Source organism: Chryseobacterium sp. CS2K3 (genome assembly GCF_059515185.1).
Window position 1 is genome coordinate 1 of the sequence record NZ_JCAKRW010000013.1, and the last position, 103,994, is coordinate 103,994.

Consider the following 103,994-nt stretch of genomic DNA (forward strand, 5'->3'; position numbering starts at 1 on the left):
AAATAAAAAGCGGCTCAACACTGAACCGCTTTTATTTTATATCGTCATCGAGAAAATCCTTGTTTCAGGTTTATTTCTCATCATTCTCAAGTCAAAAACCATTGCTACATTTCTGGTGAATGCCCTTCCCGCTTCAGTAATCTTTATTTCTTTACCGGAAATTTCAACCAACCCGTCATTTTCCATTTCTTTCAGCATTTCCAGCGCATTATCCAGTTCCGGGAAAGAATTATCAATATTGAAGGTAGTTTCCAGCTGACACATTAAATTTAAAATATGCCTTCTTACAATAAGATCTTCTTCATTCAATACGTGACCTTTCACTACAGGAATTTTCCCTTCTTCTACCATCGTCTGATATTCTTCTACCGTTTTTACATTTTGTGCAAAAGCATACCATGAATCTGAAATGGCAGACATCCCAAGTCCTACCATCAATTGAGTATTACTTGAAGTATAGCCCATAAAATTCCTGTGAAGTTTTTTATGAATCAATGAATGGTATAAATCATCATGTTCTAAAGAAAAATGATCCATTCCCACTTCAATATAACCTAAGTCCTGAAGTAATTTCTTACCATCTTCATATAAACGTCGCTTTTCCTCTCCACTTGGCAAGTCACTTTCATCAAAACCTCTCTGTCCTACTCCTTTCACCCACGGAACGTGCGCATAAGAATAAAACGCCAGCCTGTCCGGTTTCAATTCCATTGTTTTTCTGATGGTATTTTCCATCGCTTCCCAAGTCTGGTGTGGAAGTCCAAATACTAAATCATGACTGATTCCTCTGTATCCAATTTCCTTAGCCCATTCTGTCACGTTTTTAACGTTTTCAAAAGGCTGAATTCTATTGATCGCCTTCTGTACTTTAGGATCATAATCCTGAACTCCAAAACTCACTCTTCTGAAACCAAGATCATATAAGGTCTGAAGATGTTCCTTCGTTGTATTATTCGGGTGTCCTTCAAAAGAGAACTCAGGGTGTTCCGCAATCTCTACCGTTGTGAAGATTCCTTCTAATAATGTCTTTAAGTTCTCCGGTGAGAAAAAAGTCGGAGTACCACCTCCCAAATGTAATTCTTTTAACTTTGGTTTTTCATTGAAAAGCTCAAGATAAAGTCTCCATTCTTTCAATACACTTTCCAAATAAGGTACTTCAACACTATGTTGCTTTGTAATACGCTTATGGCATGCACAAAATGTACATAATGCCTCGCAGAAAGGCAAATGAATATAAATAGAAATTCCCTCTTCTGCATTACTTTCATTAAAAGACCTGATCACACTACTACTCCATTTTTCAGGTGAAAATGTGCTGTCATCCCAATAAGGAACGGTAGGATAAGAAGTGTAACGTGGTCCGGGAATATTATATTTATCTATTAAAGAGTTCATTTTGAAAATTAAAATTTATAAGGTGAGGAAATTTAACATTTTAAAATTCCATCCTACAAAATTAACCATTAGTTATGAATTTTTACCTATGAATTATATTAGGTGCTATTTTATAATGAGTCTAAATACGTATGGTCAGAGACTTAATAAATAGTGATAAATTCTATTCTTTATATTTAAAATTTTAATCTCATTATCGAGATCCTGCTATTGCCTGCTAAAACAACATTGTTACCATCAACCCATTCACAAACGAAAAATCCTTTTTCATCGGAAATTTTCTTCCAGGTCTTTCCAAAATCAGATGAATAGCTGATATGTTGATCTCCTACCGCAATCATCTCTTTCCCTTTTGAGCCGGGCTTGATTTTCACACAGGTTGTATATCCTGCATTTTGCCCGGAAGCCTGAATCTGCCAGGTTTCCCCACCATCATTCGTTGTTGCAATATTATTGATATTCGCGTCCTGTTTGGTATAATCGCCCCCCACAGCAACACCGAATTGATCATCATAGAAATCAATAGAATACATTCCCTGTGAAGATTCTCCCTGAATGATAAGCGTTTTAAAAATTTCGAGTTTCTCTGTTTTAAGATTCATTCTTATAATCCTTGAAGCCTTACCACCTGTCGCGATCCATAGATATTTTTTGGAAGAAGTTATATTGGTATTACTTGCTGCGAAAGCTGCTTCTCCATCATTCAACTCTAGATTATTTTTAAACATCTTCCATTGACCATTTTTATAAACTGCCAGTTTTAATAAACGATCTTGAGCCGCATCGCTGAATGTATACGCCAACTTATCATTTACAAAGTGTAAGGCATCATAAAATGCAGTCTTTGTAGTATCTGTAAAAACAATTTGGGATTTCAGATCTTTTTTATCAATTTTAAAAAAATAAGCCGGACTTTCAATATTAATGGCATAAAATGAATTTTTATCCTGAGCCAATGTCCTGAACTGCAACTTTTTTTCAGAAAGTAAAACCTGCTTTTGATTTTTATAATTCTGTAAATCCACAAATCCAAACTTAGAATCTGTTCCACTGTACCAGACCTTATGATCATATAATTCTAATGCTCTGATGCTTATTTTATCATTCAGAATCGTTTCTATATTTTCTACCTGTTGAGAAAATGCTGTCATTCCTAAGGATAGGAATATAACGGTTAAAATCTTTTTCATACTATATATTCAATAAAAAAACCGCCGAAGCGGTTTATATGATTTAATCGTTCTGATATTTTTCAGGATTGTTAAGCTTACTGTTTGATTTACCATATAGGAAGTATACCAAACCTCCTAAGAACAACCATACAGCTGAAAGTTCCAATGCATGAGCACTTAAGTTAAAAATCAAATAAACATTGATAAATACTCCCAATGCTACAACTATTTTGTATGCCGGAACTTTGAAAGGTCTGATTAAATTTGGTTCTTTTTTTCTCATTACCCAAACGGCAATACAAACCAGTGTAAATGCAAACAGAGTCCCGAAACTCGTCATATCTGCCAAAGTAGAAATTGGGGTAAATGCAGCAATAAATGCCACTACAACTCCCAATAAAATAATTCCTTTGTAAGGTGTTTTTGTTTTTGGATGAAGATCACCAAAGAACTTAGGGATCAAACCGTCTTTTGCCATTCCAATAAAAATTCTGGACTGTCCCATCATCATTACCATTACTACGGAAATTAATCCTACCGTAGCAGCAATCGTCACCACATTACTTGCCCAGTGTTTTCCGGCAATTTCAAATGCATACGCAACAGGCGCTTTAATAGCATCAGGATATTTTCCTTCAGGATTAAAGTCTGTATAATGCATCATCCCTGTTAATACAAGAGATACACAAATATATAAAGCTGTACAAACCAATAATGAAGCAATGATTGCGAAAGGCACATCTTTCTTAGGATTAATAGCTTCCCCAGCCTGCGTAGAAACAGCATCAAAACCAATATAAGCAAAGAAGATTGCCGCGGCTCCGGAAATAATTCCCTTAATACCGTAGGCAGACACCAGATCTCCTTCAGAATTTTTAATCTGAACCTGATCTGGAATAAAAGGCTTCCAGTTTTTAACACCGTCTACAGCGTTATAAAGATCAGTATTAGAGAAAATAATATAGACACCAGCGATAATTACAAAGATAACCGCTGAAGTTTTCATTAAAACGATCAGGTTATTGGCTCCGGCAGCTTCTTTTGTTCCCTTTACCAATAATGCAGTAATCAAAAGAACAAGAATAAAAGCTGGTAAATTCATTGAAAAACCGTCTCCTGCATAACTGGCTGGATCTGAAGTAAGGTAAGATGGTAAATGAACTCCAAAAATTTTCAGAAATTTCGTGAAATATCCGGACCAGCTTACGGAAACCGCCATACTTGCCATGGCATATTCCAGAATGAGACACCATCCCATTGCCCATGCAAAAATTTCTCCTACTGTTCCGTACGCATAAGCATACGCTGAACCTTCAACCGGTATAATCGATGCGAACTCAGCATAGCACAATGCAGCAAAAACGCAGGCAATTCCTGCAATAATAAAGGAAATTGCAAGTGCAGGACCTGCATGATAATAGGCTCCTGTCCCAGTAAGAACAAAGATTCCACCTCCAATGATAGCACCTACTCCTATTGCTGTTAAACTCCATTTTCCAAGGACTTTCTTCAGCTCACTTTTCTTCATATCTGCCTCATAGGCACTTAGTGGTTTTTTAACCCAAATTTTCGACATGTTTTTTTATTTATTTAAGGATTCACGAAAATATAAAAAATTTAGGAACTCTCACGTTTATCGTTAAACTTTCATCATTTATTTTACATTAATAGCTTAAAAACATGAACAAGACATTGTTTAATTCATTTTAAAAAGTCCATATTTTTGTTTATTTTTGATCGCATGAATTTATATGATCTTTTTGTAAAGCCCTATGAAAGCTACGATTCCCTACAAATTATGTTGGAAACGTCAGGTGCTATTTTCGGAACATTGAGCGTATATTTTTCCATTAAGAAAAATATATGGGTATACCCTACCGGAATTATTTCAACCCTGATCTACGTATACATTCTTTTCAACTTCGGACTGCTGGGAGATTGCCTCATTAATGTATACTATACAATAATGAGTGTCTATGGCTGGATTTTATGGGCTAAAAACTCTGAAGATCATATACATGTAGAGGTTACTTGGGCAACAACGAAAGAATGGTTATACGCCATTATTCTTTTTGTTCTCAGTTTAGCATTGGTTACCCTTATTTACTACTATAAACCTTATATAGATAATAAATTTTCTATGGAAGGTACAAATCTTGGATTATATCATCTTGATTGGGCAAATTGGATGGATGTTTTTACAACTTCAATTTTTTTAGTGGGAATGTGGTTTATGGCGAAACAGCGCATAGAGAACTGGATCTTCTGGATTATCGGAGATTTTATTTGCATGCCAATGATGATTTTTAAGGGTCTTGGAATCACTTCGGTTCAATATTTGGTATTTACTATAATGGCTATCTTAGGATACCTTAGTTGGAAAAAAAGTTTTAAAGAAAAAAAAGTACAATAAAGTCATGAAAAATTTATTAAAAATAGCAGTTAGTATCTTTGCTATTAGCACACTAACATCTTGTATGGCATATACAGACGGATATGGTAGTAATGGAGGCTATGGATATGGAGACCCATATTACAACAACGGATACTACTATGCTCCTTCCGGATATTATGGAAATGGCGGATATTGGGGTAATGACGGCTATTATTATAGAAACAATATTAATTACTACTATGATAATGGTATGCCCTACTATTATGACAATTATAATAACTCCAGAAGAAAAGTATACGTAGAAAGAAGAAGTACAACTACGACACAAAGACCGAATAACGGTTTCAGAAACGGAGGTTCATATAATAATGGTAACGGTTATATTAACAGAAACTCCAATAACGGAAATAACGGGTTCAGAAACTCTAATGGAAACCAAAATAACCAGGGTAACCAAAACAATAACGGATTCAGAAATTCAAACGGTAACGGGTATCAGAATAACCAAGGTAACCAGAACAACAGCGGATTCAGAAACCAAAGTTCAGGAAACAGCTCCAATAACAATAGTTTTGAAAACAGAACATTGAATACGGGAGGCGGCGGCTTCAGAAATTCAGGAAGTACAAATAGCAGTACCCCTGCAAGATCAGAATCTTCGAGTGGCGGCTTCAGAAACAGTTCAAGCAGCCAAAGCAGCTCTGACACTTCAAACAGGCAAGGCGGCAGAGGCTTTAGATAAAACGATTATAAATAAGGAAACGAACAGCTAACACTGTTCGTTTTTCATTTTAAATATATTAATTTTGCTTCTTCATTTTAGACAAAAATTATATGGAATTTTATAAATATCAGGGGACAGGAAATGATTTTGTAATGGTAGACAACCGTGATCTTCAGTTTCCAAAAGACAAAAATATCATTGAAAAACTATGTGACAGACGTTTCGGAATAGGCGCTGACGGGCTTATTCTTCTTGAAAACGATCCTGATTATGATTTCAAAATGGTATATTATAATTCTGACGGCGGCGAAAGTACAATGTGTGGAAACGGAGGAAGATGTCTTGTTGCTTTTGCTTTTTTCCTTGACGTTTTTGAGGATAAATGTAAGTTTATTGCCATTGATGGTGAACATGAGGCAGAAATTCATAATGGTATCATTAAATTAAAAATGATAGATGTAGATACTATTTCCCAAGACGGAAATGATACGGTTATGAATACAGGTTCTCCTCATTATGTAAAATATGTGGAAAATATTGCCGATTACGATGTTTATACCAAAGGACACGACATCAGAAATTCTGAAAATTATAAAGAAAAAGGGATTAATGTAAACTTTGTAGAAAAAATTTCTGACAATGAAATATTTGTAAGAACCTATGAACGAGGTGTTGAGGATGAAACTTACAGTTGTGGAACCGGAGTTACAGCTTCTGCTTTAACTTTTCTTCAAAAACACAATCTAACTTCCGTAAAAGTTAAAACCTTAGGAGGTAATCTTAAGGTATATGCTGAAAAAAGCGGTGATGCTTTCTGTAATATCTGGCTGGAAGGTCCTGCAAAGCAAGTTTTTAAAGGAAAGGTAGATATTCTTTAAGATCAAAAAACTTTTAATCAACATTATTTAAGAATGAAAAAAGCTATTCTCATTATCATTCTGCTGGTTTTTGTAGTGGCAGGATTTTTTGGTTTGAGATTTTATAATAAATATTTTGGAAACAATGTAGAAAAGGACGGTTATATTTTGATCCCTCATAAGGCAAACTTTAACCAGATCCTGGACTCTATTGCTCCATATATTAAAGACCGTAAATCTTTTGAAGCTGTTGCTAAGGATAAAGGTCTTAACACGAACTTTAAAGCAGGGCGCTACCATATTCAAAGCGGTAAGGGAAACACGGACCTTGTCAATATGATTAAAGCAGGTAACCAAACGGCAAATTCTTTCAGAATCGGAGATTTTGGAGATATGTACCAAATGATTGGTAAGGTTACCAAGAAAACGGAATTGGATTCTTTACATTTTGTGAGTGATCTGGATGTCGTAGCACAAGAGAAAGGTTATAAAAATATTGAAGATCTAAAGAAATATTTTTTCATTGATACTTATAATTTCTTCTGGACGGTAAGTCCGAGAGAGTTTTTTGCGAAGTTTGAAGATCAATATAATGATTTCTGGACCAGTGAAAGAAAAAACAAAGAACAGCAGTCTGGGCTTACAAGAGAACAGATCTACGCTCTTGCATCAATTGTTTATAAGGAATCAGGAGGCAAAAAGGATGAAATGAAAACCATTGCCGGGTTATATCTTAACCGTTATAGAAAAGGCATGAAACTTCAGTCTGATCCTACGGTAATTTATGCCATCAATAAAGAGACAAATTTTAAAGAACCGATTAAAAGAGTATTATATAAACATTTATCTACTCCATCGCCATATAATACATATGCCAATGCAGGTATTCCTCCGGGACCGATCTGTGTAGTAGATAAAAACTCTGTAGATGCTGTTTTGAACGCGGAAAACAATAATTATATATTTATGTGTGCTGACCCTGCAAGATTTGGATATCATAAGTTTACGGCAAGTGCTGAAGAGCATGCTGTAAATGCAAAAGCGTATCAGGACTGGCTTAATTCAAAAAATATAAAATAAGCGTAGCAGACACCTAAAATTTTATACAGTTAGAAAAAACAATAAATTGATCATAATATTTTGAAAATCAAATAAATATGAAAATTCAAAATATTACGGGTTATACTTTCACGATTTTATACAAAAAAATAACCTATGAAGAATAAGACAGAAATTGTCAATATTTTCACACGAAAAGCACTAGGGCTTACTTTTGTACTCTCGGCGGCGGCATTGGCTTTTGCTCAGGAAAAAGCAGGAGTTTCAGGGATTATTGTCAATAAGAAGAATCAGCCTGTTCCTTATGCCTCTGTAACTTTCAGTAATAAAGCTAACAAGTCATTAAGCGATGCTGTGCTGACCGATGAAAAGGGGTTGTATCAATTACAGCTTGCTCCTGGTGAATATGATGTTACGGTAGAAGCTATTGATTACAAGAAAAGTGTGATCAGTAAAATTATTACAGGTCCCGGCAATATTGGAGCACTATCTATAGAAGCTGAGGGAACCTCTACATTAGATGGAAAAACAACGGAACTGCAGGGTGTTGTCATTACTGCTACAGCAACCAAACCTTATAAAGTAGAACTGGATAAGAAAACTTATGATCCGTCACAGGATATTGTAAGTAAAGGAGGAAGTTTACAGGATGTTTTGACTAACGTGCCTTCCGTTTCTGTGGATACTGACGGAACAGTTTCTATGAGAGGAAGTACTAACGTAAAATTCCTTATCAACGGTAAGCCTTCTTCCCTTTTAGGAATAGATGATGGAGCGAATGCTTTGCAAAGTATTCCGGCTGATCAGATCGAAAGAATTGAAGTGATTACCAATCCTTCTTCAAAATTTGAGGCAAGTGGAACTTCCGGTATTTTAAATATTATCCTTAAAAAGAATAAAAAAATTGGATTTAATGGTAGTGTTGTCGGAACTCTAGGATATTTTCCAAGAACTTCACTGAACGCAAATCTGAGCTGGAGAAAGAATAACTGGACCTGGTTTGTAAATGGTGGCGGTGGCTATACTGAAAATAAGACAAAAAATAATTCTGAAACCACATACCATACTCTAAATTTCCCAAAAATTGATTCAACTAAGGGAACCCCTAATATGCCTGTTCATCAGTATCAGAATTCTATTAATAAAACCTATAACAAAAACTATAACCTAAGTGCAGGTTTTGTATATGACCTTTCTGAAAAAACTTCAATCAATTTAACTGGATTGGTAAGAACATTTGAAGGAGACGGAAATGAACTGGTAAATACTTATGATAGTTTTTATAAATATACAGGCAATTCTTTAAATCCATGGAATCTTTTGAATCCATATACTTTAAGAGATGCTAAAACTACTTTTAATAATCTTGCTTTTCAGGGTGATGTAGGATTGGATCATAAGTTCGACGATAATGGGCAAAATCTATCCTTATCATTAAGTTTACAAAGAAACAGAAGTAATAATAATGCTGATATTCTGGAAAGTGTAGATGGCATTGCTTCTGTACAGGATATTACTAAAAGACATTCTGTAAATAAAACCATAATCGGAAAAGCTGACTATGAATTACCAATAGGTGAAAAATCTAAGCTTGAAGCTGGATACAGATTAGATGTTAATGATAATACTTATGATAATTTAGTAAACAGTACGTCTAATAATCCTCTGATTTCGAATTATAACAATAATACTGATTACAGAGAAATGTTCAATGCATTCTATGTTCAGTTCAGAAGTAAAATCGGAAACTTTGGATATCAATTAGGATTGAGAGATGAGGTTTCCAATGTTAAAATCAATTACATCAATCAGAATCCGAATAGTACTCCCATTAATAATAAAACGAAGAACTACAACAATCTATTTCCTAGTGTATTCTTAAGTTATGATGTATCAAAAAACAATCAGATTTTGGTTAACTACTCTCGTAGAATAGACAGACCAAGATCATTCTTCATGGTGCCTTTTCCGAACTACACCAACAATCAGAATATTTTCGAAGGAAATATTGATCTGAATCCATCATACGTAGATTCTTATGAAGTAGGTTATAATATTACACGAAAGAAGTTTACCATTAACCCTACTTTATATTACAGACACGCAACGGATGATACTAAAATGCTTGTCTACAGACCTGACGAAAGCCAGAGAGTATTCTATACTAAACCTGACAACTTAGGGGATGATGATCGCTATGGTTTAGATCTGAATTTCACTTACGACCCTTTTGCATGGTTCAAAATCATGGGTAGCGCAGACCTTTTCGGATATAAAACTACCGGTATTGCAAGCTACACAACAAAAGATGTGGACGGAATCGAGCAAACGCGTTATCAGGACTTTACAGGAAGTGGTTTTTCTACGAGACTACGTCTTAATACGACTTTCAAACTTGATAAGACATTAAGTATACAACTTCAAGGATTCTACAGAGGAGGGCAGAAAACAGCAAGCCAGGATAGAAAAGATATGTATGCGATCAACTTTGGTGCTTCCAAAACAATCTGGAAAGGAGACGGAACTATTTCCTTCAATATCCAGGACATCTTTAATACTAGAGGTATGGAGGTATACAACTACAGTGCGGATTATACAAGAAGCAGCTATATGCAATGGCAGCCAAGACAGTTTTCTATATCTCTAACTTATAGATTTAAACAGGGAGAGAAAATAGAGCAGCCTAAGAGAAAAAAGGATATTAATTCCAATGAGAATAAAGACGACCAGCAAGGTCCGATGTAATACAAACAAAAACCCGAAATTTAAATTTCGGGTTTTTTATTTTTTTATTTTGCAGCTTCAGTTTTTTCTACTTTTGCTTTTTCAGCTTCATAGATTCGTTTTCTCAGGTCGCTGGTAGAAAACCTGTGATCTCTTTTATTATAAAAAATTTCAATACCTTTTTCTTCGCAATACTGCTTACCTGTAAAGTCTCTGTCCAGATAATCATCTCCAATAATTCTTACATCAATTACAAAAGATTTTAAGATATCTAACAAGTCTTCTTCAGTGTAATAAGGAATGATTTCGTCTACAGCATTTACCGCTTTTAACTGAATATATCGTTCAACAATAGTCTGGCTTGGTTTGTTTTTGCCCGGACGATCATGAGACGGATCAATCTGTAATCCTACGATTAAATAATCGCACACTGTTTTAGCCTCTTCAAGCATTTTAATATGCCCTGCATGTAATAAATCAAATGAGGAAAATGTAATACCTATTCTTTGTGTCTTCATATTATTTAAAATTAAAACTTCGCTGAAATAAATGTTCTTTTAAATGGATAAAAGACCGGTGATTCAGGAAATATATTTTGTAATTCTTGTTTATAATCTTTTTTAAATTGTTCTTTCAAATTTTCGGGAAGCCGCTCAATATAAGGAAGCATTGCTGTTCCAGATGCCCAGGTAAAGACAGCATTCGCATCTTCAAGAACATGAGGAAATACTTTCTCATAAACGGTAATTCCCTGTCCTTTATTGTCAAATAATATTCTTGAGTACTCTTCTATCGTTAAAACTGTATACGCTCGTGTCCACGAATTGTAAGCTGTTTTATAAGGTTCAGTTTCGGCAATTTTTCTTAGAAGCTGATGCACTACATATTCATGATTGGACGGAATTTGTACCGCAAGCTGCCCACCCTCTTTAATTTTACTGATTATTCTTGGAAACAGCTCCTTATGATTGTTGCACCATTGAATTGCCGCATTGGAAATAATCAAATCATAAGTATCTCCAAGATGAAGTTGTTCCTCAATACTTCTTTTTTCAAAGTTCAGCCTGCTTGTTTTAAACTGAGCCGCTTTTTCAAGCATTTCTTCTGAAGAATCTATTCCTAAAACCTTGGAATCTTCCAGATAGTCTAAAAGTTTAGAGGTAAGTTCTCCCGTTCCGCATCCAAGATCTATAACGGATATACCCGTTCTTGATTCAACAAGTTTTAATAAATCAAAGAAGGGAGCTGAACGTTCTTCTTTAAACTGATCATATACATCCGGATTCCAAGCCATAATATTAGTATTTTATGAGTTTCTGGATTCTAAATATTTCTGCCATTCCCAAACAGTTCTCAGGGATTCCTCAAGGGATGTTTCAGATTTCCAGTGAAGCTCTTTTTCCGCCTTATCAGGATTAGCATAAGCAATGGTAATATCACCTTCCCTTCTGTCACAAATCTGGTAAGGAACTGCGGTCTCGGTTGCTTTTTCAAATGCCTTTACAACTTCTAAAACAGATGATCCCTTTCCTGTTCCTAAGTTATAAATATCAACCACAGCATCTTCGGAAGAATTATCCATCAATTTTTTCAAAGCAGCAACATGTGCTTTTGCCAGATCAACAACATAAATATAGTCACGAATAGCTGTTCCATCTTCTGTTGGATAATCATCACCCCAAACGCTTAGTTTCTCACGAATTCCTGCAGCAGTCTGCATTACATAAGGAACCAGATTATTAGGGATCCCGATTGGTAATTCTCCAAGCTTAGCAGATGGATGAGCTCCGATTGGGTTAAAATATCTTAATAAAGAGATTTTTCTGTTATATGCTTTTGCAAAATCAATAAGAATTTCTTCTCCCATTTGTTTTGTTTTACCATATACGCTTTCAGGCATTTTCAATGGTGTATTTTCATCGATAGGCATTACATCTGCCTGCCCGTAAACTGTACAGGATGAACTGAAAATAAAATTAGAGATTCCTCTTTCTTTAAACTCCTGAAGGATGTTAATAAGAGAAAAAAGATTATTTTCGTAATAATCTACAGGTTTTATCTGGCTTTCTCCTACTGCTTTAAAAGCGGCAAAATTAATACAGCCATCAATCTGATGTGCATCAAAAACCTGGTTAAGTAATTCTTTACGCTTTAAATCAAAAGGGTAAAAAACCGGCTTTTTACCAGTAATTTCCTCAATATTTTTTAATATAAACCTCTCTGAATTGGATAAATCATCTACAATAACAACTTCAAAGTCATTATTAAGAAGTTCTACTACGGTATGGGAACCAATATATCCAAGCCCTCCTGTAACAAGTATTGCCATTTTATTTTTTAATCTTCGTGTTTTCCAATATTTTCTATTTCGTTTTTTTCTATTTTTCTATGATTTAAATAAAAAATGTAAAAAGAAACAAAACCGATAACTAGTGTATTAAAAATAATTACAAAGTTATAATATGAATTATTAATGTAACTTTTAATTAAAGTATAATCTGCAAAACAAACTAAAATAAAAATCATTACAGCAATAAGATTGAGTATAGCCTTTGTATATTTTAATTTGCAAAAAATGATTAGTCCAGCAATTAAATTCACAATTATATAAAGAGAGTATTTAAAAATATTTTCAGAAATACTCTCTTTGTAGTATTTAGAATAGGATAAGGAATCATAGGACATCACTGTATTGATTAAATAAAGTGAATAAATCCCTGCGATAAAAAAATGAAACCCTAAAAAGAATTTATACTTTTTACCTTTAAGAAAAAATTCCTTCATTTTTTATCCCATAAACTCAAGTACTGCATCGGTAATATACTTCAGCTGCTCTTCATCTAATTCTGTATGCATTGGTAAAGAGATTACCTGATCCAGAAGTTTATCTGTATTCACAAAATCTGCATCATTACTTTCCTGGAAGTAAGCTTTCTGTTTTCTTAATGCTACCGGATAGTAGATCATTGCAGGAATTTCCTTTTCTGTAAGGAATTTCTGAAGTTCATTACGTTTTCCGTTCAGAATTCTTAAAGTATACTGGTGGAATACGTGAGTAGAGTTTTCAGATCTTTTTGGTGTCAGAATATTTTCATTCCCAGCAAAAGCCTCATCATAGTAATCTGCTGCTTTTCTTCTTGCTTCATTATAAGAATCAAGATGAGGTAATTTTTTTCTTAAAACGGCTGCCTGAATGCTATCCAAACGAGAGTTCACTCCTACTTCATCATGATAATATCTTTCATACATTCCGTGGTTTACAATTCCTCTTAAACGGTGAGCTAATTCATCATTGTTTGTGAAAATAGCACCACCATCTCCATAGCATCCCAGGTTTTTTGACGGGAAGAAAGACGTTGTACCAACAGTTGCCATTGTTCCGGCGTATTTTGTAGTTCCGTCAGAGAAGGTATATTCTGCACCTATTGCCTGTGCATTATCTTCAATCACATATAAATTGTGCTCTTCAGCAATTTTCAGAATTTCTTCCATATTTGCACATTGTCCGAATAAATGTACAGGAATGATTGCTTTTGTTCTTGGTGTAATTGCCTTTCTTAAATCTTCTGTTGAAATAGTAAATGTATCGTAATCTACATCTACCAAAACAGATTTTAATTTAAGCAAATGAATCACTTCTACTGTTGCTGCAAAAGTAAAATCTGCTGTAATGACCTCATCTCCTTCTTTCAGGTCCAACGCCATAAGAGCAATCTGTAATGCATCAGTTCCATTTGCACATGGAATCACATGTTTTACGTCTAAATAAGACTCCAATTCATTCTGGAAAGACTTTACTTCAGGACCGTTGATGAAAGCCGCGGAATCCATTACATTTAAAACTGCATTGTCTACATCATTCTTTATTTTGTAATACTGACTTTGCAAGTCAACCATCTGAATTTTTTTCATAAATAAATATTTTAAATATTTCTGTAAAAATAAGGATTTTAAAATCCTATCAAAAATTTTATTGATTTAGTTTTTATCTTTATACAAAATAATTTCATGAAAAAACTTTTACTTTTTTGTTTCCTAGCAGGTTACTCCTATTCCCCTGCACAGAGTAAGCTTGTTTTTGTTCATTTTAAAGACAAGCCCAATAAAGCGGCTTTTTTTGCTAATCCACTCTCGGAGCTTTCCCAAAAGTCACTTAACAGACGTACATCATTAGGAATACCTCTTAATGACCAGGATGCTCCCATAGAGCAGTCTTACATCCAGAATTTACAGAATCTTGGCTTTACCGTTACCGATTATTCCAAATGGCTTAATGGAGCTGCTGTGAATGCCACTCCTGCTCAGATAACAGTTCTACAGTCACAACCTTTTGTGTTATCCGTAGAAAATTTTGCACGAAACAGTTCAGCAGGAAACAAAGTATTCCCCATAAATAAATGGAAAGAAAGTACAGGTTCCAATAATAAAGTCCTTACCAATTTTGACTATGGCTCAGGAACACCACAGATTGATCAGGTCAATATAAAACCCCTCCATCTCGCCGGATATACAGGCACAGGAGTTTCCATTGCGGTTATTGACAATGGATTTCCAACTGTGGATACAGGAAATGCTTTTTTAAGACTCCGAACAAATAATAAAATAAAAGCAGGATATGATTTTGTAACCAAAACCAGTAACATCTACAATCCTTCTCTGCATGCTCACGGTACTATCGTTTTGGGAGCAATCGGAGGTTATCTTGAAAATACTTTTGTAGGATCTGCACCGGACGCTGATTTCTATCTTTATCGCAGTGAAAACTTTGATTCGGAAATTCCTGAGGAAGAAATATACTGGATTGAAGCAGCTGAAGAAGCAGACAGAAAAGGAGTGGATATCATCACAACATCCCTTGGATACAATATTTTTGATAATCCTCAATACAATTACACTTATGCAGACATGAACGGAAGCACTTCATTCATCGCAAGAGGAGCCGGAATTGCTGCTGAAAAAGGAATTTTTGTTCTTGCCGCTGCCGGAAACTCGGGAGATAAGCCTTGGCATTATATTATGACACCGGCTGACAATGATAAAGTATTTTCTATCGGAGGCGTAGATTCTGCCGGAAATTCTTCGGTATTTTCTTCTTTTGGACCCAATTCCCTTGGTGCTATAAAGCCTGACGGAAGTGCACTGGGAACAGCTACAGTAACAGTTTTGGGTGATACCACTTTTGTTAGCAGCGGAACTTCTCTTGCGACTCCCATTGCTGCCGGAGGTGTTGCCTGTCTGATTCAGGCATTTCCTACGATGAATCGTGAACAAATGAGGACCAGACTGAGACAGACAGCATCACTTTATCCGAATCACACAGATCAGATGGGATTTGGTATTCTCAATTTTGGAAGCCTTTATAACCTTGTGCTGAATACTTCTGAAACAGTAAAAAAAGAAAATTTCGTTCTGTTCCCGAATCCTGTTAAAAACATTCTAAACATTGCCTCTGATCATGAAATAGAAACATTAGAAATCTATGATAATCTGGGGAGATTGGTAAGAAAAGTCAATCATCAAAAATCCGTAATGGTTGATGATTTTACTAAAGGGGTCTATTATCTTAAAATGACTTCAAAAAGCAAAACCTACTATGAAAAATTTATTAAAGAATAGTGATTTTAAATAGGAAACGGACTCCAAAGAGTCCGTTTCCTATTATATTTTTAATAATTAAGCAGAATTCCTACTTGCATTAATGTTTCCAAACAATGATCTTGTCACCAGTTTTTCATAAGCTTCTTTATTTCCTTCTCCTTTTTGAATTTTCATTAAAGCATACTGCTGAATACTCAATAAGGGAAGTACAATTTTCTCACGAATCTTCACCGATTTCCTTGATAACGGATCTTCTTCCTGAAGCATTTTGAAGCCGGTAAGTTCCAGCATAATATTTTTTGAAAGCTCATATTCATCAAAAAGAACATTCCAGAATGCTCCGAACTTTGGATTATTTTTGATATAATATGTTAACGGAAAATAAGATTTATTCATACTCATCATAGAGTTCAGAACCAATGTTTTAAAGAAATCCGAACCTTTATACAGTTCTCTCACTTCTTCAAATCTTCCCTGCTCTTTCATTTTCTGCATGGCATATCCGAAACCAAAGAATCCGGGTACATTTTGCTTGAGCTGTGACCATGATCCTACAAACGGAATAGCTCTCAAGTCTTCAAATTTCAGCTCGCTTCCATTGCCTCTCTTGGATGGGCGGCTTCCGATGTTGGTTTTCCCGTAATATTCAAGTGTACTCATTTCCTGAAGATAAGGAACGAACATCTCATGTGCTTTCAGATCTGAATATTTTTGATAACTGATATTCGCCAGTTCAATGATCAATGCTCTTTCTTTTTCTGTAAGATCTTTTTTGGCATTCTTGAACACGTCATTTTCTACACCCGCTGTCAAAAGCTGCTCAAAGTTATATTTTGCCTGCTCTTTATTCCCAAAGATACTGGTAATGGTTTGCCCCTGAATAGTCAGCTCAATTTTATTATTAGCGATTGTTTTTCCCTGAGAAGCATAAAAATCGTGAGTTTTTCCACCTCCTCTTGCAGGCGGTCCTCCTCTGCCATCAAAGAATACTACTTTTATATTGTTCTGCTCGGACAGTTGTGTTAATACTTCTTTCGCTTTATAAATTTCCCAGTTTGCTTTCAGGTAGCCTCCATCTTTGGTTCCATCGGAGAATCCCAGCATGATGGTCTGGTGATTTCCTCTTCTTTCAAGGTGTTTTTTGTATACAGGATTCTGATACAGCTCATTCATCACATGTTCTGCATTATCAAGACCTTCCATTGTTTCAAAAAGCGGAACGATATCCATATTAATTTCTTCATCCTGATATCCGCAGATTTTAAAGAACGCATAAACATTCATAACATCTTTCACAGCATCGGAATTAGAAATAATATAGCGGTTCATTCCTCTTAATCCATTCAGGTTTTGAATATCTGAAATCTGGGAAACCGTCAGTAAAGTGTCTTTTACAATATCTTCAAAGTCGCTCGCCTGTACAGTTTCTGAAATTTGAATAAGTTTATTGAATTTCTGTTCGTAATCAGCTTCTTCTTTTCCGTATACTTTGGCAAAAACCTCATCAATAACTTTTTGGTGAATCCTACTGTCCTGACGTACATCTAATGTCGCAAAGTGAGTTCCAAAGATTTTTACACGATCTCTGAAGTTCACTAATAGCTCAAGAAATAAAGAATTGTGCTCATTGATCAGTATTTTTTCCGCTTCATCAGTTTTTTTCAAAATGTCTTCTGCTTTAATACTTTTACCATCAAAAATAGCAGCATAAAGATCTTCACTTAATTGAGTCAACGCCTCCGAAACCCCTCTGAAACTCAATCTTCTTCTGATAAATTTCAGATGACTGTAATATGATTTCAGGATCGCGGAACGAAGTTCTGCTGCAACTTTTTTAGTGACATCAGCCGTTACAAAAGGATTTCCGTCTCTGTCTCCTCCGGGCCAGAAACCAAGCTGAATAATGTCTTCATGCAAATGGAAATGCTCGTTTCCAAAGGTCTTTTTAATTTTTGTAAACAGCTCACCGATGGTATCATAATAAACATATCTCAAATAAGAAATAATACTAAGCGCTTCATCAATAGGGGTTGGTTTTTCTTTATTTACAAAAGGTGTTTTCCCCAGCTGTTGTAAAAGGGTGTCAATCTGTGTCACAGAATCACTGGTAATAGCTCCTCTCAAATCCTGAATGATTCTTTGTACCGAACTTGGGTAAAACTGAGTGGGGTGTGCTGTAAACACTACTTTCACACTGAAATCTTTTAGTTTTTCACGTACTTTTTCAATTTTATGGTCTTGATATGAACGTTCAAAAAGATTAGTGACTGTCCCGCTATCACTTTCAGAATGAAGATTAGGAAAAGCCGCATCTTCAATACTGTCAAACAACACAACTTGTCTTTCTATATATTGGATGATCTTAAAAAGCAGCTCAAGCTTCTGCTCTTCGTTTTGAAGATCTGTATGATTTTTAAAAAATTCTTCAATAATTTCTTCAGGCGTTTTTCCTCCTTCATAGCCGGTTCTGCTTTCTTCGTATAAGAAAGGGAGTAACATCCCGATATTAGTCATTTTATCATAAGGCAGGCTCATAAATAATGAATTATAGATCTGGAATTTATTTTCCACGATCTGCCTGAATTTTTCTGTGCGTTGGTCGTGTCTCATAGTAACAAATGTAAGTGATTTTGGAATTAGTTTGATTGACAAATGACAAAAAAACAGAAGATAATATCAGATTTTTTCAACTTTATTAATCTTCCATAAAACATTTCGTAACTTTGCTCTTCCAATGAATTTAATACATAAATATAATCATATCACGATATGAAACTGTATTAAAAATTATTCAATATCTGTTTCTATGGGCTACATCAGAGAATATTACGAACAAATCGTCAAACTGCAGGAATCGGAATGGGAATTTATCGCAGGATATTTCCGCCGAAAAATGTATTCGAAAAATGAGATCATTACTCAACAAGGCGATACGGAAAACTATCTTTCTTTTATAGAATCCGGACTGGTAAGGTTTTATATTCCTGATGATGAGCATGGATATACTTTTAACTTTAGTTTTGAAAAAGAATTTACCTGCGCTTATGATTCTTTCCTGACCCAAACCCCATCCGAATACGAAATGCAGGCACTTACGGAAACTGTTGTGTGGCAGGTTTCGTATGATGATTTGCAGAAAATTTACAATCAGACGAATGTCGGAAATCATCTGGGACGTTTCGCCTCAGAAAAATTGTTTTTAGCGAAAAGCAAAAGGGAACTTTCACTGCTTAAACTTACAGCCAAAGAAAGATACCTTAGACTATTCTCCGAGCAGCCCGAGCTTTTACAACGTGTTCCTCTAAAATATATCGCATCATATATTGGAATTACTCCGCAGGCATTAAGCAGAATTCGCAGGCAAATTAATTAACATAGGTTCATTGTATATGTTTCAGTTTCTGCTGAACTTTGCAAAAAATACTTCAATGAACTTACCAATTGTAGCCTATGGAAATCATATTTTGAAACAGAAATGCATCGAAATTAGTCAAAACAGCCCCGAAATCCAAAAGCTCATAGAAGATATGTGGGAAACGATGGAAAATTCTAACGGCTGTGGACTTTCTTCTTCTCAAATCGGGAAAGCTTTACAGCTTTTTGTAGTTGACAGTGAAATCATCTACGAAAATTTTACTATTGAAGATCAGATTCTCAACTTTGAAAAAAATGACAAAGGCATCAGAGAAACTTTTATCAATGCTAAAATCATTACTACTTCCGATGAAACATGGGAAGACTATGAAGGCTGCTTAAGTATTCCAGGATTATCTCAAAAAGTAGAACGACCATGGCAAATCACAATAGAATATCTTAATCAGGATTTTATCCAACAAAGGAAAACGTTCACAGGCTTAACAGCAAGAATTATCCAGCATGAATACGATCACACCCAGGGAATTTTATATATTGATCATTTAAAATCTTTGACAAGAAAATTAATAGAATCAAGATTAAAAAAAATTGTTAATGGGAATATATCCACGGGATATCCAATGAAGTTTTATAAAGATTTTACTTCATAAAATACATTATAATTTTTCGTAAATTTGACGGAAAACACTTTCTTTATGAAAATAATCACTGCAGCTTCCCTGATCATTTCCAGTCTGATTTCTGCACAGATCACGGTTCCTGATGATTATAAAAAAATTCCTGATATTCTGGATACTACGGAATATCTGTATCCATTTGTTATTCCTAATAAAGAGTATGAATATTGGAGAGTACTTACCAATGATCCTGATCCCGATAAAGCAATCATCTATGAAAGTCAGGCTCCCCTATTTATGACCATTAATGAACCGTTTCCTGAAAAAGGATTTTTTCAAAAATGTGTTGGAAATACTTGTTTTTCTTATATACTTGCCTGTAAAGGTGGAAGAAGTGTTTACTTTTCTAATGAGCAACAGCTAAGAGATTTTATCGGAACAGTTGATAACCTTCCGGAAGCAATTCTATTAGCCAAAACTTACGGGTACTCCATTGATACTAAAAACCGTTTTACAGGTTCTTATAAAATTGAAGACAATTCTATTTCCATGTATGCTTTACAATCTAAAGGCTGCCCTATCGTTAAAGAGGCTTTTCTAATTAAGATCAACAGAAAGACCGGAAAACTTGAAGCTAAAAGTAAGGGAGTCTATTCGAAAAATGAGGATTGTAACGCTTTATAAACCTATTGAAAAAACATTAATCTTTCCATTTAAAGGACAGGAAAACAAGAGATCTTCAGGAATATATATTTATTTTTTGCCATGAACTACTAATGAATTTATTCGTGCATCCGTGGCAATTATTTAACAGTATACAATGTTATCGGAGATAAAATCTTAGCGCCTTAAAACACTGTCTAAAGGAAAAAATAGCGCCTTTGCGATTGCCAACATCACTTCTTTAATCATTATCATATTGTTGGAAAACGCAAAGGCGCGAGGATTTATCTACATGGCGTATATTTTAAGGCGCAAGAAGATCGAAGATCTTCAGCAAGAATAATGCTGATTGTTTGCCACGAATACCTAATGAGTTTATTCGTGCATCCGTGGCAATTATTTAACAGTATACAATGTTATCGTAGATAGAATCTTAGCGCCTTAAAAGCAGTAGCAAAAGGAAAAAATAGCGCCCTTGCAATTCCCAACATCATTCTTTAATCATTATCATATTGTTGGAAAACGCAAAGGCGCGAGGGTTTATCTACATTACGTATATTTTAAGGCGCAAGAAGATCGAAGATCTTCAGCAAGAATAATGCTGATTAAAGACATTCAAATCATTATCAGCTAACAACAGATTACGATAAAGGCTTGATAGCTTTCATTAAATTTAATCATAGCAATTTTAAAATTTCATTAACTTAATATTCCCTTTCCATTCCGTAAATTTGATTCAAATAAATTTAGAACAATGCTTAATTTCGAGTTTAAAAATCCGACTAAAATACTTTTTGGGAAAGGTGAAATCGCTAAAATCTCCAATGAAATTCCTAAAGATGCTAAAATATTAATGATTTATGGTGGTGGAAGTATCAAAAACAATGGTGTTTACGACCAGGTAAAAGAAGCTTTAAAAGATCATGAGCTGTATGAGTTCGGCGGCGTTCCTGCCAATCCCGAGTATGAAGTATTGATCAAAGCGGTAAGTTTTATTAAAGAAAACGGTATCACTTATCTGCTTGCTGTAGGTGGAGGTTCTGTCATTGACGGAACAAAATTCATTTCTGCAGCTGCAAATTATAATGGTGAGCCTTGGGAGATCTTAAGAAAACAGGTAAGAACTTTTGAAGGAGAAGGAATGCCTTTCGGAAGTATTTTAACGCTTCCTGCAACGGGTTCCGAGATGAATTCAGGATATGTAATCTCAAGAAGAGAAACTAATGAAAAACTATCTTCAGGCGGTCCGGGACTTTTCCCTCAGTTTTCTGTGTTAGACCCCGAAGTAATCAGAACTATTCCTAAAAACCAGATCGTGAACGGGCTTACTGATGCTTATACCCATGTTTTGGAACAGTATATGACAGCTCCTTCTTCAGCTGATCTTCAGGAGAGAATTGCTGAAAGCATCTTAATCAGTCTTCAGGAGACTGCACCAAAAGTATTAGCTGACGATTTTAACTATGATGCTGCCGGAAACTTTATGTGGTGCTGTACAATGGCTTTGAACGGGCTGATCCAGAAAGGAGTAATTACAGACTGGGCTGTACATGCAATGGGTCATGAATTAACGGCTTATTTTGGTATTGATCATGCAAGAACATTAGCTATTATTGCTCCTTCTCACTACCGTTACAACTTTGAAGATAAAAAAGGAAAACTTGCTCAATACGCTGAAAGAGTTTGGGGAATCAAAGATGGTACCTTAGAGGAAAAAGCAGAGCTTGGAATCAAAAAACTGGAAGAATTCTTCCACAGTCTTCACATCAAAACCAAACTTTCCGAATATACTGAAGACTATAAAGGAACTGCAGAAAGAGTAGAAAAAGCTTTTACTGATAGAAACTGGATGGGACTTGGTGAATACAGAAAACTAACTCCTCAGGATGCATCCAAGATCGTAGAAATGAGCTACTAAGGTTCAATATTTAAAGTTGAGTGTCTATAAAACCACTAATTTAGGTTTGAATCATTCTTATAAAAAATGTAAAGCGGGCTGAGGTCCGCTTTTTTTGATTATGAGGGGAAGTAAGAGTTTATATGGAATAACTCTGTCAAAATCATTTTCAACTCTAATCATTTCTCAATTCTTTACTATCAAATCATTTTATTCACAAACATTTGTTTAAAATTTCACGATTTCATTACATATATTTCAAATTTATTTATATTTTAGCATATTCTTAAAATTTGTGAAAATGAAAAAACAGCTACTTTTATTTGCCTTTTCTGCCTTGGCACTTACTTCTTGTAAAGATGATGACCTTCAAGCCTATGAAATGGATATGATGAAGGGAGATTGGAAGGAAGTAAAAAGGGAAGTAATTTCAGGAAAAGACAATAAAACAGTGCTTAAAACTGAAATTATCACAGGATGTGCAGCCAAAAACACACTTTTCTTCAAAACAGACTTTACAATGAGCTATACAGCTTATATAGGGACAGGTGCAGATTGCCAGGTTTCTCAAAAGACTACCGGATCATATACTTATGATCAGGAAACCAAAATCTTAGGAGTGAAAGTGGCAGATGAAGATCCTCAAAACTATAGAATTGATATTTTAACAAGTAAAGATCTTAGAGTAGCCGAGTTATTTGGCAGCTATGATCAGGACGGGGATAAAATTCCTGATATTACTTACGTTACTTATAAAAGATAAACCTAAACTCCCGTTGATCGGGAGTTTTTTATTACTTTTATCTCAAATTTAAATCTGAAAATAATGAAGAAGATTCTATCAGCATTTCTATTGCTGTGTTTTACTATTGCCTTTTCACAGGAAAAGAAACCGATGTTCTGGCAGGACATTCAAAATTTCAAAAAGGAAGATCAACAAAATCCGCCGCCCAAAGATGCTATTCTATTCTTAGGCAGCTCATCATTTACCAAATGGACGGATGTTGCGGATTATTTCCCTACTAAAACCATCATCAACAGAGGTTTTGGAGGATCGAGACTTACAGACCTTAACGATTTTGCGGATGATCTATTATCGCCTTATCAGCCCAAACAGATCATTATCTACTGCGGTGAGAATGACTTTGCAGATAATCACAAACTGAAAGCAAAAGTAGTGGTTAACAGATTCAAAAGCTTCTACAAAAAGATACGTGAAAGATTTCCTAATATAGAAGTAGATTATATCTCGATCAAATATTCTCCGAGCAGAGAGGTGATCTGGTCCCAAATGAAAGAAGCCAACAAAAAGATTGCTGCTTTCATGGATAAAGAACCTAATGCCGAATTCATTGATGTTACGAAAGCAATGCAGGATGCTAACGGAAATGTAAGAAAGGATATTTTTGTGGAAGATATGCTTCACTTTAAGCCTGAAGGTTACCAAATATGGACGAAGGTGATGACTCCTTATATGAAATAAGTTATACATCCATCAATTGATTAAAAAAAACGATTCCAGATACTGGAATCGTTTTTTATATTATTTCTTTCTCTTCGATTTAGAGATTGCTTTTTGCTGTGCCCTGTTGGCTCCGAATTTCTTAGGTGCTTTTCTTTTCGATGGTCCACCCCAGTTTTCTTTGGTATTTTTAGCTTTTTTCTCATGGAAAGCTCCTCCCCCCTCGTTCAGTTTTACCTGTGCCGGGTTTTTCATTACTACCTCATCTTTTTCGGAAGCTATTTTATTAGGATTGATTTTTACGCCTTCAGGGAAGTCAATAAACTTCAATTCCTTATCCATCAGTAGCTCAATATCAAGAATTAAAGGTTCTTCTTTTTTGGTTACAAAAGTTATTGCCTTACCTTCTTTATCTGCTCTACCTGTTCTACCGATTCTGTGGATGTATTGTTCCGGAATATCCGGTGTTTCAAAGTTGATGACATGGGTAATATTGGAAATATCCAGACCTCTTGCCATTACATCTGTTGTGATCAAACCTCTGATTTCTTCATTTTCAAAGCTTTTCATCGCTTTAAGCCTGTAGTTCTGAGACTTATTTGAGTGAATCACATCAAACTGCTCAGGGAAAAGCTCATCAATTTTAGTAAATAAAAGGTCTGCGTGCTTTTTATTATTATTAAAAATCAACACTTTAGACATATCCTCGTTATGTTTCAACAAGTTTTCAAGTAAATTGATCTTTGTATTGAAATTTTCAACTTTATAGGCTGTCTGCTCAATTTTCTCAAGCGGTGTTCCTGATTTTGCTAATGAAATCTCTACCGGGCTTGCAAAATACTCATCCAACATATCGTCCACAGCTTCTGTCATCGTTGCAGAGAAAAGAATATTTTGTCTCTTCTCCCTCATCATTTCAAAAATGTGGGTCAATTGTGGTCTGAAACCAAGGTTAAGCATTTCATCAAACTCGTCAATGATCAGCTTTTGTACTTCCTTAAGAGAAATAGCATTGTCTATGGAAAGGTCCATCACTCTACCCGGAGTTCCTACTAAAATATCACATCCATCATTGAATAAAAGTTTCTGAGTATTGATGTTTTTTCCACCATATATTCCGATTACTCTTGCTGTAATATTTTCTGTCAGTTTTTCAAGGATTTCCGTTACCTGTACCACCAATTCTCTTGTAGGAACAAGTACCAGAACTGTTGGATTTCCTGATTTACTGTATTTCCATGTTTTAAGAACGGGTAAAAGATAAGCCAGCGTTTTTCCTGTTCCGGTCTGTGCAATTCCCATTACGTCTCTTCCGGAAAGAATAGGCTTTAAACTTTTCTCCTGAATAGGTGTAGGTTCAAATAATTCTAAATCCGCTAAAACATCAAGAATCTTAACCGGCAGGTCAAAATCTGCAAAAGTGAGTTTTTCCATTTTGCAAAGATAAGTATTAATATGTAGAAACTGAAATCAGGTTTTTGCAAGGGTAAGAAGAGGTCTTCAATAAAGAAAAATGGAAACCGAAATTGTAGTTTAAAACTCTATAACAGCCACTTTACATATTGAATCCTGAGCAATTAATTAACTCTTACACTTTTATTCGTTATTCTAATGTCATCATCTTTCCATTCACTGGTTGTAATAATGACATTCCCTCTCTTTTTAGGGTCTTTTTTGATCGGAAATTTATCTTCTTCCCACTGGCTGCAATGTGTTGAAATAGGGGTTACCATAGGTCTCCAGCCTGTTTTGCTTAACGTATAAACATAAAACGGATGCCAGCAGCTGGTACACCAATTGGGATAAAAACCGATATCATCTTTACCATCATTATTAAGATCTCCAAGATTATATAAAGACCCTCCTTTCGCAGGAGAAATAACGAACGGTTTTATGTTTTTGTCACTGAAATAGATGGTTGTTTCGCATGTTCCGTCGCACTCGTCTGAACAATCGGTTACCTTAGCATAAATATATTCTTTAGTTCCGTTACCATCAAAGTCTCCCTGTAGATTTTCTTTGGCTGCCTCCTGCGCTATACAGAATGAACAACAAAGAGTTACTGTGGTTATTATTAGTTTTTTCATTGGTTTATTTTTTTATACAAAATGCGAAGTTTGGGATACGGGATAAAAAACAGAATATCACACGCTGCAACACTACTATTTTCTCGCTACTCTCAGCAAAAGTATTATTATTAAAATGATTGAGAACAAAAATCCCAGTATAGCTACCACAGATAATTCTCCTATTCTCGGTCCGGATTCTGAAACAAAAACAATTGCTGTTGCAATAATATTAGCTCCCAGAATCATTGCCAAAATCAGATTAATAACACTGGATTTTATCAGCTGATTGGTCTTTTCTATATTTTTAATTTCACTGGAAACGGTGAATTTATTTTCATCTAATTTTTGAAGAACAGAGCGAAGTTCTTTGGGAATTTCGTCTACATTATCCGTAAAATTCATCATTCGGTCCATTCCCGTTTTTAAAAGGTTTTTCGGACTGATCTTTTTAGTGAATATTTTCTTCGTGTAGGGATGAAGACTTTTTACAATATCCAGATCCGGATTAATATTTCTCCCAACACCCTCTATCAGGCTGATTCCTTTAAATAAAAGATAAAAATAATCTGGCATGTAAAGTCTGTTATCTTTAAGAATATCTTTCATTTTATTAAGAATAACCTGAACATTAATATCCTGTAATGAAGAGCTGTGCACAAAATTCAGAATATCTTCTACATCATTTTCAAATCTTCTTTCGTCCGGAATCTCGTAGCTTATCGCCATTTTTTTTAGATATCGGACAATTTTATGTGGATTTTTCGCTACAAAGCTTACAATAAGATTTTCAAGGATTTCTTTATCATTTGGTTGAATTTTTCCTACAGCACCAAAATCAATGAAAACAATTCTCCCATCTTTTTTCACCAAAATATTTCCTGCATGGGGATCGGCATGGAAAAAGCCATAATCTAAAATCTGGGAAACAAAAAGTCTTAATCCAGTTTCTGAAACTTTTACAGGATCAATATTATTTGCCAGAAGAACAGACTTATCGGTTACTTTGATCCCATCGATGAATTCCATACAAAGAATATTGTTGTTGGAAAATTCTTCATATACTTTAGGAACGTAAGTTTCTTTATTATTTTTAAAATTAAGACGAAATTGCTGAATATTATTTCTCTCATTGATCAGGGAAACTTCTTCCAGCAATGATTTTTCGAAAGTAGAAATCGCCTGCTTCAGATTAAGCTTCTCTCCTATTTCTGAATAAGCAGATATTAATTTTTCAATGTCTTTAATTAATAATAAATCATCTTCAATAACTGATTGTACATCTGGTTTTCTGAGTTTTAAAATAACCGGGCTTCCATCCAGTAAAACGGCTTTGTACACCTGGGCAATAGATGCCGTCGCTAAAGGTTCTTTCTGAATTTCTAAAAAATGATCTTTCACAGAAATATTGAATTCACTTTCCAGCGCTTCCTCTATATCCATATCTACGGTTTCCACTTTATCCTGCAATTTCTGCAACTCCTGAATCAGTTCCGGTGGTAAAAGATCTTCCCTGTTACTGAATGTCTGCCCCAGTTTCACAAAAGTAGGTCCCAGCTCTTCTAAAGCGAGTCTTATTCTTTCATAAACTGTTCCTTTCGAAATAATTTCGTCTGAAGTGGAAGAAGTTTCTTCCTGCTTATTTCCGCCATTCATTCTTGCCAACATGTCTTTAAAGCCATATTTACTTAATACGGAAATAAGTCTTGCGGATCTTTTCAGTTTTCTTTGTTGCTTATCAAACATAGTGTATCAATAGTAGGTGCAATTTACTCCAAAAACTGTTCCTAATGCTATTTTGACTTGAGTTTAGAGTAAGAAATTCAGGGTTAAATGGCTGGAAGATGGAAGTGTGAGGCTGGAAGTTACTTTTAGCCATCCCCTTACTATTTGTTTTTTATCAAACCCTTAAAAGATAAAATATCTTCCTGATGGTTTTATGAATTGCGGTTTTCTATGCCCACTTCAGACTCATTTTCAGTAACGAGTCCTAGTATGAATTTAGCTGATTTTATAAAAAAACAGGCGGAAAATCACCACAAAGAGATTAAATTTTTCATCACATAATCAGTATTTTAAATGATTATTTCTATACATAATGAAAAAACAATGTCACGTATAATAATATTTTATATATTTACAAAGTACAAACATTAAAACAAACCAAAAAAGTATTACAACATGAAAAATTTACGTAACAGCAAACTTTCAAGAGAGCAATTAAAAAACGTTTCAGGAAGCGGAATTATCATTGGAGATGGTAAATGCTCACGTCAATGCTGCCCTACTGACGGACTTCCAAAATGCCCGGGAATGATTTGCCCTGCGGTAGTTTGCCCACAGTATTTATAAGAATACTCATTAAATTTTAGGTAAAATAAAAACAGAATGCTTTCGCATTCTGTTTTGTTATTTAAGGTAGGTTTCATAAAGGTCTTTACGACGGTCTTTCATTACCTGAACAGAGCCGTTATGGTGGAGATCTTTCAATAAATTCAAATCTACATCTACAATTAAAGTCATTTCTGTATTAGGAGTCGCTTCTCCTTTCACCGCATTGGAAGGGAAGGCGAAATCTGAAGGTGTAAATACGGCAGCCTGCCCAAACTGAATATCCATATTATTAACTTTTGGAAGGTTTCCTACGCAACCTGCAATTGCAACATAACATTCATTTTCTATGGCTCTTGCTGCAGCACAGTGACGAACCCGCATATAAGCATTCTGGGTATCGGTTAAATAAGGAACAAACAGGATCTTCATTCCCTGATCTGCCAGAATTCTTGGTAATTCCGGGAATTCAACGTCATAACAGATCACAAGACCTATTTTACCGCAGTCTGTATCGAAAACTTTTATTTCATTACCCCCTTTCATTCCGTAATAGCGTTTTTCATTGGGTGTAATGTGGATCTTTCTGTATTCATCCATACGTCCATCGCGGTGAAGAAGATAGCTTACATTGTATAAATCATTCGTCTCATTATCAAAAACCGGCATACTTCCGGAAATAATATTGACATTATAACTGATAGCAAGTTCAGAAATTTTCTTTTTAATATCTTCCGTAAGCTTGGCAAGCTCTATCATACTGTCTCTCTCTGAAAGGCTGTTGAAAGGAGCCAGCAAAGGCGTATTGAAAAGTTCCGGGAAAAGTACAAAATCTGACTTGTAATCTCCCATCACATTGACAAAGAATTCCACCTGTTCATAAAAGGCTTCTATATCTCTGAAATGTCTCATTTGCCACTGTACCAATCCCAGCCGGATAATACTGTCCTGCATGGTATTGGGTCTTTTGCTGTAATAAATATTATTCCATTGTAGGAGAACGGCATTTTCTCTAGATGCTTCGTCTTCGGGAAGATACTTCCTCAACACTCTGATGGGAAGAAAGTTATTGGAAAGCTGAAATGACAAAACAGGGTCATAGATTTCTTTATCTCTTACTCTTCGAATATATTCTCTTGGGGAAAGCTCATGACTATGCTTGTGGTAATTCGGGATTCTTCCGCCAAGGACAATAGATTTTAAGTTTAACTGTTCACAAAGTTCTTTCCTTGCATCATAAAGTCTTCTTCCAAGTCGTAATTCACGAAATTCCGGGTCTACAAAGACTTCTATTCCGTATAAAACATTTCCGGTGGCTGAATGGGTATTGAAGGTATAATTTCCTGTAATATCGCTATACGTATGATCATCTCCAAATTCTTCATAATTAACAATAATGGAAAGTGCCACGGCAGCCAATTTTCCGTCTACCGTAATGCAGATCTGTCCGTTAGGAAATATTCTTGTTAATTTTTCAATACTTTTTTTCGACCATATTGATTCTGACATTTGAGGATAAGCTCTCTTCATAGTTTGCGCCAACTCATCATAATCCTGAACAGTCAGGGGTCTTGTTTCTATTTGCATTTGATGTAATTTTACTTAAATTTAGTGAAAATTTTAAACAAATACCCTTATCAACCTATTATAACTTTATATTCTAAATGAAACCATATGCATTAGTCTTAGCTATAAGTGTTACCATCATTTTTATTTTAAGAATTTTTTATCCCACCTCAACCATTAATATTTCACACAATTTAAACTTATTTTCTGCATCCAAAATAAGTACTCAAGAAACCAAAAATTTTGTTTTCATCTATTTAATAGGAGTAATGTTGTTAAATTATATCATTTTCCATAAACATATACTGTTTAAACTGATATACTGTTTATTAATCACTATAAATATTTTACTGCTTATTTTTTCATTGAAACAGTTTTAATAAAAAAATCCTACCCAAATTGGGCAGGATTTATATTTAAAATTCAAGTTGAAATTATTCCCACTCAATGGTTGCAGGTGGTTTGCTTGAAATATCGTAAGCTACTCTGTTGATTCCTCTTACTTCGTTGATGATTCTGCTTGATACAGTGTCCAAGAACTCGTAAGGAAGTCTGCTCCATGTTGCTGTCATAAAGTCGATGGTATTCGCAGAACGAACTACAGCTGTGTATTCGTAAGTTCTTTCATCTCCCATTACTCCTACAGATTTTACAGGAAGCAATACTACGAAAGCCTGAGATACTTTTTCGTAAAGGTCATTTTTATATAATTCTTCGATGAAAATATCATCAGCTTCCTGAAGGATTCTTACTTTTTCAGCATCTACAGCTCCCAATACTCTGATTCCTAATCCAGGACCTGGGAAAGGGTGTCTGTATACTAAATGATGAGGAATACCTAATTCTTCTCCTACTCTTCTTACTTCGTCCTTGAAAAGCTCTCTTAGCGGCTCTAATAATTCGAATTCCATATCTTCAGGAAGTCCGCCAACGTTATGGTGAGACTTAATTACTGCAGATGGTCCGTTTACAGACTGGCTTTCGATAACGTCAGGGTAAATGGTTCCCTGGGCTAAGAATTTAGCGCCTTCAATTTTATGAGATTCTTCATCAAATACGTGAATAAATTCGTTTCCGATGATTTTTCTCTTTGCTTCAGGATCGTCTACTCCTGCTAATTTTGAAAGGAATCTTTCTTTAGCATCTACCATTTTAATGTTCATATGGAAGTGCTCTCCATACTGATCCATTACTTTTTTACCTTCATCCTTTCTCAATAATCCTGTATCTACGAAGATACAAGTCAACTGATCACCGATAGCTTTGTGGATCAAAACTGCGGCTACAGAAGAGTCAACCCCTCCGGAAAGGCCAAGGATTACTTTGTTGTCTCCTACTTTCTCGCGGATTTCTTCAACTGTTTTTTCAATATAGTTTGTCAGTTTCCAGTTTTTCTCTGCATTACAGATTCCGAATACAAAGTTTTCGAGCATTTTCCCGCCTTCTTCTGTATGAGAAACTTCCGGGTGGAACTGAACGCAGAAGATTTTCTTCTCTTCATTGGAAATAGAAGCAATTACTCCAGATTTTGCGTTTAATTCAAAACCTACAGGCAATTCTCCTACTTCATCAAAGTGGCTCATCCAAACTACAGAATTTTGGGTCACTCCTTTTAATAAAGAGCTTTCTTTAACGATCTCAAGATTAGCTTTTCCGTACTCTCCTTTTTCTCCTTTGTTTACTTTCCCTCCTAAAAGGTGAGCTGTCATCTGCATTCCATAGCAAATACCTAATACAGGAACTCCCTGCTCGTATAGTTCTTTTTCAACCAGGTGAGCATTTTCTGCATTTACAGAGCTTGGACCTCCTGAAAGAATGATTCCTTTTGGTTGTTTTGCTATAATATCTTGTAATGGTGTATTGAAAGGCAAGATTTCAGAGTACACGCCCATCTCACGGATTCTTCTTCCGATAAGCTGGTTGTACTGGGATCCGAAATCTAAAATAATAATACCGTTGTTCATTTTTGATAATTGATTTGTTTGAAAGATGTCAGAATTCAGACACTAGATTTCAGATTTGGATCTGAAGTCTGGCATTTAACATCTGAACTCTTTTTCTAATATTAACTGTTTTACAAAAAAAGACTTGGAATGGCTCCAAATCTTTTTTCGTGATTTATTAAAACTTTCCGATGTCTTCTCTATAGAAGCCGTAATCGAAATGTACATGACCTGCGTCTTCGTAAACTTTCTTGCGTGCATCTTCGAAAGTAGCTCCTGTAGCTACGATGTTCAATACTCTACCGCCATTGGAAACTACTTTATCTCCTTTTCTGATCGCGCCTGCATATAAAAGCTTACTGTGTTTTACTTTATCTTCTCCTGTAATTTCGAAACCTGTTTCGATGTTTCTTGGATACCCACCTGAACACATTACAAGACAAACAGCTTTTTCGTCTTTGAATTTAAGTTCGATGTCTTTTCCATCCATACAGTCCTGTATCACATCAAGAAGATTGTTTTCCATAAGAGCCATTAATACCTGAGTTTCAGGATCTCCGAATCTCATGTTATATTCAAGAAGGTAAGCTCCGTTCTTAGTTACCATTAATCCGAAGAAAATGATTCCTTTGAAGCTGAATCCTTCTGCTTTAAGACCTTTAATAGTAGGTTCTAAAATATTTTGTTCAAAATCAGCGTAGTGTTCCTGCGTGAATTCCGGGCTTGGAGCTACTGAACCCATACCTCCTGTGTTTGGTCCTGTATCACCGTTACCTGCTTTCTTATAATCTTTTGCAGCGATACAAGGGAATAATTTCTCACCGTTTGAGAAAGCGATGATAGATGCTTCAAATCCTTGTAAATATTCCTCGATTACTAAACGGATTCCTGCGTCTCCGTAGATTCTTCTGATCATGAAATCGTGGATCGTAGCTTCAGCTTCTTCAAGGTTGTCACAGATAACAACTCCTTTTCCGCCTGCTAAACCACTTGCCTTGATCACTAGAGGATATTGCTGAGTCTGGATGTATTCTTTAGCATCGTTATATGAATCAAACACTACAGCTTTAGCTGTTTTGATATCATAGGTCTGCATAAATTTCTTAGAGAAAGCTTTACTTCCTTCAAGGCTCGCTACTTTCTGAGTAGGTCCGAAAACCTTCAGATCATGCTTCTTGAACTCATCTTTGATCCCAGCTACTAATGGAGCTTCAGGTCCAACGATTGTTAAATCAACTTTTTCTTTAATAGCGAAATCTCTAAGTTCTTTGATTTCTGATAAATGAACATTTTTCCCTATTACATCGGTAGTAGCATTCCCGTTGGCAAAAAACATTTTAGACACTCTCGAGTCATTCTGAAGCTTTGCTGCTAGAGCAGATTCTCTACCGCCTTCACCTATGATTAATATTCTCATACTTTATTTATTATCTAGTCTTATTCTACAAATATATAATTTTGGATGTTAAAAATACAATCCCAAATTATTTTTTAATTCTATTTTAATTAGTGGAAAAAGTGTCTAACCCCAGTAAACATCATTGGGATTTTGTGCTCATTAGCAGCTTCTATACTGTCCTGATCTTTTACACTTCCACCTGGCTGGATGATTGCCTTGATACCTTCCTGAGCGCAGAAATCTACAACATCACGGAAAGGGAAAAACGCATCGGATGCCAATACTAAATCACCTGTAAATTTTTCTTTTGCTCTTTCAATCGCCTGTTGTGTAGCCCAGATTCTGTTTACCTGTCCACCTCCGATTCCGAAAGCCTGGATACCGTTGGAAACAACAATAGCGTTTGATTTTACATATTTTACGACTCTCTGAGAGAAAAGTAATGCTTTTTTCTGCTCTTCTGTAGGCTGAACTTCAGTTACTACTTTAATGTCGTCAGAGAAATGTAAGTCGTTATCCTGAACCAAGATTCCCCCATCTACTTTCACCCAAGTCTGCTTGTCTGAAACAGGGTTTACGATCTTAATGATTCTAAGGTTTTTCTTTTTTCTTAAAACTTCAAGAGCTTCTTCGTCAAAATCGGGAGCCATTACTATTTCAAGGAAAGTTTTGTTCAATTCCTCTGCGGTAGCGGCATCGATCTTATAGTTCATAGCAACAATTCCGCCAAAGATAGAAACAGGATCACATTCGAAAGTTTTCTGATAGGTTTCTAATCCTGAAGTACCGATTGCAACTCCACAAGGGGTAGAGTGTTTTACAGCACAGCAAGCCATTTCATCTTTGAATTCGTTCACTACTTTCCAGCAAAGATCCATATCACGAAGGTTGTTGAAAGAAAGCTCTTTACCTCCAAGCTGTTCGAAGTCTTTCATTGCTCCGTTTTCGAAAGTAGAAACGTAGTAAGCTGCTGTCTGGTGAGGGTTTTCGCCGTATCTCAGATCAGAAACTTTTTTGTAAGATGCATTTAAATAAGTAGGATATTCCTCGTCTAAAAGCATTCTTGAAATAGCAGCATCATAAGCTGATGTAAGATTGAATACTTTTCCTGCAAGCTTCTTACGGGTTTCGATGTAAGTATCACCGTTTTGCTCCATTTCCAGTTTTACTGCTGTGTAGTCTGCTACGTCAGTAATTACGGTAACGGAATCAAAGTTTTTTGCTGCAGAACGAAGCATTGATGGTCCACCGATATCGATAAATTCTACTTTCTCATGTAAAGAAATGTCTTTGTTTACATTTTCAAAGAAAGGATAAAGGTTTACGATCACCATGTCAATCAGACCAATTCCGTGTTCCTGAACGGTTTTCATGTGCTCTTCGTTGCTACGAACGGCTAACAATCCACCGTGAACTTTCGGGTGTAAAGTTTTTACTCTTCCGTCCAACATTTCAGGGAAATTGGTTACCTCATCAATCTGAATAGGATTTAAACCAGCGTCTTTCAAATGTTTGAACGTTCCTCCTGTGGAGATTAACTCATAATTCTGAGCTTCCAAAAACTGTGCGAATTCAACTAATCCACTTTTGTCAGAAACACTGATTAAAACTCTCTTTTTACTCATTACTTTCAATTTTTACTTTTCACAGTTATTTCAAACTGTATCCGGTTCTTTCACCTCCGGATTACTTTTTATTTTACTTAGATTTTTTTTCTCAATGTAACAATGTATCAATTTCGCAATGTAACAATACCCTCAACATTGGTAAACTGTTACACTGATACATTGTTATATTTATTAATTTCCCAGGACCTTATTGATCGCTAAAGGAAATATTTCATATTCAATCTGATGAACTTTCTGAGCTAATGTTTCAGGAGTATCATCCGCTGTTACTTCAAAAGCTTTCTGAAGAATGGCTTCTCCTTCATCAATTCCCGGCGTTACAAAATGTACTGTTGCCCCACTCTCTGTCTCTTTGGCTTCAATAACGGCATTATGAACGTTCATTCCCCACATTCCTTTTCCTCCAAATTTCGGAAGCAATGCCGGATGAATATTAATTATTTTACCATTCCAGTTTTCGCAGAATTCAGGTTTTAAAATGGATAAGAACCCTGCCAATACGATAAGGTCTGTATCTTGTGGGATTACATTTGCCAATTCACTGCTGAAATTCTTTCCTCTGGGAATCAGTATGTTTTCTATATTGTGATTCTTTGCTCTTTCCAATCCAAAACATTCTCTGTCAGCAACCACCAGACTTACTTTTGCATTCTGAATTTCTCCAGCTTCAATGGTATCAATGATTCTCTGCAGGTTGGTTCCTGAACCGGATACAAGTACTACAATGTTCTTCATATTTATTTTGGCAGCCTTTTCAAGGTTTAAAATCTTGAAAAGGCTTTTTTTTACATCTTACAGTTTCCTGTCTGATTTTATTTTTTTATTAACCGATGTGTACCATCCAATCTTTCAATTTCTTCAACATAAAATTTAGGAGCGGAATCACATCCTGATTTTGAGCCTTTTTCCAAGCGACCTTTCAATCTATAGGTCTGGTTATATTGATCTGTCCGATTATCATAAAAATAATTTTTCAACTCAAGGGTCTGAAAAACATCTTCTGTTTCAGGATTTACATCTTTTCCTAATAAAAAGTGATACCGTGAATCGCTGACTTTTTCAACTTTGACATCATCATTATCGTCACCGCAGGCATATTGCATAAATGTGGCTTCGATGGTAATGAAATCTCCTAAAGATATTTTATGTTGCCACCTGTCAAATCCCCAATATCCAACTCCGAGGAGTACTATTGCTATGATACAATAGCGGATCGGTTTACTCATCTCAATATATCTATTTGGCAGCCTTGTCAAGGCTTTTCCTGTCTGATTTATTTATTATTACCCGATGTGTACCATCCAGTCTTTCTATTTCTTCAACATAAAACCTGGGAGTATAATTATCACATCCTGATTTTGAATTTATCTCTAATCTACCTTTCAATCTATACGTCATATAGAACTGATCGGTACGATTATCAAAAAAATAATCTTTAAAATCAAAAGGATCAACACTATTTTCATCTTCAGGATTGATATCTTTTCCTAATAAAAGATTGTATCGTGGATCACTTACTTTTTTAACTTTAGCATCATCATTATCATCACCACAGGCATACTGCATAAATGAAGCTTCGATTGTAATAGGATCTCCTAAAGATGTTTTATGTTTCCAGCTATAAAATCCCCAATATCCTGCTCCGAAGAGTACTATTGCAAAGATCAGATAACGGATGGGCTTTTTCATTTATTAATGTAACAATGTATCAGTCTAGCAATGTAACAATGACCTATTGTTAAATTATTACAGTGATAAATTGATTTTCTCTGCTCCTTCAGTGATTTCTCCGATTTCGTAAGCATCATCTAAAAGGTGTAATACTTTTTCAGCATGTTCAGCATCTACTACGATTACCATACCTACTCCCATATTGAATGTTCCGTACATTTCTTCACGGGTAACTCCACCTCGTTTTTCTAATTCAAGCATTACGCTTGGAATTCTAACTTTAGCACCGTCAATAGAAGCACAAAGTCCTTCAGGGATAATTCTCGGAACGTTTTCGTAAAGACCACCCCCTGTAATGTGAGCAATTCCGCTTACTTTTACTTCTTCCAATACTCTGTGAATATCTTTGAAATATAATCTTGTAGGAACTAAAAGGGTTTCGTATAAAGGTTTTCCTTCGAATTCTTCTTCGAAATTCGGGAATACTTTTCTTACTAAAGAGAATCCGTTTGAGTGAAATCCTGAGCTTGGTAACGCAATAATTTTGTTACCTGCCTTAATGTTAGACCCGTCAATAATCTGATCTTTTTCTACAATTCCTACACAGAATCCTGCAACGTCATAATCACCTGGCTGGTACATTCCCGGCATTTCAGCAGTTTCTCCACCTATTAATGCACAGTTATTATCCTTACATGCTGCTACCATTCCAAGAACGATTTCAGCTGCGATTTCAGAATCAAGCTTTCCGCAAGCTAAATAATCAAGGAAGAATAAAGGCTTGGCACCGTGACAAAGAATATCGTTGGCACACATTGCGAAACAATCTACACCAATAGAGTCGTATTTTTTGGTATCCAAAGCTACTTTCAGCTTTGTTCCTACTCCATCTGTTCCTGAAACAAGCACCGGATTTTTGTATCCTCCGATCTCATAGAAAGCACCAAAACTTCCCAAATGGTTTAATACATTTGAATTGTGGGTTTCACCGACTGCTTTTTTGATCTTGTCAACCGTTTTGTATCCTTCTTCTTTGTCTACTCCTGCTGATTTGTAAGTGTTGCTCATGTCTGCTTAGATTTTTTAGATCTTAGATTTCAGATTTCAGATGGTCTTGTATCTGATGTCTTACGTCTTTTTATCTTTTAATATTTCAATTTACTTTTTATACCTGATTTTAGAAAACAAAAAAGCCGACAATCTTTTCAGATTATCGGCCGTTATTTTATCTCAGAATTTCAGAGTCCACAATTTTCCCTTTATGAGAAAAACATTGTTTATAGGAGGTCTGAATTTTCATCTCTTTTCTTTTTGCAAAAATAGTAATTTTAAATGAATATTCAAATTCTATTTTTCAAGTATTGTTTCGATAGCCGCAATCTTCTTAATTTTTTCCTTTAATTCACTGTCTTTCTCTTCATTAGAAATTTTTTGAGCAGCTTTATCAAAGTTGTCATTAAAGAAAGGAAGAGAGAAAGTTTCTACCACATTTCCACCGTGGAAAGGGAAACGCTTGGATGCAGCTTCTAAAACTCCTGCTCCACCTCTGCCTCCGGGAGATGTAGACATCAATAGCATTGGTACTTCGTTCCACACTGTTCTGTCTTTGATTCTTGATACCCAGTCGAACACATTTTTGAATGCTGTAGAGTATGTTCCGTTGTGCTCTCCTAAAGCAACCAACAATACATCTGCTCCATCTATTTTTGCCGCAAAATCATGTGCTTCCTGAGGAACGCCTCCTGCCAGTTCTCTTTCGTGCTTATAAATTGGCATTTCGAAAGGGTTCAAATCGATTACTTCTGCTTCTGCATTTTCAAATAATGTTGATGCATAAGCAACCAACTGTTTGTTCATTGAAACGTCTGAGTTACTTCCTGCTATTGCTAAAATTTTCATATGTAGTATTTATTTTTAAGTTAAATGGAGGTACTATCTTTTCACTGATAGTCATTCCACAATATTTTATTTTTTCGGGTACAAATTTAGTTTTTATTTAAGATAAGATGGTAATTCCATCGGTACTTCCATTAATAATATTTCTGCGTCTTCCACCGCTTCAATATTAAAGCTTTGAGTATCCCAGATTCCTAATCCGTCTCTTTCATTAAGGACACGGTCTCCAACTTTAGCACTTCCTTTTAACACAAATGCGTAAACTCCATTTCCTTTTTTGTTCAACATATAGTTTTTACCGTTTCCTTTTTTGAAGTTAGCGATATTAAACCATGCATCCTGGTGAATCCAAACTCCATCATCATTTTTATTAGGTGATAAGATCTGTTGGAATCCGTTGATTTTTTCACCTTCCTTGATGCTTTTCTGATCGTATCTAGGTTCAACATTTACTTCTCTAGGGAAAACCCAGATCTGTAAAAATTTTACTTCTTCATCTTTATTTTTATTGTATTCACTATGCATTACTCCGGTTCCTGCACTCATCACCTGAATTTCACCTTTTCTGATCACCTCAGTAGTCCCCATTGAGTCTTTATGCTCTAAATCTCCTTCCAAAGGAATAGAAATTATTTCCATATCTCTGTGAGGGTGTGTTCCGAATCCCATTCCCTGAGAAACGGTATCGTCATTCAAAACTCTCAACACTCCAAAATTCATTCTATCTTTATTCTGATAGTTTGCAAAACTGAATGTATGATATGAGTTTAACCAACCGTGATTGGCATGTCCTCTTGAATCTGCTTTATGATATACTGTTTTCATTTCTGTGATTATTTATGGTACAAATGTACGGGATGCGGAGATGAAAAATGGTTGATGTAGGTTAAGAAAAGAATAACGATTGAAAAATGTCTTTTTTATAAGCCACAAATGCAGAATTTTTCCTTTATTATCTGGGCATTCGCAGCGACTAGAAAATGTATAGGTTTTGGCTAAAGTCAATTCTCGTTGTGATAAAATAGAAAGCGGACTAAAGCCCGCTTTTATTGAATTTCAATTTTATCGTTTATGATTGATAAATGTCTTTAGTTTTTTTATTTCAGGCTAAAAATGTACCTGTTTGATTTCTTCTTCTATTTCCTTAGGGGTTTCGTCTTCTGATTTAACAAAAATCATGGTCACCAAAGCTCCTATAAGCATGCAGACACCTCCTACAACTACATAGTCCATTGCCTGTTTTCCAAAGATACCACTTACGATAGGACCTCCAAACGAACCATTAATGATCTGCGGAATTACAATAAAGAAATTGAAGATTCCCATATAAACACCCATTTTCTTTTGTGGAATCACTTCAATCAACATGGCGTAAGGCATTGCCAGAATACTTGCCCAGGCAAATCCTAATCCGATCATTGAGATCCAGAGGTTATCTACATTTTTAATGAAGTACATAGAAATTAATCCCAATCCTCCACATAAAAGCGCTAAAGCGTGGGTTTGTTTTTTTCCGATCCATTTGGCAATCGGTGTGAGTAGAAATGCAAACGGGATAGCCCATAAATTATACATTCCAAAGAGTTTACCTGTTAAATCTCCAGCATCATTGAATGCTTTTGAATGAGTATCTTCCGGAGACAATCCCATATGATGCGTCGCCAAAGCACTTGTAGTAAACACCCACATTGTAAATAAGGCAAACCATGAAAAGAACTGCACAATTCCGAGTTTTTTCATTTGGATAGGAATAGCTGCGAAGTCTTTGAATATATCTGAAAATCTGGAAGGTTCTACTGATTCTTTATGATCTTCTTCAAATTCTGAAAACTCCTGTGGTGAGTATTCTCTTGTAGTAATGATTGTGTAAAGAATAGATACAAGAAGTAATGCCGCTCCTATATAAAAAGAATAGATGACATTATCTGCAACAAAGCCTTCTGGAGCAACATTGGAAATTCCAAGGCGGGTAAGCCAATCTGGTAAATATGATCCTAACACGGCTCCAATCCCGATAAGAATAGTCTGTACTGAAAAACCTATTGTTCCCTGATGTTTTGGTAACATATCTCCTACCAATGCTCTGAAAGGTTCCATTGCCACATTCACGGAAGCATCCATCATTGCCAGAAAAATAACAGCTAATAATAATGCGGATGCTGCAAACATATGAGTAACGGATGCTGCATTGGGAAGTAAAACCAATCCTATGGCACAGAGAATGGCACCAATTAAGAAATAAGGTTTTCTTCTCCCCAACGGACTCCATGTATTGTCTCCCATATGCCCGATAATGGGCTGAACAATAAGCCCGGTGATGGGTGCTACCAGCCAGAACCATGATAGTTCATGAACATCAGCTCCAAGGTTAGCGAGAATACGGCTTGCATTTCCGTTCTGTAATCCAAATGCCATCTGAATTCCTAAGAATCCCATACTCATATTGATAATGCGAGTAAGTGAAAGTTCCGGTTTTGTTTTTTTAGCCATTGCTGTCTTTGGGATATTATTTTGTTTTTAACTGTTGGATCAAAACATCTTCCAGCGCTGTTTTTTCAGCTACCACTTTATCTACTACGTCGTTAGGAACGGTCATAGAAAGAACATATTGTTTTACTTTCCAGCTGCCATTAATTTTTTCTACAACACCTGAACCTCTGCAAATTTTCATCTGAGTGTCTAATAATTCATCAAACCACGCCAGTTTTCCATCTTTGCTGAAATAGATATTTCTTTTAAGAGCGGTAAAATTCCAGGTTCTTTTTTTATCAAAGTGCGGTTTTGCCCAGACCATAAATTCTCTTTTATTCCAGATTTCTGTGGCATCTGTTCCGATAAACGTAGATTCATCAGCAAAATAGTTGAAGTAAGCATTATAATCAGCTTTTGCAGCAGCTACATTGAAGTTGTCAAGCATGGTGCTGATTTCTGATTTCTCTTTTTCAAATGTTTTGCCTGATTGTGCTGAAACTATCGAAAAGCCTAATAGAAACAGGATGAGTGTATAAGCAGTTATTGTTTTTTTCATAGGTAATATTATTTTTCAAGTTCTATGATAAACGGAGTCTTTGCCGGAATTGTTATATTTTTCTGTAATGATAATTGTTTTCCTGAAATAATCTCCTTCCCTTTGGTAAATCCTTTCAGAGATTCTTCAAAATATTTCAAATCAACGGTCTGATCTTTTGAATTATTGTTAATGATCACCATTACGCTTTCTTTATCATTATATCTGAAATAGGTAAAAACATCATCTTTAGGGACAAAATTTTTGGTTTTACCGGTATGAATTACGTCTTTTCCTTTTCTCCAGTTCAGTAATTTCTGAGTAAACTGGAAAAATTCTTTTTGTTTCGGAGTTTGTTCTGACGGGTTAAAAGCATTTTGCTTATCAGATTTCCAGCCTCCGGGAAAATCTCTTCGGATATCGGCATCTCCTCCTTTTTGTTTATCTCCACGCATGCCTATTTCTGAGCCGTAGTAAATCTGAGGAATTCCGCGAACTGTTGAAATTAAAGTCAGCCCCATTTTGTAAGCATTGGGATCTTCGTTGAAAATTTCATTCCATCTTTCGGTATCATGATTTTCAAAGAAAACCATAACGTTATTGATATCAGGATAAAGGAAATCGCTGCTAAAAGAGTCGTAAAGCTTTATTATTCCTTTATTCCAATCCTGTTTTTCTTTAAATGCATTCGGCATATCACCAAAGAGCATGAAATCCATCACAGACGGCAGATTTGAATTATATCCTGCGGCTTCTCCTGTTTTGGAATTTTTCTGCCAGGCGGAAATCTGCCCTGCAGTATACAGCCATGTTTCTCCTACGATATTAAATTTAGGATATTCATCGGTAATTGCCTTTGCCCATTTTGCCATTGCCTCTTTGTCGTTATAAGGATACGTATCTACACGGAACCCTCCCAATTCGGCATATTCTATCCACCAGATTGCATTTTGGGTAAGATATTTTAAAACCAATGGGTTCTTTTGATTGATATCCGGCATTGTTTTATCAAACCATCCGTCAAGCGCAAGTTTTTTATCTATATCTGAGGCATTGGGATCAAATTGTGTTGATGTTTTGTAATTCGATCTTGTAAAACCGTTTTCTCCTTCTTTAAACCAATGAATCCAGTCTTTTGTAGGTAAATCCTTGATCATCCAATGAGAAACACCCCAATGATTGGTCACGTAATCCATCACCAGTTTCATGTTTCTTTTATTTAATTCCTGAGAAAGGGTTTTATAATCTTCGTTGGTTCCGTATCTGGAATCTATTTTATAAAGGTCTGTCTGGGCATAGCCGTGGTAAGAATACACCTTTTCATTATCCTCATTTACAGGAGTTAACCATACAGAAGTTGCTCCGAGATTTTGAATATAATCCAGATGATTGAGAATTCCTTTTAAGTCTCCTCCATGTCTTCCGTTGGGTAAATTACGATCTGCTTTTTCAGTAAGATCTGATGTAGAGTCATTCTTTTCATCACCATTGGCAAAGCGATCAGGCATGATCAGGTACATTACGTCTTTTGAGGTGAATGATTCACGATCTGCGGAGCCGGAATTTCTTTGTTTCAACTCATAAGTGTAAGTTCCAAGGGCTTTATTGCCTTTTTTAATATTGATTTGAAACTTCGGAACGCTGATCTCATTGGTATTGACGGTGATAAAAACATAGTTGGGATTTTCTACCTTTTGGATGTCTTTTATCTGTATCCCGTCTGAAAGGGTAATTTCATTATTGGCGATTCCTTTTCCGTAAACAAGGATCTGAAGTTCAGGATTTTTCATTCCTTTCCACCAGAAAGCCGGTTCTACTTTTTCCAATGTTTTTTGGGAAAAAGCGGCAGAAGCTACGGAAAGGGCTAATGCTGCGTATAGTGTCTTCATATTAATGTTCAATTTAGCATTAAATTTTCATATATAACCCTAAAAATGTGGATTTTTTATGTTTTATTTTAAAATAATTCAAAGAATAATTCACAAAAACGACGGGCAATTTGACATGGTATCCATAAAAGAAAAATGCCCCGACAAAATCGAGGCATTTCATTGTTATTTTACAAATTATTTTACCGGTTTAATTGAAATTGCGAAACCGCCACTTCTTACCATTTTAAAATTAATTTTGGATTTGCTTGTAATCTCTTTTTTGTAGATATTATAGCTTTGAGGGTTGTCGATATAATCTGCATCTTTCCCATCTTCGTAGATTGTTGCTTCATATTTCTTTCCTTTATCTAGGAATGAGAAATCTACAGTATACTCACGTTTGTTTTCATCGGTAATACCTCCTACAAACCAGTTTTCTGTACCTTTTGCTTTTCTTGCTGTGATCACATAATCTCCTGGCTCTGCGGATAAGATTTTTGTATCATCCCAGTCTGCTGCTACATCCTTGATAAACTGGAAGGCATCCATGTGCTTCTTATAGTTTTCAGGTAGGTCAGCTGCCATCTGAAGCGGCATGTACATCGTCACATATAATGCTAATTGTTTTGCTAATGTGGTTTTTACGAAACGCTGATCTCCAGGGAAATAATAATCTAACTTTGTCTGGAAAATTCCCGGTGTGTAATCCATAGAACCTCCCATCCATCTTGTAAACGGAAGTACGGTCTGATGATCAGGCTTATTCCCTCCGAATGCTTCATATTCTGTTCCACGAGCTGCTTCTGCTGAAATATAGTTCGGGTAAGTACGGCTTTCTCCTGTAGGACGTACAGATTCGTGAGAGTTTACCATGATCTTATACTCGTTTGCTTTTTCAGCAATTCTATAATAATGGTTGATCGTCCATTGAGAATAGTGATGCTCTCCTCTTGGGATGATATCTCCTACATATCCTGTTTTCACAGCATCATAACCGTATTTGTTCATCGTTTGGAAAGCTTTATCTGCCCATCTTTCATAGTTCGTTGCTGAACCTGAAGTTTCGTGGTGCATGATCAGCTTAATTCCTTTTGAATGAGCGTATTCGTTCAACATTTTGATATCAAAATCCGGGTAAGGTGTTACGAAATCAAAAACATATTCTTTAGAGTGACCGAACCAGTCTTCCCAACCTATGTTCCAACCTTCAATCAATAATCCCTGGAATCCGTTTTCTGCTGCAAAATCGATATATTCTTTTACTTTAGTGTTGTTCGCTGCATGTTTTCCGTTTGGAGTAAGCTTTGTAAAGTCTGTTTTATCCAAATGAACGTTTTCAGCTGTAGAATATGCCCACTGAGATTTTCCAATGATCATTTCCCACCAAACTCCCATGTATTTTGTAGGGTGAATGTAAGATGTGTCCTTGTATTTTGTAGGCTCGTTAAGGTTAAAGATCATTTTAGAATCCATTACCTCTTCTGCTTTTGGCGCTACAATAATGGTTCTCCAAGGGGTAACTGATGGAGTCTGGATATATCCTTTTGCTCCTTGTCTGTCAGCTGTTAAATGCGTTTTAAACTTGAAATTCTGAGCATCAACTTCTAAGTGAGAAGCCGGATAATCTAATACTGCTGCTTCTGCAACGTTAATGTATAAAGGAGTTTTTCCTTCTTTTTTAAGCATCAATGGAGACTGAACCGCATTTTTCACCAATGTCTGAGAGGCATTTGCGTCATAAGCTTTATCCCATTTTGCCGGAATTTCAGAAACTTTTGTTTCCTGATATTGATATTCCTGAGAATCATAATCTGCTACAATCCACCAAGCTTTCATATCGGTTGGGAAATCGATTTCAGAATCTTCTTCTCTGATTACGAAATAATTAAGATTTTTTTGTTGTGGAAATTCATATCTGAAACCAAGACCATCATTGAAGAGTCTGAATTTCAATACAATACTTCTGTCTGTAGAAGTCTGGTTCAGCGTTACCGCCAATTCATTGTAGTTATTGATATAATTTTTCTTTTCTCCAAGAACCGGCTGCCATGTTTCGTTTTTGGAGTCTCTTTTTTCATCTACCTTCGCAAAACCGTTGTTAAGGTCGTATTTTGCATCTTCTGGCTTGGCAATTTCAGAAGCAAATTTAATGGCTGTGTCTTTAAATAATCTCAATCCTAATTTTGAATCTTCTACAACCACCGCACCGTTGTATTTAAGGTTATAGAAAGGAACTCCGTCTTTCAACTGGAAATTCATTTCAAATTTACCGTCCGGCGATTTTAAAGATTGTGCTTTCACACCTGTAAACATCATTGAGAGCAAAAGGGCTCCAACTGTAATTTTCTTCATAATGACTATTTATTAACTTAAAAATAAAAGAGACTGCTACTCTCAGGCAGCAGTCTCTGAGTATATGGATTAAATTTATCTCTTAATGAATACGTATTTACCGTCTAGATCATTAAAGAATACATCGTATTTTCCAGCTTCATTTACAGGAATATTACTTCCACCTACTGATGCTGTACCTGAGAAAGGAGTATCACCACCCCAATTTACATCCCAATTATTATTAGCTCTGAATTTTGCTTCACCTGGCGTTAATGAAATATTTTCAATTCTCCAGATATGGGGGTTCAAAGCCGAAGCTGTCATATCCTCATCATTATCCCATCCTCCAGGTGTTGATGATCCAATAATACCAACAGTTGCATAAGGAGTTGACGTGACATTATAAGGATTAAGTGAATATGTTTTTGCATTAATATCGATTACAAATGTATAATATCCTGCAGTTGGAACAGTAAATGCTCCCGGCTCATTAGTACCATCAAGGTTACTTACTGTTATATTACCTGCCGTAAGCCCCCATTGTGGGTGCCATTCTCCTAGTTTTTCAAGCATTTTGAAGCCATCAGCAGCAAAATATCCAGTATAATAGAATTTATTTACATTCACAGGATCTCTAAATAATGGTACATTATGAGCATTATTTTCCCATCCGGATTCAGTAGCTCCTCCCACAAGATAAAGATTCTTCAAACTTACAAATGGTGTAATCGTAAGATTTAAAACATTAGAATAATAACTAGTCTGTCCATTGAACATACTTTTAAATCTAACATCTATGCTTGTTGCTTCACCTGGCTTTGCACCTAAGTTTAGTAGTAAATCATTCAATGCCTTATGTGTTATTGAAACACTTTTCACATCACTTGGAGCACTTAAAACTTCTGTTTTCGCAAAATTATTTCCTTTTATACTAAACTCAATAAAATATGAGGGTACAACAGATGGATTATATACTGGAAGCGTATAATTAAACTTTAATGCATCAACTAAGGGTGTTGTATTATCTAGAATAACAGTATTATTATCAACTGCTAAAGTAGCAGCTGACGTTTCATTTAACATGATTCTATCATCATCTTCACATGAAACAACGAGTGCCAATAGTAGTGATGAAAATATAATTTTAAAAATATTTTTCATTTCTTTCAAACTTTAGATTAGTAACCAGTATTTTGAGTCAAATTCGGGTTTGCCTGTAAGGCTGACATAGGAACAGGGAATACCTTATAATTATCAGAAATAGAAGTTCCATTTACTAATCCTCCTTTCCAAGGCCATAAATAAGATCCACCAGTAAATTTACCGTATCTTATAAGATCCTGTCTTCTTACACCTTCCAAACCAAGCTCACGTCCACGTTCGTCAAGAATTGTTTGAAGCGAAATATTTGTCAAAACATCTGCATTTGCTCTTGTACGAATTAAATTAACATAATTAAGTGCCTGAGGTACAGTTGCTGTAGAAGCTCCTCTAAGAGCACATTCTGCATAAATAAGATAAGTATCTGCTAATCTAAATAACGGAAAATCAGTTGATGAGAAAGAAGTTACACTTCCCGATCCATCTGTATTTTTATTAGTAAATTTAATTGAAGGATAGCCATCTGTCCATTCTTTGTAATCATTCATTTCATAATTATGACCTGTCATCCAGAACAATTTTGATCTGACATCGTTACTAGTAGCGAGGCTGGCAGCATTGGAAGCAAAAAGACCATACCATGCTTTTGTTGCTCTATGACCACCCCATCCTTCTGTAGCTCCATAAGCTGCAAGATTCATGGTTGTTGAGTTTAAGTTACCATTTACGATGTAAGTAGTATTACCATAACTCTGAGAAGAAGTAGCATCAGCAATAAGTGGAAAAATAATTTCTTTAGAAGTATTATTATCTGCTCTGAAATTCTTCGCAAAGTTACCTTCCAGCTGATACTTACCACTTGCAATTACTTTAGATGCATAGGTAGCTGCATCTGTATATCTTGCAGTTCCCGTATATACTTCGGCATTTAAATAAAGCTTTGCCAGAAGCATCTGAACTACAGCTTGGTTAGCCCTTCCATACGTATTAGATGGAGCAATTTTACCTTCAATATCCTTCAATTCTGATTCAACAAAATTAAAAAGTTCTGCTCTTGTAGCTTCTGGAAGGGGTGTTGTTGTTGAAAATGTATTATCATCCACCAATGGTCCTTTACCAAAGAAGTCTATTAAATAATAATAAGATAAGGCTCTTAAAAATCTTAATTCACTTATATATTGCTCCTCATTTGCAACATCAACTTTAGTTTTCAAAATCACAATCAAGTTTGTTGTTTGAGGAATTGTATAATAAATTCTATCATACACATATTTGAAAAACTTATTATTTGAATTCCAACCTGTTGTTGTTGTCAATTGATCAAGACCATTATCTCCCCAACGATTCTTCATACCATCAGCTGTAAAATCATTAAGATTAACAAGCCCTCTGATAAAAGGTGATTCTCCTGCATTAGCACCAGAAATATCTGAATCATTAGGACCACTTACACTTGATAAGGCAAATGTAGAATACATTCTAGATAAGAGACCTTCTACTGCATTAGGATCTCTGGCTAATAGCTCTTCCAAGGTTAACTCAAACTTTGGCTCTGTTTCCAAATCATTTGTACAGGCACTAAAAAACAAGCCTGCCATTAATACTAAACTATATATTTTTATCTTTTTCATTGTTATCTCAGATTAAAAATTAAAATTGAACCCTACTGTATAAATTCTCGGTCTTGGATAGAAATTGTTGTCAACTCCACCAAAATTTTCAGGATCTTGTCCTTTATATTTCGTAATAATAAAAGCATTATTTACGGAACCATATACTCTCAGATCAACCTTATTTCCAAAGATTTTCTCAATATTATATCCTAATGTAACATTGTCTAACCTTAGGAATGAAGCATCATGTAGAAAATAATCTGAAAAATACATATTATCTGTAGGTTGTATCAAGTTAGATGAATATCTTCCATTATTGAAATCAAGCAAATTGCTCAAATGTTCTGAATTAGAAGTTTTTGCCTGATTAACAAATCCTTGTGCTACATGCCTTCCATCATAAACTTTCCCTCCAATCTGTCCTCTGAAATTAGCAGTAAGATCCCATTTTTTATAATTTAATGTTGTCCCAAATCCGAAAGTAAAATTAGGAACCAACTGGGCATTATAACGATCTTCATTAGTAATTTTACCATCACCGTTTCGATCTACAAATGTATCAGCAATTGGATTTCCATTGGAGTCATATACTTGTTCAAACATCCATGCCGAATTAGGTTGAAGACCTACAACATGGTAAGCTATTTTAACACCTGTTCCTACAGGAAGATCCCCTCCTGCCGCAATTCTGTCATAATATCCAAGTTCAAGTATTTCGCCCTTATTATAAGACATATTACCAAATATATTCCAGTTAAACGTCTCTGTTTTGATTGGATTTACATTAAGATTTAATTCAACACCTCTGTTTCTTAATGATCCAACGTTTGCCGCAAATTCATTCGTAAGACCTTGTCCTGGAGGAACTGGAGATTTTAATAATAAATCAGTAGATTTCCTGTCATAAAAGTCAAGACTTCCTGAAAGTATATTTCCTTTAAATAAACTAAAATCAACCCCAATATTCCAACTGGTTGTAGTTTCCCATTTCAAATCTTTATTAAATCCTAGAGCAGAATAAATATTATAACCAGGAAGGTATTGAGAGTTTTCTCCTCCTAAAGAGAATAAAGGTCGCGAAGGATAAAAACCACCCGAAATTTGAGTGATATCCTGTTGCCCAGTTTGACCCCAACCAATTCTTAGCTTTAATTCTTTTACAGCCTCAACATCTTTTAAGAATGATTCTTCTTGCATTTTCCACGCAAATGCTGCGGACGGAAAATATCCCCATTGATTATCGAATCCATTGAACAATGATGATGCATCTGCCCTGAACGAAGCTGTAAATAAATATTTATTTAAAATATCTACGTTTGTTCTTGCAAAAAATGATTGAAGATTTAAGTGGTTGAAATATCCATAAGTAGGATTAGCCCTATTAGGTTGAGGTATTCGAAGCCCACTTCCTGAAGGGTCAGCATAAAACTGCTCTTTGTTACCATCATACCTAAAATCCTGATAAGTATATCCTCCCTGAATCAAGAAATTAGTAAAAAAATCATTAATCTTCCTATTATAAACTAAATAGGCATCAAAATTTTTATTATTGGTGTACTGATTTTCGCCATATGCTAAACCAGGATTATATATTACATCATTTAAAGAGCCATACACAAGGTTAATCACAGAATTTCTTGCGTTCGGATCATATGTTTCTCTAATTTTTGTCCTTGATGATTCAATACCCAAATTAACAACCGCTCTTAAATCAGGTAAAAAATGAAACTTATAATCAATTTCCATATTTCCAAGAAAACGATATGTATTTTCAGGACGATGTCTTTGATCTAACATTCCAAGTGGGTTAGAATCATATGTTAAATTATATCTTCCATCATTAGCGATATAATTATTCTGATAATAACCACCAAAATAATTAGCTCCTCCTTGTCCCCAAACATCTCTGCTATAGACAGGAAGTGTAGGGTTTCTAGACAAAGCAGATCCAATGACAGCTCCCGCGTCCACTGTTTTTTTATCTATCCTGTAGCCTTTTGCATTAATATCAATCTTTAAATGCTTATCAAAGAAAGTTGGAGTTACACGAAGAGTTGCAGAATATCTTTCTAAATCATCATTCTTCACCACTCCCTCTGTTCTGTTATAGCCAAGAGACAATCTGATAGGCAACACTTTGAATAAATTTCCTGATGCACTGAAATTATTATCTGTAGATACAGAATTTCTGTAAACTACATCCTGCCAATTGGTATCATATATTTTACCCATTGTTGTTGGATTGGAAGGATTTCCTCCTACACCAAGTTTCCACACATCGTTAGGAAAGTACTGTTTAATAAAATCGACATATTGACCAGAGTCCATTACATCAATATATTTAGTGACCTGCCCAACAGAAACATTAGTGTTAAAACTCATCTTTAATCGACCTCCTCCTGACTTGGTTTTGATTAAGATAACACCATTGGAAGCTCTTGCACCATAAATAGCAGTAGCAGAAGCATCCTTCAATATTGAAAATGATTCAATATCATTAGGATTTACAAGGGCTAATGGATTCTGAATTCCTGCAGGATTTGTTCCATCTAAAGGAATTCCATCAATAACAATTAATGGATTATTAGACGCACTTAAAGATGAGCCACCACGGATGCGGATATTGGGTGCAGAGTCCGGAGAACCTCCTCCACTTGTAATTCTAACTCCAGGTGCTTTACCTTGAATCAGCTGATCAGCAGAAACAATAGCCCCTTTATTAAAATCTTTTTCCGTAACAGCAGTAACAGAACCTGTTAAATCTGTTTTCTTTTTTGCACCAAACCCCACCAAAACAATTTCATCGATTTTCTTCTCCTTGGTGATAGAGTCTTTAGTCTGCGCGTGCATTACTGTACTTGCCAGTAAAAAAGCAGGCGCTATTTTTAATACCGTTGTAAAATTCTTCACAATCTTATTTTTATAGTTTCGTTTCAGTCTTATTCTGGCGTTGTACCAGATTCGCAATTTAAAAAAAAATTAGAATTATTATAATTTTAATATAATTTATAATAAAATTATGTATATTACGAAACCGATTTTAGTTAAAATTTTACACATCAACATCTTACACGATAGTATGCTATGCATAATATTTATTTCAAGTTAATAAAAAGTTAAACAATTGTTTAACTTAAATTCATATTGGCGGACAAAAAAGGTGAACTTTTACCATAATAACTCCACAAAGAGCGGTATTCAAGAGATATTCCTTATCTTTGCAGTCAAAACTTTACTATAAATGTCAAACAGAAAGATGATTACGGCAGCTTTGCCTTATGCAAACGGTCCGGTTCATATAGGACATTTGGCAGGTGTTTATATTCCTGCGGATGTTTACGCAAGATTTCAGAGAAGATTAGGAAAAGATGTAGCGTTTATCTGTGGATCGGATGAACATGGTATCCCTATCACTATAAGAGCTAAAAAAGAAGAAGTTACACCACAGGATATTGTGGACAAATACCACGGAATCATCAAAAAATCTTTTTCCGACCTGGGAATTTCATTTGATGAATATTCAAGAACGACTTCTCCAAAGCATTATGAGACAAGTCAGGATTTCTTCAAAGTTTTATATGAAAAAGGAAAATTCACTGAAGAGGTTTCTGAACAATATTTTGATGAGCAGGCAGGAGAATTCCTTGCAGACCGTTATATTGTAGGAACCTGTCCTAATTGCGGTAACGAAAATGCTTATGGTGACCAGTGTGAGAAATGTGGTTCTACCCTATCACCATCCGAACTGATCAATCCGAAATCTATGCTTAGCGGAAACGTACCTATCCTTAAAGACACAAAGAACTGGTATCTTCCTTTAAATGAATACGAAGACTTCTTAAACGAATGGATCATTGAAGGTCATAAAGATGACTGGAAGCCTAATGTATACGGACAGGTTAAATCATGGTTAAATGATGGTCTGAAGCCACGTGCTATGACCAGAGATCTGAACTGGGGCGTTCCGGTTCCTCTTCCGAATGCAGAAGGAAAGGTTCTTTACGTTTGGTTTGATGCACCTATCGGATATATTTCTTTCACTAAAGAATGGGCAGAAAAGAACGGAAAAGACTGGAAAGATTACTGGCAAAGTGAAGACAGTGATCTGGTACATTTTATCGGAAAGGATAATATTGTATTCCACTGTATTATTTTCCCGGCTATGATGAAGGCACACGGAAATTATATTATGCCTAAAAACGTTCCTGCTTTTGAATTCCTTAACCTTGAGAATGATAAAATCTCAACATCAAGAAACTGGGCGGTTTGGGCGCACGAATATGTAGAAGATTTCCCTGGACAACAGGATGTTTTAAGATACGCATTGCTTTCGTCAGCTCCTGAAACAAAGGATAATAACTTTACCTGGAAGGATTTCCAGACGAAGAATAATTCTGAGTTAGTAGGTATTTTCGGAAACTTTATCAATAGAGTTGCCGTTCTTATTCATAAATATTATGATGGTGTTGTTCCTCAGGGAGATGTAAATAGTCCTGAATTAAAAGAGATTAACAAAGCTGCTAAAGAAATCGCTGGATTCCTTGATAATTATGAATTCAGAAATGCTTTATCAGCCCTGATGAACCTTGCAAGATTTGGGAACCAGTATCTTCAGACAGAAGAGCCTTGGAAAACCATTAAAGACAATCCGGAAAAAGCTGCACAGTCTTTATTTGTTGGAGCACAGATTGCAGTTGCATTAGCTCAATTATGTGAACCATTCATGCCTTTCAGTTCTGAAAAGTTATTGAATATGTTTAATGTTCAGACGAAAAGCTGGAACGATGTTGAAAACCAATCTGTTTTAATTGAAACTGGTCACAAAATCAATGAGGCATCTCTTCTTTTCTCAAAAATTGAAGACAATGTAATAGAAGCTCAGATTCAAAAGCTGGAAGACACAAAGCAAAACAATAAGAAAACAAACCCTAACGCCAACCCAATGAAAGAAGAAATCACTTTTGATGATTTTACGAAAATAGATCTTAGAACAGCAACGATTTTAGAAGCTGAAAAAGTAGAAAAAGCTGATAAATTACTGAAACTTACTGTAGATACAGGAGTAGATGTAAGAACAGTGGTTTCAGGAATTGCAGAAAGCTTCACTCCTGAAGAAGTTGTAGGTAAGCAGGTAATGATTTTATTAAACCTTGCTCCAAGAAAGATCAGAGGAATTGAATCTCAGGGAATGTTATTATTAACGACTAAACCTGATGGAAAATTATCTTTCGTAACACCGGACGACAGCAATGTTGAAAACGGTATTGAGATCGGATAATATGTTTTAATATAAAAATTAAAAGGCTGTTTCAGATGAAGCAGCCTTTTCTATTGCCAAACAATTTTCTTTTCTGTTATTGTTGGGTGACGCAAAATTGAATACTGCACATTTCCAGATGTAAAAATAAAAGGACAATAATATTATTTATATTTGCAGTCGTTATATTATGGTTAATAAAAGTGTTTTAAGAAAGCTTTCTGATACGGAATTAGAGAAATATTTAAAAGATGGTAATCGTTTTGTTCCCGAAGCTGTTCAGGTCGCATTGGAAATCTTAAATGAAAGAGGAAGAACATTCACAACGGAAGAAGAAACAGCTGTTTATCAACTGATTCAAAGAAAAAAAGAGGCAGAAGAGCTGAAGCGTTCAGAAGAGAAAGAATTGTGGCAAGATCATATTACAGAAGATCATAATGCTATCAGGCTTTTCCCAAGAGATCTTATATTTATCATCAGTATTATTTTAGGAACGATTCCGGGAGCAGTTCTATTGGGGCTGAATTTTATTAATCTTAAAAAATATTTAGCCGCGGGCATCACTATTGTTTTTGGATTCGCTTTTCTTTTTATTCAGAGCTTTTTGATTTCTTTAATTTATATGCTAAGCTCAAAAGATTCTTTTACCATTAGAAAAAGTCCTGAATTTATTGTTGCAGGAGCAGGTGCATTGATCCTATTGGGATTTTGGGTACTTTTTACACCAAAAAAGCTGCCCTACAGAGCAGCTTCGTATATTTTCCCGATCATCATCTGTGCAATCATGATCATTCTGATTACCATTAATTACCAGGGATTATTTGACGGCTATATTTTAGTTAGTTTCGCTAAATAAGAATCTTCGTCCTGTACTACTTTTTCAATCTTAAATCCATTGTTTACAGCAGCATTCTTCAACGTATTAAAATCCAGATACAGCCATGTAATAGGTGCTTCTGATTCACCTTTATAATGAACAATATAATCCAGTTCTCCATAATAACCACCGGCAGGAATATACACTCCGCCATCTTTATCACGGTCAAACATATAAAGAATATCTGTGCTGTCGATCAGAATCTGTCCACCTTCATTTAATAAAGTTCCCAGTTTTTGAAGGTAGGTATCTATTTTTGATAATCCTTCAAAAATTCCGGTACCATTCATCAGTAATAAAATGGTGTCAAATGTTTCTCCCGAAAAATCAAGAATGTTGGTACAGATTGCCTTTTTGATTCCTCTCAACTGACAAACTTCAATAGATTTCGGTGAAATATCCAAAGCAAGAACATCAAGATTCATTTGGTCCTGAAGATATAAAGCATGAGAACCGGCTCCAGCTCCAATATCCAATACTTTACCTCTGGATAGCTGCAAAGCTTTCTGCTCAATGTCAATCATATCTTCAAAATCTCTGAATAAATAGTCTACAGGAAGTTCATCCAGCTCAGAAATTGATGTTTCAGTTTGCAGGTCTTCAGGATCATTATCATGATAGTAATCCCAGATCGCTCTGCCCATTAAATCTTTCATAGTGCAAAGATACGGCTTCAAGGGATAAAGTTCAAAGTTTTGGTTTAGGATGTACATAAAGAAATCTTAACTTTCAAAAGTAAAATCCGGTTCCTGAATAATAGAAACCGGATTTGTAGAAAGTATTTGATTCAGATTAAGACACTAGCCTTCTCTTATTTTTAAAAGTCAAAAGTGTAGGACAAATTAAATGTTCTTCCTCTTCCTTTATAATTAAATAAGGCAGGCATTCCGTAGCTTGAATATAAAACCTGAGAACGTTTGCTCCAGATCGTCTGATAATCTGTATTGAAAAGATTCTGGATACCAAGGTTGAATTTTCCCCAATTGAATCTGTATCCCATCATAAGATCCGATGTATTATATCCTTCAACTACATTATTAAGCTCATCTTTCTGCTTGAAATTCTGTAATGACTGGAATCTGAATGACCAGTTTTTCACATTATATCCAATATATGTTACCAGTTTTGACGGGGAAGCATTATAAATTTCCTGTTTCTGCCAATCTCCTTTATGATCTACTTCAGATTTGATCAAAAGACCACTTGCTCCAAAATAAACTCCGTTGTTCATGGAATAAGAAATTTCAGCCTCAATTCCCATATTTCTTAATTTGAGATCGTTGACAAGAATCTGGAATGTCTTTTTATCTACTGTTACAGTCTTGTCAGAATTACTTAAAAATCCGGCAACCTGTGCTCTGAATCCATCTTTATTTACACGATATCCCACTTCAAACTGATTGGTTTTAATGGCTTGTAAAGGCTGATCTTTTACATTAATGCTTGAAACAACATCCCAATGTGCTCCATTCAGTTTATAGCTACCAATTCCGTAATATTTAGCAGGATCGGCAAGACTTACTCCCTGAGAAAACGTTCCCCAAACCTGATGCTGCTCATTGAATTTGTATAATAATCCGGCATTTGCCAATGTTACATTATAAGAACTTTCTCCTCCCGGAATTGCCGATGCAGATTGTCCGTACCCCATTGCTATCTGAGTCTGCTGTTCTGATCCGACAAAATCATCTACTTTTACCTTAATATTCTGATAACGTACGCCACCATTGATCTGTAACTTGGGAAGAATATTATATTTCGCCTGTACATATCCTGCGTAACTTTGTGAATGATTGGTTGGATATCTGCCCAAGCTGAATTGAGTTTCATTGATCAAGCCGCCACTGGACATTGTTTTACCAATATTATAGACAGACTGTGTTCCTTCGAATTTTTCAAAGTCAACATCTACTCCATACGTTACATTCAATCCTCGCCATGATTTTGATAATAAAGCCTTTATCCCGGAATAATAAGTGTCTTGCTGAGATGAGGACATATAAGCCATGCTTCCGGTTCCTAATTTTACATTTCCAGGGAATGGATAGAATCCTAGTTTCTCACCTCTTGTAGCAAACTGTACATATAAATCCTGCCCTCCAAGAATATTATTTCCTGAATAAGCCACTGTTCCCATATAACGTTCTGTTCCTACATTTTTATCTGAAGAGAAACCGTCTCTCATCTCCAGTAAATTTTCATTTTTAGTAGTAAAAGCACTTAGATTCTGACCTAAATATAAACTCCTGTCTCCATTGAATTTTGAATTATAATATTGAACCGAAGCTGTAATTTTATGCTTATCATTGAATTTATATCCTCCGGTTGCCAGGATATCAATTGACTGATTATACTGAAGGTCGGTTTGTGTAATATCTGTAAAAAGCTGCTTCTGATCCGCACCATATGCTCCACCATTTTGCTGGTAGGCAACCCCTAATCGTCCGAAAAACTTTTCTCCTTTACCGGCAATAGATTGTGCAGCGCGGAAATCATGATCATCACCTCCCATAAATCCTGTACGAACACCTAATTCCGTTTCTCCGCTGATTCCTTTTTTGGATGGTGTTTTCGTAATAATATTGATAATACCACCGGTGGCGTTTCCGCCATAGATAGAACTTGCTCCTGAAAGTACTTCGATTCTTTCTATGTTAAATGGATCAATAGCATCTAGCTGACGGCTGATCGCTCGGATACTGTTCAGCGAAACTCCGTCTATCATTACCAAAGCAGAACGTCCTCTCATATTTTGTCCGTAATTGGTTCTTCCCTGAGGACCGATATCCATACTTGGAATCAAAATAGATAACATTTCTTTAATCGGTACACCACTTTTCGCCTGTTCCTGTATTTTTTCTTTCTGTACTACCCAAACGGTACCGGGAATTTCAGATATTTTTGTTGGTTTTCTGGATGCAACGATTACTACATCGTCAATACCTTTAGAAACTACTGAGTCGTTAACTGCCTGGGAGAACATTAATCCCGAAGCCAAAAGACCTATGAATGCATAATGCTTTTTCATTCCTTCAATTCAAAGTTTTATAATCCGGCAAAGGTAATTTTTATTTAGAAATATTAAAAATAAGAAAAGATGAAATTTTTCACTTTTTTTATATAAAGGCTGGAAGAGGGAAGCTGGAGGATGGAAGTTATCTATCTCATCGGTACAATTACAAGTTATCATAGCTTCTTTTCAACAATTTTCTCGCCTTGATCAATAGGATTATCATTTCTCATCACTTCCAGTCTATAACTTTCTTCCTTATAAACCCTGGGATCAATATGAAATGATCTATCTAAAATTGAGATATACCCGTTACCCGTCTTTCATCACTACTATCTTCCAGCCTCCAGCTTCCCTCCTTATAAAACTTAAGCTCAATATGAAACGGTCTACCTCTAGAAATTGAGGTATAGCCGTTAACCGTCTTTCATCACTCCCATCTTCCAGCCTCCAGCTTCCCTCCTTATAAAACTTAAGCTCAATATGAAACGGTCTACCTCTAGAAATTGAGGTATAGCCGTTAACCGTCCACCATCACTTCCCGCTTCCAGCCTCCAGCTTCCCTTCTCTCCTAAAAAGAGTAAAATCCCAGCCCAATGAAGGACCAGGATTTTACAGTGAAAAACAAGGTATCTTTATATCGCAGGACCTGCTGCGTCTTTTATTTCTTCTAATAATTTTTTGCGTTCACGAAGTCTTCTTCTTGCAATAACGGATTTACCGCCAAGCACTCTTACAAATCTGAAATACAGGAATCGTTTTGCTCCGAAATGGTGAGTGGCAACATATACTAAAATTCCAAATCCGATCAGAATAATGAATCCGAAAATCTTTTTAGTGGCAATGATAATGGCATTCAGCTGAATAGCTTTTATATTTGCCATTACATTTTGAGGCGTAACCGTCATTCCGTCCATATAAACAGCAAGATCTCCTATTGCAGTAACCTGAAAACGATACTGTAACCATGAATACAACGTTGAAAATATACCAACGGCAAGAAAGGTTCTCCAAACCAAAACAAGCCCGATTGCCGCAAGCATTTCGCTCATTTCAAGCTTATCCAATGTATAGAACCAAATGGAAATAAACAATGAACACATTCCGTATCCTTTTAAAAACATAGGCAGATACCAGTTGTCATAATTAAATTCCAGAACCATGGAAAAATACATAATGATCGCATATCCTATCATTGCTGCAAACCCTGAAAAAATATACATTTTCAATGGCTTTTCTTTTTTAAACCAGATTATTGCAATAACTCCGGCAACAATGATCCCCGGAATCATCAGCATACTCAGTCTCGCATTGGTGAGTTGATCATATCCCAAAACTCCCACAGCAAAAGTATTTTGAATAGAAGCGGTTCCTAAAAACATTCCCAGCCAAAACAACATGAATAAACCGTGCTGTACATTGTTCTTTGTAAAAATCTTGAATGAAAGATAGGGTCTTTTTAATGTTAACTGACGAATGCAAAGCAATGCAAAACTTACAAAAGCGGCAATGCTGGCATTAATGATATTCTTTGAGTTCAACCAGTCTTGTTGTCTTCCAAATGCATACACATAAGCAGAAAACATAAACGTAAAGATAAATAGCAGAATACTCAACCAGTCAATATAATGCAAAGGTACTTTTAAAGCAAAGTATTTATCATGCATAAAAATCCAGTGTATCAATGCTAATATAAAGCATAGCACGGCTGTGAAAATATAAAACTGCTGCCAATTGTACAGAAGTGAAAAATCTGCGGCGTAATAAGCTGCTACCTGATTCATCACCAGAACAAAAGTATAGAACACTCCATAAAACATCCCTCTGTTTCCGATCATTACCATTAATGGCAAAAAAAGTTCTATCGTTACCATCATCTTCATAAACCCGATCAATAAAGCGGAAAACACGAAGATCATCGGCTGCAATGTCGTTGAATTGATATAACTGAGTAATCCTAAAAGAACCAGAAGCAATACCATTTTATCCCTTACCTTAAACCTCATTTTAAATCTGAGGACTACAGGCATACAGGCTCCCATTCCTATTGTGGTGGCATAATTCGCCCACATAAAATATTCTGTCATAGCACCGGTACCACTCACCAGATAACTGATGTTCCCTGTATACACCCCACCAATCGGCATTACCACAGCAAGCAGCAATACGATCAGCAGCAGTTGTACGGGTTTGGGCACCCAATCGCTATATAATCCTTTGTTGTACATATTTAGATACTAGATTACAGATATCAGATAACAGACTTTCCCAATCCATTCTTTATTCATCACATCAAGTCTGAAATCTGACCTCTGATATCTTTTAGTCTTTATTAATATTCACATTCATGTTCATCCCTGCACTTAGCTTGTCCAGATCTTCTTTCTTATTGGAAGCTGTAAACTCAATTCTTACAGGAATTCTTTGCTGTACTTTGATAAAGTTTCCGGTAGAGTTATCTGTAGGAACGCTTGAATATCTTGATCCTGTAGCAGCTGAAACGGCAGTCACTACCCCTTCAAATTTTTGTCCACCCAAAGCATCAGCCGTCATCGTCATTTTCTCTCCAACTTTAACATTCGGCATCTGGCTTTCAAGGAAATTGGCTGTTACCCATTTCTGACCGTTCAATACAATTGTTGCCACTTGCTGTCCGGGTTGAATCAATTGTCCTTCCGAAATGGTTCTTCTCCCCATCACTCCGTCATAAGGAGCTGTAATAACGGTATAAGAAAGGTTGATTCTCGCCATATCCAGCGCAGATTTCGTTCTTTTAATCTCTGCATCATTGATTCCCAACTTGCTTTTCACTTCAGTAGTGGAAAGGTTTGCTGATTGCTTTTGGTTTACCAGTGTTTCATAAGCAGCCTTTTGTGCATCATATTCGGTTTTTACCTGATCATATTGTTGTCTTGTAACCGCTTCCGCTGCTAAAAGGTTTTTATATCTGTTTAAATTCTGCTCAGCATTCCAAAGTCTTGCTTTTGCTCCCGCAATATTAGATTCCATTACATTAATGTTATTGGAAACCGTGTTTACAGAAGAACTTGTAGCAGTTTTCTGAGCCATTGCATTTTGGTAAGCAGCTTCAGCCTGTCCCAACTGTGTAAGGATTTCACGCTCGTCAAGAATAACAAGAGTATCTCCTTTTTTTACTCTCTGGTGCTCGATAAATTTAATTTCTTTGATATAAGCAGAAACCCTTGTATTGATCGGGTTGATAAATTCTTCTACCTGAGCGGCTTCTGTATATGTCTTGTTTCCGATATGGAAGTATTCACGTATAAGCCAGAACAATCCGAAACCGATGACCAGAAAGGCAATGATATTAGAAATGATCGCTCTGATTTTATTTTTGTTGTTCTGCTTTTTTTTGCCTTCCCCGCTTGGTCTTGCCGGAGCCGGAGCTGGAGTTGTATTTTGAGTAGTTTGTTCCTTGTTTTCCATTGTGTTGATTTCAGTTTTAAAAAATTAAAGGGTCCCTGTAGACTTCAAAAGGTTATAATATTGATACAAAACATTGATCTCTGCATTGGCATAATCCAGCTCTGACTGTAATTTCTGGTTCTGTGCATCAATCATTTCGGCTTGTACTGCCAATTGATTCAGATATTTGGCTTCCGTAATCTTATAGTTTTCTTCCGCCAGCCTTTTAGAATCATTCAGAATTTCTGCCTGTTGAATAGCTTCCTGATATTTTGTATAAGCTGCATTCACTCCCATATCTACATTCTGCTGCACCAATGTCATCGCATCATTCGCCTGGTTTTTCTGCAGTTCACCTAATTTTACTTTTTCCTTGGTTTTATATAGGTTATCTATATTGTAACTAAGAGAAACTCCTGTCTGCCATCCTCCAGAATACATATCCAAGACAGGATTTCTCGTAGTAATTGGTCTTTGTAAAGTATATCCTCCGAACCCTGCCACTGTAGGCATATTGTCCGTTTTTATAATTTCAATATTTTTATCTGCAACAGCAATATTTTTCTGAGCTGATTTCAACATGGGATTGCTGTCGTGGGCAAGATTAATATAATAATCCATCCCGATTCCTGCCTCTTTGTTCTCTAAATTTTCAGTAGGAACAATTTCAGTATCAGAAGATAAACCTAATGCAATATTTAAATTATAATTAAGTATTTTTCTATTATTGGAAAGCGTTAGAATTCCCTGATCCAAATTTTTAAGGGCAAGTTCACCACGAATGACTTCATTTCTGGTTACCATTCCTTGCTGATAAAACTTCTGGATATTTTTAAGACGTTCCTGAGCCAATTTTTTGTTATTCTGAAATACTTCTTCCTGGTTGATGATTTTATAAACATCCAGATAGTTTGAAATTACTAAAAATTTCACATCCTGTTTGTTTTTTTCGAGATCCAACTCAGAAAGCTGTTCACGAAGCCCAGCCATTTCAATAGATTTATTTACCAATCCTCCTTTAAAGATTAATTGGGTAGCCTGTACAGCATAAGAACTTCCGTAATGAGGCATCGGAATCTTTGTAGAATTTGAAAAATCTTTATCGATTGCTACGGCATCCCCCAAATAGAATTGGCTTGTAGATGCTGTGATAGTAGGAAGTTTCTGAAGCTTGGCAACATTAATATTCTGTTTGGCAATATCAATATTATAAGCCGAAACCTTCAACTGCTGATGATTCTGAACTGCCAGTTCAGCAATCTCACCTGCGGTCATCTGTTTCACTTGTTGCGAAAAAAACAGCGCAGGAAAAGCTGCTATCAAAACTGATAGTGCTGTTTTTATTTTCTTTGTCATTTTACCTTGTTTTACAGATGCAAAGTTAGCAGAATAACAAATTCAATCAAATGTTTGATTTCTGGAAAAAGATGTTCAAATGTAAGATTTTAGTTTTCAAACTGATGTCTGTACTGGGTAGGGCTTACTCCCAGATGCTTTTTAAAAAAGTGAGAAAATGAGTATTGATCACTGAAACCAAGGACTGATGAGATCTCTGAAACAGGTTTATTAGACGAATTCAGAAGTACTTTTGCTTCATTGATGACTATCAAAGCAATAATATGACTTGCAGATTTTCCTGTAATGGACTTCACCACTGATGAAAGATGTCTGGTTGTAATGGATTGTCTTGCGGCATAGAACTCTACCGTTCTTTCTGTAAGATGATATTCTGCCAGATCTGTAAGAAAAACAAAAACAATCTCCTCCTGTCTAGACATCTGATTCAAAGAGTTGTTATCTTCTTTGGAAATAATTCCCGCCATCTGATAGCAGAACACTGAAAAAAGATGTTCTACCATTTCTTTCTTGTACAGCATTTCTGTTTCAGAATCAAGAATATATTTGAGAAAATTGACACTTTTCCAAACGACTTCCATTTCATTTTCAGGAAAAGGGACTCCCTTATTCATCTGCTGTCTGAAATAACGATAGGTGATGAGCCTGTTGAACTTTAGAGATAAAGCAGAAATAAATTCTCTTTTATAAGAAACCATTCTGGATTGAAAATCATCCGTCACCGAGACCACTTCATAAATAGTTTGGGGATCGGTTACCATAAACATATTGGCAGAAACCTCCAGGTCACTGAAGTGCTGACGAAGTCTTATTTTTCCTGATTTAATAAAGATAAATGCCGGATTATCCGGACGGAATGGCTTATCTACAGCAATTCTCTCAAAAATATTTCGCTGTGTAAAAATCTCAACTCCGAATTTTTCTAAGGCAGACATAGCACAAATGTAAGCAAACTTCTCACTGATTACAAAATTTTATTATTTTAGCATTCATCCAATTCCTGTCAATATGAGAAAGGTTGATTTATTATTTGCAGAATACAGCAAAAGCCATAGAAATGCGACGAACAAGTTCATTCACTGGATTTGTGTTCCTTTAATTTTCTGTAGCATTCTTGGCTTTATTTCTCTGATCCCTTCCCCGCACTTCTGTCTGTCCTACTTTGGATGTATCAGTATCATAAGTATAATAACTATTATTTTAATAAGTCTCTTTTATGTAAGACTTTCACTCTTGATCGGAATCGTAATGCTTATTATCATGTCATTGACTGAACATCTGATTTACCTTACCAATATTAATTTCGGTAAACAATCCTGGACAGTTTACCTGAGTGTTTTTATAGTGACATGGATCTTTCAGTTTATAGGACATAAAATTGAAGGAAAAAAGCCTTCATTCCTGAAGGACTTACAGTTTCTTCTGATTGGTCCTATCTGGCTTTTAGGCTTTATTCTTAAAAAAACGGGGATAAGATATTAATCTAATCTTCCAGTGCATATACCGCAAAGCTTGCCAGCCAGTGATCTCCGCCATAATTTCCCTGAAACAGCAATGGTAAGCCATTAGCTAAAAATACATCGGCTGTTTTCTGAAAATCTTTTTTCAACGGATGTCCGGCAGGAAGTGCTTTTGCTATACCTTTCATACACCATGCTTTGGAAAAGGATAATCCTACAAGGTGAACGGTCTGATAATCGCTTAGATCACTTACAACAGGGATTTGTTCTATATTCTCAAGGCTTCTTTTTTCATAGAAATTATTCAGCCATGTTACGTATTCCTTTTGAGGCAGAACTCTTCGCATCAGATCGGCAATTTCAAGACTTGGCGAAAAGAAATCAGAACCGTCAGGCTCTAAATAGGCTGGTGTTTTCTGGTCTTTTAAAAAGAAATATTTTGCCTTTTCTATCAATTGATTTTCGAACTCCTTATCTTTATTCGCTCTTGCCCAATCCATTGCAAATGCCATTGCAAATGCTGTATTTGGATGAACTCCGGTTCTGTTCGGATAGGTTTGCTTCGGAAGATAAGCTTTCCAGGATTTCAGAATCTGATCGGTAAGAGGCTTTAAATTCTGATGCCATATCTTTGCTTTCGGATGATCCCAATTAGTCAGTTCTTCATCCAGCTTCAGTATCCAAGCCCAGCCGTAAGTTCTTTCAAACGTTCCTGTCAATTGATATTTTGTGAAATAATATGTCTCTGTCTGTAGTTTCTCCTTTTGGAAAGATTCATCAAGAATTTTCTCAATCTCTTTTGCATTGGAAAGAGAAGGTTTTGTCTTTAAAAGCCTGGTCAGCATCCAGTGCCCGTGAACAGAGCTATGCCAGTCAAAACAGCCATAAAAGCTTGGGTGCAGATCTTTGGGAGTTAAAGGAACTTCCCCTGCATTGTTAATGATATGTGCCGTTTTATTTGGATACTCCTGATTGATACAATGAAGCGGTTTATCGGCTAATTTTAATGCCATCTCATCGGTAAGCTTCGGAACTTCCTGAGCATACATCACAAATGGTAAAAACGCGAATGCTAAAAGACTTTTTTTCATGTATTAAAAATAGAAAATAATTCACATTTTCAATGATAAATCACGAAATTTCTTACGTGATAAAACGATTAAGTCTAGCTTATATACAATAATAAATTCCCCTTCTGTATCAATAAATTACTTTCCAAGTACAAACACAGCGGGAACTTTATGTAATTCCGGTTTTTGCTTTTGCCAGTCTTTTATCGTTTTTGTTTTGATGAATTCATGTTCCGGATCATTGATATTTGCAGCTATACAAAGCTTTGTATTAGGCGATAAGAACTTGGTAAGATCTTCGATAAGCTGATTATTTCTGTACGGAGTTTCCATAAAAATCTGTGAATACCCTGTTTTTTGAACCAGACTTTCCAAGTGTTGGATCTGTTTCTTTTTTTCTCCCTTATCAATCGGAAGATAGCCATGAAATGTAAATTCCTGACCATTGAATCCACTGGAAATCAAAGCAAGAATAATAGACGACGGTCCGGAAATAGGAATCACTCTGATGTTTTTCTCATGACACCATTTTACCATTAAGTTTCCAGGATCTGCGATACACGGTAATCCAGCTTCAGAAAGCAATCCAAAGTCCTGCCCTTTCAGCATCAGCTGTTGTGCTTCTTTGATGTCTGCGTTTTCTGTGTACTTATCTAATAAAAATAATTTCAGGTCTGCCTGTTTTTTTTCGGGAGCGAAAAATTTAACCACCTTTCTGGCTGTTTTTTCATTTTCCACGAAGAAGTAATCAGTTTGCATGATATATTCCTTAATTACAGGTGCAAAATGAGTGATAGAAGTATTTTCTGATAAGTAAGCAGGGAGTAAAAAAAGCATTGTTTTATTTTTTAATTCTTTCGTTTAATGAAGGCTGAGGGAAATATTTTGTAAGATCCATAGAAAAGGTAACAGAAGTTATTTTCCAGATTCCGTTGATTTTCATCAGCGTCCAGATTTCCTTTCCCCAGTTTTCCATTTTTCCGTCGTACCAAAAACTGTAATCGAAATTGGCAGATGCTATAGCCCCATCTTCAACGATTTTAATATTGTCAAATTTTTCTTCAGATTTATCATCTTTAAAGCTTTTAATGAAAGCCTTATAATCATCGGCAAAGTAATAATCTGCCTTAGGATTTTTTTCCAGACGTTTCGCCTGTGTCCGGTCCTTATAAATTCCGGTCCAAAGTACAGGTTCCTGAAACAAAGACAGGTACTTGGCTTCATCCCGGGTTTTGATGCAACCCATAAAGTCTTCCATTACTTTACGGATCTCCATTTCATCTTTGGTTTGAGCAAAAGATAAGTTAAAGCTTACTAAAAGCAGTAAAAGCAGTTTTTTCATGATTATTTATGTTAAGATTTGGTTTGTAATGGCATCACATCCTTTATCCAAAAGTTGGTAAACCTCTTCAAAATCTTTCATATCACCCCAATACGGATCCGGAACCTCAGCATTTTCATGATCTCCTAATACTTCCAGAAATAAGGATATTTTCTGACGTTCTTCCTCATTTTTAGCTTTGGAAACTACATCTTCGAATACATCGATATCCATACAGTAGATTTTATCAAAGGTTTCAAAATCTGTTCTGTTGATAGGTCTTGATTTCTGTCTAGAAATATCTACATTATGATTGGCTGCGGTTTTAATAGCTCTTTTATCAGGATGTTCACCTTCATGTAATGAAATAGTTCCAGCTGAATCTATCACAAAATTTTCCGGCACTTTTGTTTTCATAATTCCTTCAGCCAAAGGACTTCTGCATATATTTCCGAGACAAACCATCAGGATTTTCATAATCTGGTATTTTAATAAACATCTGTTTCTGCCACAAAACTAAATAAAAAATGAAGAATACTTCTATTCTCCATTTTAATTTATTTTTAGCTTACAATATTTTACTGCTTAATTCTTTCTGTAAGATCTTTAACGTATTTCTTGATTTCTTTATCAATTTTAGATACATCTTTAATGGTATCACAAGCATACATTACTGTTGAGTGATCTTTCCCGCCCATTTCCTCACCGATTTTGGTGAATGTAGAGTTGGTAAACTCTTTTGAGAAATACATTGCAAGTTGTCTTGGTAATGCAATCTCTCTTTTTCTGGTCTTGGATAAAAGCTGTTCTTTTTTGATTCCGAAATAATCGCATACCACCTCCTGAATGTAAGGGATATTGATCACCTTCTTTTGGTTGGCTGCAATTCTGTTGATCGTTTCTTTTAATAGTTCAAGACTTAAATCTCTCTTATAAACTGTAGAATATGCAATTACCGAGTTGATAACTCCGATAAGCTCTCTTACATTTGTTTTTGCTTCAGCGGCAAGGAAATCAAGCATATCTCCCGGAAGTACAATTCCGTCTCGGCTTAATTTATCTTCAATAATTTGTCTTCTTGTAGATAAGTCCGGAGATTTAATTTCCGCAGAAAGTCCCCATTTGAAACGGGAAACAATTCTATCCTGAATATCCATGATGTCTGCAGGAGCTTTATCTGAAGTAAGGATGATCTGCTTTCCGTTTTGATGTAAATGATCAAAGATGTGGAAGAAACTATCTTGAGTTGCAGATTTACCAGATAAGAACTGAATATCATCGATAATCAATACATCTACCATCTGATAGAAATTAGCAAATTCTGTTTGTTTATGTGCTTTAGCAGCTGAAATAAACTGCTGGATAAATTTTTCTGAAGATAAGTAAAGAACTACTTTATCAGGAAACTGGTTTTTTACTTCAAGACCAACTGCCTGTCCAAGGTGAGTTTTTCCCACTCCATATCCTCCATATAAGAACAATGGATTGAATGCTGTAGCTCCAGGTCTTTTAGCGATTGATCTTGCTACTGTAGCTGCAAATTTATTACTTTCACCTTCTACATAACTATCAAAAGAATAGTCAGGCTTAAGGTTTGAATCAATATTTACTTTTCTAATTCCAGGAACCACAAAAGGGTTTACAATATTAGCTGAGAATCCTTGTGGCATTGTTTCCTGTGTTTTTGGAGTAGGAACGCTTTGTCCCTTCATGTTCATGGTAACTGGTTTTTCTTCACCTTTCGGTCTGTTTTCCATTACAGAATACCATAATTTTACTCCTTTTCCTACATTTTTCTTCAGGGCAGCAGAAAGCAAGGACAGGTAATTGTCCTCGATATATTCCTTGTAAAAATCGCTCGGTACGATAAGTGTAAGGTTGTTTGCCACTAATGAAAGAGGCTGCACCTTATCAAATAACATATCGAAAGATTTTTCAAGTTTTTTCAGGTCAGAATTATCTTCAGCTGCGTTCAAGTTATCGCGCATAAACTGAAGGCACTTCTGCCATATCATCATTAAATTGTCATCCATTTTTTATGCCCTGATTATTCTTTGTTTGTACTGTTTTTAGAAGGGAGACAAAGGTCCAATATTTTCTTTTTAAAAAAAAATATTGCGGGTATTGATTATTTAAAAATATATTTGTATGTATAATTTAAGACCTAAAATGATACACACAACACACTCAATACGAGTACGTTACGCAGAAACAGATCCAATGAAATATGTATACTACGGTAACTACGCTGAGTACTTTGAAGTTGGCAGGGTTGAGCTCTTCCGAAGCATAGGAATTTCATACGATGAAATTGAAAACCAAGGAATTTGGCTGCCGGTTTCGGAGTACAAAATTAAGTATATTCGTCCAGCTTTGTATGATCAAAAATTAGAAATTCATACTTATGTCAAAAAAATTCCGGGTGTGAGAATTGAATTTGAATATGAAATTTACAATGAAGAGCATATTAAAATCACAGAAGCATCTACTACTCTATTCTTTTTAGACGCCCAGACCAACAAAGTAATTAAATGTCCCGACTTTTTAATGGAATTGATCGAAACAAACTGGAACAAAACAATAAAAAGCAGTTTATAACTATACTGGATAAAACGAAAAGGAACAAAGTGAAAGCGAATGGATCAACTTATTATTCTATTCATTAAAACCTTGAGTCTATTTGTGAATTAATTCGCACCTTTGTACTGTTATACAACTATACCTTATATATAAATATTATGAAGATTGCATTTTTGGGACCTCATGCGAGCTTTACACAGCTTGCCACTGCCCAGCTTTTTCCTGATGAAGAGATTTTACCACAGGCTAGTATTCTTGATTGCTTTAGTGCTGTAGAAAACGGAGAAGTAGACAAAGCTGTAGTCCCTTTGGAGAATTCTATAGAAGGAACTGTTTCAATGACGCTGGATTATTTATATAAGACTCCTGCTATTAAAATTGAAGCGGAGGCAGTAATGCCTATTGCCCATCACCTGATGATTCATCCTGAAAATACTGTTGAGGATATTGAAAGAATTTACTCGCATCCACAGGCATTGGCGCAAAGCTTTCATTTTTTGGACAGTCATTATAAGAATATTCCTAAGCAGGATTTTTCATCAACTGCTGCAGCGGCAAAATATGTTGCGGAGAATAAGGATCTTAAAATTGCAGCCGTAGCTAATCAGTTTGCGGCAAATTTATATGGATTAAATATTGTCAATCGCAATATTCAGGATTTTGAGCAGAATCACACCCGTTTTATTATCATTTCAAAACAACAGAATAAATATGACAACAGCCGTCTTGAAACGTTAGGAGAAAAATCAGGTATGCTGGTTACACTTCCGGAAGATCATCCAGGAGGACTGCATCAGGTTCTGTCTGTTTTCGCCTGGAGAAAGATGAATCTTAGTAAAATTGAATCAAGAACTTTAAAAACAGGACTCGGAAATTACTTTTTCTTCATCAATGTAGAGGGACCTTGGCATGATATACTCCATGAAAATGCGCTAAAAGAGCTTGAATCTATCAAAGCAAATGTTGATTTTCTTGGAAATTATAAAGAATTTTTACTGGAAAGCTAAATTCCTTAAATAATAACTCAAAAAAACACTGTTGGACATACAGTGTTTTTTTAATGCATAAAAATAATACACTGAAAAGTGATATTAAATTGATAATAATGCTGTTACCCACCATTTGGTGATTAATAATTCACAATGCGTATTTATATTATTTCACAAAATGGATTAAAATACAAACATATGTTTAAATATATTTTATCATATTAACGTTAATTTTAAACAATTCACAATGGTGGGTATATTTTTTATTGTATATTTGCTTAACTAAATTAAAATCTTGATCATGAAAACTAAAATCTACAGCTTAATGGTAGCGTTTGCTACATTACCGTTATTTTCCCAAGTTGGAATTAACACAGCTTCCCCCTCAGCAACCCTTGACGTAAATGGTACTTTGAAAGTAAGAGATACTCCGGCGGCTCCAGCTCTAACAGGGTATCAGATTTTAGGAGTGAACCAAGGGACCACTCAGGTATATACCGTGGATCCTCAACTATTAATAGGGGCAGCCAATGTCAATTCAGGAATGTATGCTGCAAAAAAAACAACTGGAATAAGCCTTGTAAACGTTACTTTATTTCCATCCACCTTCAGACCTGTAAATTTCCTGGCAGCTGAAAGAACAATAGGATCTGCAGCAATGTTTTCTGATTCAGACGGTTCTTTTATTATTCCATCTACAGGAGTTTATATGATAGGATATAGCTTCCGATATGGAACCGGACTACAAGCAAACCTTCTAGTAAATGGATATGGTATTGGAATAGCAAGAACAAGATCTGGAGTAGGAACAGTTATAGACAGCCGACCATTTACAGGTATTGATTTAGGATTAGTAAGTTTAACGATATCTGAGTCTAGTATAAACTCATTATACTCTTTCCAGGCAAATGACAAAGTAAGTTTTGGACTTACAGGGAGCAACCTTCTAGACTTAAATATCCTAGCATCTACTGTTTCTTCATTCTACATTTACAAAGTATCCAATTAGTAAGAACATATTGTTAGTTATCTATACCGTTAGCCCGTTACTACCTTGTAACGGGCTAATTTTTTAGGAGTATATCGTACACATTCTCTATATTTGATAAAAACTATAACATGAGTGAGTATATTGCTGTTATATTAATTGTAGTTATCGCCATCATTTTCAATAATCTGAACACTAAAATCAGAAAGCTTGAAAAAGAAGTATCGGATCTCAACTCCAGAATTCGAAAATCTTCCACAGAATCAGAAATTACAGATGAAGAAATTCCAAAAGAAAAAATTACCATTTCTACACAAGTACAGCCTACAGAATCTCTGCCTAAGATCGATATAAAAAATAATAACGACAAAGAGTCTTCACCATCAATTCAAAAAGACTGGACAACTCCTGTATTTGATTTTTTAAAACAAAATATACTTACCATCATTGGTATTTTCACATTAGTTCTCGGGATAGGTTATTTTGTTAAATATGCCATTGATAAAAACTGGATCGGAGAAACGTCAAGAGCTGGAATAGGATTTTGTACCGGAGCAGGAATTACACTCATCGGACATTTTCTCAGAAAGAATTATAAAACATTCGCTTCCATCATAACTGGAGGTGGAATTTCAGTTTTGTATTTTACCACTACCATTGCTTTTAGAGAATATCATCTTTTTAGTCAGAATACGGCTTTTGCAATAACCACTTTGGTTACAATAATTTCTATTATTCTATCTTATTATTATAAAAGTGAAATTCTTATCATCTTTTCATTAATCGGAGGTTTTTCTGCGCCTCTTATGATGAGTACAGGACAGAGCAATTATCCTTTTCTTTTTATTTATCTTACTCTTTTAAATATCGGAATGCTTGCAGTTACCCTTCTTCAACGCTGGAAAAGTGTGGGTTGGACCGCTTATATTTTTACAAGTTTTTACCTATTTTACTGGAATACCAAGCAACCTGAACTTCTGAGTATTACATTTTACTGCATCAGTTATATAATTTTTTACATTTTTGCTTTACATAGCTACATCAGGAAAAGTGAACTTTCTACGCCTGATATTTTAATGCTTGTTTTAATTAACTGCTCCAGTATTCTAGGCATTACTTATATTTTTAATGAGCTGAAATATGAACCGGTTATTATTTTCCCTACTGCTTTTGCAATCATTAACGGGTTCCTGCTTTTCAGAGAATATGGAAAAAGAAACTTCGGAGTATCTTATTCTGTTTTTACAGGAATAACTGTAAGCCTTGTTACAATAGCAGTTGCTCTGGAATTTAAAGCTCATCTTATTACAAGTGTTTGGGCAATAGAGTCTACTCTACTTCTTTTCTTATGGAAAAAAACAGGACATAAAATTTTTAAAACATGCTTTCAGCTTCTTTTTCCTCTTGTCATTTTTGCACAAATCATTACCTGGTGTGAATATTTCAATGCTAAAAACCTCAGCATTATCTTCAATCCAGTATTTTTAACGAGTCTGGTGACTATTGTTTCAACCGCGATGAATTTGTATTTATTAAAAAACACGCAAAAAGAAACAGCAACCCAATCCAATAATTTCCTGGAAGATCTTATTACAATAGTAAGCTATACGATCATTTACACAGCATTACTTTTAGAGATCACTTATCATACAAGCGATATGCCTTGGGCTGCAATTATTAATATAGCATTGTTATTCACCGTTTACTATATTTTCAATTTATTAGTTTTCAGACGACAACTTAACATTCAGGGTGAATTTCAAAATGGCTTGATATATCTGTTTCTTTTTATAGCGGTCATTAATATCTCTGCTTCTGCTTCGCTGGTCGTTACAGATATTTTATCAAAAAAGCTTCCATCCGGCTTTTACCTGTTTCATTTACTTCAATGGATTCCATTCATTTATGTATTTTTAAAGGTAATTCCAACCTCTCAGTTTTACAGATACAAAATATCTTATTGGGTTCTTTCCATCGCATTGATCACTATGGTCAGCTGCGAACTTCATCACACCTATGTTGTCAATATTGCTCAGAACTATCAGGATTCTTTTACAATAAAAAATCATTTCAACATTCTTTATCTGCCGATCATCTGGACTATCATGGCGAGTATTTTTATTTATATTGGATTAAAAAGAGAAATTAAAGAATACAACAAGATAGGATTTGCTTTACTGGGGCTTATGATCTTAAAGCTTTATGGTTATGACGTCTGGCAAATGGACAATATTTCAAAAATAAGCGCTTTCATTGTATTGGGTATTATTTTGTTATTGAGCTCCTTCACATTTCAACGTCTCAAAAATATCATCAGAAATATGGTTGATAAGAAAGACAACAGTAACCAAAATTCAAATGTAGAATGATAATAAAAATCATTATTTATAAGTAAAAATTAAAACATATTTAGATTTGATTCACATTTTATAAAAAATAACTATATTTATAACGTTTTTAACAGTTACATATTCTGATTATGAAGAAACTAATCTATACTTTTTTAATCCTTTCATCTGCAACATTATTTGCTCAAAAGAAACTTGCAGTTGTAGGTGATATTATTGGAACAACGGAACTATTTGATACCCAGAAAAAGACCATGTATTTTTCGAAAACATATACGAGTGCTGCCAGTCTTCCTACTCATCTGAGAAAATTCAGTGCTGCTTTCCCTAATGGAATCACTGAATATAAAAACAAAAGTTATGTTAGTGGTATGGACAAATTAACCTTCGAACAAATCAACAGACAATACGATATCCCAGAAAATAATACGGTTTTTCTTGATGGTCATGAATTTACAGATAGCCAAACTACTATTTTCGCGGAAATTGCTGCGAAGATTGAAGTAAAAGATTATAATGGAAAAAAGACCCTATACATTTCTACAAGCAACTAATTTTCAGATATAAATAAAAAAGGATACGGTTTTGCCATATCCTTTTATTTTTAATATTTATTAGACCATTTTTTCTTCAGCTCGTCGTAAATCTTCTTTTCTGTAGCGTTATTTCCGGGCTCATATAGTTTTATAGTTCTGATCTCTTCCGGCAGAAAATCCTGCTCTACAAAATTCCCTTCATAGGAATGTGCATATTTATATTCTTTTCCATAGTCAAGATCCTTCATCAGCTTTGTAGGTGCATTTCTTAAATGAAGCGGAACAGGAAGATTTCCCGTTTGCCTTACAAGTGCTAATGCTTCATTAATTGCCATATACGCAGAATTACTTTTTGGAGAAACAGCGAGATAGACTGCCGTTTCGCTCAATATGATTCTCGCTTCCGGATTCCCGATTACATTCACAGCCTGAAAACAATTATTTGCAATGACCAATGCATTCGGATTTGCCAGTCCTATATCTTCTGCGGCAAGAATCAGCATTCTTCTTGCAATAAACTTAATATCTTCACCTCCGGCAATCATTCTTGCCAGCCAATAAACAGCTCCGTTCGGGTCACTCCCGCGCATAGATTTGATAAAAGCAGAAATAATATCATAATGCTGCTCTCCGTTTTTATCGTAAAGTGCCATTGTTTCCTGAAGGACTTCCAGAACATCGGAATTAAGAATTTCTTTGGTATCTGAATTTTTATACTGATTTAAAACCAGTTCTACAGAATTGATCAGCTTTCTGGCATCTCCCCCGGAATATTGAATTAAAGCTTCATTTTCAAGAATTTTAAAATCGGTTCCTTCGTCTTTATTATATCTTTCAGAAGCAATATCAATAAGTTCTTCCAGCTTTTCGTAGCTCAAAGCTTTTAAAATATAAACCTGACTTCTCGACAACAAAGCAGAAACTACCTCAAAACTTGGGTTTTCTGTAGTGGCACCAATCAGCACAATCCATCCTTTTTCAACTGCATGCAAAAGTGAGTCCTGCTGGGATTTATTAAATCTGTGAATTTCATCAATGAATAAAATGGGTGATTTTCCGGAAAACAAATTCTGTTTTTTAGCGTCTTCAATTACATCACGAACGTCTTTCACTCCGGAAGATACCGCTGATAGCTTGTAAAACTTTCTTCCTGACTGTTCTGAAATGATTTCTGCCAATGTTGTTTTCCCGGTTCCCGGAGGTCCCCAAAAGATCAGGGAATTCAAGGTATTATTATCAATCATTTTTCTGATCGTCCCTTTTTCTCCGGTAAGATGTTCCTGTCCTAAAACTTCATCGAGAGTTTTGGGTCTTAATTTTTCGGCTAATGGAATATTTTGATTCAAGATACTTTTTTTTAAAGGTCAATATTCAGATTTATGAGGTCTGAAACTTCTAACAAAGTTAACTAATTTTCATTTTTTTACCCTATTTTTGCATTGTTTTGAAACTTACATTCAATAAAATCATTACATTTCCTTTGGTAATTTTGATAAAATTTTACCAGTGGTTCATTTCGCCCTTACTTCCTAAAAACTGCCGCTACGAACCTACCTGTTCACATTATATGATAGAATCATTAAGGGTGCATGGTATATTTAAAGGGTTGTGGCTGGGAACTAAAAGGATTTTAAGGTGTCACCCTTGGGGAGGAAGCGGCTATGATCCTGTTCCGCCCAAGCATAAAAATCAATAATAAACTATTAAATCAATAGAAAATGAGTAATATTTTTTTCAGAATTTACCTCGTCATGTTTGCGTTGGTCACTCAATTCCTTTTTGCACAGGAATATCCGGGAGGTTTATCAAACGGAACTCTAGACGTCAACGGAAATAATGTTCCTGTAAAAATCTATTCCACAACAGAATTTGGAGATCTTAATGCTTTTCCGGAGAGACCAATCAATGATAATGTTCTGGTTATTTTAAATGAATCAAACTTTGAGCCTAACTATTATAATTATACGGCTTCAATTTTAACTAAATTTCATGATTCTAAATATCAGTTTTTTGATAAAAACTTCAAACTGATCAATGATCCGGTTACCAAAGAGAATATTACCACATTCAAATATGCTGTAAAGTCTTCCAAAACGATCATAGATTCTGATAAAGTAGCGCTTAAAACTTCTTTTAAAATCTGGGATCCATCGAAAGGCATTCAATTGGGACCTGTTACGCTGCATTTTTATAGTTTAATGTTTGTCTTTGCTTTTGGCTTCGGATATATTTTAATGACCAGAATCTTTAAGATCGATAATGTTAATCAAAAATACCTGGAACCTCTTTTCACATGGACTTTGATAGGAACAATCCTCGGGGCAAGATTAGGACATGTTATTTTTTATCAGCCTGAATTATTCAAAGAAGATTTCTGGAGTGTATTTTTACCAATCAGCACTAAAAACGGATTAAAATTTACAGGCTTTTCGGGATTAGCGAGTCACGGAGCAACCATTGCACTGATTCTTACCACGCTTTATTATTCTTATAGAATCATTAAGAAAAATCCTTTCTGGGTATATGACAGATTGGGTATTGTGGTAGCTTTAGGAGGAGCATTTGTAAGAATGGGGAACTTTTTCAATTCTGAAATTGTAGGAAAACCAGCTGACCCGAATTCTCCTTTCGCATTACTTTTCCCACAACAAAGCAGTGAATATGGACTTACCGTACCACGTTACCCAAGCCAGTTATTTGAGGCTGTAGGCTACGTTGCACTGTTCATTTTATTATGGATACTCTATAGAAAAACCAATAAGAAATATCAGCAAGGATGGCTGTTCGGGCTGTTCTTTATCATTCTTTGGGCAATTAGATTCTTTGTTGAGTTCCTTAAAGAGCCTCAGGGAGATGAGTTTATTCAAATGAGTGGCTTAAACACAGGACAAATCCTTTCTATTCCTTTCATGATTGCCGGAGTTGTCATTATGATTATCTCTAAAAAGTTTATCATCACGAAAGAAGAAAGCGAAAAACCTGAATAATCAGAGATTTTATTTTTTTAATAAAGAAGGCAAATTTGTATTGTACAAATTTGCCTTTTTCTATTATTCGTTATTTGATCTTTCACAAACTATTGATGACTCTCCTGTTCAGCTCTTTAAAAACAGCCCCTAATTCATCAATAACCTGGGTAGGAAGCATAGATTCTTTTGAATGCTTTTCGGCAGCAAGATCAGCTGCTTTACCATGCAACCATACTCCTAAAATACAGGTATCTTTTTCTGAATATCCCTGTGCGAAAAGAGACGTTAAAATCCCCGTAAGAATATCACCGCTTCCTCCTTTTGCCAACCCGGCATTTCCTGTGATATTATAGAAAACAGTACCTTCCGGCGTGATAACCTGAGTATGATGATCTTTCAGTACAATATAAATCTTCAGTTCACTTGCCAGCTTCTTTGCAAGCTCTAACCTTTTGAAAGAGTCTTTTGTTTTTCCGAATAATCTTTCAAATTCTTTTGGATGAGGAGTAATGATTGACTTTTCAGGAATTAAATTCTGGTTTTTCTCATCGTTGGAAATGATATTCAAAGCATCAGCATCCAACACCAAGGGAGCTGAGTAGTTTTTAAGAAAATTTAAAAGACCTTTTTCCGTATTTTCGTGGGTGTCCAGCCCGGGACCAATACCGACTGTCATTCCTTTTTCGATATTAAAATGCTGAACAGACTTTTCTCCATCTTCTATAACCATGGCTTCAGGACAAGAAATTTGTAATATTTCATAACCACATTCGGGAGCGATTGTAAAAGTAAGTCCGGCACCTGTTTTCAAGGCTGATTTGGTAGCCAGAACCACAGCTCCTATCTTTCCGTAACTCCCGCCAACAATAGCCGCCTTGCCATAAGTTCCTTTATGTGAAAATTCATCTCTTGGTTTGAATAGAGATTTGATAAGGTCATCATCAATAACAAAATATTCTGTTTCTGTAGATTCCTGGTATTCTCTACTTAAATCAATATCCAGAATAATTACTTTTCCCGTATAAATTCCAGTTTCAGGATGAAGAAAACTCCTTTTCCAACATTGAAAGCTTAATGTATAATCGGCTTTTAAAATAACAGAGCCTTCTTCAAGGATATGATCTGTAAACAAACCGGAAGGTACATCAATTGATATTTTAATATTATTCTTTTTGTTAAGATGTTCAACAAGCTCTTTATATTCATCCTTCAATGGTCTGGATAATCCTGTTCCAAAAAGGGCATCAATAATTATTGTTTTATCATCAAAGCCATACTGTTCCACCTGGCTGAATTTTCGAATTGAAATTCCTGAAATATCGGCTAGTCTTTTAAAATTAATGAGTGCATCCTGTGAAAATCTACTTTTAGGATCATTTACAAAAACGTCTACATCGAAACCTTTAAGGTAAAGCATTCTCGCAACAGCAAACCCGTCACCACCGTTATTGCCATTACCACAAAACAAAACCGCCTTTCTATGGTTTTTACAATTTTCACCTATCCAGTTTGCTACAGCGGTTGAAGCTCTTTCCATCAACTGAATGGAGGCAATAGGCTCATGAGAAATGGTAAACTGATCCCAATTACGGATTTGCTCTGAGGTGAAAATTTTCATAGGTAATATGGCTTTTGAACAGGTTGTAAAAGATGCGTTATTATAACAGTGCTTCTATAACAAAATACAATGACATTATTAAATGTTATAAAATATATCTATAAAGTTACAATTTTCATTAAAACAAATCATATTGATTTGAGTCAAAAATCTACTTTATCTGAATAAAAAACGACAAAAGTTTATGTTTTTTACATTTTTAAATTATATTTTTGTGTGTATACTAATTAAAAAAATATAAATTATGGGATTTGTTAAAGAATTTAAAGAATTTGCCTTTAAAGGAAATGTTCTCGACCTGGCTGTCGGTGTAATCATTGGAGCAGCTTTTGGAAAAATTGTTTCGTCTTTAGTTGAAGATGTAATAACTCCTTTGATCTTAAACCCGGCACTAAAAGCGGCTGGCGCGGAAAACATCGCTAAACTTTCATGGAATGGTGTTGCTTACGGGAACTTCCTGTCTGCAGTGATCAGCTTCCTATGTATTGCTATGGTTCTTTTCTTTATCATTAAAGGTGCTAATAAAGTGAACAAAAAAGAAGCTCCGGCTCCTGCTGGACCTACAGATGATCAGAAACTATTAGCAGAGATCAGAGATTTATTGAAAAGCAAAAACAATATATAATCTGCTAATCTAAAGTTTAAAATACAAAAGCACCTTCACTGAAGGTGCTTTACTTTTTATGTGTATTAATTCCGATTATTGAATTTGTAAAATACTTGAAATCTGATCAGCAAGAGACAGTCCGATTCTGTCCTGAGCTTCAAGCGTGGAAGCTCCTGTATGCGGAGTAAGAGATATTTTAGAATGCGTAAGAATTTCTTTAGATGGTGTTGGTTCATTAATGAAAACATCTAATCCGGCAAATTTTACTTTACCAGAGTCCAGAGCTTCAATCAGAGCGGTTTCATCTATCACACCGCCTCTGGAACAGTTTACAATCGCTACTCCGTTCTTCATTATGTCAAACTCATTTTTCCCAATCATGTATCCATCTTTCTGAGCAGGAACATGCAGCGTAATAAAATCCGAATGCTTAAGGACATCCTGTAAAGGCTCCGTTTCTATATCTACATTAATAAACTGGTTATTATAGAATTTCACTTTAATACTTGCTCTTCCTACATTATTATCAGCAGCAACTACTCTCATCCCAAGACCCAGCGCTATTCTTGCCACTTCCTGCCCTATTCTTCCCATACCGATAATCCCGATGGTTTTTTCTCTTAATTCAATTCCTGCGGCATAGGCTTTTTTTAGTCCGGCAAATTCTGTATCTCCTACTAAAGGCATTTTTCTGTTGGAATCCTGAAGAAATCTTGCTCCTGAAAATAAATGGGCAAAAACAAGCTCTGCTACAGATTCTGAAGAAGCAGCTGGCGTGTTAATCACATGAATTCCTTTTTCTCTAGCATAATCTACATCAATATTATCCATTCCTACACCACCTCTTCCGATAATCTCGATGGACGGGCAATTGTCAATAATATCTTTCCTTACCTGCGTAGCACTTCTTACCAATAAAGTACGAATCTTGTGCTCATTAATATAATCTACCAAAAATTCCTGCGGAACTTTTGTAGTAATAACCTCGAATCCCTTTTCTGTTAATGCATCAATACCAGATTGATCCAAGCCGTCGTTTGCTAAAACTTTCATAAATGCTACTATATTTAAAAATTGAAAGATTTAAAAATTAAAGGATAAACTCCATTCAATTTTTAAATCTTTAATTATATTCTTTTATTCTTCGTCTTCTTTAAAAACTTCGATAGTCACTTGCTTTTCTACCAGGTCTGTAAATTTCCCTTTATATCTTGTAGCTCTTACCAAGTGATTGTCTATCCAGTGATAATTTCCGCCTCTTGGTTTTCCACAAAGTACACTATGGTACTTAAAACCGTGTTTATCCAGCCAATCTATAGTGATTTGCTTCAGGTTTTCGGTTCTTGAAGTGAAAAAACAGATCTGATGTCCTTCATCATACCATCTGTTGATCGTTTCCAATGCATCGGGAAAAGGTTCGCAGGTAACCATTCTTTCGGGTTCTTCATTGGGAACATCATCTGTAATGGTTCCGTCTATATCGATTAAGTAATTTTTAACTCCATCCTTTAGAATAGGACTTATGTGCTCTATGTATTCTAATTCCATCGTTAAAATTTGAGTAACAAAGTTACATTTTTTACAACTAAAAGGGATATTAAACTTTATTTATGTTAAAAATTTACTATAAAAATCGTTATTTAATAAATAATATTAATAATTTATTCATCATTTTACTCTATCTGATTAAAAATTTTCGTTTGACGTTTTCACTTTAGTATTGAAATTGAGGAGATTTCAGAGAATAACGAAAAGGAAATGGAAACTTCATTGTATCATGGCTTGTCATTCCATTCACCTTATCCTCTTCATAAAAAGTATGATGTTTATCGAAAAATTTCCAAAATACATTTATTACGCTTACATTTGTAGAAATGGAAGAATTTGTAGTTTTAGTAAATCCTGAGGATGAAGTTTTGGGTTTGATGGAGAAACAGCAGGCTCACGTTAATGGCTTGCTACACCGAGCTTTTTCTGTATTTCTATTTAACAGCAAAGGTGAAATGCTACTTCAAAAAAGGGCTTCAGGGAAATATCATTCTCCTAACCAATGGACCAATGCAGTGTGCTCACATCCCAGAAACGGGGAAACTTATCTTGCGGGTGCCAAGCGCAGACTGAAAGAAGAGCTGGGTATAGAAGCTGAACTTTCGGAAAAATTCAGTTTTATTTACAAGGCAGATGTTGGTGGTGGACTTTGGGAACATGAGCTGGACTATGTTTTTATCGGAAATCATGAGTCTGATTTTAATCTGAATAAGGAAGAAGTGGAAGAAGTACGATTCATTTCTCCTGAAGATCTGGATAAAGAAATCTCTGAAAATCCTGAAAATTTTACGGAGTGGTTTAAGATTATCCTTGAAGAATATAAACACCATTTTTAACGATGAAAAAAATACTGCTATTTTCTGCTATTGTATCAGGAAGTCTGTTTTTTGCTCAGAAAGCAACTACTTATGACGCGCCTAACTACTCTATCAATGTGCCTGAAGGCTGGAAATCTACCAACGACAGTGAGATTATCAATATTTTTCCTACTAATGAAATCGGAGCCATTACCATTTCAGAATATCATGATCTGAATCTTCCCAAAACTGAAACGAAAAAGTTCATTCTGGCTCTTTATCAGTCAGCTGATGCGGAAAGCAAGATTAAGGAAACTAAAGGTAAAAAAGGATATACAGAATATTATTATGAATATTTTGATCCGAAAGAAAAACTTTTCTGGATAACAAGAACTTTTCAAAAAGATAAGGATTTGTACCTGATCACAATCAATTGTGGACAGAAATTCTGGAACGGAAACTATATGACCCTATTCAATGAGACTTTTAACAGTTTTAAAATAAAGAAATAAGAATTAAATATGAAGAAAACAGCTTTGTACGACAAACATGTTTCCCTGGGAGCTAAGATCGTACCTTTCGCAGGTTTTGAAATGCCTGTACAATATTCAGGAGTGACTGAAGAGCATTTTGCAGTAAGAGAAAAAGCAGGATTGTTTGATGTTTCTCACATGGGACAGTTTTTCATCGAAGGTCCGGGTTCTAAGGATCTTTTACAGTTAGTAACTACCAACAACGTAGATACTCTTGAAAATGGAAAAGCTCAGTATTCATGTCTTCCGAATGAAAATGGAGGGATTGTAGATGATCTTATCGTTTACAAAATGGAAGATGACAAATATTTCGTAGTAGTAAACGCTTCCAATATTGACAAAGACTGGAATCATATTTCAAAATACAACACTTTCGGGGCTACAATGACCAATGCTTCTGATGACATGTCATTATTGGCAGTTCAGGGTCCTAAGGCAACTGAGATTCTTCAAAAGCTTACTGAGGTAAACCTTTCTGAAATTCCTTACTATCACTTTACTGTAGGAAGCGTAGCAGGTGTAAATGATGTGATCATTTCTAACACTGGATACACTGGAAGCGGTGGTTTTGAGATTTATTTCAAAAACGAAAGTGCAGAAAAACTTTGGGATGAAGTAATGAAAGCCGGTGAATCTGAAGGTATTGTTCCTTGTGGATTGGCGGCAAGAGATACTTTAAGACTGGAAAAAGGATTCTGTCTTTACGGAAACGATATTGATGATACCACTTCTCCAATTGAAGCCGGATTAGGATGGATCACGAAATTTGATAAAGATTTTGTTTCTAAAAATACTTTCGCTAAGCAAAAAGAAGAAGGAGTTACCAGAAAATTAGTAGCTTTTGAATTAACGGACAAGGGAGTTCCAAGACATGACTACCCTGTTGTAGATGCTGAAGGAAACGTAATCGGAAAAGTAACTTCCGGAACTCAGTCTCCAATGAAAAAGATCGGTTTAGGTCTTGCTTATGTAGACAAGCCTCACTTCAAATTAGGTTCTGAGATCTTCATTCAGGTAAGAAACAAGAACATTCCTGCAAAAGTGGTGAAAGCTCCTTTTGTATAATTGTTATATTATTTATATGGAAAAAGAGACTGTCTGAAGATAGTCTCTTTTCTTTTTAAGATACAACAAAAAGAGACTGTAAAATTTTACAATCTCTGTGTTCTTATCTACAGTAGCAACAAAGTGATTTGTCTGGGGTACACATATCTCCGAATCCCGGATGACCTGAAACTACACCTCCGGCTTCACCACAAAGTGTAAAACAGTTAGGCACAATAACTTTTCCGCTCCCTTTAATTTCTTTTAATACTGATCTTTTAAGATTCTTTGTTTTTAAAAAGCTTTTTGTCATGATTTTTATTTTTGGCAATTATAAATATAAGTATTTAATAATTAACACATTAAAAACAAACCATAATTTACAGATACAACTCAATTTTTCGGAAGATGTTGAAAACAATAATCATTTCCTATACGAGTATAATGTTTACACCTTGTACCTGCTTTTGTTGTTCCCAAACATTGATTTCCTTTATCTACACCATGTATTTTTTTAGGCTTGGAAACGATTCCATATACAGATGCTGCATTAGGATTACATATTTTACAAGGCTGCAATTCCATTTCCAGTGCTTTATTTATAGAAAGGCTGGAAGAAACATTCTTCACCATTCTGCATGATGATAGATGAAACTTTGTACCTGAAGGCGTTCTATAAACTGTCTGTCCACTTAAATTTAAGGTAAGACAAAGGAATATGGAAATCAGATATTTCATTCATTGACACCAAAGAATGTTTTTAACGCTTCAACATTCTTTTTATCATTTCCAACAAAGATCTCCTTATCCGTCATAAAAACAGGACGCTTTAAGAATGTATAATGATCTAAAATTAATTCTTTGAAATCTTTTTCTCCCAAAGACTTCACATCTAAACCTCTTAACTTGATCTGCGTAGATTTTCTGCTGAATAAAGCGTCATACGACTTTGTCAGTTTATGCATCTCTTCCAGTTCTTCTTTGGTGATCGGTTGTTTTTTAATCTCTCGAAGTTCCCAGTCTGCAAGATCAAACTGCGCTAAGATTTTTCTACAGGTATCACATGTATTCAGGTAAAATACTTTCTTCATTATTATTTTTAATCGGTTTTTGTTAAAATTCTACTTCATTTTCTTTTCGTCTTTCAAAAGTAGGATTTAATCTAAAACTTTGGAAATTATTGAATAACTTTATTCAAATTTTAAAAAGATGCAGAACAAACCTATTACTTTTCAGTTTATTTCAGAGCCATCAGATGTGAACTACGGCGGAAATGTACATGGAGGAAGTGTAATGAAATGGATTGATCAGGCAGGCTATGCTTGTGCTACAACATGGAGCGGAAATTATTCCGTGACTGTATACGTGGGAGGAATCCGTTTCTATGAACCCATCAAAATTGGTGAAGTGGTAAAAGTAGATGCGCAGGTAATTTATACCGGAACTTCCAGTATGCATATTTCCATTAACGTATTTTCCAGAAACCTGAAGCAGCCTACTTTTGATAAAAAAACGCACTGCATTATCGTTTTCGTTGCTGTGGATGAGAATGGAAAAAAACTTCCGGTACCTAAATGGATTCCCGAAACACCAGAAGAGAAACAGCAGGAACAGTATGCCAAACGCCTGATGGAACTCAGAACGCAGATTGAAGACGAAATGAAACCCTTTTTATAGATGTTTTAGAGTTGGAGAGTCTGAGAGTTTTTAGAGTTTTAGAGTGATACTTCTTGATTGTAGAAATCAATTTTAGAATGAAGAAACAAAATCATATATATTTCCTACATTATACTGCCTACTAAACTAATAATAACCAACATTTCAAATATAATATGAAAAATATTTTCACAATTACAGCTGTTCTGTTTCTGGCTTTTCTGCAGGCTCAGACCCATCGGTTCATTTATGAATTACAATACAAAATGGATTCTACAGAAACAGGACATCAAAAGTTGAATATGATATTGGATATTACTCCCAAAGAGGTTAAATTTTATGGAAAAGATCTAGCCACAACAGATTCACTGAATAAAAAATTCGGAATGAATTCCAGTTACACAGACATGACCGGACAAGTTGTAAAAAGGAAAATCAATTCTTTTGAGAATGAAAATTTTATCAATATTAAAAATGGATATTACTCATTCAAAACTACCGATAAAATTAACTGGACAATCTCCAACGAAACGAAAAAAGCAGAAAATTATACTTTACAGAAAGCCACTACCCAATTTGGAGGAAGAAACTGGACGGCATGGTTTTCCAAAGATATTCCATTCAACGAAGGTCCTTTTAAATTAAGAGGCTTGCCAGGTTTAATTTTTGAGTTGTCCGATGATAAAAGAAACTTTATTTATAATCTGGTTAAAAGCCAAGAGCTTCCGGGAATTTTTGCAACAGAAGACTTCCTTGAATCTAATTTTGGCAATAAAGCCATCCCTATCAATGAAAAACAAAAGCGCAAGCTGATCCTGGAGTTTTATAACGATCCTTTTGCCTTTGAAAGAAACAATTTCAGCAAATCTAATAATGATCTGAGAATTAATATTAATGGAAAAGAAATTCATAATGTGGACGAACTGAATACTCAAACCAAGAGCATGCAGGAGGTTATAAGAAAATACAATAACCCGATTGAAATTGATAAGGCAATGCATTATCCGATATATTAAAATATAGGTTGGGCAATGGAATTTATTTTTTTATTTGGTTGGGCTAAAGCCCAACCCTATTAATGTTGCCAAGCAAAGATTGAATTTTAGCAAAAAGATCTTGTATCTTGTATCTTGTAATTTGTAACTTGTAACTTGTAACTTAAATTCTTATATTTGCATTACAAAAAAGGAAATGGTGTTCTTCCTTACCCAACCGCTTTACAAAAGCTGATGACGCCTGATTAATAGATTATTAACCTATAACTAATCAGGATTATCATGTCAAAAAATCAACGAACACTTGGTAAAAAAGCAGTTTTTCACACTCATTTTTTCTTTAGAAAATTTCCGGCAATACCTTATATTTTTAAATGGTTATGCATCAGTATTATTATTGGAGCATTGGTAGGAACGGCTTCAGCTGGTTTTCTGCAGTCATTGGAATGGGCAACTAACTTCAGAGAAAACCATTTATGGCTAATTGCTTTACTTCCTGTTGCGGGATTTCTGATTGGACTTTTATATTACTATTTTGGAAAGGATGTGGAAGCCGGAAATAATCTCTTGATAGATAATATTCATGATCCGAAAGAAATTATTCCATTCAAAATGGCACCTTTTGTTTATCTGGGAACTATTGCTACCCATCTTTTTGGCGGTTCGGCTGGTCGTGAAGGTACGGCACTGCAAATGGCTGGTGCAATTGCGGATCAACTTACGAAGCCTTTTAAGCTCGACAAAAATGAAAGGAAAATACTGATCATTTCGGCTATTGCTGCCGGATTTGGTTCTGTCTTCGGAACTCCTCTGGCTGGAGCAGTTTTTGGACTTGAAGTTTTTCTTATCGGGAGAATACGTTATAATGCGATATTTCCTGCTTTTGCTTCTGCTATACTGGCAGACTGGGCGACTAATCTCTGGAATGTAAAGCATACTCATTATCACATTGATTTTATTCCGAAACTTGAGTTTCTACCGATTCTTTACAGTATTTTAGCTGGTATTGCTTTCGGAATCTGTGCTGCAGCATTCAGTAGAATTATTCATTGGGCAGGTTCTCTTTTTAAATCAAAAATTAAATATCCTCCGCTTCGTCCGGTAGCTGGTGGGATCATTATTGCACTCGCTGTTTTGATAATAGGATCTACAAGATATATCGGGCTGGGGGTTCCCGTAATTGTTGAATCTTTTGAAAAGCAGCTACCATTTTATGATTTTGCTTTAAAAATGCTCTTTACCATCGTTACTCTTTCTGCGGGGTTCAAAGGTGGTGAAGTAACTCCATTATTCTTTATAGGGGCAACTTTGGGAAGTGCATTATCCTTATTTATTCCTTTACCTTTTGGTTTACTTGCGGGGATGGGATTTGTAGCCGTATTTGCAGGTGCAACAAATACACCTTTAGCCTGCATGCTGATGGGAATCGAGTTGTTCGGGGCTGAATGTGGCGTTTATGTCGCTATTGCCTGTGTAGTTTCTTATCTTCTTTCAGGGCACAATAGTATTTATACTAAACAAAAGATCGGTGAAGCTAAAAACAGAAGATATGAAAGCCAACAAGATAAACCGGTTTCAGATTTTCTTTAACGCATCAAAAATTCTTTTAATTTTAGCATTATCCAGCAAAGTGAATGGTTGTACGTTTATGATATCTTCAGCAACATGCATCACGGGACACGAAACCTCTCACCACACGCCTACCAAAATACAACTATATTCCGTATTTTTGCCTCATGTTCGATTACAGGTTAAAAGTTTTCCATACAGTAGCAACCCGATTAAGTTTTACCAAAGCTTCTGAAGAGCTTCATATCTCCCAGCCGGCAGTGACAAAACATATTAAGGAGATTGAGGTTCAGCTGGAAACTAAATTATTTGACAGAAAAGGAACTTCTATTCAACTTACCCAAAGTGGAAAAATCCTGTATGAATATGCTGAAAAGATCCGAAATATACACCGCGATTTGGAATTTGAGATCAGCCAGATCAACCAACAGCATAAAGGAAAACTGATCATCGGAGCCAGTACTACGGTTGCACAATACATTTTACCTGAAATTTTAGCAAAATTCAATTCTTATTACAAGGATATTAAAATTGAGCTTTTAACAGGAAATACTGAAGCCATTTCTACTTTATTAAAAGAGGAAAAAATAGATTTTGGAATTATCGAAGGAGAATCTCAATCGTCTTACTTTGATTACAAAACATTCAAAGAGGATGAAATTGTTCTGGCTGCAAAATCAGATCATTCTTTGGCTCACAAAACTTTACATTTAAAAGATCTTTACGACCTTAATCTTATATTCCGGGAACAGGGTTCAGGAACGCTTGAATTTATACAAAACCGATTAAAGGAAAAAGGAGTTAATATTCATGAATTACATACTGTCATTCAGCTTGGAAGCAGTGAAAGTATCAAAAACTATCTCCTGCATTCTGATTGTATGGCATTTTTATCGATCAGTACGATCCTGAATGAACTTAAAAATAATGTTCTAACTGTTGTAGATGTTAAAAACTTCAGTATTGAAAGGGATTTTCATTTTATACTTCCAAAAGGGGAACAGTCTGAACTTATAAAACTATTTTTAAGATTTGCGGAATAACCACCAATAAAACATTGTTTTTCAATTCATTAAAGCGTATTGCGTTTTTAAGTTTTGGCTAAAGCCAACGGATTTTATTTTTATTTGGCTGGGCTAAGCCCAACCCTGATGTTGCCAAGCAAAGATTAAAATTTAGCAACAAGATCTTTTATCTTTTATCTTTTATCTTTTATCTTTTATCTTTTATCTTTTATCTTTTATCTTTTATCTTTTTAATTATAACTTTTAGTTATCCAATATAACAAAATACAATTTACTTTGTAATAACATATTGTCGAATTTTGCTTCAGATTTAAAAGTTCACAATATGAAAGATTTCATTAAAAATGAATCAAACAAAAAAATAATTTTTATAGGACTGGCTATTTTATGCCTGACACCTTTAATATCTTCACCAATTGCGTTGACTTTAGGTTTTATATTGGCTGTTTTTATGGGTAATCCTTTTGAAAAACAACTTCATCAATACATTCATTTACTTTTGCAGATTTCCATTGTGGGATTAGGCTTTGGATTGAAACTGGATGAGGCACTTCATGCCGGGAAAACAGGATTGATGCTGACTATTGTAAGTATCGCTACAGTAATGCTTCTGGGGTATATTCTGGGAAAAGTATTCAAACTGGAAAGACCGCTTTCTTACCTTTTGTCTGCAGGAACCGCGATTTGTGGAGGAAGCGCGATTGCTGCCGTTTCACCTATCATCAAACCCAGTACAAAACAAATATCTTTAGCGCTGGCGATTGTTTTTACCCTAAATTCCATTGCTTTATTTATTTATCCGGCAATCGGGCATCTGCTGAATCTTTCGCAGGAACAGTTTGGGCTTTGGTGTGCCGTTGGAATTCACGATACAAGTTCTGTGGTGGGAGCAGCCAGCAAATATGGAAATGAGGCTTTAAAAATAGCGACTACAGTAAAACTGGCACGTGCTTTATGGATCATTCCGGTATCGTTAATTACAATGTTTATTTTTAAAAGTAAAGATTCAAAGATAAAAATCCCCTGGTTCATCGGATATTTTATCATTGCTATTCTTTTGAATACTTATTTTCCTTTTATGGATCAATTTAGTACAGTGATAACTTCAGTAGCAAAATCCGGATTAAATTTGACTTTGTTTTTTATTGGTTCTACCCTTTCACTTCAGACTTTAAAAAGCATAGGCTTCAAACCATTACTTACTGCCGTACTTCTTTGGGTAGTTATCAGTGTCGGAAGTTTACTTTATATTATTCATTAAAAACAGCAGCACCCTCAAGAGATCAAGAGGGTGCTGCCTATTTAAATGTGGAAATGTTTATTTCATACTGAAATTCTGAATGCCAAAACGAATTAGCATGTTATTACCTGTGGACATGAAATAAGGTCAACACAGTATTTAGGTCCTGTTACAGCTCCTGTACAGCTGCACCCGCAAAGTGATGTTTCCGGAGTACCGATTTTTCCAATACCTCCTGTAATACTTTTAAGGTCTTCTTTTCTTAATTTTTTAGCGTTTTTAATAATGTTCATGTGACTGGTTTTTAGGTGAAACAATATAGTTTTAGTTACTTCCCAAAGTTAAACAAATATTAATTACACGCAACATATTTTAATATAAATTTAACTAATATATTGATTTAAACTTAATTAAAATATCATAAATCAGGACAAATGAATAATTTATTATTAAACAAGATTCAAATTACTCTGTAAATTCTAGGTCCTTATCATGAGTTTCAGAGATTGTCCACGAAGAATAGAACGCCAGACCAAAGACCACTATTCCTACAATAGCAGCACTTATCACTACAGAAAAATTACCTTTAAGAGAATCGAATGCAAGGATCATTACCGGTACTAATCCTCTCACCATATTCGGAACTGTGGTAGTTGCTGTATTTCTTATATTGGTTCCGAACTGTTCCGCTGCAAGGGTTACAAACATTGCCCAATACCCTGTTCCCAGGCCAAGCCATACACAAAACATATAATATTTGGTTTCTGTATTTGTATTTCCAAACAGCATAATTGCGACTCCGACCAAAGTAAACAGCAACATGTAAAATATTGCCATCTTACGGGATTTTAAGGCATGGGAAATAAAACCACTCATCAGATCACCAACGGAAATCCCTACATATGCCCACATAATTGCTTTTCCGGGGCTGATGTCTTTTATTCCGAATTCCGAAGCAAATTGATTAGCTAAAACAGCCAGAATCCCTATACAATACCAGGTAGGTAATCCTACTGCAATACATTTCAGATATCTTATAAGTCTGTCTTTATTTGTGAAAAAGGAGAGAAAGTTTCCTTTGGATACATTTTTATGTTCAATATTCTTATAGATTCCGGATTCTGACACGCTTATTCTCAGTATCAATAGCATAATTCCCATTATTCCTCCGATGATATAGGATATATTCCATCCTCCGGCTAGCTCTACTGTTAATTGTGCCACTACAGCTCCCATTAATCCAAACCCAGCCACCACTGAGGTTCCAATGGCTCTTAAATTCTTTGGCAAGCTTTCAGAAACTAGTGTAATTCCGGCTCCGAGCTCTCCGGCTAAGCCAATCCCTGCGATAAACCTTAAACCGGCATATTGATGCACTAAATGTTCTTTTGGAAAATACGGTAAAAAACCACAGGCAATATTGGCTAATGAATACACTAAAATAGAACCGAAAAGTACAGACAGTCTTCCTTTCTTATCTCCAAAGATTCCCCAGAATATCCCTCCTAAAAGAAGTCCTACCATCTGACAGTTAAGAATAAAGGTTCCATCTACATCAGGATTGAGTCCTAAAGCCTTCAAGCTGGGGATTCTGACAATTCCAAATAAAAGCAGATCGTAGATGTCTACAAAATAACCTAACGCGGCAATGATAACGGGAATAGAAAAAATGTACTTCAGTTTTGAAGATAATGACAATTCTTGCATTTTTAAATTTTGATAAAAATAAAAAACCTTTCAATTTCTTGAAAGGTTTTTATAAAATATCTTGATTGGATTATTATCTTGCAATATTCACCGCTCTTGTTTCTCTGATTACTGTTACTTTTACCTGTCCAGGATAAGTAAGTTCGTTCTGGATCTTTTCAGAGATATCGTAAGATAGTTGAGAAGCTACTTCGTCGTTTACTTTTCCACTTTCTACCATTACTCTTAGTTCTCTACCTGCCTGAATTGCATAAGCGCTGGATACTCCATCAAAACTTAATGCTGCAGATTCAAGATCTTTCAATCTTTGGATGTAAGATTCCAACACCTGTCTTCTTGCTCCCGGTCTTGCTCCTGAAATAGCATCTGCTACCTGAATGATCGGAGATAATAGCGACTTCATTTCAATTTCGTCGTGGTGAGCTCCGATTGCATTTACAACCTCTGGATTTTCACCGTATTTCTCTGCCCACTGCATACCTAATAAAGCGTGTGGTAATTCTGATTCCTGCTCAGGTACTTTTCCGATATCATGTAACAGACCTGCTCTCTTGGCAAGTTTTACATTTAATCCTAATTCAGCAGCCATAGTTGCAGCAATGTTGGCTACTTCTCTTGAGTGCTGTAGTAAGTTTTGTCCGTAAGAAGAACGGTATTTCATTCTACCTACGATTTTGATCAATTCAGGGTGCAATCCGTGGATTCCTAAATCAATGATCGTTCTCTTTCCTACTTCAATGATTTCCTCTTCGATTTGTTTTCTTGTCTTTTCTACTACTTCCTCGATTCTTGCCGGATGAATTCTACCATCGGTTACCAATCTGTGAAGTGATAGTCTTGCGATCTCTCTTCTTACCGGATCGAAACATGAAAGAAGGATTGCTTCCGGGGTATCATCAACGATAATTTCTACTCCTGTTACCGCTTCTAAAGCACGGATATTTCTACCTTCTCTACCAATAATTCTACCTTTTACCTCATCAGATTCAATATTGAATACTGATACTGAGTTTTCGATTGCCTGCTCGGTTCCGATTCTCTGAATGGTCTGAATAACGATTTTTCTCGCTTCGTTTTTAGCATTCATCTGAGCTTCTTCCATAATGCTCTGAACGTGTGCCTGAGCTCTTGTTTTTGCTTCAGCTTTCATGGTTTCTACCAATTCAGCTTTAGCTTCATCAGCGGTATAGTTAGAGATTTTCTCAAGTATTTCTACTTTTTTAGCTGTAGCTATATCTAATTCCTGCTGTTTTCTTTCTAAGATCTCGTTTTTCTTAGCGTAATCTGCAATCTGTCTGTCAAGGTCTTTTTCAAGTTTTCCTGTCTTGCTAAGCTCATCATTCAGCTTGTGCTCTTTATCCTTTGTTCTTTTTTCAGCTTCCTGCATTTTTTTCTCACGTACCTGAATATCTGCATCGTGCTGAGATTTCAGTTCAAGGAATTTTTCCTTAGCCTGAAGATTCTTTTCTTTCTTTATGGATTCAGCTTGAACGTTAGCTTTTTCTATAAGGTTTTCGGCGTTTTTCTTGGCATCATCAATGATGAATTTTGCTTTAGTATTCAGAGAGCTTCTGGAAAAAAACATTCCTACGGCAGCCCCGATTACCAAACAAACAACACCTACTATAACTTCTATCATAATTTATATTGAGTTTTAATTGTATTCATATCCTTTAAAATAAAAAAAGCCCACAATAATCCAGAGATTGAGAGTAAACTCCTAATCAACACGATTTGAACTGATTTCCACTGTCTGTAATCCGGAAGACCGGCACGCCATTCAGAGGACATTTGTTCGGTAATTGTTTAGCGTTGAGTTTACCTTTAATGTGTTAGAATCATTGTAGGCAGTTTGTTTCAGGAAAAAAAATCTATTTCCCGATTTCATTCAACGATTGATTGATCTGTTGTAATCTTTCGTTGGTTGAATTAATATTTTTCTCGTAGTTAAGAGAAACTACTTCTGCATTGGTTCCCAGTTTCAGGGCACACATTGCTAAAGCATCCTGTTTATCTCTTACATCGAAGTTTTGTTCAAAATCTTTAATCATATTCTCGATCTGCTTCCCTACTTTACGCAAAGTTTCTTCCTCTGCTGCCGGTACGTTCAGCGGATATACTCTTCCTGCAATATTGACGGTTATTCTCCTTACCTCCATTATAATCCACTGTTTTGAAGCTGAGCAATACAGAAATCAATCTCTTTTACCAATCTGTTGATATGGTTTTTCATTAATCTATTGTGTTCAGGATTTCCTGATATTGCTGAATAAAGTTTTATATTTTTTTGTTCTTCTGCTAATACCTGATTTCTTCTTCTCTCCTCATCATACTTCTTCTTCAACTCTTCATGCTCAATGTTTAATTCTGCTAAGTTTTCTGTAAGACTTTTATAGTTCTTTTGCAGAGTCGAAATTTTTCTCTCTAATTCTGAAAAATTGTTTTCTAAATCTTGAAGCATTTCAGGTTTGTATATTCTAACTAGAAGCAAAAATAAAAAAATATTAACACTAACAAAAATAAAACGTCCTATATTTTGAGGTGTACATAAAAAAGGAGATGCAAAAGCACCTCCTATGTATTTTTAATGTGATATTTTCTTATTCAAATTTCAGCACAAACATAACTGCTCTTGTCTGTAGTGTAGAAATTGCAGAAGCCCAATAAGGAGGTGTAGTAGCGTTATCTGCCACTTTCTCGTTATTCATTAAGAATGTTCCTCTGATTGCAGGAGTCAGTTTAAATTTGTTGAAATAAAGCTGAATTCCCATTTCTGCAGACCAGGCAAAGTTGTGTGTTGTTGATCTGAAAATCCCCTGCATATTGTCATCCGTAGAGGTAGCATTAGATTGTAGGTTTACAATATAGTTTACCCCAGCTGCAATATAAGGTCTTGAATTATACCATCTCATCCCATGAAGTTCCAATAACACCGGAACATCTACCAATGTAGATTTAATTTCTCTTACTTTATCTTTTTCCTGTAACGGAATTGGCATAAAAGGAGGATTCGTTAAAGAACCACCGGCATAAATGTCATTAGATTGTGTATTAAAAGTCAACTGTCTTTGTGCAAACTGTAATCCCGGTTCTAATCTTACATCAAGATAGTCGTTCAGTCTCCATTTTGCAATAAGCCCAGCACCGAAACTGTAACTTTCCTTAGAGGTAACAAGGTTTTCATTTTCATGCATCCCATATCTTGGATGCAGTACAATTCGGTAGTCTAGTTTATTCCCGTTCAAATAAAACCCCCAGCTGAATTTCTGCTCGTCGAAATCTTCCAACTTATCCATTCTGTTTCGGGTTCTAAATTGCGCGTTTGCAAAAACGGCAACATTTACTGAGGTTAAAACCAGTGCTTTTAATAGAAATTTATTCATAGGTTACTTTGTTGCTTTATAAATTGTGGCTATACCTAAACTTAATTTTTTATATTCAACTTTCTTAAATCCCGTATCTAAAAGAATTTGCTTCATCTTCTCCCCGAAAGGAAAAGCATTTACAGAATCCGGAAGGTATGTATACGCCCTATTATCTTTGGAAACCAGCCTACCTATTGCAGGTAATATATTTTTGAAATAAAACATATAAAATGGTCCCATCAAACCCTCAACCTTTGAAAACTCCAGTATATAAACACTTTTGTTATCTTTAACTACTCTTCTTAACTCTGCTAAACCTTTGGTAAGGTTCTCAAAATTCCTTACTCCAAATGCAACGGAAACAGCATCAAATCTATTGTCCTCGAAAGGTAAATTTTCTGCATCTCCTTTTTGCATGGAAATTTTGCCGTCTAATTTAAGTTTTTTTATTTTAATAACGCCAACATTGAGCATTTGTTGTGATAAATCTAAACCAACTACTTTTGAACCGGTTCCTTTTTCAATGGTAATTGCCAGATCTCCCGTTCCTGTAGCCACATCCAGCACTTCTTGCGGATTATCATTTTTCATCCATCTTACCAGTTTATTTCTCCATAAAACGTCAATTTTCATGGATAAAACATGGTTTAGAAGGTCATACTTCGGTGCAATATTGTCAAACATATCCTCTACCTGGCTTTTCTTTGTAGCCTCTGAATTGTAGGGAGTAACTTTAGTGATATCTTTTGTCAAAACTTAAAACTTGTAATATTCTTTATAATAATTTAGGTAATCCTGTTTTCTGAAGATCTTTGATCTTGATTCCACTTTCTGGATATTCTTGATCACTTTGTCATAGTCTTCATCTACATTGTAATAAAAATCTTCTGTGTAAAGCTTATTGAAACGCTTTGCTCCTCCGAGGTAATCTTTTCCGTCTATGACAGTCTTATCAAGAGCCATCAGCAACGAATCTTTTTTTAGATTATACCCGTAGTACTGGTCATTCACATAGTAATCCTGATGTGCAATATTCAGCAAACCGCGTAGTTTGTTTACTTCAAATGCCGAATCATACAGCATTTTTTTATTCTGATCGAAAACCTGAATAGAGTTTTTTCCCTTATTCAAATCCACATGCACATACTGCCCCGCTGATATAATTCCTTCAGATCCGTTATTGATCTTAAAGTAATACGTATTCGGGGTAGGATTATCTACCACATAATAATTCTTCTTGGCTAAAAAAAGGAAGTAGATCCCAAAGGCAAGGATAAACGCCACAGCTGCAATGAGTAAGCCTTTTAAGGATGGGTTGTTTTTCATAGATTGTAAAGTACAATTTTTGCAAATTTAATAATATTTTTAATTCTCTGTTATTAATATTAATTATTAACTTTGCATCTTTAAAAAAATCATATAAACGAATGCCGAATACGATCATTATTGGCTCTGGATGTTATATTCCGAACAGAGTTATTGGTAGAGATTACTTCATGAATTCCGAGTTCTATACTGAAGACGGAGTAAAGATTGAAAAGCCTGTGGAAGAGACCATTGCGAAGTTTGTAGAAATTACAGAAATCGAAAACAGGAGATTCATTGAGGATGATCTTTCCAATTCACAGATCGGTTATGAAGCCGCAAAAATTGCCCTTGAGGATGCAAAAGTAGACGGCGAAGAACTGGATTATATTATTTACGCGAGTAATTTCGGGGAAGTTACTGAGAACGGATACGCAGACTTCATGCCAACCATGGCAGCGAGGGTAAAGAATAAATTAGGAATCAAAAACAGAAAATGCGTAACGTATGATATGCTTTTCGGGTGCCCGGGATGGGTAGAAGCTATGATTTTAGCAGATAACCTGATTAAAGCTAAAGTTGCAAAAACAATTCTTGTGATCGGAGGTGAAACGTTAAGCAGAGTAACAGATCCGCACGACAGAAACAGAATGATCTTTGCTGACGGTGCAGGTGCGGTAGTAGTACAGGCTACAGACGAGGAAAATGTAGGAATTATTGCCCACAATACGATCTGCGACAATGGTCCTGAACTTAATTACCTTGAAAACAGACCTTCTATCAATAAAGATGTTGATCAGAGACGTTTATATGTAAGAATGTTAGGTAGAAAAATCTATGAATACGCTCTTAAAAACGTTCCTGTAGCAATAAAAGACACTATTACCGATGCAGGTCTTTCTATTGAAGATATCGATAAGATCCTTATCCACCAGGCAAATGCTAAGATGGATTACGCGATGATCGAAAGACTTCACAGACTTTACGATGTGAAAGAATATGATCACGCTATTTCTCCAATGACGATCCAAGATCTTGGAAACACGTCTGTTGCAACAATTCCTACCATGTTTGATTTAATAATTAAAGGAAAAATGGAAGGTCAAACGTTTAAGGATAAAGGTAACATTGTCATGACTTCGGTAGGTGCCGGAATGAACATCAATGCTATCGTTTACAGATTTCCTTAAGATAGTTTTAATTTAAAAATATACAAAAAGCACAAAGGAAGTCTCTTTTGTGCTTTTTTTGAATCAGAATATGCCAAAGAATCTTTTAATCACCGCCGGAATCTTCCTTATTTTGGAGATTTATATTTACCAGGCAATCAGAACACTTACGGACAACTTCTGGATAAGAACTGCCTATTGGGTGGTTTCTTTAATCGCGTATGCTGTTTTTGCTTATGAAGTCACTCATTATCAGCGAACAGACCGAAGTATGCTGAAAGCTCAGATCATGATATCCGTTTTTTTAGTATTTATACTTCCTAAGATCTTTGTGGTTTTATTTTTACTTATAGACGATCTTATCAGGCTTGGAGGGTACGTGATTGGCTTTACAAAACCTACGGAGAACTTTTTCCCGGAAAGAAGAAAATTCCTGAGCCTTGTTGGATTAGGGATGAGCGGAGTACTTTCTGCTTTATTCATTGATGGGATTACATTTGGAAAATATCGTCATAAAGTAAGAAGGGTAAAGGTAAAGTTCCCTACTCTTCCTAAAAGTTTTAAGGGGTACAAAATCATTCAGATATCTGACGTTCACAGCGGAAGCTTTGCTGATCCAAGCAAACTACAACACGCCGTAGACCTTATTAATGAACAGAAGCCAGATCTTGTTTTATTTACAGGAGATATGGTGAATAATGTAGCTGATGAATTCAAACCATTCATTCCATTATTTTCTCAAATCAAAGCTAAAGATGGCAAGTTTGCGGTATTAGGGAACCACGATTACGGAGATTATGTAACATGGGCTTCTCTTGATGCCAAGAAGAAAAACCTTGACACTTTGATTGACTATGAAAAACAGGCAGGTTTTGATATGTTGAGAAATGAACACAGGGTGATTGAGAAGAACGGAGAAAAGCTTTATATCCTGGGTGTTGAGAACTGGGGATTAAAACCTTTCCCACAATTCGGGAAGATTGATGACGCTTTACAAGGAGTTCCTGAATCTGCTACAAAGATTTTAATGAGCCACGATCCTACTCACTTTGATTATGTAGTAAAAAAACACCCGAAAGACATTCATTTAACCCTTTCCGGTCATACTCACGGTATGCAGTTTGGGCTAGATCTTAAAAATGTCAAATGGTCTCCGGTTCAGTATCGTTACCCAAAATGGGCAGATCTTTATGAAAGCGAAGGGAAATTACTGTATGTCAACAGAGGATTCGGAGTATTGGGCTACCCGGGAAGAGTTGGAGTATTACCGGAAATCACTCTTTTTGAACTGAGCTAATAGATTTGAGTTTGAGAGCGGGAGTGTTTTATAGTATGAGAGTAAACTACTTACAAAAATTCACTATTCACTTGCGAAGCAAAATTGACTATTGAACATTCAGGGTTAAATATTTAAGGCTATTAACTGCTTTTAATCTCTAAACCTAAAAAATATAATCTTTCATACGGGAAGTAGCCATATCTTTCTCGTTGATAAAGCTAAGGAGGGCATCCAATTTGTCCTCCATTTTTTTACCCGAAAACAGGCTTCTGTAAAACGGAATATCAAAACGGTGCTTCTTAAAATCTGTAAACTGCCAGACATTAAGATAAATCAAAACAAATTCTTCATTCTGCAAAGTTTCTAATACCATATTCTGATAATACTTCATTGGCAGTATCTGAAACACAAAATCATTATAAGGTAATTGACTGTACGGAGAAATACTTTCCGGCACAATACTCAATCCGTCTTCTTCGGAAATCACCGTATCTCTTTTAAGACGTTTGAACGGAAAAAGAATATTAGCATTGTCAATATTGGAAACATAATTAAACTCCAAAAGCTTCAGATCTTCCTGTGGAATTTTCACATCTTTCTGACGAATCCCTCTGATCTGTTTTTCTAAAAGATCCTGGATATTCTTCTTGGCATTTTCTATTTTTTCCAGATTTGAATCTTTATTATAAAAAGCAATTTCATGCCCTTTGGATGAAATTGCTTTTATAAGATTCTGCAATTTTTCAGTGAGAGAAACCTCTACAAAAAAGCTTGCTTTTGTATCATGAATATCTAAAATTCTAAGAATAGCTTTTGTATTCTCTTCTATGATTTTTAATCTCTCATCATCAGTAATTTGTGAGCCATGTTTTGCATCAGCTTCAATATTCGTAATGTTAAAAGTTAATAATATCATTTAAATTAAATTTTAGATAAAAATTATAATTAATTAAAAATCAGATGTTAAAATAAACACTACTTAAAGTTTTACTTTACATTATCAATCCTTAGCTAATTTTACTTTCAGATTCTTGATCATATCTTTAGTCATTTCAGAAATTCCGAAATCATAAGTCAGACCCCAGTCTTTTTTTGCTACTGAATCATCAATTGAAGCTGGCCAAGAATCTGCAATTGCCTGTCTGAAATCCGGTTTGTAATCAATGGTAAAATCCGGAATTTCTTTCTCGATTTCTTCTGCCAGTTCTTGTGGAGTAAATGACATTCCACCTAAGTTATAAGATGAGCGAACAGTTAAGCTTTCTTTAGGAGCATCCATTAATTTTAATGTTGCATTGATCGCATCATCCATATACAACATCGGCATTCCTGTGTTTTCAGAAATGAAGCTTGTATACTTTCCGTCTTCGATTGCTTTGTAGAAAATTTCAACGGCATAATCAGTCGTTCCACCTCCTGCCGGAGTCTTCCATGAGATCAATCCAGGATATCTTATACTTCTTACATCTACTCCATGCTTATCGAAATAGTATTCACACCACTTCTCTCCTGCCATTTTTGAAATTCCGTAAACTGTGGTAGGATTCAATACTACATCCTGCCCAACATCATGTTTTGGAATTCCTTTCCCAAATACAGCAATTGAACTTGGCCAGAAAATCTTTTTAAGAAGCCCTTCTTTCGCCATTTCACAAAAGTGAAGCAGAGGCTCAAGATTTAATTTCCAAGCGAAAATCGGCTGCTTTTCTGACGTTCCAGACAGCAATGACGCTAAGTGATACACTGTAGTAATTTCATAATCGTGGATAATCTGTCTTACCAATTGCGTATTGGTAACATCCATTCTTTCGTAATGACCGGCAGAGGTAATTCCCTCCTGCCATCTGTCCAACCCTGAAGCGACAACATTTTCCGCTCCGTGGATTTCAACAAGTCTGTTGGTAAGCTCGGTTCCGATTTGTCCCAAAGCACCCGTAATCAGTATTCTTTCCGTATAGGATTCCATTTTTCAGATTTTTTTTAGAATTGTACAAAAGTAAAAAAAACATGTCAACCATAATAATAAAGGTGAATTTAAAATGTGGAGGGGGTTGTGAGGGGGAATGTAATAGAGCGAAGTGAGCAAAACTGGTAGGGTCATTGGGATGGTCATCAGTAGATGAGCTTGAGAAATAATCCATATATGAGATGACTACGACAGAAGCCGTGGAAGCGTCTCTGGATTATTTCGTAGGGTCTACAGAATATTCTATTGGATAAGAATATTGTCGCTAAAATTTTAGATATACAAAAACTAAAAGAGAATGATAGACAACATGTCTTCGCTCTCCTGGATGCGTTCCTTAAACAAACTAAATTGCAAAGCATTTTATAAATACAAAACCCGCTCAATGAGCAGATTTTGTATTTATCTATTTATTTATTTATTTATGGAGTTATACTGTTCTTGTGTAATTATCTTTTTTTCTAGCATTTTTCCCAACCAATCTTCGGCTTGCTTTTTCTGAGCCTTTTTTAAAGATGACATATTAAGAGTTGAGTAATTATCAACATCTACGTTAATTTTGTACTTTTCCGAAAAGGCATTAAAATAACGTTTATAAGCTTCTTTGTAATCATACTTTTCAGCCATTATTTTTGAATAATACATTACTGTATCTGTTCTATCTTTTTCGTTAGAATCCATTAAATAAAAGAAAAGCTCATCATATGCTAACGTGTCTCCCTTGGTTTTTACAAGATTAACAATACTATCATAATTTGAGATAGAATTCATTGTAATAACCTTATCATGTTTTTCGGCTTTAGACAGAGCGTCTTTCTTTTGACAAGAAAATAGAGCTGAAAGAAAAACTATTGTTATAATTGTATATCTCATAATTAATTAAAAATTCTGTCCCACAAACTTCTTTGATCTTTTCCTTCAGGTTTTGTATTTCCTGGTTGCTGTTCTGTTCTCTTTCCATTTTGAAAAGAATTCCAGTGGCCAAATTGTTTTGTTTGTTTTCCATGTTCACTTCTTGGAGTTCCAGGCAAATATTCTCCATTATTATCAGCATTCTTTGTTACTTGTGGACCTATTTCTGTCCCATTGGCAGAGAAACCATCTCTTTCATCAGGTGCAATGATTGTAACTCCTTTCATTTCTTTAGACTTTGATATTTCAGAGGCAACAGGATCAATTACATTTCCTGCTTTATCTACTGTACACCTTCCTGTTCTACAAGAATGTAATACCACTGTAAATCCCTCTTTATTTTTAGAGTTTTTCCATAAAGCACTTCCTTGATTCAGTACATTGTTAAGATCTGCACCTGAATCTATTGTACCTTCTCCTTTCATAGTTTCGTTATAAAGAGCACTTGGATTTCCATGTGCAAAAACGTGTACTGTTTTTGTATCAGGATTATCTTTATACAAACCATTATTTGCCGTTTTAATTATAGCATCATTTTTCTTAATATCTTTAACTAATACTACTTCTAATCCTTCAAGCTCTCTACCATCAATAACTCTATTTTCAGAAAAATTATAATGACTTTGATAAGCATACTTTTCAGAAAGAGGGTCTATATTAAAGAAGCGGCCTATATCCGGCATGTAATTTCTCCATTTGAAGGAATACCAGCCTGTTTCTTGCAACTCTTGCCCTTGGTACTTATAATTATAAGCACGATTTCCAGCCAAATTATTATATCCCTCATGCTTTAATCCAAAAGGATAATAATTATTTTCTTCTAGAACTTCTACTCCATTTCCATTATGAAAATAACTCAAACGGATATTTCCTAAATGATCTGTATAATTGTAAATATACTTATTTTTAACAAAATCAAAATAGCCTTCTGAGGTAGGAACAAACTCTAACGTTAGGGTTTGTATACCCCCTCCAATATCAGCAGAATGGTATTGAAAACCGTCTAAATAATCGGTATTGTAATTTATAATCATATTCGCTGTAGCTCCAGAGCCTGATTTTGATGAACTTACTTTTTTAAGCTTCATTCCATCTCCTCTATAGGTATATTGAATTAAACTGTAAGAACTACCCAACAAATTAGTAGTAACCTTATTAATTTTATTAGGAAGGCTAAGAAAATTATATTTAATTTCATCAACTCCTTTATCTAAATGATTTATCATGCTTCCATTAGAATCATAGCCTATCATATTGCCACCCAATGGATATCCTGATTTATTCTGTTTAGCATCTGTTATGGTCAAAAGTTTATTTCCATCATATGTATAATGCAATTCATCAATATGCTCTGCTAATCCTGAGGATATATTTCTACCATTTCGGGATAATAAGGTAATATTTCCGTTCAGATCATATTCAAGATATTCACCATATAAATTACTTTGAGGTACCGTTGCAAAAGGTTCCGAATAATGTCCAAACATCAATTTGTTGTGTGGATAATAGCTATAAGAATATCTTTTCAATATATTATCATTCGCTGTTTTCCAGTCAACCTCTGATATATTCCCATTATATTGTACCGGAGCATATTCAGTATTAATGGGATTATTATAACGTATAGCATATCCAAATAACTTTCCATTAAGGTCTGCTGGATCATTGATCTGCGTCATCCATCCTCTGATATTATACTGATAATTAATCGTCTGTAATGGGGATTCAAGATTGACTCCACCTACCTTTTTAGTGGTAAGCTGTGAGAGTTCATTATAATCATTCTGAGCAAGAATTTCTTCAGGATTAGAGTCTACCTGATGTTTATGTACCAAAAGTCTGTTCTGATGATCATAAGTAAAAGTTTCAGTAATTATTTTTTCGGTATCTGTATCTAACCTTTTATGTTTTGTAACTACGATTTGGGGAACTCCTGCAAAATCAAGTTTAGATTCTGTTCGGGTATATCCTCCCAAATGATTGATAGAATGAGTTCCAATGACTCTACCTTTCAGATTATAATAAGTATAATTCTTGGTCCAGTTATCATCTTCAATATTCTTGATAAAGCTCATGACAGAAAGTCCTTTGGTACTTCTTCCCTCGGGTGATGGAGAACCTGTCAGAGTAGGCTCCACTGGTAAGGAAGGATTAAAATCATAGTTGGCATAGACATCATAATAATTGACACTTAAAACAGTTTCAATATCAACAAAATATCCATTGCTATATTGAATCTGCATCCCGTTTTTAGTAAATCCCGAACCACTTCTTGCCTCTAAAATGATAAGGTTTTCTGCCTGAGACTGCATACTTGTTCTGCTACCTCCACCAATGATCCCGGTATAAGCAACTCTTCCCAATGATTCATATTTAGTAATCAGCCATTTATTCTGCTCCCGCATATTAGCATCCTGGGTCAGGATGAGTCTATCAGCTTTATCATACACCATAAATTCCCAGCCTTTGCCTGGAAGTTTCTTTTCTACAAGTCTGCCTCTTCCATCATAGCGGTATTGGTACCAAAGCTTTTCTTTTGTGGAATTATCTATAGTGGGTGCTGATGCTAAAGGAGGAATGACAAAAGCAAGTTGGTCGTATTCGTTATAAACATAGTAGGTATCTGCATTTTCAGAGGTACTTACAACTTTCCTTACTAAAATAACCTGCCCTTTTCCGTTTTTAAACTCTATAGTTTTGTTGCCATCTTCATCGGTAATGGTATTTTTATACAATTGTGCAGGCAGAAAATATTGATTGAGTTCAATCGCAGTTTCTGTCCTTCCTTCAATCCATGTGGTGGTGGTTTTATATTGTCTCACATAATCTTCATGGATATTGGCATCATAGTCAAATTTAACAGGTTTTTCCGTCCAGTCATTTCCTACCTGAATCTGTTGCTGGATTCTGTCCAAAGGAGAATTCTCCAATTTTTTTTCGGAATAGATTTTCTCCCCACCATAGATAGAAGAAGCATTTCCCAGAGGAGAGGTGTAAATTCCGCCGGACTGCGTTCCTAATTGTGGAATGGGAAGAAAGTCTTTCGTTTGTCTTCCAAACTGATCGTATTCAATATGAGTTACTACATCTTTTCCTTGGGGAGAGGCC

93 protein-coding genes and 1 riboswitch are annotated in these 103,994 nt (G+C 35.4%); of the genes, 34 read left to right on the forward strand and 59 right to left on the reverse strand.

What is annotated here, in order from left to right:
- Nucleotides 1-36: 36 nt before the first annotated feature.
- The 3 genes from hemN to AC5YGG_RS18325 all read right to left on the reverse strand — a co-directional run bounded on the left by hemN (nt 37) and on the right by AC5YGG_RS18325 (nt 4,143).
- Nucleotides 37-1,395, reverse strand: a complete 1,359-nt coding sequence (hemN, locus tag AC5YGG_RS18315; RefSeq protein ID WP_496145875.1) for an oxygen-independent coproporphyrinogen III oxidase — start codon at nt 1,393-1,395, stop codon at nt 37-39.
- Nucleotides 1,396-1,571: 176 nt separating this feature from the next.
- Nucleotides 1,572-2,585, reverse strand: coding sequence for a WD40/YVTN/BNR-like repeat-containing protein (locus AC5YGG_RS18320; RefSeq protein WP_496145876.1), 1,014 nt, complete (start codon nt 2,583-2,585; stop codon nt 1,572-1,574).
- Nucleotides 2,586-2,628: 43 nt separating this feature from the next.
- Nucleotides 2,629-4,143 carry an amino acid permease gene (locus AC5YGG_RS18325; RefSeq protein WP_496145877.1) on the reverse strand — a complete coding sequence of 505 codons (1,515 nt, stop codon included), beginning with the start codon at nt 4,141-4,143 and terminating at the stop codon, nt 2,629-2,631.
- 165 nt (nt 4,144-4,308) lie between these two features.
- Here AC5YGG_RS18325 and pnuC point away from each other — a divergent pair, with 165 nt between their 5' ends.
- The 5 genes from pnuC (at nt 4,309) to AC5YGG_RS18350 (ending at nt 10,347) form a co-directional block, all read left to right on the forward strand.
- Nucleotides 4,309-4,980: a nicotinamide riboside transporter PnuC gene (gene pnuC / locus AC5YGG_RS18330; protein ID WP_496145878.1), complete on the forward strand. Its 672-nt coding sequence runs from the start codon at nt 4,309-4,311 to the stop codon at nt 4,978-4,980.
- Between the two features lie 4 nt (nt 4,981-4,984).
- Nucleotides 4,985-5,704 carry a hypothetical protein gene (locus tag AC5YGG_RS18335; protein ID WP_496145879.1) on the forward strand — a complete coding sequence of 240 codons (720 nt, stop codon included), beginning with the start codon at nt 4,985-4,987 and terminating at the stop codon, nt 5,702-5,704.
- A gap of 92 nt (nt 5,705-5,796) precedes the next feature.
- Nucleotides 5,797-6,564, forward strand: a complete 768-nt coding sequence (gene dapF, locus AC5YGG_RS18340; protein WP_496145880.1) for a diaminopimelate epimerase — start codon at nt 5,797-5,799, stop codon at nt 6,562-6,564.
- Between the two features lie 33 nt (nt 6,565-6,597).
- Complete coding sequence (gene mltG, locus AC5YGG_RS18345; RefSeq protein ID WP_496145881.1) at nt 6,598-7,623, forward strand: endolytic transglycosylase MltG; 1,026 nt, start codon at nt 6,598-6,600, stop codon at nt 7,621-7,623.
- Between the two features lie 135 nt (nt 7,624-7,758).
- The gene (locus AC5YGG_RS18350) at nt 7,759-10,347 is read left to right on the forward strand and encodes a TonB-dependent receptor domain-containing protein (protein ID WP_496145882.1); all 2,589 of its coding nucleotides are present in this window, start codon (nt 7,759-7,761) and stop codon (nt 10,345-10,347) included.
- 44 nt (nt 10,348-10,391) lie between these two features.
- Here AC5YGG_RS18350 and AC5YGG_RS18355 read toward each other — a convergent pair whose 3' ends face one another.
- From AC5YGG_RS18355 to AC5YGG_RS18375, 5 genes are read right to left on the reverse strand one after another with little or no spacing between them, the layout of a single operon-like run.
- On the reverse strand, nt 10,392-10,844 hold the full coding sequence (locus AC5YGG_RS18355) for an adenylyltransferase/cytidyltransferase family protein (protein WP_496145883.1): 453 nt from the start codon (nt 10,842-10,844) through the stop codon (nt 10,392-10,394).
- Between the two features lie 11 nt (nt 10,845-10,855).
- Nucleotides 10,856-11,620: a methyltransferase domain-containing protein gene (locus AC5YGG_RS18360; RefSeq protein WP_496145884.1), complete on the reverse strand. Its 765-nt coding sequence runs from the start codon at nt 11,618-11,620 to the stop codon at nt 10,856-10,858.
- A gap of 12 nt (nt 11,621-11,632) precedes the next feature.
- Nucleotides 11,633-12,655: a UDP-glucose 4-epimerase GalE gene (gene galE / locus AC5YGG_RS18365; protein WP_496145885.1), complete on the reverse strand. Its 1,023-nt coding sequence runs from the start codon at nt 12,653-12,655 to the stop codon at nt 11,633-11,635.
- An 8-nt stretch (nt 12,656-12,663) separates the two neighbouring features.
- Entirely contained in the window at nt 12,664-13,110 is a 447-nt protein-coding gene (locus AC5YGG_RS18370; protein ID WP_496145886.1) for a hypothetical protein, read from the reverse strand.
- A gap of 3 nt (nt 13,111-13,113) precedes the next feature.
- On the reverse strand, nt 13,114-14,238 hold the full coding sequence (locus AC5YGG_RS18375) for a DegT/DnrJ/EryC1/StrS family aminotransferase (protein WP_496145887.1): 1,125 nt from the start codon (nt 14,236-14,238) through the stop codon (nt 13,114-13,116).
- 96 nt (nt 14,239-14,334) lie between these two features.
- Between AC5YGG_RS18375 and AC5YGG_RS18380 the strand changes: the two genes are divergently transcribed.
- Complete coding sequence (locus AC5YGG_RS18380) at nt 14,335-15,942, forward strand: S8 family peptidase (RefSeq protein ID WP_496145888.1); 1,608 nt, start codon at nt 14,335-14,337, stop codon at nt 15,940-15,942.
- Between the two features lie 57 nt (nt 15,943-15,999).
- Here the strand turns inward: AC5YGG_RS18380 and AC5YGG_RS18385 are convergent, their stop codons facing one another.
- Nucleotides 16,000-18,534 carry a phosphoenolpyruvate carboxylase gene (locus tag AC5YGG_RS18385; protein WP_496145889.1) on the reverse strand — a complete coding sequence of 845 codons (2,535 nt, stop codon included), beginning with the start codon at nt 18,532-18,534 and terminating at the stop codon, nt 16,000-16,002.
- A 196-nt stretch (nt 18,535-18,730) separates the two neighbouring features.
- Between AC5YGG_RS18385 and AC5YGG_RS18390 the strand changes: the two genes are divergently transcribed.
- From AC5YGG_RS18390 to AC5YGG_RS18415, 6 genes are all read left to right on the forward strand, one after another.
- Complete coding sequence (locus tag AC5YGG_RS18390; protein ID WP_496145890.1) at nt 18,731-19,297, forward strand: Crp/Fnr family transcriptional regulator; 567 nt, start codon at nt 18,731-18,733, stop codon at nt 19,295-19,297.
- 55 nt (nt 19,298-19,352) lie between these two features.
- Nucleotides 19,353-19,949 carry a peptide deformylase gene (gene def / locus AC5YGG_RS18395; RefSeq protein WP_496145891.1) on the forward strand — a complete coding sequence of 199 codons (597 nt, stop codon included), beginning with the start codon at nt 19,353-19,355 and terminating at the stop codon, nt 19,947-19,949.
- A 45-nt stretch (nt 19,950-19,994) separates the two neighbouring features.
- Complete coding sequence (locus AC5YGG_RS18400) at nt 19,995-20,600, forward strand: hypothetical protein (protein WP_496145892.1); 606 nt, start codon at nt 19,995-19,997, stop codon at nt 20,598-20,600.
- A gap of 733 nt (nt 20,601-21,333) precedes the next feature.
- The gene (locus tag AC5YGG_RS18405) at nt 21,334-22,497 is read left to right on the forward strand and encodes an iron-containing alcohol dehydrogenase (protein WP_496145893.1); all 1,164 of its coding nucleotides are present in this window, start codon (nt 21,334-21,336) and stop codon (nt 22,495-22,497) included.
- A 280-nt stretch (nt 22,498-22,777) separates the two neighbouring features.
- Entirely contained in the window at nt 22,778-23,239 is a 462-nt protein-coding gene (locus AC5YGG_RS18410) for a lipocalin-like domain-containing protein (RefSeq protein WP_496145894.1), read from the forward strand.
- Nucleotides 23,240-23,302: 63 nt separating this feature from the next.
- Nucleotides 23,303-23,959 carry a GDSL-type esterase/lipase family protein gene (locus AC5YGG_RS18415; protein ID WP_496145895.1) on the forward strand — a complete coding sequence of 219 codons (657 nt, stop codon included), beginning with the start codon at nt 23,303-23,305 and terminating at the stop codon, nt 23,957-23,959.
- A gap of 60 nt (nt 23,960-24,019) precedes the next feature.
- Here the strand turns inward: AC5YGG_RS18415 and AC5YGG_RS18420 are convergent, their stop codons facing one another.
- The 3 genes from AC5YGG_RS18420 to AC5YGG_RS18430 form a co-directional block, all read right to left on the reverse strand.
- Nucleotides 24,020-25,372 (reverse strand): DEAD/DEAH box helicase, encoded by a 1,353-nt coding sequence (locus tag AC5YGG_RS18420; protein ID WP_496145896.1) that lies wholly within the window; start codon nt 25,370-25,372, stop codon nt 24,020-24,022.
- 143 nt (nt 25,373-25,515) lie between these two features.
- A complete protein-coding gene (locus AC5YGG_RS18425; protein ID WP_496145897.1) occupies nt 25,516-26,025 on the reverse strand; it encodes a hypothetical protein in 510 nt (169 codons plus the stop codon).
- A 75-nt stretch (nt 26,026-26,100) separates the two neighbouring features.
- Nucleotides 26,101-27,750 carry an ABC1 kinase family protein gene (locus AC5YGG_RS18430; protein WP_496145898.1) on the reverse strand — a complete coding sequence of 550 codons (1,650 nt, stop codon included), beginning with the start codon at nt 27,748-27,750 and terminating at the stop codon, nt 26,101-26,103.
- Between the two features lie 435 nt (nt 27,751-28,185).
- Between AC5YGG_RS18430 and AC5YGG_RS18435 the strand changes: the two genes are divergently transcribed.
- Nucleotides 28,186-28,356: a hypothetical protein gene (locus tag AC5YGG_RS18435; RefSeq protein ID WP_165602228.1), complete on the forward strand. Its 171-nt coding sequence runs from the start codon at nt 28,186-28,188 to the stop codon at nt 28,354-28,356.
- Nucleotides 28,357-28,413: 57 nt separating this feature from the next.
- On the opposite strand, the gene AC5YGG_RS18440 is transcribed toward AC5YGG_RS18435, so the two are convergent.
- The 17 genes from AC5YGG_RS18440 to AC5YGG_RS18520 form a co-directional block, all read right to left on the reverse strand.
- Nucleotides 28,414-29,922: a GNAT family N-acetyltransferase gene (locus tag AC5YGG_RS18440; protein ID WP_496145899.1), complete on the reverse strand. Its 1,509-nt coding sequence runs from the start codon at nt 29,920-29,922 to the stop codon at nt 28,414-28,416.
- 413 nt (nt 29,923-30,335) lie between these two features.
- Nucleotides 30,336-31,865, reverse strand: a complete 1,530-nt coding sequence (guaA, locus tag AC5YGG_RS18445) for a glutamine-hydrolyzing GMP synthase (protein ID WP_496145900.1) — start codon at nt 31,863-31,865, stop codon at nt 30,336-30,338.
- A gap of 157 nt (nt 31,866-32,022) precedes the next feature.
- Nucleotides 32,023-33,261, reverse strand: a complete 1,239-nt coding sequence (purD, locus tag AC5YGG_RS18450) for a phosphoribosylamine--glycine ligase (RefSeq protein WP_496145901.1) — start codon at nt 33,259-33,261, stop codon at nt 32,023-32,025.
- An 89-nt stretch (nt 33,262-33,350) separates the two neighbouring features.
- Entirely contained in the window at nt 33,351-34,868 is a 1,518-nt protein-coding gene (gene purH, locus AC5YGG_RS18455; RefSeq protein WP_496145902.1) for a bifunctional phosphoribosylaminoimidazolecarboxamide formyltransferase/IMP cyclohydrolase, read from the reverse strand.
- Nucleotides 34,869-35,042: 174 nt separating this feature from the next.
- Nucleotides 35,043-35,606, reverse strand: a complete 564-nt coding sequence (gene purN / locus AC5YGG_RS18460) for a phosphoribosylglycinamide formyltransferase (protein ID WP_496145903.1) — start codon at nt 35,604-35,606, stop codon at nt 35,043-35,045.
- Nucleotides 35,607-35,683: 77 nt separating this feature from the next.
- On the reverse strand, nt 35,684-36,097 hold the full coding sequence (locus AC5YGG_RS18465) for a hypothetical protein (protein ID WP_496145904.1): 414 nt from the start codon (nt 36,095-36,097) through the stop codon (nt 35,684-35,686).
- A gap of 10 nt (nt 36,098-36,107) precedes the next feature.
- Nucleotides 36,108-36,560 (reverse strand): hypothetical protein, encoded by a 453-nt coding sequence (locus AC5YGG_RS18470; RefSeq protein WP_496145905.1) that lies wholly within the window; start codon nt 36,558-36,560, stop codon nt 36,108-36,110.
- 57 nt (nt 36,561-36,617) lie between these two features.
- On the reverse strand, nt 36,618-37,610 hold the full coding sequence (gene purM, locus AC5YGG_RS18475; protein ID WP_496145906.1) for a phosphoribosylformylglycinamidine cyclo-ligase: 993 nt from the start codon (nt 37,608-37,610) through the stop codon (nt 36,618-36,620).
- Nucleotides 37,611-37,889: 279 nt separating this feature from the next.
- A complete protein-coding gene (locus AC5YGG_RS18480) occupies nt 37,890-38,441 on the reverse strand; it encodes an NADPH-dependent FMN reductase (protein ID WP_496145907.1) in 552 nt (183 codons plus the stop codon).
- Nucleotides 38,442-38,534: 93 nt separating this feature from the next.
- Nucleotides 38,535-39,263, reverse strand: coding sequence for a pirin family protein (locus AC5YGG_RS18485; protein ID WP_496145908.1), 729 nt, complete (start codon nt 39,261-39,263; stop codon nt 38,535-38,537).
- Between the two features lie 282 nt (nt 39,264-39,545).
- A complete protein-coding gene (locus AC5YGG_RS18490; protein WP_496145909.1) occupies nt 39,546-40,928 on the reverse strand; it encodes an MFS transporter in 1,383 nt (460 codons plus the stop codon).
- Between the two features lie 16 nt (nt 40,929-40,944).
- Complete coding sequence (locus AC5YGG_RS18495; RefSeq protein ID WP_496145910.1) at nt 40,945-41,466, reverse strand: nuclear transport factor 2 family protein; 522 nt, start codon at nt 41,464-41,466, stop codon at nt 40,945-40,947.
- Between the two features lie 8 nt (nt 41,467-41,474).
- Nucleotides 41,475-43,334 (reverse strand): glycoside hydrolase family 13 protein, encoded by a 1,860-nt coding sequence (locus tag AC5YGG_RS18500; RefSeq protein WP_496145911.1) that lies wholly within the window; start codon nt 43,332-43,334, stop codon nt 41,475-41,477.
- A 177-nt stretch (nt 43,335-43,511) separates the two neighbouring features.
- On the reverse strand, nt 43,512-45,668 hold the full coding sequence (locus tag AC5YGG_RS18505; protein WP_496145912.1) for a glycoside hydrolase family 97 protein: 2,157 nt from the start codon (nt 45,666-45,668) through the stop codon (nt 43,512-43,514).
- A gap of 75 nt (nt 45,669-45,743) precedes the next feature.
- Entirely contained in the window at nt 45,744-46,811 is a 1,068-nt protein-coding gene (locus tag AC5YGG_RS18510; protein ID WP_496145913.1) for a SusE domain-containing protein, read from the reverse strand.
- 17 nt (nt 46,812-46,828) lie between these two features.
- Nucleotides 46,829-48,382: a RagB/SusD family nutrient uptake outer membrane protein gene (locus tag AC5YGG_RS18515; protein ID WP_496145914.1), complete on the reverse strand. Its 1,554-nt coding sequence runs from the start codon at nt 48,380-48,382 to the stop codon at nt 46,829-46,831.
- 12 nt (nt 48,383-48,394) lie between these two features.
- Nucleotides 48,395-51,274 (reverse strand): SusC/RagA family TonB-linked outer membrane protein, encoded by a 2,880-nt coding sequence (locus AC5YGG_RS18520; RefSeq protein WP_496145915.1) that lies wholly within the window; start codon nt 51,272-51,274, stop codon nt 48,395-48,397.
- A 331-nt stretch (nt 51,275-51,605) separates the two neighbouring features.
- Here AC5YGG_RS18520 and metG point away from each other — a divergent pair, with 331 nt between their 5' ends.
- Nucleotides 51,606-53,642: a methionine--tRNA ligase gene (gene metG / locus AC5YGG_RS18525; protein WP_496145916.1), complete on the forward strand. Its 2,037-nt coding sequence runs from the start codon at nt 51,606-51,608 to the stop codon at nt 53,640-53,642.
- Between the two features lie 169 nt (nt 53,643-53,811).
- Nucleotides 53,812-54,477: a VIT1/CCC1 transporter family protein gene (locus AC5YGG_RS18530; protein WP_496145917.1), complete on the forward strand. Its 666-nt coding sequence runs from the start codon at nt 53,812-53,814 to the stop codon at nt 54,475-54,477.
- On the opposite strand, the gene AC5YGG_RS18535 is transcribed toward AC5YGG_RS18530, so the two are convergent.
- The 6 genes from AC5YGG_RS18535 to AC5YGG_RS18560 form a co-directional block, all read right to left on the reverse strand.
- The gene (locus AC5YGG_RS18535; RefSeq protein ID WP_496145918.1) at nt 54,450-55,154 is read right to left on the reverse strand and encodes a class I SAM-dependent methyltransferase; all 705 of its coding nucleotides are present in this window, start codon (nt 55,152-55,154) and stop codon (nt 54,450-54,452) included. The genes AC5YGG_RS18530 and AC5YGG_RS18535 overlap by 28 nt on opposite strands.
- A gap of 161 nt (nt 55,155-55,315) precedes the next feature.
- Entirely contained in the window at nt 55,316-57,526 is a 2,211-nt protein-coding gene (locus AC5YGG_RS18540; RefSeq protein WP_496145919.1) for a TonB-dependent receptor, read from the reverse strand.
- A 617-nt stretch (nt 57,527-58,143) separates the two neighbouring features.
- Entirely contained in the window at nt 58,144-59,736 is a 1,593-nt protein-coding gene (locus tag AC5YGG_RS18545) for an MFS transporter (RefSeq protein WP_496145920.1), read from the reverse strand.
- A gap of 94 nt (nt 59,737-59,830) precedes the next feature.
- Nucleotides 59,831-60,955, reverse strand: a complete 1,125-nt coding sequence (locus tag AC5YGG_RS18550) for an HlyD family secretion protein (RefSeq protein ID WP_496145921.1) — start codon at nt 60,953-60,955, stop codon at nt 59,831-59,833.
- A gap of 24 nt (nt 60,956-60,979) precedes the next feature.
- Complete coding sequence (locus AC5YGG_RS18555; protein WP_496145922.1) at nt 60,980-62,290, reverse strand: TolC family protein; 1,311 nt, start codon at nt 62,288-62,290, stop codon at nt 60,980-60,982.
- Between the two features lie 89 nt (nt 62,291-62,379).
- Complete coding sequence (locus AC5YGG_RS18560; protein ID WP_496145923.1) at nt 62,380-63,225, reverse strand: helix-turn-helix domain-containing protein; 846 nt, start codon at nt 63,223-63,225, stop codon at nt 62,380-62,382.
- 73 nt (nt 63,226-63,298) lie between these two features.
- On the opposite strand from AC5YGG_RS18560, the gene AC5YGG_RS18565 reads away from it, so the two are divergent.
- Nucleotides 63,299-63,772, forward strand: coding sequence for an Mpo1 family 2-hydroxy fatty acid dioxygenase (locus tag AC5YGG_RS18565; protein WP_496145924.1), 474 nt, complete (start codon nt 63,299-63,301; stop codon nt 63,770-63,772).
- A 1-nt stretch (nt 63,773) separates the two neighbouring features.
- Here AC5YGG_RS18565 and AC5YGG_RS18570 read toward each other — a convergent pair whose 3' ends face one another.
- From AC5YGG_RS18570 to dnaA, 5 genes are all read right to left on the reverse strand, one after another.
- Nucleotides 63,774-64,841: a DUF2891 domain-containing protein gene (locus AC5YGG_RS18570; RefSeq protein WP_496145925.1), complete on the reverse strand. Its 1,068-nt coding sequence runs from the start codon at nt 64,839-64,841 to the stop codon at nt 63,774-63,776.
- 117 nt (nt 64,842-64,958) lie between these two features.
- Nucleotides 64,959-65,657, reverse strand: a complete 699-nt coding sequence (locus AC5YGG_RS18575; RefSeq protein WP_065393905.1) for an SAM-dependent methyltransferase — start codon at nt 65,655-65,657, stop codon at nt 64,959-64,961.
- Between the two features lie 4 nt (nt 65,658-65,661).
- On the reverse strand, nt 65,662-66,162 hold the full coding sequence (locus AC5YGG_RS18580) for a nuclear transport factor 2 family protein (RefSeq protein WP_496145926.1): 501 nt from the start codon (nt 66,160-66,162) through the stop codon (nt 65,662-65,664).
- A gap of 6 nt (nt 66,163-66,168) precedes the next feature.
- Nucleotides 66,169-66,618: a low molecular weight protein-tyrosine-phosphatase gene (locus AC5YGG_RS18585; RefSeq protein ID WP_496145927.1), complete on the reverse strand. Its 450-nt coding sequence runs from the start codon at nt 66,616-66,618 to the stop codon at nt 66,169-66,171.
- A gap of 101 nt (nt 66,619-66,719) precedes the next feature.
- Nucleotides 66,720-68,174 (reverse strand): chromosomal replication initiator protein DnaA, encoded by a 1,455-nt coding sequence (dnaA, locus tag AC5YGG_RS18590; protein ID WP_027372814.1) that lies wholly within the window; start codon nt 68,172-68,174, stop codon nt 66,720-66,722.
- A gap of 136 nt (nt 68,175-68,310) precedes the next feature.
- On the opposite strand from dnaA, the gene AC5YGG_RS18595 reads away from it, so the two are divergent.
- The 5 genes from AC5YGG_RS18595 (at nt 68,311) to AC5YGG_RS18615 (ending at nt 73,600) form a co-directional block, all read left to right on the forward strand.
- Nucleotides 68,311-68,739, forward strand: a complete 429-nt coding sequence (locus AC5YGG_RS18595; RefSeq protein ID WP_496145928.1) for an acyl-CoA thioesterase — start codon at nt 68,311-68,313, stop codon at nt 68,737-68,739.
- A 140-nt stretch (nt 68,740-68,879) separates the two neighbouring features.
- A complete protein-coding gene (gene pheA / locus AC5YGG_RS18600) occupies nt 68,880-69,728 on the forward strand; it encodes a prephenate dehydratase (protein ID WP_496145929.1) in 849 nt (282 codons plus the stop codon).
- A gap of 283 nt (nt 69,729-70,011) precedes the next feature.
- On the forward strand, nt 70,012-70,719 hold the full coding sequence (locus tag AC5YGG_RS18605; protein WP_496145930.1) for a hypothetical protein: 708 nt from the start codon (nt 70,012-70,014) through the stop codon (nt 70,717-70,719).
- A 110-nt stretch (nt 70,720-70,829) separates the two neighbouring features.
- Nucleotides 70,830-73,067: a DUF2339 domain-containing protein gene (locus AC5YGG_RS18610; protein ID WP_496145931.1), complete on the forward strand. Its 2,238-nt coding sequence runs from the start codon at nt 70,830-70,832 to the stop codon at nt 73,065-73,067.
- 110 nt (nt 73,068-73,177) lie between these two features.
- The gene (locus tag AC5YGG_RS18615) at nt 73,178-73,600 is read left to right on the forward strand and encodes a hypothetical protein (protein ID WP_496145932.1); all 423 of its coding nucleotides are present in this window, start codon (nt 73,178-73,180) and stop codon (nt 73,598-73,600) included.
- Between the two features lie 50 nt (nt 73,601-73,650).
- Here the strand turns inward: AC5YGG_RS18615 and AC5YGG_RS18620 are convergent, their stop codons facing one another.
- Complete coding sequence (locus tag AC5YGG_RS18620; RefSeq protein ID WP_496145933.1) at nt 73,651-74,928, reverse strand: replication-associated recombination protein A; 1,278 nt, start codon at nt 74,926-74,928, stop codon at nt 73,651-73,653.
- 98 nt (nt 74,929-75,026) lie between these two features.
- On the opposite strand from AC5YGG_RS18620, the gene yidD reads away from it, so the two are divergent.
- Entirely contained in the window at nt 75,027-75,278 is a 252-nt protein-coding gene (gene yidD / locus AC5YGG_RS18625) for a membrane protein insertion efficiency factor YidD (RefSeq protein ID WP_076552611.1), read from the forward strand.
- Between the two features lie 442 nt (nt 75,279-75,720).
- Nucleotides 75,721-76,569, forward strand: coding sequence for a prolipoprotein diacylglyceryl transferase (gene lgt, locus AC5YGG_RS18630; protein WP_496145959.1), 849 nt, complete (start codon nt 75,721-75,723; stop codon nt 76,567-76,569).
- A gap of 82 nt (nt 76,570-76,651) precedes the next feature.
- Here lgt and AC5YGG_RS18635 read toward each other — a convergent pair whose 3' ends face one another.
- Complete coding sequence (locus AC5YGG_RS18635) at nt 76,652-78,169, reverse strand: NAD(P)H-hydrate dehydratase (protein ID WP_496145934.1); 1,518 nt, start codon at nt 78,167-78,169, stop codon at nt 76,652-76,654.
- A gap of 244 nt (nt 78,170-78,413) precedes the next feature.
- On the opposite strand from AC5YGG_RS18635, the gene mscL reads away from it, so the two are divergent.
- The gene (gene mscL / locus AC5YGG_RS18640; RefSeq protein WP_065393895.1) at nt 78,414-78,794 is read left to right on the forward strand and encodes a large conductance mechanosensitive channel protein MscL; all 381 of its coding nucleotides are present in this window, start codon (nt 78,414-78,416) and stop codon (nt 78,792-78,794) included.
- A 75-nt stretch (nt 78,795-78,869) separates the two neighbouring features.
- Here mscL and AC5YGG_RS18645 read toward each other — a convergent pair whose 3' ends face one another.
- Both AC5YGG_RS18645 and AC5YGG_RS18650 read right to left on the reverse strand, forming a co-directional pair.
- Entirely contained in the window at nt 78,870-79,829 is a 960-nt protein-coding gene (locus tag AC5YGG_RS18645; RefSeq protein ID WP_496145935.1) for an NAD(P)-dependent oxidoreductase, read from the reverse strand.
- Nucleotides 79,830-79,913: 84 nt separating this feature from the next.
- Complete coding sequence (locus AC5YGG_RS18650) at nt 79,914-80,324, reverse strand: LNS2 domain-containing protein (protein WP_065393893.1); 411 nt, start codon at nt 80,322-80,324, stop codon at nt 79,914-79,916.
- A gap of 326 nt (nt 80,325-80,650) precedes the next feature.
- On the opposite strand from AC5YGG_RS18650, the gene idi reads away from it, so the two are divergent.
- Genes idi through gcvT form a run of 3 tightly spaced genes read left to right on the forward strand, consistent with a single transcriptional unit; the run spans nt 80,651 to nt 82,719 of the window.
- Nucleotides 80,651-81,160: an isopentenyl-diphosphate Delta-isomerase gene (gene idi / locus AC5YGG_RS18655; protein ID WP_496145936.1), complete on the forward strand. Its 510-nt coding sequence runs from the start codon at nt 80,651-80,653 to the stop codon at nt 81,158-81,160.
- A 2-nt stretch (nt 81,161-81,162) separates the two neighbouring features.
- Entirely contained in the window at nt 81,163-81,633 is a 471-nt protein-coding gene (locus tag AC5YGG_RS18660; protein ID WP_496145937.1) for a hypothetical protein, read from the forward strand.
- Between the two features lie 9 nt (nt 81,634-81,642).
- Entirely contained in the window at nt 81,643-82,719 is a 1,077-nt protein-coding gene (gcvT, locus tag AC5YGG_RS18665; RefSeq protein WP_496145938.1) for a glycine cleavage system aminomethyltransferase GcvT, read from the forward strand.
- Nucleotides 82,720-82,822: 103 nt separating this feature from the next.
- Here the strand turns inward: gcvT and AC5YGG_RS18670 are convergent, their stop codons facing one another.
- From AC5YGG_RS18670 to AC5YGG_RS18680, 3 genes are all read right to left on the reverse strand, one after another.
- On the reverse strand, nt 82,823-83,011 hold the full coding sequence (locus AC5YGG_RS18670; RefSeq protein WP_496145939.1) for a hypothetical protein: 189 nt from the start codon (nt 83,009-83,011) through the stop codon (nt 82,823-82,825).
- An 80-nt stretch (nt 83,012-83,091) separates the two neighbouring features.
- Nucleotides 83,092-83,436 (reverse strand): hypothetical protein, encoded by a 345-nt coding sequence (locus AC5YGG_RS18675; protein WP_496145940.1) that lies wholly within the window; start codon nt 83,434-83,436, stop codon nt 83,092-83,094.
- Entirely contained in the window at nt 83,433-83,789 is a 357-nt protein-coding gene (locus AC5YGG_RS18680; protein ID WP_496145941.1) for an arsenate reductase family protein, read from the reverse strand. Before AC5YGG_RS18680 ends, AC5YGG_RS18675 begins: the two co-directional genes overlap by 4 nt.
- A gap of 118 nt (nt 83,790-83,907) precedes the next feature.
- On the opposite strand from AC5YGG_RS18680, the gene AC5YGG_RS18685 reads away from it, so the two are divergent.
- From AC5YGG_RS18685 to AC5YGG_RS18705, 5 genes are all read left to right on the forward strand, one after another.
- The gene (locus AC5YGG_RS18685) at nt 83,908-84,375 is read left to right on the forward strand and encodes an acyl-CoA thioesterase (RefSeq protein WP_496145942.1); all 468 of its coding nucleotides are present in this window, start codon (nt 83,908-83,910) and stop codon (nt 84,373-84,375) included.
- 155 nt (nt 84,376-84,530) lie between these two features.
- Nucleotides 84,531-85,370 carry a GLPGLI family protein gene (locus AC5YGG_RS18690; RefSeq protein ID WP_496145943.1) on the forward strand — a complete coding sequence of 280 codons (840 nt, stop codon included), beginning with the start codon at nt 84,531-84,533 and terminating at the stop codon, nt 85,368-85,370.
- Between the two features lie 162 nt (nt 85,371-85,532).
- A riboswitch (Fluoride riboswitch) is annotated at nt 85,533-85,600 on the forward strand.
- 31 nt (nt 85,601-85,631) lie between these two features.
- On the forward strand, nt 85,632-86,939 hold the full coding sequence (locus AC5YGG_RS18695) for a voltage-gated chloride channel family protein (protein ID WP_496145944.1): 1,308 nt from the start codon (nt 85,632-85,634) through the stop codon (nt 86,937-86,939).
- Between the two features lie 146 nt (nt 86,940-87,085).
- Nucleotides 87,086-87,961, forward strand: coding sequence for a LysR substrate-binding domain-containing protein (locus AC5YGG_RS18700; RefSeq protein ID WP_496145945.1), 876 nt, complete (start codon nt 87,086-87,088; stop codon nt 87,959-87,961).
- A 307-nt stretch (nt 87,962-88,268) separates the two neighbouring features.
- Nucleotides 88,269-89,204 (forward strand): YeiH family protein, encoded by a 936-nt coding sequence (locus AC5YGG_RS18705; RefSeq protein ID WP_496145946.1) that lies wholly within the window; start codon nt 88,269-88,271, stop codon nt 89,202-89,204.
- A 92-nt stretch (nt 89,205-89,296) separates the two neighbouring features.
- Here AC5YGG_RS18705 and AC5YGG_RS18710 read toward each other — a convergent pair whose 3' ends face one another.
- The 8 genes from AC5YGG_RS18710 to AC5YGG_RS18745 form a co-directional block, all read right to left on the reverse strand.
- A complete protein-coding gene (locus AC5YGG_RS18710; protein WP_496145947.1) occupies nt 89,297-89,476 on the reverse strand; it encodes a hypothetical protein in 180 nt (59 codons plus the stop codon).
- Nucleotides 89,477-89,648: 172 nt separating this feature from the next.
- Nucleotides 89,649-90,890 (reverse strand): MFS transporter, encoded by a 1,242-nt coding sequence (locus AC5YGG_RS18715; protein WP_496145948.1) that lies wholly within the window; start codon nt 90,888-90,890, stop codon nt 89,649-89,651.
- 73 nt (nt 90,891-90,963) lie between these two features.
- Nucleotides 90,964-92,529, reverse strand: coding sequence for a ribonuclease Y (gene rny / locus AC5YGG_RS18720; RefSeq protein ID WP_496145949.1), 1,566 nt, complete (start codon nt 92,527-92,529; stop codon nt 90,964-90,966).
- Between the two features lie 232 nt (nt 92,530-92,761).
- Nucleotides 92,762-93,049, reverse strand: a complete 288-nt coding sequence (locus AC5YGG_RS18725) for a cell division protein ZapA (protein WP_045495179.1) — start codon at nt 93,047-93,049, stop codon at nt 92,762-92,764.
- Nucleotides 93,049-93,351, reverse strand: a complete 303-nt coding sequence (locus AC5YGG_RS18730; RefSeq protein ID WP_065393881.1) for a hypothetical protein — start codon at nt 93,349-93,351, stop codon at nt 93,049-93,051. The genes AC5YGG_RS18725 and AC5YGG_RS18730 overlap by 1 nt, the downstream gene beginning before the upstream one ends.
- Before the next feature lie 139 nt (nt 93,352-93,490).
- Nucleotides 93,491-94,273, reverse strand: a complete 783-nt coding sequence (gene porT, locus AC5YGG_RS18735; protein WP_496145950.1) for a type IX secretion/gliding motility protein PorT/SprT — start codon at nt 94,271-94,273, stop codon at nt 93,491-93,493.
- Between the two features lie 3 nt (nt 94,274-94,276).
- Nucleotides 94,277-95,008, reverse strand: coding sequence for a bifunctional demethylmenaquinone methyltransferase/2-methoxy-6-polyprenyl-1,4-benzoquinol methylase UbiE (gene ubiE / locus AC5YGG_RS18740; protein WP_496145951.1), 732 nt, complete (start codon nt 95,006-95,008; stop codon nt 94,277-94,279).
- A 3-nt stretch (nt 95,009-95,011) separates the two neighbouring features.
- Nucleotides 95,012-95,581 carry a hypothetical protein gene (locus AC5YGG_RS18745; protein ID WP_496145952.1) on the reverse strand — a complete coding sequence of 190 codons (570 nt, stop codon included), beginning with the start codon at nt 95,579-95,581 and terminating at the stop codon, nt 95,012-95,014.
- 101 nt (nt 95,582-95,682) lie between these two features.
- On the opposite strand from AC5YGG_RS18745, the gene AC5YGG_RS18750 reads away from it, so the two are divergent.
- Together AC5YGG_RS18750 and AC5YGG_RS18755 are read left to right on the forward strand one after the other, a co-directional pair.
- Nucleotides 95,683-96,750, forward strand: a complete 1,068-nt coding sequence (locus tag AC5YGG_RS18750; protein ID WP_496145953.1) for a 3-oxoacyl-ACP synthase III family protein — start codon at nt 95,683-95,685, stop codon at nt 96,748-96,750.
- Between the two features lie 70 nt (nt 96,751-96,820).
- Nucleotides 96,821-98,026 carry a metallophosphoesterase gene (locus AC5YGG_RS18755; protein ID WP_496145954.1) on the forward strand — a complete coding sequence of 402 codons (1,206 nt, stop codon included), beginning with the start codon at nt 96,821-96,823 and terminating at the stop codon, nt 98,024-98,026.
- Between the two features lie 145 nt (nt 98,027-98,171).
- On the opposite strand, the gene AC5YGG_RS18760 is transcribed toward AC5YGG_RS18755, so the two are convergent.
- From AC5YGG_RS18760 to AC5YGG_RS18775, 4 genes are all read right to left on the reverse strand, one after another.
- Nucleotides 98,172-98,924, reverse strand: coding sequence for a polysaccharide deacetylase family protein (locus tag AC5YGG_RS18760; RefSeq protein ID WP_496145955.1), 753 nt, complete (start codon nt 98,922-98,924; stop codon nt 98,172-98,174).
- Between the two features lie 84 nt (nt 98,925-99,008).
- Nucleotides 99,009-99,974: an NAD-dependent epimerase/dehydratase family protein gene (locus tag AC5YGG_RS18765; protein WP_496145956.1), complete on the reverse strand. Its 966-nt coding sequence runs from the start codon at nt 99,972-99,974 to the stop codon at nt 99,009-99,011.
- Between the two features lie 414 nt (nt 99,975-100,388).
- Nucleotides 100,389-100,847: a hypothetical protein gene (locus tag AC5YGG_RS18770; protein ID WP_496145957.1), complete on the reverse strand. Its 459-nt coding sequence runs from the start codon at nt 100,845-100,847 to the stop codon at nt 100,389-100,391.
- Between the two features lie 2 nt (nt 100,848-100,849).
- On the reverse strand, nt 100,850-103,994 hold a 3,145-nt coding region (locus tag AC5YGG_RS18775; protein WP_496145958.1), incomplete at its 5' end, for a DUF6443 domain-containing protein.

Excerpts from the sequence above, each read along its gene's own strand:
- hemN (WP_496145875.1), bottom strand. The coding sequence starts at position 1,395 with ATGAACTCTTTAATAGATAAATATAATATTCCCGGACCACGTTACACT.
- AC5YGG_RS18320 (WP_496145876.1), bottom strand. The coding sequence starts at position 2,585 with ATGAAAAAGATTTTAACCGTTATATTCCTATCCTTAGGAATGACAGCA.
- AC5YGG_RS18325 (WP_496145877.1), bottom strand. The coding sequence starts at position 4,143 with ATGTCGAAAATTTGGGTTAAAAAACCACTAAGTGCCTATGAGGCAGAT.
- pnuC (WP_496145878.1), top strand. The coding sequence starts at position 4,309 with ATGAATTTATATGATCTTTTTGTAAAGCCCTATGAAAGCTACGATTCC.
- AC5YGG_RS18335 (WP_496145879.1), top strand. The coding sequence starts at position 4,985 with ATGAAAAATTTATTAAAAATAGCAGTTAGTATCTTTGCTATTAGCACA.
- dapF (WP_496145880.1), top strand. The coding sequence starts at position 5,797 with ATGGAATTTTATAAATATCAGGGGACAGGAAATGATTTTGTAATGGTA.
- mltG (WP_496145881.1), top strand. The coding sequence starts at position 6,598 with ATGAAAAAAGCTATTCTCATTATCATTCTGCTGGTTTTTGTAGTGGCA.
- AC5YGG_RS18350 (WP_496145882.1), top strand. The coding sequence starts at position 7,759 with ATGAAGAATAAGACAGAAATTGTCAATATTTTCACACGAAAAGCACTA.
- AC5YGG_RS18355 (WP_496145883.1), bottom strand. The coding sequence starts at position 10,844 with ATGAAGACACAAAGAATAGGTATTACATTTTCCTCATTTGATTTATTA.
- AC5YGG_RS18360 (WP_496145884.1), bottom strand. The coding sequence starts at position 11,620 with ATGGCTTGGAATCCGGATGTATATGATCAGTTTAAAGAAGAACGTTCA.
- galE (WP_496145885.1), bottom strand. The coding sequence starts at position 12,655 with ATGGCAATACTTGTTACAGGAGGGCTTGGATATATTGGTTCCCATACC.
- AC5YGG_RS18370 (WP_496145886.1), bottom strand. The coding sequence starts at position 13,110 with ATGAAGGAATTTTTTCTTAAAGGTAAAAAGTATAAATTCTTTTTAGGG.
- AC5YGG_RS18375 (WP_496145887.1), bottom strand. The coding sequence starts at position 14,238 with ATGAAAAAAATTCAGATGGTTGACTTGCAAAGTCAGTATTACAAAATA.
- AC5YGG_RS18380 (WP_496145888.1), top strand. The coding sequence starts at position 14,335 with ATGAAAAAACTTTTACTTTTTTGTTTCCTAGCAGGTTACTCCTATTCC.
- AC5YGG_RS18385 (WP_496145889.1), bottom strand. The coding sequence starts at position 18,534 with ATGAGACACGACCAACGCACAGAAAAATTCAGGCAGATCGTGGAAAAT.
- AC5YGG_RS18390 (WP_496145890.1), top strand. The coding sequence starts at position 18,731 with ATGGGCTACATCAGAGAATATTACGAACAAATCGTCAAACTGCAGGAA.
- def (WP_496145891.1), top strand. The coding sequence starts at position 19,353 with ATGAACTTACCAATTGTAGCCTATGGAAATCATATTTTGAAACAGAAA.
- AC5YGG_RS18400 (WP_496145892.1), top strand. The coding sequence starts at position 19,995 with ATGAAAATAATCACTGCAGCTTCCCTGATCATTTCCAGTCTGATTTCT.
- AC5YGG_RS18405 (WP_496145893.1), top strand. The coding sequence starts at position 21,334 with ATGCTTAATTTCGAGTTTAAAAATCCGACTAAAATACTTTTTGGGAAA.
- AC5YGG_RS18410 (WP_496145894.1), top strand. The coding sequence starts at position 22,778 with ATGAAAAAACAGCTACTTTTATTTGCCTTTTCTGCCTTGGCACTTACT.
- AC5YGG_RS18415 (WP_496145895.1), top strand. The coding sequence starts at position 23,303 with ATGAAGAAGATTCTATCAGCATTTCTATTGCTGTGTTTTACTATTGCC.
- AC5YGG_RS18420 (WP_496145896.1), bottom strand. The coding sequence starts at position 25,372 with ATGGAAAAACTCACTTTTGCAGATTTTGACCTGCCGGTTAAGATTCTT.
- AC5YGG_RS18425 (WP_496145897.1), bottom strand. The coding sequence starts at position 26,025 with ATGAAAAAACTAATAATAACCACAGTAACTCTTTGTTGTTCATTCTGT.
- AC5YGG_RS18430 (WP_496145898.1), bottom strand. The coding sequence starts at position 27,750 with ATGTTTGATAAGCAACAAAGAAAACTGAAAAGATCCGCAAGACTTATT.
- AC5YGG_RS18435 (WP_165602228.1), top strand. The coding sequence starts at position 28,186 with ATGAAAAATTTACGTAACAGCAAACTTTCAAGAGAGCAATTAAAAAAC.
- AC5YGG_RS18440 (WP_496145899.1), bottom strand. The coding sequence starts at position 29,922 with ATGCAAATAGAAACAAGACCCCTGACTGTTCAGGATTATGATGAGTTG.
- guaA (WP_496145900.1), bottom strand. The coding sequence starts at position 31,865 with ATGAACAACGGTATTATTATTTTAGATTTCGGATCCCAGTACAACCAG.
- purD (WP_496145901.1), bottom strand. The coding sequence starts at position 33,261 with ATGAGAATATTAATCATAGGTGAAGGCGGTAGAGAATCTGCTCTAGCA.
- purH (WP_496145902.1), bottom strand. The coding sequence starts at position 34,868 with ATGAGTAAAAAGAGAGTTTTAATCAGTGTTTCTGACAAAAGTGGATTA.
- purN (WP_496145903.1), bottom strand. The coding sequence starts at position 35,606 with ATGAAGAACATTGTAGTACTTGTATCCGGTTCAGGAACCAACCTGCAG.
- AC5YGG_RS18465 (WP_496145904.1), bottom strand. The coding sequence starts at position 36,097 with ATGAGTAAACCGATCCGCTATTGTATCATAGCAATAGTACTCCTCGGA.
- AC5YGG_RS18470 (WP_496145905.1), bottom strand. The coding sequence starts at position 36,560 with ATGAAAAAGCCCATCCGTTATCTGATCTTTGCAATAGTACTCTTCGGA.
- purM (WP_496145906.1), bottom strand. The coding sequence starts at position 37,610 with ATGAGCAACACTTACAAATCAGCAGGAGTAGACAAAGAAGAAGGATAC.
- AC5YGG_RS18480 (WP_496145907.1), bottom strand. The coding sequence starts at position 38,441 with ATGAAAATTTTAGCAATAGCAGGAAGTAACTCAGACGTTTCAATGAAC.
- AC5YGG_RS18485 (WP_496145908.1), bottom strand. The coding sequence starts at position 39,263 with ATGAAAACAGTATATCATAAAGCAGATTCAAGAGGACATGCCAATCAC.
- AC5YGG_RS18490 (WP_496145909.1), bottom strand. The coding sequence starts at position 40,928 with ATGGCTAAAAAAACAAAACCGGAACTTTCACTTACTCGCATTATCAAT.
- AC5YGG_RS18495 (WP_496145910.1), bottom strand. The coding sequence starts at position 41,466 with ATGAAAAAAACAATAACTGCTTATACACTCATCCTGTTTCTATTAGGC.
- AC5YGG_RS18500 (WP_496145911.1), bottom strand. The coding sequence starts at position 43,334 with ATGAAGACACTATACGCAGCATTAGCCCTTTCCGTAGCTTCTGCCGCT.
- AC5YGG_RS18505 (WP_496145912.1), bottom strand. The coding sequence starts at position 45,668 with ATGAAGAAAATTACAGTTGGAGCCCTTTTGCTCTCAATGATGTTTACA.
- AC5YGG_RS18510 (WP_496145913.1), bottom strand. The coding sequence starts at position 46,811 with ATGAAAAATATTTTTAAAATTATATTTTCATCACTACTATTGGCACTC.
- AC5YGG_RS18515 (WP_496145914.1), bottom strand. The coding sequence starts at position 48,382 with ATGAAAAAGATAAAAATATATAGTTTAGTATTAATGGCAGGCTTGTTT.
- metG (WP_496145916.1), top strand. The coding sequence starts at position 51,606 with ATGTCAAACAGAAAGATGATTACGGCAGCTTTGCCTTATGCAAACGGT.
- AC5YGG_RS18530 (WP_496145917.1), top strand. The coding sequence starts at position 53,812 with ATGGTTAATAAAAGTGTTTTAAGAAAGCTTTCTGATACGGAATTAGAG.
- AC5YGG_RS18535 (WP_496145918.1), bottom strand. The coding sequence starts at position 55,154 with ATGAAAGATTTAATGGGCAGAGCGATCTGGGATTACTATCATGATAAT.
- AC5YGG_RS18540 (WP_496145919.1), bottom strand. The coding sequence starts at position 57,526 with ATGAAAAAGCATTATGCATTCATAGGTCTTTTGGCTTCGGGATTAATG.
- AC5YGG_RS18545 (WP_496145920.1), bottom strand. The coding sequence starts at position 59,736 with ATGTACAACAAAGGATTATATAGCGATTGGGTGCCCAAACCCGTACAA.
- AC5YGG_RS18550 (WP_496145921.1), bottom strand. The coding sequence starts at position 60,955 with ATGGAAAACAAGGAACAAACTACTCAAAATACAACTCCAGCTCCGGCT.
- AC5YGG_RS18555 (WP_496145922.1), bottom strand. The coding sequence starts at position 62,290 with ATGACAAAGAAAATAAAAACAGCACTATCAGTTTTGATAGCAGCTTTT.
- AC5YGG_RS18560 (WP_496145923.1), bottom strand. The coding sequence starts at position 63,225 with ATGTCTGCCTTAGAAAAATTCGGAGTTGAGATTTTTACACAGCGAAAT.
- AC5YGG_RS18565 (WP_496145924.1), top strand. The coding sequence starts at position 63,299 with ATGAGAAAGGTTGATTTATTATTTGCAGAATACAGCAAAAGCCATAGA.
- AC5YGG_RS18570 (WP_496145925.1), bottom strand. The coding sequence starts at position 64,841 with ATGAAAAAAAGTCTTTTAGCATTCGCGTTTTTACCATTTGTGATGTAT.
- AC5YGG_RS18575 (WP_065393905.1), bottom strand. The coding sequence starts at position 65,657 with ATGCTTTTTTTACTCCCTGCTTACTTATCAGAAAATACTTCTATCACT.
- AC5YGG_RS18580 (WP_496145926.1), bottom strand. The coding sequence starts at position 66,162 with ATGAAAAAACTGCTTTTACTGCTTTTAGTAAGCTTTAACTTATCTTTT.
- AC5YGG_RS18585 (WP_496145927.1), bottom strand. The coding sequence starts at position 66,618 with ATGAAAATCCTGATGGTTTGTCTCGGAAATATATGCAGAAGTCCTTTG.
- dnaA (WP_027372814.1), bottom strand. The coding sequence starts at position 68,174 with ATGGATGACAATTTAATGATGATATGGCAGAAGTGCCTTCAGTTTATG.
- AC5YGG_RS18595 (WP_496145928.1), top strand. The coding sequence starts at position 68,311 with ATGATACACACAACACACTCAATACGAGTACGTTACGCAGAAACAGAT.
- pheA (WP_496145929.1), top strand. The coding sequence starts at position 68,880 with ATGAAGATTGCATTTTTGGGACCTCATGCGAGCTTTACACAGCTTGCC.
- AC5YGG_RS18605 (WP_496145930.1), top strand. The coding sequence starts at position 70,012 with ATGAAAACTAAAATCTACAGCTTAATGGTAGCGTTTGCTACATTACCG.
- AC5YGG_RS18610 (WP_496145931.1), top strand. The coding sequence starts at position 70,830 with ATGAGTGAGTATATTGCTGTTATATTAATTGTAGTTATCGCCATCATT.
- AC5YGG_RS18615 (WP_496145932.1), top strand. The coding sequence starts at position 73,178 with ATGAAGAAACTAATCTATACTTTTTTAATCCTTTCATCTGCAACATTA.
- AC5YGG_RS18635 (WP_496145934.1), bottom strand. The coding sequence starts at position 78,169 with ATGAAAATTTTCACCTCAGAGCAAATCCGTAATTGGGATCAGTTTACC.
- mscL (WP_065393895.1), top strand. The coding sequence starts at position 78,414 with ATGGGATTTGTTAAAGAATTTAAAGAATTTGCCTTTAAAGGAAATGTT.
- AC5YGG_RS18645 (WP_496145935.1), bottom strand. The coding sequence starts at position 79,829 with ATGAAAGTTTTAGCAAACGACGGCTTGGATCAATCTGGTATTGATGCA.
- AC5YGG_RS18650 (WP_065393893.1), bottom strand. The coding sequence starts at position 80,324 with ATGGAATTAGAATACATAGAGCACATAAGTCCTATTCTAAAGGATGGA.
- idi (WP_496145936.1), top strand. The coding sequence starts at position 80,651 with ATGGAAGAATTTGTAGTTTTAGTAAATCCTGAGGATGAAGTTTTGGGT.
- AC5YGG_RS18660 (WP_496145937.1), top strand. The coding sequence starts at position 81,163 with ATGAAAAAAATACTGCTATTTTCTGCTATTGTATCAGGAAGTCTGTTT.
- gcvT (WP_496145938.1), top strand. The coding sequence starts at position 81,643 with ATGAAGAAAACAGCTTTGTACGACAAACATGTTTCCCTGGGAGCTAAG.
- AC5YGG_RS18670 (WP_496145939.1), bottom strand. The coding sequence starts at position 83,011 with ATGACAAAAAGCTTTTTAAAAACAAAGAATCTTAAAAGATCAGTATTA.
- AC5YGG_RS18675 (WP_496145940.1), bottom strand. The coding sequence starts at position 83,436 with ATGAAATATCTGATTTCCATATTCCTTTGTCTTACCTTAAATTTAAGT.
- AC5YGG_RS18680 (WP_496145941.1), bottom strand. The coding sequence starts at position 83,789 with ATGAAGAAAGTATTTTACCTGAATACATGTGATACCTGTAGAAAAATC.
- AC5YGG_RS18685 (WP_496145942.1), top strand. The coding sequence starts at position 83,908 with ATGCAGAACAAACCTATTACTTTTCAGTTTATTTCAGAGCCATCAGAT.
- AC5YGG_RS18690 (WP_496145943.1), top strand. The coding sequence starts at position 84,531 with ATGAAAAATATTTTCACAATTACAGCTGTTCTGTTTCTGGCTTTTCTG.
- AC5YGG_RS18695 (WP_496145944.1), top strand. The coding sequence starts at position 85,632 with ATGTCAAAAAATCAACGAACACTTGGTAAAAAAGCAGTTTTTCACACT.
- AC5YGG_RS18700 (WP_496145945.1), top strand. The coding sequence starts at position 87,086 with ATGTTCGATTACAGGTTAAAAGTTTTCCATACAGTAGCAACCCGATTA.
- AC5YGG_RS18705 (WP_496145946.1), top strand. The coding sequence starts at position 88,269 with ATGAAAGATTTCATTAAAAATGAATCAAACAAAAAAATAATTTTTATA.
- AC5YGG_RS18710 (WP_496145947.1), bottom strand. The coding sequence starts at position 89,476 with ATGAACATTATTAAAAACGCTAAAAAATTAAGAAAAGAAGACCTTAAA.
- AC5YGG_RS18715 (WP_496145948.1), bottom strand. The coding sequence starts at position 90,890 with ATGCAAGAATTGTCATTATCTTCAAAACTGAAGTACATTTTTTCTATT.
- rny (WP_496145949.1), bottom strand. The coding sequence starts at position 92,529 with ATGATAGAAGTTATAGTAGGTGTTGTTTGTTTGGTAATCGGGGCTGCC.
- AC5YGG_RS18725 (WP_045495179.1), bottom strand. The coding sequence starts at position 93,049 with ATGGAGGTAAGGAGAATAACCGTCAATATTGCAGGAAGAGTATATCCG.
- AC5YGG_RS18730 (WP_065393881.1), bottom strand. The coding sequence starts at position 93,351 with ATGCTTCAAGATTTAGAAAACAATTTTTCAGAATTAGAGAGAAAAATT.
- porT (WP_496145950.1), bottom strand. The coding sequence starts at position 94,273 with ATGAATAAATTTCTATTAAAAGCACTGGTTTTAACCTCAGTAAATGTT.
- AC5YGG_RS18745 (WP_496145952.1), bottom strand. The coding sequence starts at position 95,581 with ATGAAAAACAACCCATCCTTAAAAGGCTTACTCATTGCAGCTGTGGCG.
- AC5YGG_RS18750 (WP_496145953.1), top strand. The coding sequence starts at position 95,683 with ATGCCGAATACGATCATTATTGGCTCTGGATGTTATATTCCGAACAGA.
- AC5YGG_RS18755 (WP_496145954.1), top strand. The coding sequence starts at position 96,821 with ATGCCAAAGAATCTTTTAATCACCGCCGGAATCTTCCTTATTTTGGAG.
- AC5YGG_RS18760 (WP_496145955.1), bottom strand. The coding sequence starts at position 98,924 with ATGATATTATTAACTTTTAACATTACGAATATTGAAGCTGATGCAAAA.
- AC5YGG_RS18765 (WP_496145956.1), bottom strand. The coding sequence starts at position 99,974 with ATGGAATCCTATACGGAAAGAATACTGATTACGGGTGCTTTGGGACAA.
- AC5YGG_RS18770 (WP_496145957.1), bottom strand. The coding sequence starts at position 100,847 with ATGAGATATACAATTATAACAATAGTTTTTCTTTCAGCTCTATTTTCT.